The sequence below is a fragment of the Actimicrobium sp. GrIS 1.19 genome (assembly GCF_035984655.1).
GTDB lineage: Bacteria > Pseudomonadota > Gammaproteobacteria > Burkholderiales > Burkholderiaceae_D > Actimicrobium.
The window spans coordinates 1-113,171 of the sequence record NZ_JAXCHT010000008.1 but is presented as its reverse complement, the minus strand read 5'-3'; the positions used below and the strand labels follow the sequence as shown (position 1 = coordinate 113,171).

Genomic DNA, 113,171 nt, shown 5'->3' with positions numbered 1-113,171 from the left:
ATTTCTTGCCGGTCACGCCGGCCGGACGCTACGTCCAGCAGACCCTGCTGGTGCGCCTCAAGCGCACGCTCGGCATCGACACGCTGGCGCCAATGCATCGCATCGATCGCGAGACCGCCGGACTGGTGCTGTTCTCGATTCAACCGCACACGCGCGCGGCCTACCAGGGCTTGTTTCGCGAACGCGCCGTGACCAAGCACTACGAAGCCATCGCCGCCTGGCGGCCGGAACTGGCGCTGCCGCTGCTTGTGCGCAACCGGCTGGAGGAAGCCGACTCGTTCATGAAGATGCGCGTCGTTACAGGTGAGCCGAATGCCGAGACGCTGATTACGCTGCTGCAGGTGCAGGGCGAGCTGGCGCGCTACGGCCTGCAACCGGCCACCGGACAGCGGCACCAGTTGCGGGTGCAGATGGAAGCGCTTGGCATGCCGATTCTCAACGACCAGATTTATCCACAGCATGCGCCGGAGCCTGCGCCAGGGGTCGCGCCGGATTACAGCAAGCCGCTGCAATTGCTGGCCCGATCCCTGGCATTCATTGATCCGGTGACGGGGCAGGCGCGGCAGTTCGAGAGCCAATACCAGCTGCAGTTTTGACCGTGGTCAGCAATTCCGCGATCGCGCCGCGCCGCCGCACCAGCGGCTGCGCTATGTTGTCGAGACACTGACGAATCAGGAGAATGGCATGCAGGCACCGACGACCGATCAAGCCTTCGCCGGCTCGATTCCGCAGGTGTATGACGCCTGTATGGTGCCGCTGTTGTTCGCGCCGTACGCCGACGATCTGGCGCAGCGGGTGGCGCAGCGGGTGGCGCAGCGGCAACCGTCACGCCTTCTGGAAATTGCCGCCGGCACCGGCGCCGTGACACGCCGGCTGGCCAGCACGCTGCTGCCATCGGTGCAGATTGTCGCGACCGACCTGAGCCAGCCGATGCTCGATCAGGCCGCGGCAATCGGCACCGCTCGCCCGGTCGAATGGCAGCAGGCCGATGCAATGCAGCTGCCGTTCCCGGATGGTGCGTTCGACATGGTGGTGTGCCAGTTCGGGGTGATGTTCTTGCCCGACAAGGCCGCCGCATTCGCTGAAGTCCGGCGCGTGCTGGGTCCCGGCGGCGTGTTTCTGTTCAATGTGTGGGATCGCATCGAGCACAACGAATTCGCCGCCACCGTGAGCGACGCGCTGGCCGCGCTGTATCCGGGCGATCCGCCGCAATTCATGCAACAGGTGCCGCACGGTTATTTCGACACGGAGGCAATCCGGCAGGACCTGCACCGCGGCGGCTTCGACCGCGCCCCCGAGATCGTCACCGTGGATGCATGCAGCCATGCCGACTCGCCCGCGCTTGCCGCGCTGGCGTTCTGCCAGGGCACGCCAATGCGCATGCAGATTGAAGCGCGCGACGCCGCCGGACTGACCGGCGCCACCAACGTTGCGGCACGGGCGCTGGCCAGCCGGTTTGGCGCGGATGCGATTGACGGGAAAATGCGGGCGTATGTGGTTGCGGTGGAGCGCTAGCGGTTACATGGATGCCCGGTTCAAACGCTAGCGTCCGGCGTGACGTGTGATCTTGCAGGTTAGGCGGCCGCCACATCCCGGAATGCAGCCAGCGCTGCTTCAAGATGTTCGATGATCTCCTGTTGCCATAATCCGGCGGCGGCAGGTCATCAAGATTTTCCAGGCTGTCGTCCTTCAGCCAGAAAATATCCAGACTGGCCTTGTCGCGCGCCATCAGCTCATCGACCGTAAAGTAGTTGAAGCGCTCGCTGGCGGTGCGCTGGTGGCGGTTATCGGCGTTGTAGCAAGTAATGCAATCCTGCAGGTCGTCCAGCTTCAGGGTGCGTGTCTTGCGTGTGAAATGCTTGTTGGTGCGCAGGTCATGGAACCACACGCCCTTGGTGTGGCGCTGACCATCCTTGGGTTCGGCGTCAAAGAACACCATGTTGGCCTTCACGCCCTGCGCATAAAAATGCCAGTGGGCAGGCGCAGCACGGTGTGGAGATGGCGCCGCTGATGCGCGCTGGATGCGGCCTCGGTGACTTCTGGTCGTAGCGCGCAGGTGACCAACGACGATCTGCGATTGCGCTTAAGATGCAGGCACACCCGCTGGCAGCATCTTGCCGCCAGCGCCGCCCGGCCTAGCTCCGCTTCGCCTCCCAAAGGATCAAATCATGACCAACGCTGTCCCGTCCAACGCCGCGCTCGCGCGCAATGCATCGAGTGACCTGTTCAAGCCATTCCAGCTCGGTGCGCTGCAGCTGTCCAATCGCATCGTCATGGCGCCGCTCACGCGCAGCCGGGCCAAGGAAGACGACCTGCCCGGCGACCTGGCGGCCGAATATTATGTGCAACGCGCCAGCGCCGGACTGATCATTTCGGAAGCGACCCAGATTTCCCAACAAGGCAAGGGCTATGTCTTCACGCCTGGCATTTACAGCCAGCCGCAAGTGCAGGCCTGGAAAAAGATTACCGACGCAGTCCATGCCGCGGGCGGCAAGATCTTCATGCAACTGTGGCACGTCGGCCGCATTTCGCATCCGTCGATCCAGGTCGACGGCGCCTTGCCTGTCGCGCCCTCGGCCATCAAGCCGGAAGGCCAGTCCTACACCAAAGACGGCTTCGTGCCGATGGTCACGCCGCGTGCACTCGACATGAGCGAAATGCCCGGCATCGTCGAGCAATATCGCACTGCCGCCCAGAATGCCAAGGCGGCTGGCTTCGATGGTGTCGAGATCCATGCCGCCAACGGCTATCTGCTGGACCAGTTCCTGCGCGACAAGACCAACCAGCGCACCGATGCCTACGGCGGCTCGATCGAGAATCGCGCGCGGCTGCTGCTGGAAGTGACTGCCGCCGTGGTGCAGGTGTGGGGTGGCGATCGGGTCGGCATCCGCATTTCGCCGCTGAGTGGCTTCGGCGACATCGCCGACAGCAACCCGCAGGCGTTGTTCACGTATGTGGTCGAACAACTCAACCACTTTCATCTGGTGTACCTGCATGCGATCGAAGGCGACACGGGCGGTACGCGCACGGTGCCGGGCGGCTTCGACCTGCAGATTCTGCGTCGACTGTTCAACGGCAGCTACATGGCCAATAACGGCTACGACCTCGAGCTGGCGCTGGCCGCCCGCGATGCCGATACAGCCGATCTGATTTCATTTGGCCGGCCGTTCATTGCCAACCCGGATCTGGTCGAGCGGCTGCGCGTCATCGCGCCCTTGAATACGCCTGATCCGGCCACCATGTATGGCGGTGGTGCTGGCGGATACGTCGATTACCCGACATTCAAGGCGTCCTGAATCTGTTTTTCTTCCCTGAAATACACCTCTCCTGCATCCACCAGTGCGATTTTCAGTAGTCGCCTGACCCTTCATTGCATTCCAGCGCGGGCGACCCGACGGTCGCCCGATACCTTGCGAAATACCAAAGGAGAGATACGTGACAACCGAGCCAACCTGTCCCTTCGTCGGGGCTGCGCGCCAGCCCACCGCAACCGGCGCCAGCAAAGAGCCCAACTGGTGGCCAAATCAGCTCAAGCTGAGTCTGCTGCACCAGCACTCGCCACTGTCGAATCCAATGGAGCCGGGGTTCGACTACGCCGCCGAGTTCAAGAGCCTTGATCTGGCGGCTGTGGTCGCGGATCTGCATGCCTTAATGACCGACTCGCAGGACTGGTGGCCGGCCGATTACGGCCACTACGGGCCATTCTTCATCCGCATGGCCTGGCATGGCGCCGGCACCTACCGTATCGCCGACGGCCGCGGCGGTTCCGGCTCCGGCGCACAGCGCTTTGCACCGCTCAACAGCTGGCCGGACAACGTCAGCCTCGACAAGGCGCGCCGCTTGCTGTGGCCGATCAAGCAGAAATATGGCCGGAAAATATCCTGGGCCGATCTGCTGATTCTGACCGGCACGGTGGCGATGGATTCGATGGGATTGAAGACCTTCGGTTTCGCTGGTGGGCGCGTCGATACGTGGGAGCCCGATGACATCTACTGGGGCCCTGAGTCGAAATGGCTGGGCGACCAGCGCTATACCGGCGACCGTGTGCTGGAGAATCCGCTGGCGGCGGTCCAGATGGGCCTGATCTACGTCAATCCGGAAGGGCCGAATGGCAACCCGGACCCGCTCGCGTCGGCGCGCGACATCCGCGAAACCTTTGCCCGCATGGCGATGAACGACGAAGAAACCGTAGCGCTGTGCGCCGGTGGACATACCTTTGGCAAGACCCACGGCGCGGCCGATCCGGGCAAGTATGTCGGTCCCGCGCCCGAAGCCGCCGACATCACCGAGCAAGGGCTGGGCTGGAAGAACAGTTTTGGCAGCGGCAAGGGCGTCGATACCATCAGCAGCGGGCTGGAAGGCGCCTGGACCACCAATCCGGTGCAGTGGGATAACGACTACTTCAAGCTCCTGTTCGGCTATGAGTGGGAACTGACCAGGAGCCCGGCAGGTGCGCATCAGTGGACCCCGACCGATCCGGCTGCCGCCAACACCGTGCCTGATGCGCATGATCCATCGAAGCGGCACGCGCCCATGATGGCTACCTCCGATATCGCCCTCAAGGTCGATCCGGCCTACGCCAGGATAGCGCGCCACTATTTCGAGAATCCACAGGAATTCGCCGACCAGTTCGCGCGCGCCTGGTACAAGCTGACCCATCGCGACATGGGTCCGCGCGCGCGCTATCTCGGCCCGCTGGTGCCAGCCGAGACGCTGCTGTGGCAAGACCCGATTCCCGCTGTCGATCATGTCTTGATCGGCGCGTCGGAGATCGCGGCACTCAAGCGCAGCATCCTCGCCTGTGGCCTGTCGATCGCTCAGTTGGTCGCCACTGCCTGGTCATCGGCGGCAACCTTCCGCGGCGGCGACAAGCGCGGCGGCGACAAGCGCGGCGGCGCCAACGGCGCGCGCCTGCGTCTGGCGCCGCAAAAAGACTGGGAAGTCAATCAACCGGCCCAACTGGCGCAGGTGTTGCAAAAGCTGGAGACGGTGCGTAGTGCGTTCAACGGCGCGCAGGCGGGCGGCATGCAGGTCTCGCTGGCTGACCTGATCGTGCTGGGTGGCTGCGCGGCGGTCGAGCAGGCAGCGCACAAGGCCGGTCATGACATCACGGTGCCATTCGCGCCGGGTCGGATGGACACCTCGCAGGAGCTCACCGATGTGGCCGCGTTCGCGGTACTGGAGCCGACCGCGGACGGCTTCCGTAACTACCAGCGCAAGGACGACACCCGATCGGCGACCGAACTGTTGGTCGAGCGGGCCAACCTGCTGACGCTGACTGCGCCCGATATGACGGTGCTCATCGGTGGCCTGCGCGCCTTGAATGCCAACTTCGAACAGTCCGAACTTGGTGTCCTAACTGATCGGCCAGAAACCTTGAGCAACGATTTCTTCGTCAATCTGCTCGACATGAACACCACCTGGCAGAAGTCGGCCAGCTCCGCCCAGGTGTTCGAGGGCAGTGACCGGGCCACGGGCCAGCGCAAATACACAGCCAGCGCAGTCGATCTGGTGTTCGGATCGAATTCGCAGCTGCGTGCGCTGGCCGAGGCGTATGCCTGCAGCGACTCGCAAGCGCCGTTCGTGCGCGATTTCGTGGCGGCCTGGAACAAGGTAATGAACCTCGATCGCTACGACCTCAAGTAATTGTATTGTCAGGCGCCGCAGTGCCATAGCGCATCTGCTGGCGCCAATCATTTCAGCGCCGTGCCCCGCTTGGGCGGCGCGAGGACGGATGTCGTCCCCGTCATCGGGCTTGTGTCATGCAAGCCGAATGACTGGGGCATGTTTGATCCATATAAAAATAAAACAGGGCGGCTGACTTCGGTCGGCTGGAAAGATCCAGTGAATCGCGAATCCTCTCGCGCAGACATTGGCAATATTCGATCAACCCTGAAAGGCAACAATGGCATACCAAACGACCAACCCCTACACCGAACAAGCCGGTGCCCCCTTTGCCGAATGCACGGCGGAGCAACTCGAAACCAGGCTGGCCACAGCGGCGGCATGTTACGGCACCTGGCGCAGCACCACGTTTGCGCAACGCAAGGCCGTGCTCCTGCGCGCCGCCGCCCTCATGCGCGAGCGCAGCGAACATCTGGCCGGTTTGATCACCGAGGAAATGGGCAAGCGAATCGCCGAGAGCCGCGGCGAAGTAGCGCTCAGCGCGGCGATCATTGCGTATTACGCCGAGCATGCCGAGCAGTTCCTGGCGACCGAGGAAATTGCCGTCAAGGGCGGCGAGGCGATTGTCGAGAGCAGCCCGATCGGCGTGTTGTTTGGCGTCGAGCCGTGGAATTTTCCGTACTACCAGATCGTCCGCTTTGCCGCGCCCAATCTGATGGCCGGCAATGTCGTGATGGTCAAGCATGCCTCCAACGTGCCGCAGTGCGCACTGGCCTACGAACAGCTGATGCACGATGCGGGCGCGCCGGCCGGCGCCTATACCAACCTGTTCATTTCGAAGGATCAGGTGGCGCAGGTCATCGATGACCTGCGCATTCGTGGCGTCGCGCTGACCGGCAGCGAAGCGGCTGGCGCGGTGGTTGCCGCCCGCGCTGCGCACAACCTGAAAAAGACCACCATGGAGCTGGGTGGCAGCGATGCCTTCATCGTGCTGGAGGATGCCGATCTGGATCTGGCGATCAAGCACGCGACTAGCGGGCGCATGGACAATACCGGACAGGCATGCACCGCATCGAAGCGCTTCATCGTGGTCGAGTCGATGGCAGATCAGTTTCTGCTGCGCTTCCGGGCTGCGCTGGAACAATTCAAACCGGGCGACCCGATGGACGAAGCCACCACGATGGGGCCATTGTCGTCCGAGTCGGCACTGCACACGCTGCTCGATCAGGTCGAACGGGCCCGTGCCAACGGTGCGACAGTGCTGCTGGGCGGCGCACGACTGGCGCGGTCCGGCTACTTCATGCAACCCACCATTCTGAGCGACGTCGCGCGCAGCAATCCGGCCTACAAGGAAGAGTTCTTCGGACCGGTGGCACTGTTCTTTCGGGTCAAGGACGAAGACGCGGCGGTGCAACTGGCCAATGATTCGCCGTTCGGGCTCGGTGGCTCCGTCTTCACCAACGACATCGAACGCGGCAAGCGGGTCGCTGGCCGCATCGAGACCGGCATGGTGTTCATCAATGCTGCCTTGACCTCGTCGCCGGAATTACCTTTTGGCGGCATCAAGAATTCCGGCTACGGTCGCGAACTGTCGGCTGCCGGCATCCAGGAATTCGTCAACAAGAAGCTTATCCGGGTCGCCTGATCTGCGGCCCGTCCCCGTCGCCGGGGACGGGCGCGCAACCGGCCGCAAGCCGATCCGTCCGGCGCGCACCTGTGCCCGGTTGCCTTCTTTTACAAATCACAGTTCTTGCGATGCGCCGCGCCGCAGAAATCGGGGTGGCGCGTTGATCAGGCGGTACGCTCAAGGCGTCGCGCCAGCCGCTGCATCAAGGGCCGCACCCGCAGAAAGCCGCGGTACACGACCTCAAGCAACGGCGTGACACCTGGCAGCGCGCCAAAGCGGCCGAGCCAGCGCCAGCCCGGCAGCGTCAGCCACAGCGCCACGAAAGCGGCGGCGCCGCCCAGCAACCTGCCGTCGGCAGTACGCACATGAAAGCGGGCCATGAACACGGCGCGCTCGGCACCGGACGGCAACAGGTTGTTCGGGTCGCTGACGTCGACCCACTGAATCGGTGCCGATGGTGTCAGGTCGCGATAGACGCCGACCTCGCGCCGGCATAGCGGGCAGGAGCCGTCAAACATGACTTGCAGGGCCGCCGGGGCGGGTGTGCGGTCGGTCGACGACGTGGTGTCCTGGGTGTTTTTTTCAGTTGTCATGCTGGGTCGGGGCAATGTCGGGATAAAGGATTGGAGGGGCAATGTGCTGCGTCCGGAGTGCCCGGGCGCGTGCAGTGCAGCCACCATACCAAGTATTTGCTTTTCGCGACGGCCGACGATGCGTTGCTTCGCCGGTCCCGAATGGCGGCGCGACCCGGCTCCAACCGATAGGGAAGGCCATGCCGGCCCGTTGTTCCGGCGCGCCGCCCTGCCTGCAGCGCCGTCAACATGCCACGCCAACAAGGCCTGTTTGCCCTTGCAAAAAGCGGCGTCAGCACCACCTTTGCATATATCGTAGAATCCCGATTCATAATTCGAATCAATCCGATACAAGATTCGTCCAAACCCGAAATACATCGCACCGCCATGCCCAGAAAACCCGCCCTGCCCGAACTCGATATCGATGCCATTCACAAGGCGCTGGCCAATCCTGTCCGGCGCGACATCCTGCAATGGCTCAAGCAGCCCGACGAACATTTTGCGATGCAGGAGCATCCGCTCGACATCGGTGTGTGCGCCGGGCTGATCGACCAGCGCACCGGGCTGTCGCAATCGACTGTCTCGGCGCATCTGGCGTCGTTGCAGAAAGCCGGACTGGTCACGTCGCGCAAGGTCGGGCAGTGGATTTTTTACCGGCGCGACGAAGCGCTGATCGCGGCATTTCTCAACCAGATGCGCGATGGGCTGTGATCCGGCCATGCGCATCGGCCAACCACTTTGTTTTCCTCAACCGGGCGCAACTTGCGCCTGCTTCTCCCGCGCTGGCCTGACACGGCTGGCATCTGCTCACGAAAGATAACCATGACAACTTTATTCGATCCCCTTCAGGTCGGCGACCTGACCCTGCCGAACCGCATCATCATGGCGCCCCTGACGCGCGCCCGTGCCGGCAGCGAACGCATTCCGAACGCCTTGATGGCGGCGTATTACGTGCAGCGCGCGTCGGCCGGGCTGATCATCAGCGAGGCCACCGTGGTCACGCCGCAGGGCATCGGCTATGCCGAGACACCGGGCATCTGGTCGGACGCGCAAGTCGCCGGCTGGCGCCTGACCACCGACGCCGTGCATGCCGCCGGCGGCCGGATTTTCCTGCAACTGTGGCATGTCGGCCGCATCTCCGATCCGGAATTGCTGGATGGCGCCCTGCCGGTCGCCCCGAGTGCGATTGCCGCCGCCGGCCATGTCAGCCTGCTGCGCCCGCTGCGTGATTATCCAACTCCGCGCGCGCTGGCCACCGAAGAAATCCCGGGCATCGTCGCCGCCTTCCGCAAGGGCGCGGAGAATGCCAAGCTGGCCGGCTTCGATGGCGTGGAAATCCATGGCGCGAACGGTTACCTGCTCGACCAGTTCCTGCAGGACGGCAGCAACCAGCGCACCGACAACTACGGCGGATCGATCGAAAATCGGGCCCGCTTGATGCTGGAAATTACCGACGCCTGCATCGAGGTCTGGGGCGCCGGCCGGGTCGGCATGCATCTGGCACCACGTGCCGATGCGCATGGCATGGGCGATTCGAACCGGGCCGCGACCTTCGGTTATGTCGCCACCGAACTCGGCAAGCGCGGCATCGCCTTCATCTGCGCACGCGAATCCGTGGGCGAGGACAGCCTCGGACCGCAACTCAAGAAGGCCTTCGGCGGCGTCTACATCGCCAATGAAAAGCTCGACGGCGCATCGGCGCAGCAGTTGCTTGATGCCGGCACCGCCGACGCGGTCGCCTTCGGCAAACTGTACATTGCCAATCCGGATCTGCCAGAACGCCTGAAAGCAGCGGCGCCGTTGAATGTGCCGGTGCCGGAGACTTTCTACGCGGTCGGACCGGTCGGCTACACCGACTATCCGGCGCTGGCAGCCTGAGTCAGCTCGCGCGGAAATTCTCGCGGCTGTCGTCCTTGAGGGCCGGATACAGGGCCTAAAACCGGCGAAAGCGCGGCGCGGCAACCGCGGCCTGGACCGGGTCCGGATGAAACCGCGTGGTTGCGCCGGCCGGTCGGCATAGCGTCGCCGGATCGCCGCCATCGGCGATCCACGCCAGCCGTGCCGCACCCAGCGCGGCGGCCGACTGCGACTGCGCATCACGGCGCAGCGTGGTGCCCAGCACCGAAGCAATCAGTTGCACCCACCCGTCATTGCGGGCGCCGTCGCCGACAATCGTCATTTCGTCGGCGGCGGCATGCTTGCCCGCCATCGCTTCAAGTCCGTCGCGCAATCCGAACGCCACCCCTTCCATTACCGCAAACGCCAGCGCCGCCGCTTCGTGCTCGTGACGCATTCCTACAAAGGCGGCTGTCGCAAGCGGGTCGTTGTGCGGCGTGCGTTCGCCCGCCAGGTAAGGCAGGAACAACGGCGCCCGCTCACGCTGGGCCGGCGTCAGGTCGTCCTCGACTTCAGCCGCCAGCGTGGCTTCGTCGCCGCGCCCGGTCAGACGGGTGACCCAGCCAAACGCGCTGGCGGCACTGAGCATGACCGACATCTGGTGCCAGCGTTGCGGCAGCGCGTGGGCGAACGCATGGACCCCCTGCGCCGGATTGGGTTGAAACCGGTCGGTGACCCGGAACACCACGCCGGAGGTGCCCAGCGAGACGAAGCCCTGGCCGGCGTCGATGGCGCCGACGCCAATCGCGCTGGCGGCATTGTCACCGGCGCCGCCGGCCACCGGAATGCCGGTTTGCAGTCCCCAGTCACGCGCCAGCGCCGGCAGCAGCGTGCCACCGATGGCCGAGCCTTCCACCAGGCGCGGCATCTGCGCGATGCCCAGGCCGCAGGCCTGCAGCATCGGCAGGCTCCAGTTGCGCTCGGCCACATTCAGCCACAGCGTGCCGGACGCATCCGACATCTCGCTGACCAGTTCACCGGTGAGCTGCAAGCGCAACCAGTCCTTGGGCAGCAACACGCAGGCGATGCGGGCGAACAGCTTCGGCTGGTGCTTGCGCAGCCAGAGCAGTTTGGGGGCAGTAAAACCGGGCATGATCTGGTTGCCGGTCAGCTGCTGCGCGTCGGGCATGCTGCGCTCCAGTTCGGCGCATTCGGCGAAGGCACGGCCGTCGTTCCACAGGATGGCCGGTCGCAGCACCTTGCGCTCGGCGTCCAGCACCACCGCGCCATGCATCTGCCCGCACAGGCCGATCGCCTTGACCTGGGCAAATGCCTGCGGCGCGTCGGCGCGCAAGCAGGCGATGGCCTGTTCCAGCGCCTGCCACCACTGCGCCGGGTTCTGCTCGCTCCACAACGGTCGCGGTTGCTGCACGCTCAATGCGCTGTCAGCGATCGCAACGATGCGACCGGTTGGCGCCAGCAGCAGTACTTTGACACCCGAGGTGCCCAGATCAATGCCGAGATACATGAAATTCCCGTGTCAGAAAACAGCGGTGTCAGGGACCGAACCGGCCCTGCGCCTGCTGGCGAAACGCCTTCGGTGTCATGCCCTTGATTTCGAGAAAACGCCGGTTGAAGTTGGCAACGTTGTTGAAGCCAACGTCATAGCAGACGTTCGAAATGTAGTGGTCGGTTTCCATCAGCAGTTTGCAGGCCTTGTTGATGCGCAACCGGCTGACGAATTCGGAAAAACAGTTGCCGGTCGCGGCGCGGAAAAAGCGCGAACATTTGGTCTCGGACATGCCAAGGAAATGCGCCAGCTCGGTGATCGACAGGTGGCGGCTGTAATGTTCAAGGATGTAGTTGACGGCGTTGCTGATGGTGGCGAGCGCCTCGCTGTCGCCGACCGATTTGAGCTGTACCGATGACAGCAGCCGGTAGTCGCCGCAATGCGCCAGTTCGCGCAACAGCTCGAAAAAATGAATCAGGCGCGACAGCCCGGTGCTGTCGCGCACCTGATCCATGTGGCGCGCCACGCGCTTTTCCAGACCAAAGAATTCAACGCCGAACTGGGAGCGATCGAGCATCGGGAAAATCCCCTCGATCTCGGGAATGGATGTGCGCATCGCCGCCAGCGGCGCACTGCCGAACTGGATCACGCGGTCGCGCAATGGCGTATTGCTGGCCTGCTCGTCATTGGTGACCGAGTTGTGCGGGATGCGCGGTCCGGTCAGGATCAGGTTGCCTGGTGCGAATTCGCCGATGTAGTCGCCGACGAAGACCTTGCCGCTGGAGGCGACGATCAGGTGGATTTCATATTCATCGTGACAATGCCAGCGGATCAGCGCGCTCGGGCTGCCATGCTCGAGATAGCGCACGAAGCCGAACAGGTCTTCGGGCAGCACCGCAGGATTGTCGTCATGCAGTCGCTTGTGCTCGAGTTCGGGTGTCGTCAGATGCAGTGTGCCCACAATCTCTCCTCCTCGCGATGCACCGGCCGGCGCTTGGCTACGGTGTCGATGCTGCCGCCATCCGCACCAGTGTGTGCTCGACGCCGTCGCGATACAGGCTGCCGAGTTGTGCTTGTAATAATGCAAAGAATGCCTGATTCTGGCCCAGATCGCCAAACAGGTCATGTTGCGCCAACAGATCCTGTGGATTTGCACCAACACGCAGGACCAGCGCCTGCAAGCGTGCCGCATGCGGATCATTGATCGGCATCGGACGGCCGGCCTCGTCGATGCCGGTCAGATAGCGTAACCAGCACGCCACCGTCAAGCTCAGCAGCGTGATCGGGCGGCCCGCCTGCAATGCTTCCACAATCGACGGCAGCACGAACTTGGGAATGCGCGCCGAGCCTTCGGTGCCGATGCGCGCCAGCTGATCGTTCAGGGCCGGATTGGAAAACCGTTCGATGACAGTGTCACAGTATTGTTGCAGGTTGATGCCGGCCGGCGTTGCCAGCAGCGGGATCACTTCGGTCTGCATCATGGCACGCACCAGGGTGCGGATGCGGTCGTCGGCCATGGCTTCGTGTGCATACCGGTAGCCCAGCAGCATGCCCAGGTAGCACAACGCCTGATGGCTGGCGTTGAGCAGGCGCAGTTTCATTTTTTCGTAGGGACGCACATCGTCGGTCATCTGCGCACCGACCCGTTCCCAGTCCGGGCGGCCATGCGCAAACTGGTCTTCGATCACCCATTGCCGGAACGGCTCGGCCACTACCGGCCAGGCGTCGTCGATGCCGAACTGCGCCGCCACCAAGGCGCGGTGCACGTCGGTGGTGGCCGGGGTAATCCGGTCGACCATGCTGTTCGGGAAATGGCATTCGCGTTCCAGCCAGGCATGCAGCGCCGGGTCGCGCAGCTGCGCGAAACCGAGCAGCGCCATGCGCGTGACGTCGCCGTTATTCTCTAGGTTATCGCACGACATCACGACGAACGGCACCAGGCCGCGCTGGCGGCGTCGTTCCAGCGCTTCGGCCAGATAGCCGAAGGCGAAGTGCGGCGCCTGCGGATGGGCCAGGTCGTGCACGATGTCGGCATGGCCGGGATCGAACTTGCCGGTGCCGTGGTTGATGTAATAGCCGCCTTCCGTGATCGTCAGGGAGACAATCCGCGTGTCGGGATGCGCCAGTTTTTCCAGCACCGCCTGCGGATCGTCGGGCGCGAACAGGAATTCCGACATGGCGCCGATCACCCGCGCGACATCGCCGGCGGCGCTGTGCTCGACCACCGTGTACAGGCAATCCTGCGCCTGCATGGCATCGCGCATGGCGCTGTCCTGCGGCAGCAGGCCGACGCCGCAGTAGTGCCAGGCCGGTTGCGTCGCCAGTTGCAGCAGATCGTCCAGATACACCGCCTGATGGGCGCGGAAGAATCCGCCGACGCCGATGTGCACGATGGTGGCGCCAGCGGTGCTGCGCGCATAGCCAGGCGTGACGATGCCGGCGGCGATGTTGCCGAGATTGCCGGCGTTGAGCTTCATGCCGTCACCCCTTCCTCGTCGAATCGATGCAGGTCGATCGCGTCGAAAGTGAGCGTGGTGTTGTCGCCCGGCTTCAGATGGACCCGCTCGGTGCAGCGCACCACCAGCGGCGTGTCGTTGGCCAGCCGGCAGTAGACCAGGGTTTCCGCGCCGAGCGACTCGACCATGTCGACGGTGGCGGCATGGCCGTTGGGCGCGCCGCTATCGAGGCGGACCTTTTCCGGCCGGATGCCGATGAAGCCGACGCCGGCCAGTGCGCTGCCCAGGCTGGCGCCGGGCACCACGTTCATTTTTGGCGTGCCAATGAACTGCGCCACGAAGCGGTTGGCCGGGTGGTCATACAGTTCCAGCGGCGAGCCGACCTGTTCGATGCGGCCGTCGTGCAGCACCACCACGCGGTCGGCCAGCGTCATCGCTTCGACCTGGTCATGCGTGACATAAATCGTGGTGGCGCCGAGTTCGCGCTGCAGCCGCGCAAGCTCGAGCCGGGTCTGCACGCGCAGCGCCGCATCGAGATTCGACAGCGGCTCGTCGAACAGGAACACCTTGGGCGCGCGCACGATGGCGCGGCCGATGGCGACGCGCTGGCGCTGGCCGCCGGAGAGTGCCTTGGGCGTGCGATCGAGATATGGACCGAGGTCGAGAATGGCGGCGGCTTTTTCCACCTTGGTGCGGATGATGGCCGGATCGACGCCCGCCAGCTTCAGCGCGAACGACATGTTCTCGAACACCGTCATGTGCGGATACAGGGCATACGACTGGAACACCATCGCCAGGTCGCGCCTGGACGAGGGCAGGGCGGTGATGTCGCGGCCATCGAGTTCGATGCTGCCGCCGTCGACCGGCTCCAGCCCGGCGATCAGGCGCAGCAAGGTCGATTTGCCGCAACCGCTGGGGCCGACGAAGACGATGAATTCGCCCTGTTCGATTTCCAGGTCGATGCCCTTGATGGCATGGTGGTCGCCAAAATATTGTTCGATGTTGCGCAGTGTCAGAAAGGCCATGATGTGAATTCCCCGTAATGCGTTAATTGCCAGCGGCGTTACTTGACAGCGCCGAACGTCAGGCCCTGCGCCAACTGTCGTTGACAGAACCAGCCGAACACCACGATGGGCGCGATCGCCATCAACGAGGCGGCCGACAGCTTGGCCCAGAACAATCCTTCCGGGCTCGAATACGAGGCAATCAGCGATGCCAGCGTGCCGGCATGGGCGGCGCCGAGATTGAGCGACCAGAACGATTCGTTCCACGACAGCACCAGGCACAGCAGCGCGGTCGAGGCAATCCCGCCCAGTCCCAGCGGCATCACCACGTGGCGGAATTCATGCAGCAGGCCGGCGCCGTCCATGCGTGCGGCTTCGAGGATTTCACGCGGGATTTCCTTGAACGCGGCGTACAGCATCCAGACCATGATCGGCAGGTTCGACAGCGTAAATATCAGGGTCAGTCCGAGCCGGGTGTCGAGCAGGCCGAATTGCTGATACAGGACATAGATCGGCACCAGCACGCCGACCGACGGCAGCATCTTGGTCGACAGCATCCACATCAACAGGTCCTTGGTGCGGGCGGTTTGCGAGAATGCCATCGAGAATGCCGCCGGGATCGCGATCAGCAAGCCGATGAGGGTCGAGCCGGCGCTGGTAATGAGCGAGTTCATCGCATAGCCGAGGTAGTTGCTGCGGCGCTGGACTTCGATGAAACTGTCCAGCGTCGGCGTAAAGAACAGCGAGGACGGCAGTGCGATGGCTTCGGCTTCGGTCTTGAAAGCGGTCAGTCCAAGCCAGAAGATCGGAAAGAAGATCAGCAACGCGCACAGCCATGCAGCCAGGGTGCGCACGCTGCCGGAAAACGTGATGTGGTTCATGGCCGCCTTCATTTGTCGAGGTTCTTGCCGATCAGGCGGATGAAAAAGATCGCCGCCACATTCGCCAGCAGCACCGCGAACAAGCCGCCCGCCGAGGCCACGCCGACGTCGAAGCCGAGCAGCGCCTGCGAATAAATCATGAAGGCGACATTGGTGGTCTCGAAGCCGGGACCGCCGCCCGTGGTGGTGAAGATTTCAGCAAACACCGACAGCAGGAAGATCATCTCGATCATCATCACCACCGCCACCGGACGGCCCAGATGCGGCAGATACAGATAGCGCAGCTGCTGCCAGTAATTGGCGCCATCCATGCGCGCGGCTTCGAGTTGTTCGCGATCCATCGACTGCAGCGCGGTCATGAAAATCAGGCAGGCGAACGGCAGCCATTGCCAGGTGATCATGGCGATGATCGAGGCCAGCGGATATTCCGCCAGCCAGTCGATCGGGGTGCCGCCAAAAAACAGCGTGACCTGGGCGACCAGGCCGTAGATCGGATTCATCATCATGTGTTTCCACATCAGCGCGTTCACCGCCGGCATCACGAAGAATGGCGAGATCAGCAACACCCGCACCGCCGAGCGGCCGACGAAGGGCTCGTTGATCAGCAGCGCCAGCGCGATGCCCAGCACGATGGTCAGGGCCATGACCGTGCCGAGCAGCGTGAGGGTGTTGCGCACCGCCGGGCCAAAGGCCGCATCGGTGAAGAAATAGTTGAAATTGTCCAGCCCGGCAAATTCAAGCGGGCCGGCCTGCATCAGGTTGTAGCGGGCAAAGGAAAAGTAAATCGTCATCAGCAACGGCACGATCATCCAGATCAGTAGCGTTGCCACGGCAGGGCTCAACAGCAGCCGGGGCATCAGTCGGTTCATGGGACCTCGCAAGCAGGAGGCGCTGCCGACGAAGCCGGCAGCGCAGGGAAAAAAAGTCCGCGCGACTTAATTTTTGATGTAATTCCCTTTGCGCATTTCCCGCTCGGCGACCTGTTGCGATGTTGCCAGCGCCTTGGCGACGGTCTGCTTGCCGGTCAGCGCCGAATTCAGCTGCTGCCCAACCGCCACGCCGATTGCCTGGAACTCCGGAATCGAGGCAAATTGCACGCCGACATACGGTGACTTCGGCAAGGTGCTATTGGCTGGGTCGGTCGAGTTCAGTGCCTTGGCTTCGGCATCGGCAAAGCGTGCCGCCTTCTTGAACTCGGGATTGGCATAGGTCGACTTGCGCGTGCCGGTCGGGATATTGGCCCAGCCGTTTTCTTTCGCTACCAGCGCGATGTACTCTTTCGAGGTGGCCCAGTTGATGAATTTCTGCGCGGCGTCGACCTTGGTGGTGCTCTTCGGAATGGCCAGCGCCCACGACCACAGCCAGTTCGCGCCACGGTCGGTGACAGCCACCGGCGACTGCGCAAACGCGACCTGGTCGGCGACCTTGCTTTGCTTCGGATCGGTAATGAACGAGGCAGCGATGGTGGCGTCGATCCAGATGCCGCACTTGCCCTGGTTGAACAGCGCCAGGATTTCGTTGAAGCTGTTCGACGATGAGCCCGGCGGACCGTACCTGGTCAACAGATCGACGTACATCGTCACCGCATCCTGCCACGGCCTGGAGGTCAGTTGCGGCTTCCAGCCCATGTCGAACCATTGGCCGCCATACGAATTGGCCATGGTCGTGATCAGCGCCATGTTGTCGCCCCAGCCCGGTTTGCCGCGCAGGCAGATCCCGTACACGCCGTGCGCCGGATCATGGATCTTGGCAGCGACGTCGCGCAGGTGCTCCCAGGTCGGACGGTCTTCGATCGTCATGCCGGCTTTTTTCACCAGGTCGGCGCGGTACATGATCATCGAGCTTTCGCCATAAAATGGCGCGGCGACCAGCTTGCCGTCGACCGACAAGCCGCTGCGGATGCTCGGCAGCAGATCGTCGACGTCATAGCTGGCATCCGGCTTGATCGGCACCAGCCAGTCGCGCTTGCCCCAGATCGGCGCCTCGTACAGGCCGATGGTCATCACGTCGAACTGGCCGCTCTTGGTGGCGATGTCGGTGGTCAGGCGTTGCCGCAGCACGCCTTCTTCGAGGGTGACCCATTTCAGGGTGATATCGGGATTGGCTTGCTCGATATTTTTTCCCAGTTTCTGCATTTCGATCATGTGGCCGTTATTGACCGTGGCGATGACCAGGTCGGTGGCCTGAGCGCTGCCGGCGATGCAGAGGCCGGCGCAAACGAGTGCGGCGTAGTGGTTTTTCATGAGGTCTCCGTTTTTATCGTGCCAGGTGGTGTGGCATCGTGTTGTCGAATTTATCACTCAGTGCGGCATCGGCCTGATACTAAAAAACGCACAGTTGATACTTTATTGCGTTGAACCGGCTAAACCTCGCACGCAACGGACGCACGATTGGCGCTACCATTTCATGGCGCCGTCACCCGGCGCAGGTACCATGTGGACCGCCCCTCAACCTGAACCCCCGCGCAACCATGCCTATCGACCCAGGTCATCTGTTCCACGCCTTGCTGCACATCGACCAGACCATCGCGATGGCCGGCGCGAGCCACGGCGCCGGCGTGTATCTGATTCTGTTCGGCATCATTTTTTGTGAGCTGGCATTCTTGCCGCTGTTCTTCTTGCCCGGTGACCCGCTGCTGTTTGTCTGCGGCGCCTTTTGCGCCGCCGGGATCATGCAGATCTGGATCCTGATTCCGGTCTTGCTGGTGGCGACCGTGGCTGGCAGTGTCGTCAATTATCTGATCGGGCGGGCGCTCGGAAAGCGGTTGTACGCGGGCGGCGTCGGCTGGATCAACCGGAAAGCGCTGGATCGCACCCACGCCTTTTATGCCACGCGCGGGCGGCAGACGTTCTTGCTGTCGCCGTTCATTGCAGTGGTGCGCACCTTTGCACCCTTCGTGGCCGGCATCTCGGGCATGGCGTTGCGGCCGTTCGCGCTGGCGGTGTGCGGTGGCGCGCTGTTGTGGATCGTCGGGCTGCTGGGCGCCGGCTATTTTTTCGGCAATGTGCCGCTGGTGCGCGAGCATGTCGGCGCGATCACGCTGCTGGGACTGGGCGTGGCGATCCTCGTCATGGCCGCAGCGCAATTGCGCAAACTGTTTCGCGCACCGTCCTGATCGCTTCTGCTACTGTCTGGGTTCCTGTCCCGAGGCGCCATGCGAATCCTTTCCCGTGTTTTTTCATCGTTGCGCCAACCGCTTGCGGTGCTGGCGCTGTGCGTGCTGGCGGGATGCGCCGGCCTGCCGGTGATTGACCGCGACGATGCTTTCAACGGTGAAGCCATCCCCCTGAGCAGCGGCACCACGCTGGGCCGGATTGCCGCCACGTCGCTGCCGTCGCCCGAGCTGTCCGGTTTTCGGCTGATGCCGCTGGGGACGTTCTCCTTCGATGCACGCCTGCAGCTGGCGCGCCGCGCCGAAGTCTCGCTGGATGTGCAGTACTACCACTTCGCCAACGACAACAGCGGCCGCCTGCTGATGCGTGCGCTGCGCGACGCCGCCAATCGGGGCGTGCGCGTGCGCCTGTTTCTGGACGATCTGTATAACGGCGGGCAGGATGACTTCCTGCTCGGTTTTGCTGCCCATCCGAACGTCGAAGTGCGGCTGTTCAATCCCTTCTGTTGCGCCCGCGCCCACGGCTTGCCGGCGCGTTTTGCCACCTCGTTCCCGGACTGGGGCCGGGTCAATCACCGCATGCACAACAAGCTGTTTGTTGCCGATGGCGCGATGGCGATCATTGGCGGGCGCAACGTCGCCGATGAATATTACCTGCGCAGCATGAATGAGAACTTCATCGACGTCGACGCCTTCACCGTCGGCTTCATCGTCGCGCCATTGCAGGCACTGTTTGACCGCTACTGGAACAGTGCCGCCGCTTATCCGCTGACGGCGGTGGCGCACTCGGCGTTGTCGCGCACCGAATTGATGGCGCAGTTCGACGAACTCACCGGGCCGGCGCACACACCGGCGCCGGACAAGCTGGCCAGCAACGACATCCTCGGCTACGGACCGATCGCCGACGATCTGGATGGCGGCCGGCTTGGCCTGATCTGGGGCGCGGCGTATGTGTTTGCCGATCACCCCGACAAGCCGTTCGACGATCCCCACGGTGAATTGGCGGAAACCAGCGTGACCTACAACGTCTACGAAGCGATCCGCATGGCGCGCACCGAGGTGGTGGCGTCCTCGCCGTATTTTGTTCCTGGAAAAAATGGCATGGCGTTGCTGCGCAGCCTGCGTGCGCGCGGCGTGAAAGTGACCTTGCTGACCAACTCGCTGGCGGCGACCGATGAATTCATCGTGCATGTCGGGTACAGCCGTTATCGCGAAGAACTGCTGCGCATCGGTGTCGACCTGTATGAGTTGAGTGGCCGGCGCGTGAAGCAAAACATGCACCCCTTCCTGTTTGGCGCCTCGCTCGGACGACTGCATGCCAAGCTGGTCGTGATCGACCGCAAGACGTCGTTCATCGGCTCGATGAATCTCGACCCGCGCTCCGCTTCTGTCAATACCGAGCTCGGCGCCGTCGTCGACAGTCCCGAACTGGCGCGCGAACTGATTCACATCATCGACATCGACCGCCTGCAAAGCGCTTACCGCGTGCGCCTGTCGCCATTGACCGGGCAACTCGAATGGCTGAGCATGGATGACGAGAAGGAGATGGTGCTGCACAGCGAGCCGGATTCAACGCGCTTTCTGCGCTTCAAATCCTGGCTGCTGTCGCCGTTGATTCCGGATGAGTTGTTGTGATGAAGAACTGCGAACGAGGAGGCAACATGAAGCTGCAACATCTGCTCGCCGCGCTGGGCCTGGCATTGCTATGCGGTCAAAGCCTGGCCGCGCTCGACATCGGCGAAGTCGCACCGGATTTCACCACCAGGGCGACAGTCAATGGCGAGGTGTTCGACTATTCCCTGCGCAACGAATTACAAAAGGGACCGGTGGTGCTGTATTTTTTTCCGGAGGCTTTCTCGAATGGCTGCAGCATCGAGGCGCATCGCTTCGCCGAAGCGATTCCGGAATTCAGGGAACTGGGCGCGACGGTGGTCGGGGTGTCACGCGACGATATCGACGTGCAAAAGAAGTTTTCGGTGGCGGCCTGTCGCGGCCAGTTTCCGGTTGCCAGCGATCCGCAGCTGACCATCGTCAAGTCCTACGATGCGTTGATGACCAACCGGCCCGATTATGCCAACCGGATCTCGTTCGTCATTGCCCCGAACGGCAAGATCATTTATCGCTACAGCAGCCTCAACCCTGATCGGCACGTCGACAATACGATGACGGCCTTGCGTGAGTGGGTGCGGCAAGGCAAATCCCAATAGGGCGCTAAGTGTGCGCGGTCACACAGACCGGCGCGGCAGCGGCGCGCACACTGGGCAATCCTTCACCAACACACAGGAAGCCATCATGATCAAGAACGCATCAGCCGTCTGGAAGGGCGGCATCAAGGACGGCGGCGGCACCATCTCCAGCGAAAGTGGCGTGCTGCGTGACGCACCCTACGGATTCAATTCGCGCTTCGAAGGTGGCAAGGGCACCAATCCGGAAGAACTGATTGGCGCCGCGCATGCCGGTTGTTTTTCGATGGCGCTGTCGATGATGTTGGGACAGGCCGGATTGACGCCCGAACGGATTGAGACCAAGGCTGCGGTCACGCTGGAGAAAATCGGCGACGGCTACGAAATCACTGCCAGTCACCTGACCGTGACGGCAACCATCCCCGGCGCCGACCAGGCCAAATTTGCCGAAATCGCGAACATGGCCAAGGTCGGTTGTCCGGTCTCCAAGTTGCTCAAGGCGACCGTGACGATGGATGCGACGCTGAACACCTGATTGCGCGCAACATCGTGATCGCGCCCGGCTCGTCCGGGCTTTTTTCATGGCGACGGGCCGGTCGCCAGCATGCCGACATACCCATCCGGCAAGGCCAGCGCCTGCAGCGGCATCCTGGACAGTTGCGCCTGTAACTGCGGCGTCGATTCCATCAGCGCCAGTCCGCTGCATTTCAGGCGCGCTTCGTGGCCGGTCCATTCCTGCGCAAAGCAGCGCGCGCGATTCGTCGCAACCGCGATTCCGGCCAACGCCTGCGGCCCCAGATAATCGTGGGCCAGGCGCTCCTGGTCCGGCAGAACCTGCACCTGCATCAGGTCCACGCCCACCGGCCCATGCAGATGGATTGCGGCAATCGATAATCCCGTCTCATGCGACACCGACAGGCCAATGTCGCTCCCTGCCAGCCGCATGGGTTGTCCCGGCGCCGAGACCAGTTCAATGGCATCGGCTGCCATCCCCAGGAGACTGCCAAGCGCGTCGCGCAGGGCTTGCCGGATTTGCCGGCGTGCCGTGGCGCGATCGCCGGCGGTCGTCACGCTGAGTACCAGCGTGCCATCCACAGCACGCGCTGCAGCCGGCCACGGCAGCACCGGCAGCGTCATCTCAGAACACCGCAGGCGCCGCCGGACAGCCGCGCCAGCTCGATCCCGGCGGAATGAATTCACCTTTCATCACCAGCGTTAGCGCACCCAGCTTGGCGTCGTCGCCGACCACCGCGCTGTAGAGCACCGAACTGCGCGGGCCCATGTAGACGCGCTTGCCGATGATGACGTGGTCGATCTTCATCACGCGGTCTTCGAACAGATGGGTTTGCGGACAAGCCAGCGCGTTGATTTCGCTGTGGTCGCCGATGGTGGCGCAATCGAATTCGGTGATGTCGGTGGTATCCAGATAGACGCCCTTGCCGATCTTGCAGCCGAGCAGATTAAACGCCACCGGCAACATCGGCGTGCCGCGCAGATAAGCCATGAAGTTCATGATTGCGACCCCTTCGTACAGGCTCGAGACGCCTTCCGAGAACCACACGAACGGGGTCCACATCGGTTCGCTGCGCTTGGTGTAGCGGCCGAGCAGCGTCCACTTCAGCAGCGCGATGAAGAGGAAACTGCCGATGCCGTACGCCAGCCCGGTCGCGGCCAGGCTGGTGATGACCGGCCACCACACGCCGTTTGCGGCCAGCGGAATCAGGTTCAGCACCACCGTGTAGCCGACCGCAGTGACGATCGCGTGCGGCGCAATGATGCGAAACCCTTCGATCGCGCCACGCAGCAGGCGGCGTTGCGGCGATGGATGGAAGGTCAGGTGTTCCGGAAAACCGGTCACGGTCTCACGTGCCGGCAGATTGATTGGCGGCGAGCCCAGCCAGGTATCGCCATCGCGCATCAGATGATTTTCCGGGGCGCGCGAATACACGCCGATCAGGACATTCTCCGGCAACACGGTGCCGTCGGCGATGTAGGCGCAGTTGCCGACAAAACTGCGGCGCGAAATCACGGTCGGCTGCATCGTCATCCAGCCGCCGTCGATCTGTTCGTCGCCCAGCAGCACGGCGTCGGCGATGAAGGTTTCATCGCCCAGCGTCAGCATGTCCGGCACCACGCCGAGCGCGGTGGAGATCTCGGCGTCGCGCCCGACCTTGGCGCCCAGCAGCCGGTACCAGAAGGGCGCGAACACGGTCGCATACACGCCATGCAGCACGTGCAGGCTGGATTCCTGGATCTGGTTGACCAGCCATTTGCGGCAGTACACATTGCTGTGCACCGGCCAGGTGCCTGGCTTCAGTTTTGGCAGCAGGCCCCAGCGGATGCCGGCCGACAGCAGGGCGGTGCAGACGATCATCACCGCCGCGGCCGGAAACGCCATCATGAAATACTTGGCCAGTTGAAAGGCGACATTGCCGCTCTGCATCCAGGGGAATCGTTCGGTGTCATCCAGCCAGTCGATCAGCAGGAAGCTCGGAAACACCGGCATGAAGAACAGCGTCGTGATCAGCAGCGCACCGATGACGAAATACACGGCTTCGAGCGTCAGCCGCAACGACGTCACCGCAGGACGTGGCGGATTGGAGGCGCGATCGAAGGCGCCGGTGTCGCGCGCCGGCGAGCCGCTCCAGACCCGGTCGGGCGGAATTTCCATGCCGTCGCTGAGCGCCGATTGCGCATCCAGATGACCATAGTCGCCGATCCGCGTATTGCCCTCCAGGATCGAGTACGAGCCGACGCAGCAATTCTCGCCCAGCGTGATGGCGCCGATGATCAGCTCGCCGTGCTGAACGCGGGCGTTCTCGAAGTTGGTCGCATTGCCGATGCTGGTGCCCGAACCAATCGTCAGCAAATGGGCTGCGCGCAGGGTCATCGAGCCGATCAGCACATCGTCGCCGATGGTCGCGCCCAGCGCCCGCAGCCAGCCGTTGTACAGCGACGAGCCACTCAACAGATAGGTGGGCGCGGCTTCCAGCACGCGATCGGACAACCACCAGCGGAAGTAGGTCAGGCCCCATAACGGATAGCGACCGGCCTTGAGATTGCGCACCAGCAGCAGATGGGCCACGATCGCAAAGCCGAATTCGAGCAGGGTTGCCAGCATGAATACGCCGACCGAGATCACGATGGCCAGCGCAATCGAATCGCCCGGCTCGCCAGTGAAGTAATGGTACGTAAAGAACGGCGCCAGCCACTGCACCATGCGCGACGCCACCAGCGGCGGAATCGCAATCCCTTGCGCCAGTCCGCACAGCCAGCGTCGCCAGCTTGCCGGCGGCGTCCACGGCGCATCGGCGACGGTGGCGGCGGGCGGCTCGGCCAGCACGTTGGCGATGCTGCCGATCAAGCGGTTGCGGTAAATGTCGCTGACCGTGACATGGGCAAAATGCGGGTTGGCGCGCAGCGCCGATGCCAGCCGGGCGGCGAACAGCGAGTGCCCGCCGAGGTCGGTGAAGAAATCCATCGCGCGGCGAATCGGCTGGCCCGGAAACAATTTGGCGAGCGCGCCAAACAGCGCTTCCTCGGCGGCATTCTGCGGCGTGTCGGAGGCGGCGCCGTCATGCGCAACTACCTGCAACGGCCGCACCTTGAGCGCATTGCGGTCAATCTTGCCGGAGGTCAGGCGCGGCATTTCCGTCAGCATTTCGTAGTGTCCCGGCACCATGTAGGGCGGCAGGATGTGCGCCAGCGCCGCGCGCAGTATCGCGGGCTCGGGCGGTTGCGGGTTGTCCGGCACCAGAAACGCGATCAGCTGGTCCATGCCGTCCTGCTGGCGCAGGAGCACGGCAACGGTGCCAACGCCTGGTTGTTGCGCCAGCGCGGCTTCGATTTCGCCGAGTTCAACGCGAAAGCCGCGGATCTTGACCTGCGAATCGGTGCGGCCGAGGCACTCGACGCAGCCATCTGCGTCGATGCGGGCCAGGTCGCCGGTGCGATACAGGCGGCGGTCAAACTGGCTGACCGACCATGGATTGTCGAGGAATTTTTCCGCCGTCAGGTCGGGCCGGCCCAGATAGCCAACCGCCACGCCCGGCCCGGTGATGCACAGTTCGCCCAGCTCGCCGCGCGGCAGCAACGTCAGCGCCTTGGCCGGATCGGGATCGACCACCAGCAGGCCGTAATTCGGCAAGGGGCGCCCGATCGTGACCGGCTCACCGGCATGCAGCTCGGCCAGGCTGGCCGATACCGTGGCCTCGGTCGGGCCATACGTATTGAATACCTGCCGACCGGCTTTGGCCCAGCGTGCCACCAGCGCCGGCGGGCACATCTCGCCGCCCAGATTGATCAGCCGCAGCGTCGGCACCTCCTGGCTGAACAGCGCCAGCAGGGTTGGCACCGCATGCAGCACGGTGACATGGTTTTCGGCCAGCGCGCGCGGCAATGCTTCCGGATCGGCGGCCAGCTCGCGCGGCGCCAGCCAGAGTGTCGCCCCGACCAGGTAGCTGATCCAGATCTCTTCGAACGACATGTCGAAGGCGACGGAGAACCCCTGATAGACGCGGTCTTCGGCACGCACGCCCAGCACCGCATTTTCGCTGCGCAGGAAGTGGCAGATCGCGCCCTGGCTGATTTCGATGCCCTTCGGCTTGCCGGTGGAGCCCGAGGTGTAAATCACGTACGCCGGATCGGATGGCGCAGCCGCGGTCCGCAGCGCCACCGCCGTGGTGGTCAGCAACGCTTCGACGGTCCAGACGGTGTCGCGCTCGGCGTTCAGTTTCAGGGCGCTTTGGGTACAGCTGACGATGCCGGCGGCCTGCGCATCGGCCAGGCAGATTTCAATGCGCTCGACAGGGGTGTCGGCATCGAACGGCAGCCAGCCGGCGCCGGTCTTGGCGATGCCGAGCTGGGCGATCAGCAGATCGATGCCGCGCGGCAGCCACAAGCCCACCAGTTGACCGGCGCGCACGCCGGCGGCCAGCAACCCGGCGGCGACCCGATCGGCGCACTCGTTCAATTCACGGTAACTCATCTGGCGTTGTTCGAAGATCAACGCAATCTGGTCAGGCGCGCGTCGCGCCGTCGCTTCAAACAGGTCGGCGAGGATTTCGTGGCGGATCAGGTCGGGCTGGTGCGGGCCATGCAGGATGTCGGCGGGAGTGGCAAAGAGCGGTAGCGGATTCATGGGGACGGGAAATAAGTGAAGGTCGAGCGTAGCACGCCATCGAGGGCGTGAACCGGTGCCGCGCGGCAGATTTACGCATGGTCTCGCGCGATGGTCGTGTCAGTTTACGCGCCGCAGGCCGGCACCGGACTGTTGTATCGATAACGACGCTATGTGAGCAGGATCGCTTTGCAACCGGGGTTTCGAGGCTTTTATTTTCATGGAGCATTATTCTGCAAATGGGTTGAACGAAAGCAGTGGTGTAAAAAAGACAGTTACCCGTAAATGATGAAAACATTTCCAAAAAGAAACGAGTGCCGATACACTACGGCCCGATGCAACCCATCTGCTGTTTGCCTGACCGCCCGTCCCAACCGGACGTGGCGCCGATGGTGACCCGAATACCTCCTTCCAATTCATACCGAGTGTACACATGAAGATTTTGCCATTGATGGCCGCGCTAGTGGCGCTGCCGTTTTCTGTTTGCGCGGCCCATGCCGATGACGACGTTTCAGCCATTGCGGTCAGCGGTTTTGGTACCGCGGCTTTCACGCGCAGCGATACCAACGACGCCCGCTTCGCCCGTCCGGCGCAGCCAACCGGCGTCGGCACCGGCTGGAAGGCCGACGTCGATTCCAACCTCGGCCTGCAGGCGACCGCAAAATTCAACGCCATGTTCTCGGCCACCGGCCAGCTGCTGGCGCGCAAGAGTTCGCGTGATGACATTGGTCTTGAACTCAATCTTGGATTCCTCAAGGCCCGCCTGTCTGATTCCTTCAGTGTTCGGGTCGGCCGGTTGGGCTTGCCGGTGTACATGATTTCCGAGTATCGCAATGTCGGCTACGCCAACACCATGATCCGGCCGCCGTCCGATGTCTACTCGCAGGTAACGCTCGACGCGCTTGATGGCGTTGACGCGATTTACCAGCACAGTTTTGGCGAGACCACACTGACCGGTCAACTCGGCGTTGGTGTCTCGAAATCGACCATCGGAACCGGCCCGAACTCGGTCGTGACGGTCGATGCAAAGCGCCTGACGGCACTCAACCTCACTGCTGAAAACGGACCATTGACCCTGCGCTTCGGGCGCTCCGACACCCGTATCACGATCGACAACTCGGCGGGCTTGAACGGTCTGGTTGGCGGCCTGCGTGCGGCCGGCAACGGCTTCGTGATTCCCGGGATGGGCGATCTGGCAACCCGGCTTGAAGTCAAGGACAAGAAAGCCTCGTTCACCTCGGTCGGCCTGGCGCTGGACTGGCACAACATCGTGGTGCAGTCGGAATATGCGAAACGTCGCACCGACAGCTATATCAACAATACGTCGTCGGCATATCTGATGGCGGGTTACCGCGTGGGTAGCTGGTTGCCGTACGCCAGCCATTCGTTCCTCAAGCGCGACACGGTGGTCGCCAACTCGGTACCTGGCAGCTGCCCGGCCGGCCGGCCTGCTTCATGTGGTCCTACCCTGCGCGTATTGTCGGCTGGCGTGACCTCGCTGACCACCACCGGTACGCAAGGCGAGCAAAGCACCAACACTATCGGCGTGCGCTGGGACTTCAACAAGTCGGCGGCACTGAAGGTGCAGCTTGATCGCATCTCGCCAAAAAACGGCCAGGGCATGTTCCTGACGCCGACGCCGGGCTTTACCGGTCCTGTCACGGTGCTTGCCGCCGGTGTTGATTTCGTATTCTGAGGATGCTGACCATGAATTGCATGTTTTCGAAGGTCGTCACGGCGTTGTTGCTGACGGCAATGAGCGCCGCGGCCATGGCCGAGGTGGTAGTGATCGTCAACCCGAAGTTTGCTGCGGCAAGCATGACGGAAGACGAAGTTGCGCAAATCTTCCTGGGAAAGTCGACTGTGCTCACGCCAGTGGATCAGGCCGAAAGTGCGCCGATGCGCGCCGAGTTCTACAAGAAGGTGACCGACAAGGAACCGTCGCAGGTCAAGACGATCTGGTCCAAGCTGGTGTTCACCGGCAAGGGTACCCCGCCGAAGGATCTGGGCACGGCGGCCGATGTCAGGAAAGCGGTCGCGGCTGATCCGAAGATGATCGGCTACGTCGACAAGGCGTCGGTTGATGGTTCGGTCAAGGCAGTGTTGACCGTGAAGTAAAATACGATACGGGGCTTGGCCCCGTTTTTTAATTTGACATGGAGCGATTCCAATCATGAGTATCAAGCGCCGCATCTGGGCATTACCTTTTCTTGCGACGCTGATTTTTGGAGTCGGACTGGTCATCAGTATCTATTTCTCGACCACCGCGATGTCGTCGATCCAGAATACCGAAGAGATCGATTATCCGGTGGTCGATCAGGCCAAGCTGTTGCTCTCGGACGTGCAGGCGATCACCGACGGCTTCAAGGATGCGGTCGGCGAGGGCGACAAGAAGCGCCCCGATCTGATTGCCGAGCAAGCCAAAAAAGTCCGTGAGCGGATGAAGAAATTTGCCGCCATCAAGGGGCAGGAAGCGACCGGAACGCGGCTCGGTGCCGAATTCGATGCCTACTATGCGCCGGCGGCAAAGTCGGCCCGGCTGATGCTGGAAATGGAGCAGGGTGATGCGCAACCGGCGATCGCGGCGATGCAATCATCGCTCAAGGTGCTCGAAGCCGACCTCGCCAAAACCAACGAAGTCGCGCAGCTGCAGTTCAAGAACGGCATTGCCCATAGCGCTGCCAACGTGCGCAGCGTGCTGATCACCAGCGTGCTGGTGGCGCTGATTGTGACGCTGTCGCTGGTGGTGGTGTCGTACTTCGTGGTGCGCACGATCTGGCAGCAACTCGGCGGTGAACCGGAATACGCCCGCACCATTGCGCAAACCATTGCCGCCGGCGACCTGTCGATGGATATCACGGTCGACACGCACGACGGCAGCAGCTTGCTGGGCGCGCTGAAGGAAATGAAGTTGCGGCTGGAAGGCATGATCTCCGGCATCAAGGTGTCGTCCGAAACGATCCATGTGGCCAGCAGCGAGATCGCGTCGGGCAACGCCGATTTGTCATCGCGCACCGAATCGCAGGCCAGCAGCCTGCAGCAGACGGCAGCGCAAATGGCGGCCATGACCGACACCGTCAAGCAAAATGCCGACAATGCCCGGCAAGCCAATCAGTTGGTCGTCAGCGCCTCCGATGTCGCAGTGCGCGGCGGCCGCGTGGTCGGCGAGGTGGTCAGCACGATGGCCGACATCAATGGCTCGGCCCGCAAGATCGCCGACATCATCAGCGTCATCGACGGGATTGCGTTCCAGACCAACATCCTCGCGCTGAATGCTGCGGTGGAAGCGGCCCGCGCCGGTGAGCAGGGTCGCGGTTTTGCCGTGGTGGCCGCGGAAGTGCGCAATCTGGCCCAGCGCAGCGCCGCCGCCGCACGCGAGATCAAGATGCTGATCAATGACTCCGTGGCAAATGTCGAAAAAGGCTCGGCACTGGTGGATGAGGCCGGCAACACGATGGAAGAGATCGTTGCGTCGGTGAAGCGGGTTACCGACATCATGTCGGAGATTTCTGCGGCGAGCACCGAACAGAGCGCCGGCATCGAAGAAATTGGCCAGGCCGTCTCGGCCATGGATGAAATGACCCAGCAGAACTCTGCGCTGGTGGAACAGGCTGCCGCTGCCGCCGAATCGCTGCAGCAGCAGGCCGTCAGCCTGAATACCAGTCTGGCCGACTTCAAACTGTCGGCGCAACTCAGCGCCACGATCAGCACATTGCCGGTGCGTCAGCGCGCCGCCGTGCCAGCAATGCCGCGCACGGCCCCAGCGCGTTTGCCGAAGGCGTCCGCCTCGTCGGACTGGGAATCGTTCTAGACCACGGTGGTGGTCGCGGCAATCAGCTAGACTTGGCCGATTCGAACCCGCCAGGACCCTGCCCATGATTGCCACCTTCGCCACCCTGCTGGTGTTTCAATCGATCGGCGAGGGCCTCGCCCATGCGTTGTCGTTGCCAATTCCCGGCCCGGTCATCGGCATGCTGTTGTTGCTGGTGTACCTGATGCTCAAGCGCGACGCCGCGGCCAAACTGGCGCCAACCTCCATGGAACTGCTGCGCCATCTGTCGCTGCTGTTTGTTCCCGCCGGGGTCGGCATCATGGTCCACGCACAGCGGGTCTCGGCCGAATGGCTGCCGATCGCGGTGGCGCTGGCAAGCAGCACCGTGGTCTCGATTGCGGTCACGGCAGCCGTGGTGCGCAGGTTGCAGAAATGACGCCCCGGCTCAATGAAATCTGGGTTTATCTGGCGGGCTCGCCGTTGCTCGGACTAACGGCAACGCTGCTGGCATATCAACTGGCGTGGACCATCTACCAGCGCGCCAAATTCAACCCGCTGGCCAATCCGGTGGCGATTTCCGTGGCGCTGCTGGTGCTGGTCCTGACGCTGACCGGCACACCGTATCAAACCTATTTCGACGGCGCGCAGTTCGTCCATTTCCTGCTCGGGCCGGCCACCGTGGCGCTGGCCATTCCGCTGTATCAGCAATTGTCGAAACTGCGCCGCGACTGGTTTGCGTTGCTGGTCGGCGTGCTGGCCGGCAGCACGGCGGCGATCGCCACGGCGATGGGCACGGCCTGGCTGCTGGGCGCGTCGAAGGCAACCATCCTGTCGCTGGCGCCGAAATCGGTGACCACGCCGATTGCGATGGGTATCGCCGAGAAGATCGGTGGCCTGCCGTCGCTGACGGCGGTGCTGGTGATCGCTACCGGGATTCTCGGGGCGACCCTGGCGCGCAGCATCCTGCGGCTGATGAAAGTGACCGACCACAGCGTGATGGGCTTTGCGCTGGGCGTCTCGGCGCATGGCATCGGCACCGCGCGCGGCTTTCAGGTCAGTGAAGAGATGGGCGCCTTTGCCGGTCTGGCGATGGGCGTGTCCGGCGTGTTGACGGCGTTGCTGTTGCCGCTGGCGCTGCGGCTGCTCGGGGTGATCTGACTACGACGGGTCGGTCTGGCGCGCACGGCGCTCCCAGAACGCCAGGTCCGAGGCCGGATGGGCCACGCATGGCAGGATGTAGCCGGCCTTTTTTTCTTCCGCACTCAGGCCGGGCCAATCGATCCGGTACTGCACCGAACCCTCGCTCAAGCGGCACAGGCAGGTGCGGCAGCTGCCATTGCGGCAGGAGCTCGGCAGGGTAATGCCGGCCAGCCGCGCCGCCTCCATCAGCGGCATCGACGGGTCGGCCTCGAAGGTCCACTCCTGCGGTTCGATGGTGACGGAAAAGCGCTGCATGATTACGGCATGTTGCCCATCGCATCGCCGAGCCGGACCGGCACGCCGGCCACCCAGTCGGGATTGAGCACGATGCGTCCGGCCGGGAACAGCATCACCACGGTCGAACCCAGCAGAAATTGGCCCATTTCCTCGCCCTTGCCGAGCACGATCTGCTGGTCGCTGTAATCCCATTCGCGGATGGCGCGGGTGCGCGGCGGATTGACCACGCCATGCCACACGGTTTTCATGCTGCCGACGATAGTCGCACCGACCAGCGTCAGCACGAACGGCCCGTCGGCGTTCTCGAACACACACACCACGCGCTCGTTGCGGGCGAACAGGCCCGGTACGCCGCGCGCCGTCACCGGGTTCACCGAGAACAGGTCGCCGGGGACGTAAATCATGCGCAACAGGCGACCCGCGCAGGGCATGTGAATCCGGTGGTAATCCTTCGGACTCAGATAGATGGTGGCGAAGCTGCCATTGAGGAACTGGTTGGCCAGCTGGTGATCGCCACCGACCAGCGCAGTAGTCGAGTAGTGATGGCCCTTGGCCTGAAAAATCTGGTCGCGTTCGATCGCACCCAGTTGGCTGATCGCGCCATCGACCGGACAAATGAAATCGGTCTCGGCCAGGGTACGGGCGCCGGGCCGCAGCGCGCGGGTAAAAAACGCATTGAAACTCGGATAGCTGCTGATGTCCGGATTGGCGGCTTCATCCATGTTGACCTGATAACGGGCAACGAAGCTGCGGATTATGCCGGTGGTGATGGCGCCGGCCTGGCCATTGGCGACGATCCCGGAAAACCAGTTGATGGCTTTCTTCGGCAGCAGGTATTGCAAGACAACAAAGGGATCGGGCACGGTGACTTTCAACGGAAACGGATGCCGGAATTGTACCGGCATCGCGCTCAGCGTTCGCGCAAAGCTTCCTGCTTGGCCTTGATGACGGGTTTCAACAGATAGTTGAGCACGGTTTTCTTGCCGGTGCGGATATGGATGGTGGCCATCATGCCGGGGATGATCGGCAGGTTCTTGTCGCCTGCGCCGAGGTTGTTGCGCAGGGTTCGCACCCGCACCAGATAGAAGCTCTCGCCCTTGTCGTTGGTGATCGAATCGGCGGTGATGTTGTCGACCTTGGCATCCAGTCCGCCATAAATCGAAAAATCGTAGGCGCTCAACTTGACCGTCGCCGGCTGCCCCGGATGGATGAAGGCGACATCGGCCGGACGCACCCGTGCTTCGATCAGCAGATTGTTTTCGATCGGGACGATTTCCATCACATCCATGCCAGGCTGGATCACGCCACCGACGGTGGCGATCTTCATTTGCTTGACGATGCCGGCCACCGGCGAACGCACAGCGGTGCGTGCCAGCCGATCCGCCATCGCCACGCCGGAGGCACGCGATTGTTCGAATTCGGAACGCGCCAGATTGAGTTCGGTGGCGGCGTCGGAGCGAAACTTGGCAAGCTGGCCATCGACCTTGGCACGCGCCTCGGACAGACTCTGGTCGATGCGCGGAATGGCCAGACGGGTGGCTTCGGTTTCGCCACGCAGATCGCTGACCTGCCGTTCCAGTCGCAGCACTTCGACTTCCGACAGCACTCCCTGCGCGACCAGCGGTTTGCTGATGGTTAGCTCCTTGGTCACCAGGCGCTGGCTCTCCTCGAGCTGGGTCAGGCGGGCGCGCTTTTCGCGCAACTCCTGGCCGCGCTGATTGGCTTGCTCGCGCAGCACTGTCAGCGCCGCATCGAGTTCACGCTGGCGGTTCAGGTGCAACTGCTTTTCTTCTTCGACCACGTTTGGATTGGCCTTGACCAGTTCGGCCGGCGCGGCAAACGGGCGGCCATCGGTTTCAACGGTCAGGCGCGCGATCCTGGCCTGCAGCGCCTGGTACTTGGCGGTGACTTCGTCGACCGACGACGAAAAGCGGGTCTTGTCCAGATACAGGACGATCTGATCCTTCTGCACCAGATCGCCGACCTGCACCGGAATCTGCGCGACGATGCCGCCTTCCAGATTCTGGATCACCTGCACTTGCCCGGACGGGATCACCTTGCCCTCGCCGATCGTGATTTCATCAATGGGAGCAAAGGTTGCCCACACGATGGCCAGCACGATGAACAGCACCAGGCCGCGGATGATCAGCGAGCCGAAGCGCGGCGTGCCGGCGACCAGCGCGGCACTGCTGTCGGACATGAATTCGAGATCGGCGCGCCGTTCGGCATCGTCGGTAGCGGCCGGCAGCAGCAGTTTCTGCAGACGCGCACCGAGGCGGACCAGCATGGCCTTAAACTTTTGCAGCATGCAGCTTTCCTCCGGACAGGGCTTCGAGTACTTGTTCCTTCGGGCCGTCGGCGATGATGCGGCCGCCTTCGACCACCAGCAGGCGATTGACCAGCGTCAGCATCGAGGCGCGATGGGTAATCAGGATCAGCGTCTTGTTGGCCAGTTGCGGCAGCAGCCGTGTCTTGAAATTGTCTTCCGAGCGGTTGTCGAGCGAGTTGGTGGGCTCGTCCAGTACCAGCACGTTCGGGTCCAGCAAAAGCGCGCGCGCAATTGCGACCGATTGTCGTTGGCCGCCGGACAGGCCATCGCCGCGTTCACCCACGGCACGATCGAATCCCTGCGGGTGGCGGTTGACGAAATCGGTGACGCCGGCAATGTCGGCGGCGCGCAGCATGGCCGCGTCGTCCACATAGGGCGCGCCCATCACGATGTTGTCCTTGACGCTGCCAAAGAACAGCACCGGGTCCTGCGGCACATAGGCGATATTGCGGCGCAGGTCGACCGGGTCGAGTTGCTGCTGGTCGATGCCGTCGATCCAGATCGACCCTTCACCGGGTTGGTACAGGCCGAGGATCAGCTTTTCAATGGTCGATTTGCCGGAGCCGATGCGCCCGATGATGCCAACCCGTTCGCCCGGCGCGATCTTGAAGGAGGCTTTGCTGAGCGCCTCGACGGGCGATTCGGGGTACGCAAAACTGACGTTCTGGAATTCCACGCCACCCTGAAAGTCGGGTCGGTGCACAAAGCTCTTTCCGGGCGGGTGTTCGACCGGCAGGTTCATGATGCGGTCGAGTCCCATCAGGGCCGAGCGCGCGTGGTGGAAGCGCGTCGCCAGCGCCGCCACCTGCGACAGCGGCGCCAGCGTGCGACCGGCCAGCATGGTGCAGGCGATCAGCGCACCCATCGACAGCGCCTTGTCGGCGATCAGGTAGACGCCGACGATGATCAGCGCCACATTGGCCAGTTGCTGCACCAGCACGCCGGCATTGATGCTGGCCGCCGAGAGCAGGCGCGCGCGCAGGCTGAGCTTGCCGATCTGCCCGATCAGTTGCTCCCAGCGGCGCTGCGCCGGACCTTCGGCCGAGATCGCCTTGATCGTGTCGAGTCCGGACAGGGTTTCGATCAGCGTGGCCTGGCGTTGCGCGCCAACCCGGAAGGTCTGGTTGATCACGCGCGCCAGCGGCCCCTGCAGCAGAATGCTGGGAATCAGGATCAGCGGAATCGCCACCAGCGGCACCAGCACCAGCCAGCCACCGACCCACCAGATGATCAGCAAGTACAGCACGGTAAACGGCATGTCGATGACGGTGGTGATGGTGGCCGAGGTCAGGAATTCACGGAACGATTCGAACTCGGTCAGGGTGTTGGCAAAGCCGCCGACCGATTTGGGCCGCGACGCCAGCCGGATCGCCAGGATTTTTTCGTAGATCGCCGCGGACAGGGTCAGGTCGATCTTCTTGCCGGCGACGTCGAGAAAGTAGCCGCGCAGGCTGCGCATGGCGAAGTCGAAGATGAACACCACCGCCACCCCCAGCGACAGCACCCACAGCGTCTCGAAGGTCTGGTTCGGCACCACCCGGTCGTACACGTTCATCGTGAACAGCGGCATCACCAGTGCAAACACATTGATCAAAAAAGAGGCAATCAGGACTTCGGCATAGATCGGCCAGCTTTGCCGCAGGGTGCTCCAGAACCAGTGGCCGCTGACGCGACTCTCGATGCTGTCGGCGCGGCCGTCAAAGCGGAACACCGGACGCACGAACAACGCGTAGCCGCTGTAGCACTCCTGCAGCGCAGCGAGCGTCATGTCGAGTTCGCCGTCGCCCGATTCCGGCTGGATGATGCGCAGCGTACCGTCGCTGTTGCGGTGCGTCAGGATGCAGGCCTGGGCGTCCTGCAGCAGCAGCACGGCCGGCAGCGTCAATTGGCTGATGCGCGCCAGCGGCCGCTTGACGATGCGCGCCGACAGGTTGGCGCGCGCGGCGGCGCGAATGAACAGTTCCGGCGTCAGGCGGCCGTCTTCGAGGGGCAGCCCGGCCGTCAGGGCCTGCAACGAATGCGGCTCATTGCGCAGGCGTGTCAGGGTGATCAGGCATTGGGCCAGCGGATCGTCCGCATGCATCGCATCGCGCGGCAGCGTCCACGCGTCGGGAGAGTCAACAGGACGTTCGGAGGCGGGCATTGCGGGTCTTTCTGATCGACATGGTTGGGCGCGAGTGTAAACCTAAAACCGGCCGCGGGGCGCCTTTGATCGGCATTCCGCGCGCAGCATTTGACGGTAACGGCAGCGTTCGGGATAGCATGAGGGCCTTGTTTGCAATCACGGGATGGCCGTTTGAACTATCTGGTTTTTTTTCTTCTGGAAGTATTGGTGAGCGCGCTGCTGCTGACGGGGAGCGCTGCGGCAGCCGGTGCAGAGCCGGTGCTCGAGGTGGTGTCCTTCGGCGTGACCGTGGGCGATGCGCGTGGGGAGGCGGCAACTATTGCGCCACAGGATTTTCGCTTCGAAACGCCGTCGCCGAAAGCAGCGCCGCCGCGCGAACGCAGCGGACCGCTGACGGTCGGGCAGAACGATAGCTGGCAAACGGTGCTGGCGCGACTGCATGTGCCCGACGATGCGTGGACCGAAATCCTGGCGCACACCGAGGCGCACGATTGGCCGTTGCGGCCGGTGCGTGGCAGCAAGGTCTGGGTTGAATGGAGTAATTCGCGCACGCCCTATGCCGTGTTCTATTCGCTGTCGGCACGCCAGATGCTCATGGCGCGCTATGTCGAGGGCGAGCTGCGCATTCGCGAAGCCACCCGCGATGGCGAACAGCAGCCGGCCGCCATGGCCAGCGGCGGCGAGTTCTATCTGGCCGCCGATTCGATGGGCTTGCCGGAGGCGATCGTCGATCAAATGGTCGAGATTTTTTCCGGCGAGCTGGATTTCCATCGCGATCTGACGCAGGGTTACAAGGGCACGGTGCTGTTCGAAATGACGATGAATGACGGGCAGATCGGCCGCCCCGGACGGATTCTCGCCGCGCGGCTGGTGACCCCGGGGCATACGCGCACGGCGTATCTGTTCGACGATGCCAGCGGCGGACCCTCGCATTACTTCGCCGCCGACGGCCGCGCGGTGAATCGCACCTTCCTGCAATCGCCCATCCTGTTTTCCCGCACCACCTCGGCGTTCTCGGTGGCGCGCTTTCATCCGATCCTGCATTTGTGGCGGGCCCATACCGGTATCGACTATGGTGCGCCAGCCGGCACGCCGGTGCGCATTACGGCCGACGGCGTGGTCGAGTTCGCCGGTGTGCGCGGCGGCTACGGCAATCTGGTGCTGGTGCGGCATGGCGATGGCATGTCGACGTACTACGGGCATTTGCAATCGTTCAGCAAAGGATTGAAGGCGGGCATGGCGGTGCGCCAGGGTGACATTCTCGGCGCTGTCGGGATGACCGGTCTGGCGACCGGACCGCACCTGCATTACGAGCTGCGCAAGCTGGGCCAGCCGTTCGATCCGGCGCGCCTCAAGGGTACTGCGGTGGCGATGCCAGCCAGTCAGACCGAGCGTTTCGACCATCTGGTGCAGTGGTACGAAAAACAGTTGTCTGCGTCGTTCCGGTCACACTTTGTGGTGCGATGATTCGGCTTCGTCGTCGGGCTCGTACAGGCGGTATTGATTCTTGCCCTCCGATTTGGCGCGGTACATGGCCGTGTCGGCATTCCTGAGCAACGCCTCCTGTTCACGGCCGTCGCGCGGGTACATGCCGATGCCGACCGAGGCGCCGACTGACTTGACGCCCTGTGACAATTCGAACGGTGTACTGAACGCCTCGACAATGCGCACCGCCACGCGGGTTGCATCGGCTTCGACCATGATCGGCTCCAGGATCACGGTGAATTCATCGCCGCCCAGTCGCACCACGTTGTCGGTCGGGCGCAGCACCGATTTCAGTCGCATCGCAGCCTGCTTTAACAGCTCGTCGCCGGCGGCATGACCAAGCGTATCGTTGACGCCCTTGAAGCCGTCCAGATCAACAAACAGCAACGCCAGCATGGTGCCGGCGTTTGCCGCGCGCACCAGCGCCTCGGGCAGAAAGGTGGTCAGCCAGTGCCGGCTTGGCAGTGACGTGAGGGCGTCCTCGTTGGCCACGCGGGCCAGTTCGTTGTGATGCTTCTTGGCGGCCGTGATGTCGCGCAGCGTCATGGCCAGGCCGGTGCCGGAGCGCACCAGGCGGCGATACAGCCAGTTGCCGTGCAACGGACTGTCATCGGTGACCTTGAATTCATCTTCGAAGAAACCGGCATGCATGGCATTGCGAAAGGTATTGAGCACGACCTCTTTCTGGATGCCGCTGTAGTGATCGCTGAAGCGCGTGCCGAGCAGCGCGTCGCGGCGCGCGCCGATCAGCAGCGCGCCACGCTCGTTGCAGTCCTCGATCAGGAAATCGGTGATGTGCTGCTCGCTGTCGAACAATGCGCGCACCATGTAGAAGCCCTCGTTGCCGCCTTCGGTAGCGATGCGGTAGGTGCGCTTGACCTGCTCGGCCTGATGCTTGCGCCACGCCAGCCGGATCGACAGGCTGGCACCGACCACCGACAGCAGCAACAGGAACACGCTGGCGCCGATGGCGCCGCGCCGGTAGGTGTTCCAGATATCGACATACGGCGCCAGCAGTTGCTGTTCGGACAGGCCCACCAGCGTCACGAACGGATACGCGCCCAGGGCTTGCCAGGCCAGGTAGCGCGGTTCGCCATCGGCAAAGGTATCGGGGTCGGCGATGCGGGTCACGCCGCGCTGCGGCGGATTCATCGACGGCACCTTGCGCAGCGCCGGACTGGTGGTCGGATACGCCGTGTTGCCGATGCGCGAACCCTGCACCGTGCCGTCCTTGCCGAGCACTGCCAGCAGGTCGGCCTGACCCAGGCTGGAGCGGTCGAAAAACGCACTGAAATAGCCTGGCTCGACCGACACCACCACGGCGCCGTCGAAGTTGCCGTCGCGGTCCTGCAAACGTCGCGACAGTGCGATGGATGGCCGGTCGATCAAGCCGCCCGCAACCGGTTTGCCGATGAACAGCCGGTCGGCCACGCTATCGCGTTGGGCCTGAAAATACGCCGCATCGGCCACGTTAGCGGGGTGATCCAGCGGCAGGGTGCTGGTCACCGGCGTGCCGTTGCGGTCGATGACGCTGACCTGCAGCAGCCCAGTGTCCGGGAACAGGCCGTTGCGGCGCAGTACATCGAGGCGCAAGCCGGTATTGAGCTGCTCCCGGTCAAAGCGCACATGCAGCGCAATCTGGTCGGCCTGATCGATCAGGCGGGTCAGATGTTGTGCATAGCCGGTCGCAATATAGGAGGCGTTCTTGCGCGCGTTGGCATCGAGGAAGGCGCGGTCGGCGCGAACGATTGACAGCGTCAGCGCCCAGACCAGCGCCGCCAGCAACAGGCACAGCGCAGGCCAGGCAAGAATTGGGGTGAGGCTGCCCTGCAGAAAAGCCAGCCGCGAGGGCAGTTCGATCGGTGCAGAAGTGGGAGTGGGATTGACCATCACCTGGACGCCTTCACGAAATCATGACTGCAACCGTGCTCCCGGGTGCCAGTCGACTGCGAAAAAATAATAGCATCAGGCGTCGGATCGACTGCCGATCATTGGTATTTTTAGGGATTGTCTGTCGCTATTGCGGTTCAGCCCGTGGTCCGTTTTACGAAAAACAACGCCGTGCCCACCGCCATCAGCACGCCGCCAAAAAACCGGTTTTGCCTGCGCATGGCGCGGGCGTCATGAAAGTAGCGCTGCATGGACGACGCAGCCAGGGCGTAGCTGTGCATCACCACGAGATCGATGATACACATCGTCGCCGCCAAAATCAGCAACTGCGGCAGCAGCGCCGCATCGCGCGAGATGAATTGCGGCAGCACCGCGACCATGAAGATGATCCCTTTCGGATTGGTGGCGTTGGTCAGGAACCCGGTCAGCATGCGGCGGCGCCAGTGTGGAGCGGCCGAACGGGTCACGGTCTGGGTGTCTGTCACGATCACTTTGGCGCGCCATTGGCTCACGCCGAGCCAGATCAGATACATCGCGCCGATGACCTTGACGACATTGAATGCGACTTCGGATGCCAGCAGCAGTGAACCGACCCCGGCGCCGGCGATTGCCAGCACCAGAAGCAGGCCGATCTGCAGGCCGGCGATGGTCGCGCTGGTTTTTCTGACACCCCACGCCAGGCCATGCGACATCGAGAGCACTGCGCCCGAGCCGGGGGAAATGGCGATGATGCAGGCCGCGACGACGAAGGTAATCCAGGTGGTGAGAGTCATGATCGTGATGCGCCGGGATTATTTTGCCCAGCTGTCCTTGAGCGTGGTGATGCGGTTGAAGACCAGACGGGTGGCGCTGGCGTCGACCCGGTCAGCGACGAAATAGCCGTGCCGCTCGAACTGGAACTTGTCGTCCGGGCGGGCCGTGGCCAGACCGGGTTCGACAAACGCGGTAACCACTTCCTTGGCGTTCGGATTCAAGGCCAGCTTGAAATCCTTGCCGCCGGCATCCGGCTGCGGATCGGTGAACAGGCGGTCATACAGCCGCACTTCGGCTTCCAGCGCATGGGCCACGCTGAGCCAGTGAATATTGCCCTTGACCTTGTAATTGGCGGAGCCTTCGGTGCCGGATTTGCTGTCGGCGAAATAGTTGCAATGCACCGCAATGACATTGCCGTCGGCGTCCTTGTCGCAGCCGGTGCATTCGATCACGAAACCATAGCGCAGGCGCACCTTGTTGCCCGGGAACAGACGGAAATAGCCCTTGCTCGGCACTTCCATGAAGTCGTCCTGTTCGATCCACAGCGTGGCGGAAATTGGCACCGTGCGATTGCCGCGCTCGGGGAATTGCGGATGCACCGGTGCATGGCAGTCGATCACTTCGTCCGCCGGGAAGTTGTCGATCACCAGTTTTAACGGACGCAGCACGGCCGTCGCGCGCGGCGCCTTGGGGTCGAGGTCTTCGCGCAGGCAGCCATCGAGCGTGGCGATGTCGATCCAGCTGTCGGATTTGGTGACGCCGGTACGCTCGCAGAACAGCTGGATCGCCTCCGGCGTGAACCCGCGCCGGCGCATGCCGACCAGGGTGGGCATGCGCGGATCATCCCAACCATCGACGATGTGCTCTTCAACCAGTTCGCGCAGCTTGCGCTTGCTGGTGACCACGTACGTCATGTTGAGACGGGCAAATTCATATTGGTGCGGCAATGGTTTGGCAAAGAAGCCGCCTTCGGCCATGCGCTCCAGAATCCAGTCATAGAACGGACGGTGATCCTGGAATTCAAGCGTGCAGATCGAGTGCGTGATGTTTTCGAGCGCATCCGAAATCGGGTGGGTGTAGTCGTACATCGGATAGATGCACCAGGCGTCGCCGGTACGGTGATGATGGGCGTGCCGAATCCGGTAGATGGCCGGATCGCGCAGATTCATGTTGGGCGAGGCCATGTCGATCCGGGCCCGCAGGATGTGCGCGCCGTCGGCAAATTCGCCCGCCTTCATGCGCCGAAACATCGCCAGCGATTCGGCCGCCGGACGATTGCGAAACGGCGAATCCTTGCCGGGCTGGTTGAAGTTGCCGCGATTGGCCGCCATGTCGTCGGCCGATTGACTGTCGACGTACGCATGCCCGGCGGTAATCAGGTATTCGGCCATCGCATACAGGCGCTCGAAATAATCGCTGGCGTAATGCAAATGGGCCACCCCATCCTGCGTCCAGCTAAATCCCAGCCACTGCACCGAATCAAGGATGGTGTCGACATATTCCTGCTCTTCCTTGGCTGGATTGGTGTCGTCAAAGCGCAGATGGGTGCGGCCCTGGTAATCGCGCGCCAGCCCGAAATTGAGGCAGATCGATTTGGCATGTCCAATGTGCAAGTATCCATTCGGCTCCGGAGGGAAGCGGGTGATCACCTGGGGTAATGCCTGGCCTGCTGTGTCGGTGCGGTTGGCGTACTTCTGACTGGCAATGTCGGCGTCAATAATGCTGCGCAAAAAATTCGATGCTGGTGCGGGTTCGACCGGGGCGCTGGCGGTGTGGGGCTTGCTCATGGATAGGCGGACGTTGTTCGTTGGCGGAAGCGCACCATTTTACCGTAGCAGGCGCTGCTGGCCCGAGGCAGATGCGACGTTGACGGAAATGGCAATCCGAAAAAGCGGCCATTCCCGGATATTTGGAATTTTTCCCACTCGATGATCAATTGATTTGGATAAATTATTCAACCGAACGCATTTTCGACCGAGAAAGCCCGCCAGAACGTTGCTTATCTGAGACAGTTTTAGGCCCGGCGCTAACTTTTTTTCATCGCGAATTCGAAGTTTTTTTTGCGCGCGCCGTCGACACGGCAAACGGCAGAAAATTTGGCGTTTCGGCGCCGCATGGCGGCCTGCTCGCAGTGCCATTGAATTGCGTCCTCCGCCTATGAAAAGCGTCATTTTTGATGCGATCTTCCCGGCCGCGCTGCCGCGCTGCCGGAGCCCGTCGAGTGGCGCGTGGTGCGGCATGGAGGGCCAATGCCGATGGCGTATTGGCCGAATCTTCTTTTCAGAATTGACGATCCTGCCTTGTTTTATTCCGTCCGGATTGCCCTGCGTCGCCCGCTTGCCATTCTGAAAACGGCGTAATTTTTCCATTAAATATGTAGAATCTACGCATGCACTTTCGGCAATACGTTTCAGACAGTTCTGTTTGTTTTGTGATGATGGTGCGATGTATCAGCGGTAAAGCTTTTAAAAACGGGGTCGTCGGTGATGCCACAAAATGGTATCGAGCCGGAGCGCCACGAGATGTCAATTTCTTTTAATAACCCTTAGGAACCCTTCATGAAAAAATCGCTTTTGGCCTTGGCCGTATTTGGCGCCTTCGCTGGCGTCGCGTCAGCACAAACTTCGGTTACCGCATACGGTATCGTCGATATCGGTCTGGTGCGTGAGTCGGGCAATCTGGGCGCCAGCGTCACGAAACTGGACAGCGGTATCGAGTCGGGTTCGCGTTTGGGCTTCAAGGGTACGGAAGACCTGGGCGGCGGTTTGAAAGCGCAGTTCCAACTCGAAACAGGTATTGCAGCTGACACCGGCGGTTTCAACCAGGGCAATCTGGCTTTCGGTCGTCAATCATGGGTTGGTCTGGCCGGTGGTTTCGGTTCGTTGTCGCTGGGTCGTCAATACCAGGCACAATTTATCGCCCTGGACGAAGTTGATCCATTTGGCACAGGCCTGGCCGGTTCGTCGACCAACCTGTTCACATACCCGGTCGGTTCGCGTAACAACAACATGGTTAACTACACGACGCCAAGCTTTACCGGCATGTCGGGTACGTTGCAGTACGGTTTCGGCGAAGTTGCCGGCAACACCTCCGCAAAGCGCACCATCGGCGCTGGCCTGGGTTACGCAGCAGGTCCGATCGTGGCCCGCCTGTCGTATGAAAAAGACCAGAACGCACTGGGAACACTGGCAACCAAGTACACCCAGTTGACCGGTTCGTATGATTTCGCTGTTGTCAAACTGTCGCTGGCTTATCGTAAAGACAAAGACGACGCAACGCTCGACACCAGCAACGTGCTGGTCGGCGCAACTGTCCCGTTTGGCCAAAACACCTTCCTGGTGTCGTACATCCGTCGTGATGACAAGTCGTCGCTGAACCAGGACGCCAACCAGGTCGCCGTTGGTTACACCTACGCGCTGTCGAAGCGTACCGACTTCTATACGGCTTATGCACGTATCAGCAATGACAACGGCGCCAAGTACACGGTTGGTAACGCCATCAGCGGCGGTTCGAACGATAAAGCCTTCAACCTGGGCATTCGTCACAAGTTCTGATCGGGCGCAGGCTTCGGCCTGCAGTCGACTGTCAGTTTCAAAAACCCCTCTGCATCTTGCAGCGGGGTTTTTTTTCGTCCGGATCGCGGCCATCGCCAGAACGGCCGGTTGTATTTCGAGCGGTAACTCAAGTAACCGGCGCGGCGACCGTTATCAGAGAACGATTCCTTTCCATGTTCAGGTGATTCATGCGCGTTGCAATGTTTGTCCTGATCTGTGTGCTCTGCATTCCGGCCCTGGCCGAAGACCATGCGGAGGGCGCTGCCAAGCCAATTACGTCCGAGGTGGCGCCGAAGGCCGGCACGGTCGCGGCCGCTGTCAAGCAGGCGTCGTCGCCGCCACCCGCTGCCGTGCTGCCGTCCGTGCTGAAAGATCCCGCCAGGGCCGCCGCCGACGCGGCGCGTGCCGAGGAGGCGGCGCAGCGCGAGGAAGAACTTGGCATGCGGCTCAAGGCCAGCCTGGCCAGGCTGGAACAGGCCAATGCTGCGACCCGGCGCGCGCGCGCACACAAGCCAGTGATGGCAAAGAGCCAGCCAGCCGCAGCGCCGGAACACGCATCGATGGAGGGGCAGCTGCACGCCGCGCATTGGGATTACGAGGGCGAGGGCGGTCCGTTGCGCTGGGGCCGCCTGAATCCTGCCTGGGCCAAATGCGAAACCGGCACGCGCCAGTCGCCGATCGATATTCGTGATGGCATCAAGGTCGAACTCGATCCAGTCGGTTTTGATTACAAGCCGGCGCGCTTCAGCGTGCTCGATAACGGTCACACGATTCAGGTCAACGTCGGGGCGGGCAATACCATCACCGTGATGGGGCGGATGTATGAGCTGGCACAGTTCCACTTTCATCGGCCGTCGGAAGAGCGCATCAACGGCCGCAATTTCGCGATGGTGGCGCATCTGGTGCACAAGGATGTCGACGGACGACTGGCTGTGGTGGCAGCGATGATCACCGAAGGCGCCGCCCACAACCTGGTGCAAACCGTATGGAACAACCTGCCGCTGGAAAAAAACGAAGCCACATCGCCGACTGCCTTGATCGACATGAACCAGATGCTGCCGATCCATCGTGAGTACTACACCTACATGGGATCGCTGACCACGCCACCGTGCAGCGAGGGCGTGCTGTGGCTGGTCATGAAGGAGCCGATCCAGCTGTCGACGCAGCAACTGGCGATCTTTGCGCGCCTGTATCCGATGAATGCGCGCCCGATCCAGCTTGGCAGCGGACGACTGATCAAGGAATCGAATTGATCGGCGTGACACCGCAGCTGTAAGTTTTCAACGCCTGGCATGACCAACCAGGAGCGCCAACCCGGCGTATCCATGGAGCTGTCATGAATTCACGCATTCCTCAAACACTGGCCCTGTGCCTTGCCCTGTGCGGCACCTTGTCGCCGGCCATTGCACAAGTGTGCAGCAAGCATAGTCCCGCCCACACGGTGGCACTGCTGGAGTTGTACACCTCGGAGGGGTGCAGCAGCTGCCCACCCGCAGACCATCATGTGAGCGATCTGCGTACTGGCGCCGCCGGCCCGGCGCTCGGTCTCGATCAGGTGGTGCCGCTGGCGCTGCATGTGGATTATTGGGATTACATCGGCTGGAAAGATATCTATTCCAGCACGACCTACACCGAGCGCCAGAATTGGCTGGCGGCACAAGTCGCTTCGCGCACGATCTACACACCCGAGATTTTTGTCGCCGGTCGCGAATTGCGCAACTGGAAAGGCGCCACCGCGGCTACCGTTCAGCGCATCAATGCGCAACCGGCACGGGCCGAGATCGGGATTTCCATCGGCCGGATTGCGAACAATGCCCTGCCAGTCGACGTCAGTGCGAAATCGGCGCAGGGAGGGAAGTTGTTTGTCGCGCTTTATGAAAACGCCATCACGAGCGACGTCAAGGCCGGTGAAAACCGCGGCGTCAAACTGCATCACGACTACGTGGTGCGTGAGTGGCTGGGACCAATCGACCTCAAGGGCGGCAGCGCCGGGTTGATGCGTACGCTAAACCTGCCGACATCCAGCCAGGCAAAAAATCTCGGCGTCGCGGCCTTTGTCCAATCCGACAGTGGCGAAGTGTTGCAGGCGCTGGCGTTGCCAACCTGCTCCGGATGATCAGCCGTTAAAGCGCGCCCGAATTGCTTCGAGCCGTTTGCGATTGACCTGAAAATCCTTGCGGCCAAGACGGGAGGCCGAGCGCATTTGAATCACGCCGGCAGGTTCATCGAGCACGAACTCGACATCGTCGATGAACTTCAGCATCTTGGTCTGGAACTCGGCGTAGAGATAGGCCGGTTCCGATGTGATGACGCTGGCGCCGTCCATCCCGCTGACCTGCGCGACCAGTTTCTGGAAAGCCGCCTTGCCGTCGCCGCTGTACTTGATCGGTTCGATCACATGATAGTCAGTGTGCGGCTGCAGTTTGGCGTAGCTGGAGACAGCATTCCACGATTCTTTGGCCGGCGCCTTCAGCATCCCGTTGTGCAGACCCAGATCGGCTGGGCGTTTGCCATTGAGCAAACCGAGCTGTCCCGCGATGAGCAGCGCAACCGGCAGTACAAGGAACAGGATCACTGCAATTACGCCAAGAATTTTTGTCATGTCGGGAACTCGTTGTGGTTTTTACGAAGCCCGACATTACCATAGCCAATCGCGCTACATCTGACGAAAAAGGTGCGCGAACAGGCGGCTCACGCGCAGCAGTTCGGGACGTCCCCGCAAGCGCACACTGAGTTTGCCGGCGTCATCGCGCTGCGCCAGTTCGATGCAGGCCGCGTTGACCAGGGTGCGGCGATGGATTTGCCAGAACTGATCGGGGTCGAGTTGCGGCATCAATTCTTTCAGGCTCAGGCGAATCAGCGATTCGCCGTTGGCGCACACCACGCGCAGATACTTGTCGGTGGCTTCGAAATACACCACCTCTGCCACCGGAATCATGCGCACCTGATTGCCGACGGCGGCCCGCAGCATCGTCAAGCGCGCTGCCGCTGGCGCGATCGCGGGGACCAGCGCACGCAGTTGCTGAACGATGTCGTCGAGTTGGCGGGTCGGTTGTCGTGCCCGGACCCGCAGGCGCTCGATGGTTTTTGCCAGCCGTACGTCATTGATCGGTTTGCACAGATAGTCGACAGCGGCGTGCTCGAACGCCTGCACGGCAAATTCTTCATACGCGGTGACGAACACGAGCATCGGAAAGGCGACCCCGTCGGGCCACTCGTCGGCCAGCTCGCGCGCCACCTCGAGGCCGGATTGGCCCGGCATCTTGATATCGAGGAACAGGATCTCGGGTTGCAGTGTCAGCGCCTGCTGCGCTGCTGCGACGCCGTTATCGACGACTGCCACGATCTGCAATTCCGGCCACAGGCGTTGCAGCGCGTGCACCAGCATTTGCGCCAGGATCGGTTCGTCTTCGGCAATCAATGCAGTCATGGTGGTCACGATTTCATCGGAATGGTGAGTTGGGCCAGTGCGCCCGCCGGCTGATTCTGGCTGAGCGAAAACGTCGCGCTGGCGCCATACAACAAGCGCAAGCGCTCGCGCACATTGGCGGTTCCAATGCCGTCGCCGGCGACGCCCGGTTGATCGAGCCCGAGCCCGTTGTTGCGCACCGACAGGGTCAGCACGTTCTGCTGCAGCGTGGCCGAGACAGTGACGTTGCCGCCGCTGATATTCGGTTCGAGGCCATGCCGGATGGCGTTTTCCACCAGCGGTTGCAGCAGCATCGGCGGCACCTTCAGTCCAGTCAGTTCGGCCGGCAATTCCAGCGTATAGCTCAGACGCTTCCCCATCCGCATCGACATCAATTCGAGATAGGCGCCGGTCAATGCGAACTCTTGCTCCAGCGTGTTGAGTGCCGAGCGGGATGAGGACAATGTCGCGCGAAGGTAGTGAATCAATTGATCCAGCAAATGCTGTGCGCGTTGCGGATCAAGCGTGATCAGCCCCTGCAGATTGGCCAGCGTATTGAACAGCATGTGCGGTTCGATCTGCGCCTGCAACAGCTGCATGCGGGCTTCCAGGGCCCGTTGCTCGGTCAGCGCGGTGTCGGCCTTCATCCGCTCAAGCCGGCCCTGGGTCCAAAAATACCAGGTCGCCAGCAGACTCACCAGCACGCTCATGACCAGCACTGCCGTATTGGCATGCAGGTGGTTCAGGCCAAAGTTCGTGAACGGTAAACCAAGCATGGCCGATGCCAATGCGCCGCCCAGCACGAAGCCGGCCGGTGCAGCTACCGTCACCAGCGCCCCCAGCCCCCATGTTGCCGGGCGTCCGTCGCCCCACAGCAGCGCATAGCCACCGCGGATCAAGGTCATCGTGGTCATGCCAATGCAGACCGAGAACACCAGGTTCGGCCAGAAGGCGAAGTGCATGCCGATCACCCAGGTCAGCATGACGGCGCACAGTGCGCAGATCACCAGTACCGGGACAATCGAGCGCCGCCAGCCGCACAGGAAATCATTGAGTCGCGAGAGATTCACAGTGCTCCAATCGATTGCAACAACAGTTGGCCCATTCTACGGTGTGGCATCAGCGAAAACATGCCGGCGCCGAGCAACCCGACATAGCTGCCACGCATCCAGCGCAAGTGTCGGATGACATTGCGTTGGTGAATCCGCAGCAATCCCATGCCGAGCGAAAAAATGATCCAGAGCGCCAGTCCGTGAATCCAGGACAGGTTGCCATTGGTGCGAATGCCGAACGACGACAGTGCCGTGATCAGCATCAACGCGACCCAGGCGCGCCCCAGTTGACGATGGCGTGTCGTGCCTTTTGCGCGCGCCAGCACGAACGCGCCCGTCATCAACGCCGCGCTGGCGGCGGCGACATGCAGAAGAATGATCGGTGGAAATGACATGACGTGGCTCCTGAAATGAACTTGATGACAGGAGTGTCGATGCCATGGGGTGGCCAAGCGAGTCGATTGCGACGAAGTGCTGCTTCGGATCGGCGAAAGGGCGTTCCGGCGGCGCCAGATGCACGCCGCTAAACCACGCCGCTGGCGCGCAATGCCGCGATCTGCTGTGCCGAATGCCCCAGCAGGTCCTGCAGGATTTCGTCGGTGTGCTGACCGAGCAAGGGCGGCGCACCCGGATACACGGGCGGTGTGGCCGACATGCGCATCGGGCTGCCGACCAGTTTGGCGGCGGCGCCGCACGGATGCGGCAGGTCGACGCGCAGGCCGCGTGCGATCACCTGCGGATTGTCGAAGACTTCCTCCAGATTGTTGATCGGGCCGCATGGCACGCCGACGCTTTCCAGTAGCGCAATCCATTCCTGTTTCGATTTTTGCGCGATCATTTCCGCCAGCATGCCAACCAGCACTTCACGGTGCGCGACCCGCTGTGGATTGGTCGCAAAGCGCGCATCGTCGGCCAGCGCAGCACAGCCACCGGCCGTGACCAATTTGCGAAACTGGGCGTCGTTGCCGACCGCGATAATCAGATGCCCGTCCGCGCAGGCGAAGGTTTGGTACGGCACGATATTCGGGTGCGCATTGCCCCACCGTTTTGGCGGCATGCCGCTGGCCAGATAGTTGGTGCCCATGTTGGCCATCATCGCCACCTGTACATCGAGCAGCGCAAGGTCGATATATTGGCCCTCGCCGGTACGGTCGCGATGCGACAGCGCGGCCAGCACGGCAACTGTGGCGTACATCCCGGTCATCAAGTCGGAAATTGCCACCCCGGCCTTTTGCGGACCGCCGCCGGGCAGCTCGTCGCGCTCACCGGTGACGGACATGAAGCCCCCCATACCCTGCACGATGAAATCGTAACCGGCGCGCTGCGCGTAGGGGCCGTCCTGACCAAACCCGGTAATCGAGCAGAACACCAGATCCGGCTTCAACAGCTGCAGCGAGGCGAAATCGAGGCCATATTTTTTCAGCTGGCCGACCTTGTAGTTTTCCAGCACCACATCCGATTGCATGACCAGCGCGCGGATGATTTGCTGGCCCTCGGCACTGGCGATGTCCACGGTCAGCGAACGCTTGCCGCGATTCGCCGCGAGGTAATAGGCCGCTTCGGTGGTCTCGTTGCCAGCGGCGTCCCGCAGATACGGCGGTCCCCAGGCGCGCGTGTCGTCGCCGCTGCCGGGGCGTTCAATCTTGATCACATCGGCGCCGAGGTCGGCGAAGTTCTGCGCGCACCATGGGCCGGCCAGCACCCGTGTCAGGTCGAGAATGCGCAAGTGGCCGAGCGCGGAAGGAGGGGTACCTGTTGACATCGTGCGCAGACCTTTCAAAAAATCCTGTGGAAGCCGGATGGCCGCTTTACACTCACTGCTCACCGAGGAGAACCGATGAAGGAACACCGATGAAGGCACTCCGATGACGGCGCGCTGGCCATTCCCCCGCATCGTCGCGCACCGTGGCGGCGGCAGCCTCGCCCCGGAAAACACGATCGCGGCATTGCGGTGTGGATTGGCGCACGGTTTTCATGCCGTCGAGTTCGACGTGATGTTATCGCAAGATGGCGTGCCCATCCTGATGCACGACGCGCAGTTCGGCCGCACCGTGCGCGCAGGCGGCAGCGTGTCGACTGCGACGGCGGCCGAACTGGCAGCGATGGATGCGGGCAGCTGGTTCAGCGATGCGTTCGTCGGCGAGCCGGTGCCGACCTATCGGCAAGCCTTTTCTTTCTGCGCCGAGCACGGTATCTGGATGAACGTCGAAATCAAGCCAGCCGCCGGTTTCGAGCAAATCACGGGCGCGACGGTCGCCGCCTTGACGCAAGAGTGGGTCGCCGCAGAACAGGCGGTGCCACTGCTGTCGTCCTTTTCGTATGCGGCCATGCTGGCGGCGAAACAGGCAGCGCCGGGGATTCCGCGCGGCTGGCTGGTCGACCGGATTCCTGACGACTGGCTGGCGCGCCTGCGCCAGCTCGGGGCAGTGGCGTTGCATGCCAACCAGGCCAATCTCACTGCGGCACAGGCCGCGGCGGTGTCGGCGGCCGGGTTCGGCCTGTTTTGCTACACCGTCAATACGCCCGAGCGCGCCCGCACGTTGCTGGAATGGGGTGTCAATGGCTTCTGCACCGACCGGATTGATCTGATCGACGCCCGGTTTTCGTGATGCTTACTTCTCGTAACGCGCGTTACAGCAAACCGCAACCGCCGACAGGGAGAAGCCGGTTTAATGCAGTGCGGGCAAACACTTGCGCCCAATAACCAAAAAGGACCGATCATGAAAAACCTGAAACTGATTCCTGCTCTGCTGGTAGCCCTGTTGTCGGCATCTGCCTTCGCCCAAACCGCTGCAACCGAAGTCCAGCGCGATATCAATCAACAAACGCGTATCGAAAACGGACTGAAATCGGGCCAGTTGAATACCCGCGAAGCCGCCAGACTGCAAGGCGAAGAAGCCCGCGTCGAGCGTACCGAAGCCAATGCGATGAAGGACGGCAAGCTGAGCGCCGCCGAAAAAGCCCGCATTCAAGGAATGCAGAACAAAGTCAGCGGCGACATCCGCGCCCAGAAAACCGATGCCCAGACCGGCAATCCGAATTCAGCCTCCAGCCAGCGCATGCAAGCCGACACCCAGCGCAACATCAATCAGCAGCAACGGATTGAGAACGGTGTCAAGGACGGCTCGTTGACCAAGCGCGAAGCCGCCAAACTTGAGCGTGGTCAGGCGAAGGACAGCCGCATCGAGGCGCGCGCCGGGGTCGATGGCCACGTCGGTGCAAACGAGCAAGCCCGCATCCAGCACAATGAAAATCGCCAGTCCAAACGCATCGCCCGCCAGCGCCATGACGCGCAAGTAAAAGGCTGATCAATCCGACCAGGCGCTTTTGCAAACAGGCCCGCCCGCTTCCGGCGGGCTTTTTTCATGGACAGATCACGTATAATCGGGCGCTCGCCGCATCGATCTCACCCTACTTCCGACACCATGAAATCCACAGAAATTCGCGCCAAATTCCTGAAGTTCTTCGAATCCAAAGGGCACGCCATCGTGCGCTCAAGTCCACTGGTGCCGGGCAACGATCCGACCATGCTGCTGACCAACAGCGGGATGGTGCAGTTCAAGGATGTCTTCCTTGGAACCGATACCCGCGCCTACAGCCGCGCGACCTCGGTGCAACGGTGCGTACGTGCCGGCGGCAAGCACAATGACCTCGAGAACGTCGGCTATACGGCGCGGCACCACACTTTTTTCGAGATGCTGGGCAATTTCAGTTTTGGCGATTACTTCAAGCGCGAAGCGATCCAGTATGCGTGGGAGTTGCTGACCACCGTGTACCAATTGCCGAAAGAGAAGCTGTGGGTCACGGTCTATCAGGACGACGATGAAGCCTATGACATCTGGGCCAACGAAATCGGCGTGCCGGTTGAACGCATCGTGCGCATTGGCGACAACAAGGGGGCGCCGTACGCCTCCGACAATTTCTGGCAAATGGCCGACACCGGTCCCTGCGGCCCTTGCAGCGAAATCTTTTACGACCACGGTCCTGAAATCTGGGGTGGGCCGCCGGGCAGCGCCGATCAGGACGGCGACCGCTACATCGAAATCTGGAACCTGGTGTTCATGCAGTTCAACCGCGACGAGCATGGCAACATGCCGCGCCTGCCAAAGCCCTGCGTCGATACCGGCATGGGGATGGAGCGGCTGGCGGCAGTGCTGCAGCATGTGCACAGCAACTACGACATTGACCTGTTCCAGCAATTGATCAAGGCTGCCGCGCGCGAAACCGGAACCACCGACCTGACCGACAATTCGCTGAAAGTGATCGCTGACCACATTCGCGCTTGTGCGTTTCTGATCGTCGACGGCATCATCCCCGGCGCCGAAGGGCATGGCTATGTGCTGCGCCGGATCATTCGGCGCGCGCTGCGCCATGGTCACAAGCTGGGTCAGACCCGGCCGTTCTTCTTCAAGCTGGTGCAGGACCTGGTGCTGGAAATGGGAGCGGCCTATCCTGAATTGACCGAGGCGGCAACGCGCGTCGAGCAGGTGCTCAAGCAGGAAGAAGAACGCTTTGGCGAGACGCTCGAACATGGCATGAAAATTCTCGAAGCCGCGTTGGTCGCAAGCCCGACCCGACTCGATGGACAAACCGCGTTCACGTTGTACGACACCTTTGGTTTCCCGCTTGACCTGACTGCCGACATCTGTCGCGAACGCAAGGTCGAGCTGGATGAGGCGGGCTTTCAGGTGGCAATGGAGCAGCAGCGTGTGACGGCGCGCGCCGCCGGTAAATTCAAGATGGCTGCAGCGGTCGAGTACAGCGGCGAGAAGACGCGCTTTGTCGGCTACGACGCGCTGGAGCAGGATGCCAGCGTGATTGCGTTGTATGTCAATGGCGCTTCAGTGGAACGCGTGCAGGCCGGACAGGACGCCATCGTCGTACTCGATGTCACGCCGTTCTATGCCGAGTCCGGCGGGCAGGTTGGCGATACCGGCACACTGGTTGGCGCCGGGGCCGAATTCAGGGTTGCCGATACGCTCAAGATCCAGACCGACGTGTTCGGCCATCACGGTACGCTCGCCACTGGCACGCTCGCCATCGGTGACAAGCTCAGCGCGCGCGTCGACATCGCCACCCGCGGCCGCACCATTCGCAATCACTCGGCCACGCATTTGATGCACAAGGCGCTGCGTGAAGTGCTCGGTGCGCATGTCGCGCAAAAGGGCTCGCTGGTCGATCCGGACAAGACCCGCTTCGACTTCAGTCATAACGGCCCGTTGAGCGCCGATGAAATTCGTCAGGTCGAGCAGATCGTCAATCGCGAGATTCTCGCCAACGTCGCCACCGAGGCGCAACTGATGTCGTACGACGACGCGGTCAAATACGGCGCCATGGCGTTGTTCGGCGAAAAATACGGCGACGAAGTGCGGGTGCTCGGGATCGGCTCGTCGAAGGAATTGTGCGGCGGCGTGCATGTCAGTCGAACCGGCGACATTGGTCTGTTCAAGATCACTGCCGAAAGCGGCGTCGCTGCCGGAATCCGGCGCGTCGAAGCAGTCACCGGAGAGGGCGCATTGGCGCTGGTGCAGGCGTTGAGCCAGCGCGTCAACGAGGCGGCCAGCGCGCTGAAAGTGCCGGCCGAGGAACTGACCGGACGCATCGGACAGGTGCAGGATCATGTCAGGGCGCTGGAAAAGGAACTGGTCAGCCTGAAGTCGAAACTGGCCGCGAACCAGGGCGATGAGCTGGTCACGCAGGCGGTCGACATCAAGGGCATCAAGGTGCTGGCGGCGACGCTGGCCGGTGCCGACGTCACCGCGCTGCGCGAAACAATGGACAAGCTCAAGGACAAACTGAAGACCGCCGCGATCGTGCTGGCTGCAGTCAACGACGGCAAGGTCAGCCTGATTGCCGGCGTCACTGCCGACGCGACCGCGCGCATCAAGGCCGGCGACCTGGTCAATTTCGTGGCGCAGCAGGTGGGCGGCAAAGGCGGCGGACGGCCCGACATGGCGCAAGCTGGCGGCACCGATCCTGCCGGACTGGCAGCGGCCCTGCTCGCCGTGCCGGGCTGGATTGACGGCAAGCTGTGAGGTCATGAGCGACCTGCGTTTTTGCCCTGTGTGTGCGGTGCCGCTGACGATGCGGCCCGACACCGACACTGGCAAGCAGCGCGTGAGCTGCCCGACCGGGCACTGGACGCATTGGGACAATCCCTTGCCGGTGTTGGCTGCGCTGGTTGAAGTCGAGGGCCGCATTCTGTTGGCGCGCAATGCGGCCTGGCCGGAAAAACGCTTCGCCCTGATTACCGGCTTCATGGAGCGCGGCGAAACACCGGAGCAGGGCATCGCCCGTGAACTGAAAGAAGAGACCAATCTGGATGCCGGCGCGATCGTCTTGATTGGCGTCTATGAATTCATCCGCAAGAACGAATTGATCATCGCCTACCATGTCAAAGCGACGGGCGAAATTCAGTTGTCGGAAGAGTTGCTGGAGTTCCGGTTGGTGGCGCCAGAGCGGCTGCGGCCATGGCGCGCAGGCACCGGCCACGCGGTGGCGGACTGGATGGCGGCGCGCGGCATGCCGTTCGAGTATGTCGATTTACCTGAACTTGGGCCATGATGGTGCTGCGGCGCGTCAATGGAATGCGTTTTTCCGGTAGAATTTGCCTACACCAAACTATCTGATTCGAGATCACCGTCATGGATTTTCATAAAGAGCTCGATGCACGCGGGTTGAACTGTCCGCTGCCGATTCTGAAAACAAAGAAAGCGCTTGCAGACATGACCAGCGGGCAAGTGTTGCGCGTGACGGCAACAGACCCCGGATCGGTGCGCGACTTTCAGGCATTCGCCAAGCAAACCGGCAATGAATTGCTGGCATTGACTGATGAGAACAAGGAATTCGTGTTCTTCATGAAGCGCAAGTAATCCGCATTGTCACCACGACGCGCCCGGAGTTTGCGGGCATAGTCGTCAAGGTGGCGCAGTCGTATCAATTCCCTGCATATGGCAACGTGCGAGACTCGGTTAGAGGCTTTACTCCAGCATCTAATAGTACGATCGTGCTAAATTTCGTGACCGGGATGATTTCTCTCTTATAATCTCGGCTAGTTTACGTTTACGTCAATTCGATTTTCTTTAAAGGCAGACCCATGAAAATCCTGGTTCCAGTCAAGCGTGTGGTGGATTACAACGTCAAGGTCCGCGTCAAATCCGACGGTTCGGGTGTTGATATCGCCAACGTCAAAATGTCGATGAATCCATTCGATGAAATCGCCGTCGAAGAAGCCATGCGACTCAAGGAAGCCGGCAAGGCAACCGAAGTGATCGTGGTGTCCTGCGGTGTCACGCAATGCCAGGAAACCCTGCGCACGGCAATGGCCATTGGCGCCGACCGTGCAGTGCTGGTCGAAACCGATGTCGAACTGCAACCATTGGCCGTGGCCAAGTTGCTCAAGGCATTGGCCGACAAGGAACAGCCGCAATTGATCATTCTCGGCAAGCAGGCGATTGACGACGATTGCAACCAGACCGGCCAGATGCTGGCCGCATTGCTCGGATGGCCGCAGGCGACGTTTGCTTCCAAAGTCGTGATCGACGGCGACAAGGTTGCGGTCACGCGCGAAGTCGATGGCGGTCTGGAAACGCTGTCACTGACGCTGCCTGCCATTGTCACGACCGATTTGCGCCTCAATGAACCGCGCTACGTGACACTGCCGAACATCATGAAGGCCAAGAAGAAAGCGCTGGAAGTGGTCAAGCCTGCGGATCTGGGTGTCGACGTCACGCCACGTTTGAAGACGCTGAAGGTCAGCGAGCCGCCAAAGCGCTCGGCCGGGATCCTCGTGCCGGACGTCGCAACACTTGTCGCCAAGCTCAAGAACGAAGCCAAAGTCATTCAATAAGCTTTCATCAATTCAACGCCGCGCAGCGCACCGCGCCGCGGCACCAATCGGGAATCCATCATGGCCGCACTCGTCATTGCTGAACACGACAATGTTTCGTTAAAAGGTAGCACCCTCAACACCATTACTGCCGCGATCGCCTGCGGCGGCGATGTCCACGTGCTGATCGCCGGGCACAACTGCAATGCGGCGGCGGCAGCGGCAGCGCAAATCGCCGGTGTTGCCAAAGTGCTGATGGCCGATGCCGCCGCGTTTGCCGACGGGCTTGCCGAGAACGTCGCCGAGCAGGCGCTGGCGCTGGCTCCGGCCTATTCGCACATCCTCGCCCCGGCCACGGCCTACGGCAAGAATATCGCACCGCGCGTGGCGGCGCGACTCGATGTCGGCCAGATTTCCGAGATCACCAAAGTGGATGCCGCCGACACATTCGAGCGTCCGATTTATGCCGGTAATGCGATCGCCATCGTGCAATCGCTCGATGCCATCAAGGTAATCACCGTGCGCACCACCGGCTTCGATGCGGCCGCAACGGGCGGTTCGGCGCCGATCGAAAATGTCGCTGCGGTGGCTGATTCGGGCAAGTCGGCGTTTGTCTCGCGCGAACTGGCCAAGTCGGACCGGCCGGAGCTGACGGCTGCCAAGGTGATCGTCTCGGGCGGCCGCGGCATGGGTTCGGGCGACAACTTCAAGATCCTTGAGCCGCTGGCCGATCGCCTCGGTGCTGCCATGGGCGCCTCGCGCGCGGCGGTCGACGCCGGCTATGTGCCGAACGACTGGCAAGTCGGACAGACCGGAAAAATCGTTGCGCCGCAGTTGTACATTGCGGTCGGCATTTCAGGTGCGATTCAGCATCTGGCCGGCATGAAGGATTCGAAGACCATCGTTGCCATCAACAAGGATTCCGAAGCGCCGATTTTTTCGGTGGCTGACTACGGCATCGTGGGCGACCTGTTCGATATCGTTCCGCAGCTGGTTACCGAACTGGGTTAATTCCCGCAGTCGAAACGGGCAGGAGCGCGGCAGAAGATGCGCCGCCTTCCTGCCCGAAATTTTTTCCGTCTCACTTTTTTCTGGAGTAACAAATGAGCTACGTCGCCCCGCTGAAGGACATGATGTTCGTGTTGAACGAGCTGGCTGGTCTGGCTGCCGTGAATGCCTTGCCTGGTTGTGAAGATGCGACTCCGGAAACCGTTGAGGCGGTGCTGGAAGAGAATGCCAAATTCTGCAGCGAAATGATCGCCCCGTTGAACTGGCCCGGCGATCAGGCGCCAAGCAGTTGGCGTGACGGCGTTGTCACCACCACCAAGGGCTTCAAGGAAGCCTTCAAGGCATTTGGTGACGCTGGCTGGCAAGGTGTGCAGCATCCGGTCGACTTCGGTGGCCAGGGTCTGCCGAAGCTGGTTGCGACACCGTGCATCGAGATGCTCAATTCCGCTAATCTGTCGTTTGCACTGTGTCCGTTGCTCACTGATGGCGCCATCGAGGCGCTGATGACCGCCGGCACCGATGCGCAGAAGAAAACCTATCTCGAGAATTTGATTTCCGGCAAATGGACCGGCACCATGAATCTGACCGAGCCGCAGGCCGGCTCGGATCTGGCGATGGTGCGTTCGCGCGCCGTGCCCCAGGGCGATGGCACCTTCAAGGTGTTCGGCACCAAGATCTACATCACCTACGGCGAGCATGACATGGCCGAGAACATCATCCATCTGGTGCTGGCGCGTACGCCGGATGCGCCGGAAGGCATCAAGGGGATCTCGCTGTTTCTGGTACCGAAGTTCATGCCGAATGCCGACGGTTCGGTTGGCGCGCGCAACGACGTGCATTGTGTCTCGATCGAGCACAAGCTCGGCATCAAGGCCAGCCCGACGGCAGTGCTGCAATTCGGCGACCACGGTGGCGCGATCGGCACGCTGGTCGGGGAAGAGAATCGCGGCCTTGAATACATGTTCATCATGATGAATGCGGCGCGTTTTGCCGTCGGCATGCAGGGTATCGGCGTGGCCGAGCGCGCCTACCAGAAGGCAGTCGGCTACGCCAAGGATCGGGTGCAATCGCGTGATCTGACCGGTTCGGCCGGGCCGGTGACGATCATTCATCAACCCGATGTGCGACGCATGTTGATGACGATGCGCGCTCAAACCGAGGCCGCGCGCGCACTGTCGTACGTCACGGCAGCAGCGCACGATGCTGCGCATCACGACGCTGATGCGGCGACGCGCAAGGCGAATCAGGCGTTCTATGAATTCATGGTGCCGATCGTCAAGGGGTGGTCGACCGAAATGTCCATCGAAGTGGCGTCGACGGGTGTGCAAATTCATGGCGGAATGGGTTTCATTGAAGAGACCGGCGCTGCGCAGTATTACCGTGACGCGCGGATTCTGACCATTTATGAAGGCACCACGGCGATTCAGGCCAACGATCTGATTGGTCGCAAGACCGTGCGTGATGGCGGCGCGAATGCCAAGGCGATTCTTGCGCAGGCGCGCCAGACAGTGGCCGATCTGGAAGGCAGTGATTCAGCGGATCTGAAAGCTATCCGTGGCCGGCTGGCCGATGGCGTACAAGCGCTGGAGGATGTGATTGATTTCGTCGTCGGCAATGCCAGGTCCGATATCAAGGGCGTGTTTGCCGGTAGCGTGCTGTATCTGAAAATGGCTGGCATCGTGCTGGGCGGCTGGCAGATGGCGCGTGCAGCGCTCATCGCAGAGCAGAAGCTGACTGCAAAAAGCGGTGACGCCAGCTTCTATCGCGCCAAGATCGGTACCGCGCGCTTCTTCGCCGACCACTTCCTGGCGCAGGCTTCGGGTTATCGCGCCGCCATTGTCGAAGGCAGCGCCGGTGTGATGGCGCTCACCGAAGACCAGTTCTGAGCACAGCCGGTGGCGCCTTCAGCCGAATGCGCCACCGGTAATGAGCAGATCGAAGCTGCGCGCGATGGCGGCAATCAGCAGGGTGACGCCGATGCCTAGCGTCAGCACCAGGACCAGCGCCAGGGGCCAGCGCGAATCCGACGTCCGGCCGGAATCGGTATTGAATTGCTGGTCCCACTTGTCGTCAGGCGTCAAGCCCAGCACCAGTGCCTCGAGAAACCCGGCGAGCACTGACAGCACCAGGGCGCCGGCCTGAAACAAGCCATGTTCGCCGATGTTCAGCGCGACAACCAGCAATGTCAGCGGCACCGTCGCCAGATGCAGCCATCCCCATTTGTCAGACGCGCCGCGCAGGTAGAAGCGATGCAGGCCGATGCCTCCGGTGGTGGCAGCGAGCAGGGTGGCGAAGGTTTTGTTGCGATGTCTGGATGGCATGTATTGAATACGCAGTCGAAAACAGGATGAAAATACGGGCGAGTCGCAGTGTGCACCAGCGTCCCCATCCTTGCAATGCAACGCAGTAACTGGCATTCGCTGCCAATTGGCCGAAAGCCTTGCGGCGACCGGCTGAACCAAGCTATAATTTGCGGCTTTTTCCGCGTTTGATACACTTATTGGAAATATTATGGTCGTTATTCGTTTAGCTCGTGGAGGCGCCAAGAAGCGCCCGTTCTTTAATATCGTTGTTACGGATTCGCGCAATCGCCGCGATGGCCGTTTCATCGAGCGTATTGGTTTTTACAATCCGGTCGCATCCGGCGGCGAAGAGTCCGTCCGTATCGGTCAGGATCGCCTGACGTACTGGGAAGGCGTTGGCGCGCAATTGTCGCCGACCGTCGCTCGCCTGGTCGCTCAAGCTGCCCAAAAAGCTGTTTAAGCAGAACCGGCGTTGTCAGACAATTTGCCACGCAAAAGCGCATCGGGAATGATTGTTCCCGATGATCTGGTGCAGGTGGGTTACGTGTCTGGCGCGTATGGTTTGAATGGCTGGGTGCGGATCAAACCGTTTTCGGTCAGTGGTGATGCGCTGTTGAGCGCGCGGGTCTGGTGGCTGGACAAGCCGGAACTGCGCGATGTCGACATGTTGCAGGCCAAGATGCATAGCGGGGATGTAGTCGCGCAGTTGATGGGTGTGTCGGGGCGGGATGCGGCTGAGGCGCTGAAAGGCACTTCGGTACAAATTCCGCGCAGTCATTTCCCGGCACTGCCTGACGGTGAATTTTACTGGGTCGATCTGATCGGCCTGGAAGTCGAGAATTTGCAAGGCCAGTGCATCGGAACGGTCCATGACATGATGGACAACGGTGCGCATCCGATCCTGCGCGTGCAACCGGCCGGCGCAGTCGAGCTGGAGCCGCAGCAGGAAATATTGATCCCGTTCGTTGACCAGTTCGTCAAGACGGTCGATCAGAAGGTCAAGAAGATTACCGTCGACTGGGGTCTGGATTATTAGAACGTCTGACATGACGCGACTGGTGGCATCGCCGGTACGTGTCGTCGGACTGTTTCGTCTCCCGGTAGCCGAGGTCATCAATGCAGTTTGATGTTGTCACGCTTTTTCCCGAAATGTTCAGCGCCCTGACGCAGTCAGGAATCACGCGACGGGCTTTCGATCAGAAAAAATGGGATTTGCACCTGTGGAATCCACGTGATTTCACCACCGACAATCATCGAACCGTGGATGATCGCCCGTATGGCGGTGGTCCTGGGATGGTGATGATGGCCAAGCCGCTGGAGGCCGCCATCACTGCGTCGCGACAGCGCCAGATGGAGTTGGGGCTGGTGCCGCCAAGGGTGATTTATCTTTCGCCGCAGGGGCAGCCGTTGACGCATCAGCGCGTGATGCAATTGGCCGACGAGCCGGGTCTGGTGCTGCTGTGCGGGCGGTATGAAGCAGTTGATCAGCGCCTGATCGATCGCTGTGTGGACGAAGAAATCAGCCTTGGTGATTTTGTCCTGTCCGGCGGTGAGTTGCCGGCGATGGCGCTGATGGACGCAGTGATTCGACAATTGCCCGGAGCGTTGCATGACGACGCTTCTGCAGTGGAAGACAGCTTTGTGAATGGCTTGCTGGATAATCCGCATTACACGCGGCCGGAAGTGTTCGAGGGAGTGACGGTTCCGCCAGTCTTGCTGGGCGGTCATCACGCCGAGATTGGGGTGTGGCGCAGGCAGCAGGCGTTGGCAGCAACGTTGCGCAAACGTCCCGACCTGATCCAGAAGGCACGTGCGGCAGGTTTGCTGAGCCGGCGCGACGAAGATTTTTTAAGTAGTTTGTAGTTGATCGACCCCGAGGACAGTGCCTGGCATTGTCCGCATGTTTAACCCCATCCTCTACCGGGCAACACGGTGTGCAAACATCCGGCGCTGGCAAGATGGCATCAGGAGTAAAAAATGGATCTGATCCAGCAACTTGAGCAAGAAGAAATTGCGCGTTTGGGTAAAACCATTCCCGATTTCGCACCGGGCGACACCGTCATCGTCAGCGTCAACGTCGTCGAGGGTACCCGCAAGCGTGCCCAGGCATACGAAGGCGTCGTGATTTCACGTCGCAACCGTGGTCTGAATTCCAACTTCATCGTCCGCAAGATTTCATCCGGTGAAGGCGTCGAGCGTACATTCCAGTTGTACTCGCCGTTGATCGCTTCGATCGAAGTCAAGCGTCGCGGTGATGTCCGTCGCGCCAAGCTGTACTACTTGCGCGAGCGTTCCGGTAAATCGGCGCGTATCAAGGAAAAATTGCCAAACCGTCGCGTTGCTGCGAAAAAAGCAGCTGCTTAATCGCGCTGTCGCAACAAGGCACGTCAAAGGGGCACCGCAGGGTGCCCTTTTTTATTTTCGTCGTTGTGCACGGTGCGGTTGTGGCTGTCGGGAAAACAGTCGATACTTTTGTAGTTAGATGCTTTCGGAATACGCTTTTGTCCAAATTGCTTTTTGATCCAGAACTGATTCCCGTTGACTCGGTCGCCGGCGAGCGCTCGTTGCATGACGAGCGACTCACTGCGGCCTGGTTGCGACAGCGTTTTGCCGAACCTGGCGCATGGGAGCATGAGCAAACCGACGAGCATCTGATGCGCATGGCCGGGGTCAGTCTGATCGCAGCGTCGGTGCTGTTGCCGATTATCGAACGGGTTGACGGATTGACCATGTTGTTGACGCAACGTACCGCCCATCTGACCAATCATGGCGGTCAAATCAGTTTTCCAGGCGGGCGTGCAGACCCGCAAGACGGTTCGGCAATCGATACTGCGTTGCGCGAAACCGAGGAGGAAATCGGCCTGACGCGCAAACACATCGATGTCATCGGTACCTTGCCGGACTATGTGACCGCAACCGGCTATCGCGTTACGCCGGTAGTGGCGCTGATCCAGCCGCCGTTCGAACTGCGCGCCGAACCCTTTGAAGTCGCCGAAATTTTCGAGGTGCCACTCGCTTTTCTGATGAATGGCATGCATCATCAGCGGCGCGTGGTCGAGTTGCCCGATGGCGCCGGACGCCGGACGTTTTACGCGATGCCCTACGAGCGGTTTTTTATCTGGGGGGCGACGGCCGGCATGCTGCGCAACCTGTTTCATTTCATGCGCGCTTGATGGGGTATCCGGCGTGCCTCGGGTACAGCACAACATCTGTATGGGTTTATTTTTGCACGTTGCCGGGCTTTGTAACGGCGACGCGATTTTAAAGGCGGTTCGATGACATTTCTTTCCATCCTGTGTGCGCTGTTAATCGAGCAGTTGAAACCGCTGCGCGCCGACAACCCGATCTATGGGGCCATCAAGCTGCTGGCGGCGCGCATGGAGTCCTGGTTTAACGCCGGGCACGCGCACCATGGCAAGCTGGGCTGGTTCGTCGTGATGCTGTCGCTGATGATTCCCACCGGCCTGATCTACTGGCTGGCCCTGCGCATCAGCCCGTTTACGGCGCTTGCCTGGAATATCCTGATCGTGTATCTGACGCTGGGATTTCGTCATTACAGTCATTACTACTCGTCGATTCAGCTGGCATTGACCAATGGCGACGACGTGACCGCCCGCAGCCTGCTTGCCGATTGGACCCGGCAGGATACCAGCGGCATGGAAGCCAGTGAAATTGCCCGGGTCGCGGTCGAGAAGGCGCTGGTGACGACCCACCGCAATGTATTTGGCGTGTTCTTCTGGTTCCTGATGCCGGTCGGGCCGGCCTGTGCGGTGATGTATCGCGTCGCCGAATATCTGGCGCGCGCCTGGAATGAGCCGGACCACATGAAGAACGAAGTGTTCGGTGTGTTCGCAGCACGCGCTTTCTACTGGATCGACTGGATACCGGCGCGCCTGACCGCGGTGGCGTTTGCCATCGTTGGCAATTTTGAAGATGCCATTTATGCGTGGCGCAATTTCGCCAGTCGCTGGCAGGATGAGGCGGTTGGCATCATTCTCGCAGCCGGCGGCGGCGCATTGGGAATTCGGCTCGGTACGCCATTGCAGAGCGCGGCCATTGTGATGCCGGAGGACCTGTCCAATCCGGATCCGGAACTGATCGAAGGGGAGGTTCCGCCCGGCGAGGAGCCCAACGCGCGCGCCCTGCAAAGCACCGTGGGTTTGGTCTGGCGGGCATTGCTGTTATGGATGTTGATGTTGCTGCTGCTATCGATGGCCGTCTGGCTCGGCTGAACATTACGGCCTTGGGCCGACTGCTGGCTGGCGCACATCTGTGGCCGTAGTCTTCTATAAGATATAATTCTGCCGAACGTAATGGATCAATGTGATCCCGGGCCTTTTGCCCTGTTCACTCTGGAACCCGGCACGACCTATGGCTGACCCTGACGACAAACCTGTATCGATCGAGCGTGAATTTTTCATCCTGGGACTGACCAGCGACGGAAAGCAGTTTCGTCCCAGCGACTGGACCGAGCGCTTGTGCGGTGCGATGTCCTGTTTCCAGCCGGCGGGATCGGGCGGCCGCAACGCCCATCTGAAATTCTCGCCGTATGTCCGACCAACCGTCCTGAACGGCGTAAAGTCGGTCGTTGTCAGCGAGGCGTTGCGTCAGATCGAACCGCTGGCGTATCACTTCGTGATCGACTTTGCGCGCGACAATGATCTGCAAGTGATCCCGGCCAAGGCCGACTGAGGCGGTTCGCCTGACCGCAGCAGCGGCGACAATCGCTACCGACCTGTCCCCGAATTACCATATCAACTCCAGGAGTCTGCCAGTGAGCCCATCCGAGCACGCGCCGCATCAGCCGCAGGACGCGCACGACCATCACCATCACCATGGTGGCGGGCATCATCATGCGTTGCCCACAAATCACAATAGTGCGTTTGCGCTGGCCATCGCCCTGAATGTGGTGTTCGTCGCAGTCGAATTCGGTTATGGCTTCGTGGCGCAGTCAACCGCCCTGCTGGCCGACGCCGGTCACAACCTGTCCGATGTGCTGGGCCTGGTTCTGGCATGGGGCGCAGCCGTGCTGGCGCGCCGGCAGCCGCAGGGCCGCTACACCTACGGGCTGCGCAGCAGTTCCATTCTTGCCGCGCTGGCCAACGCCATGCTGCTGGTGGTGGCGTGCGGCGCGATTGCGTGGGAAGCGGTGCACCGGTTTTCGGCCCCGGCGCCGGTGGCCAGCATGACGGTGATTACGGTCGCGGCAGTCGGTATCCTGATCAATGGCTTGTCGGCATGGTTGTTCGTCCGTGGCAGCAAGGATGATCTGAACATTCGCGGCGCCTTCCTGCACATGGCAGCCGATGCCGCAGTGTCGCTGGCTGTTGTGATCGGCGGTGTGGTGATGCTGTTGACCGGCTGGTACTGGATCGACGCCTTGCTCAGTCTGGTGATTGTCGCGGTAGTGATGATCGGGACCTGGAGCCTGCTGCGCGAGGCAATACGGCTGGCGCTCAGTGCCGTGCCGGCCAACATCAATCTGGACGAAGTGCATCACTTCCTTAATGAGTTGCCCGGGGTCGCCTCCGTCCAGGATTTGCACATCTGGGGCATGAGCACCACCGAAGCGGCGCTGACAGCCCATCTGGTGATGGCCGACGGTCACCCCGGCGATGTCTTCATGGAGCAGATCTCGCAACAACTCACCGACCGCTATGCGATCGCGCACACCACGATCCAGATTCGCCAACAGGATGCCGGTCAAGGCTGCGCCCTGCACGCAGCGGTCCCGGCCGACGTTACTGCTCCCGCAGCTGGAACTCCACATCCCTGAATGAACCTACCGCGCGCCCCCGCCACATGGCCGGGGTGAAGCCGGTATCGCGCAGCATCTGCGCGATACCGTCGAACGCCTGTGCATCATCCGGGTGCACCGACAAGGCCTCCACGGCAACCACCGCGCCGCCCGCATCAATGAAGATCCTGAGCCGAAGCGGCAATCCGGAAGCGCGCAGGTGCGCGAGCATGCCGGCATCAGGTTCACTGATCGGCAGCGCGATCTTGTCGACCATCGCCGGTGCAAAAAATAGCGGCGATTGCGGTGCGGCGCTGGCCGCCTGCAGCGATGACCCGGCCGTAACAGCGGCGTTGCCGTTGACGCCCGGACGGGTGGCGCGCGGCGGGGCGCTGGACGGCGCGGCTGCGATCAATCGCACGCGGATTGGCGCCGCACCGGTTGCTGCCGAATCCGCAGGGCGGTCCTGGCCGACGCCGAGCAGCATCGCATGCGTGCTGAGCGAGACGATTGCCCAACCTGCGCGCCAGGCACTCGCGGCACACGGCATCGCCTCAGTCGGTGCTGGGAATGTCACGCCAGTTCAAGCGCCGGAAGCTGTTGACGCCGCTCAGCATGGAGGCGCCGCCGGCGATGCTCTTGTCGTCGTTGCCTTCGTACAGGCGCAGCGTGCCATTGACATTGACCAGACTCAGATCCGTATTCAGGCCATTGCCGCTGAGGTAGGTCGTCACGCTGCCTGTTGTCGTGACCAGCGCGGTTTTTCCCGTCGTGATCGAGACCGCAAAGGTGCGGTGCGAGCCGGACGGCGAGCACGGATCGACGAATAATGGCAGGTTCGCGGAAAATGCCACGACGCCACTGGCGGCGGTCGGCTGGCTGGTGATCCGCTCGGCGATATTGCTGGCGCCGGACGCCAGGTCGAAGTACCAGCCCATCGGTTTGGACGGATTGGCGCCGATGCCATTGGCGAGATCGCTGTTGTTGACCAGGTTGGCACGAGTGATCGGCCACGCCGGGATGGCCAGTGTCGCGGCCGTATCGAAGGCGCTGCGGGTGCCGTCGACGATGGCATAGAAGGTTTGCGTCTGCGCACTCTTGATGTCGGAATCGGCCAGCAGGCGGCCGGTGCCGATGAGCACATAGCGCTTTTGCGAGCCACTGTCGATTTCAATCAGCGGCTTGGTGGTGACCGGTTGCGCCACCCCGGAGGCGTCGCTCAGGGTGGCGATGCGGGTGACGCTGTAGTTGCCGCTGGTGGCAGTCAGATCCAGCCGCCAGACGTTGCCCAGCAAATCCCCGGCGTAGACCGCATCGGCGGTGTAGTCGGTGTAATCTAGGATGTAGGCGCTGGCGTGGGCCAGTCCGCTGGGCGCGCTGCTGCTGCCGGTGTTGGTTGAAATCGGCGCTTCCAGCAGCGTGCCGGTGGCCGGGTCAACAATGAAGAAATAGCCCTTGCCATCGGCGTTCCCGTAGCCGGACGTCAGCACCACGACCCAGCCATATTTTTTGGTCTTGACGACATGCGCGGCACCGTAGCTGTAGCCCATCCGGCTATCGGTAAATTCCCACAGCACGCGCGCGGCGATGTCGCTGTCGCTGGCCACCGCGCCGGGATTGCTGACATCCAGCGCGTAATAACCCTTGCCGCCTTTTCCGAGTCCGCCCACCAGCAACGATTTCCAGTTCACGCTGCAGGTGCTGCCCCTGGTCTTGCCAAAATCGACATCGACCACCACCGGCGAGGCATCGACCATGAAGTGATGCGAGAACTTGTCGGCGGTCACCGCCAGCGACGCCAGACCGTTGATCGCCGGTGTGCCGGTCGGGCCTTCGAACAGGAATGACGGCACGTAGCCGAACAACTCCTTGCCCGCATTGCTGCCGGTCAGTGCGCCATTGAACGCGTGCAGCATGCCGTCATTGGCGCCGACATACATGGCCGTGGCGCGCCCCTGCCAGGTGGTCTTGAAGCTGGCGTAGCCGGGATTGTAATCGTCGACATAGGTGGCCGCCGGCTTGCCGACAGCCACCGGCTTGGCGTTGACGATGTCGCCCAGCACGGAAGCGCGGGACCGGAATTCGCGCGTGCCGGCGTTACCTTCGTTGCTCTGATCGCCGCGCAGGAAGTTGATCACGTTGGCGTATTTGGCGGCGCCGTTCAGGGCCGTGATGTACGCCGGATTGGTCACGCCAGACGCAGAGAAGGGCACCCCCTGGCCGGTGCCAAGGCTGTTGCTGGTCGCGATGAAGCGCTGCGTGCTCCAGCCGTTGCCGCTGGCCTGGGCTGTCAGCAGCGACTTCTCTTCCCATTTGGTGGTCTGCGAAACGCTGCCGTCGGCCGCGAAGGTGAGCTGGCTGGCGGTGACATTGCCGGTCCATGTCGAGCTGTCGTATTCGGCCGAATAGTTGGCATTGGCGGTACTGGTGTCGGCCGCCAGCGTCACCAGCGACAGCGCCGAGGACGCCGCCGTCTTCGAGGCAATGCTGCTGAACGCACTGGTCAGCGCGGCCACCATCTTGTCGGGCTGACCGCCGTCGTAATAATTGTCCGGCTTCAGGTCGCCGCCGGGGTCCTTGTCGCCATTCTTGTTCCACAACACGGTCGGCAGCGGCGTGGTGTTACTGCCGGAGTAGTTGGCAGGCACATCGAAGCCGCCGTATTTGGCGGTCAGCCAGAACTGGTTTTTTTTCTGGAATGCGTTGTACTCCATCACATCGACCCAGTACGTGGCGACCGTGCTGATGTATTTCTTCTTGCCGCTGCTGTCGAGATTGTTGGCCTTGAAGTCGTTCGGCCGCATGTCCTTGATATGCGAATCGTAGGCCAGGCCGGCCATCAAATAGGTATTGTTATTGCAGCACCACGGCGTGTAAATTTCGCCGAGACTGCCGCCCATTGATTCCAGCACGCCGAGCGCATTGGTCAAGACGCGCGTGTCGACGCTGGTGTCGGCACTGACCTCGGGTGGCATGGGTGGTTCATTGCCGCTGGCGATGGTGCTGCCGGGGACATTGGCATCGGCGTGCGTGTTGACGTCGCCAATCCCAACGATGAAGTTCTTCTGGCAGGCATATTGAAGCGGATCATCGGCGCTGGTAATGACCGGAAAACCATCCTTGAGCGTACTCGACACCGAGGCATCACCATACGACGCAACAAAGCCGAGGTTTTTCAGGTAACGGATCGCCGCGTAATACATCTCGCCGACCGGATCGTAGCCCTTGTAGCTGTGGGCCGCCTGGCCGAACTGATTCAGGTAGCTGATGACGCCGCTTTTGCTCACACCGCTGGCGCTGGCGTCGCCGCTGTCGGGATTCTGATTGAAGACGCCGGTGTTGACGTCCCATTCCGTCTGCGTGTTGACGATGCTGGTCGAGCCAGGTATCGGCACCATGGGCCCAACCGATTTCATCCGGGCCCGCAACACGCCGCCGTCGCGTTTGATGTCGCCATCGTTGAGATAGCCGAAGGCACCGTAGCGCAGTTTCTCGGCATTCGCCTGGATCAGTCCGGTTGGCTTGTAGGTGACCGGCGCAGTGCCGTATGCGGTGCAATTCGATTCAAGGCCAACCGACCTATTGCAGACGCGCACCCGCACATCCAGGTCGTACAGCGTATCGCTGTCGAGATTGGCCTGCGCGCCATCGCTGCCAGCGGCATTCGAGGTCACATCGGCATTGGCAGAAAAGCGCATCGACACACCGCGGCCATACACCTGCACGCTGATCCTGCTCCATGTGGTCGGCGTCGCGGCCCGGACCAGCGCCGCGTCGGTGATGCTCTGGACCGGGAAATTGCTGGTGCTGCCCTGTTGTGACGCCCAGGCCTTTTCCAGCACGGTCAGGGAATTGTCGCCACCGGCATTGGTATTGGCCACATCGATGCTGCGGTAGCCGCCGGTGAGTGCCCAGCGGAACGGATCGATGGTGGGCATGGTGGCCCAGTTGAGGAAGTTGCCGCTCCATGCCCCATTGCAGCCGTAGCTGCTGTCCGTTGAGCCGGTCGGCTCGAAATAGTTGTTGGCGCTGACGTTTGCATCGCGATGGTAGTTGTAGCACTTCTTCGAATCAAAGTAGCCAATGAACGCCGTCGTGGTGCTGTAGGCCGCGGTATGGGCGCGGCTGATGGCGGTCGGGAATTCGACCGACAGCGCCAGCAAGACATTGCCAGGTATCGCGATCGTCGAGAACAGTGGCGTGTCATTGAGGTCGGTCTGGGCCTGCGCCGCCGGCGGCGCGCAGGTGAACCACGCCGCTGCGAGTGTCCAGGCCAGTGTCCTGATCGGATGGGTGCACCGACGGCGCGTGCTATCAACGGGTGTCATGGGCGTGATTCCTTCAAGAGCGTGGCGACGGGCAACGTCAGGGTTTCGTGGGTGCGTAACTCAGCGTGGATTGAACGAACGACTGGACATTGCGCGGCCCGGTGACGCGCGTCGTGATCCGGTAGACCGGCGGCGTGGTCGATGGCGGTTTGCTGATGTCGCTGCCGCCGACATCTTTCGACGCGCCGCTGATGGCGCAGTTGTTGGCCGAAAACGCGCCGGCCGAACGGCACATGCGGTCGATCACGTAACGCAGGGTGACGTTGGCGCTGCTGTCGGTGATGTCATTGGCGGGACCATACCGGGCCGTGAACGCGGCATCGTCGAGCAGGATGCCGGGAATGCCATGCTTGTCGCTGGGCAGGGCGATGGCCGAATAATTTTCCGCCGGTTGGTCGTTTTGCAGCGCCGCCACCGAATTCAAGCCGCCGCTTTCGAAGCGCGCCCGCGCCGCAGCCACGGCCCGTTCGCTCTGGTTGGTCATGTCACGCTTGAGGCCCAGGTTGCCGGCGGTGATCAGGCTGGTCTCGCTCGAGTAGATCAGTGCGACCGCCGCCAGTGACAGGATCACCAGACCAATCAGGGCGAGGATCAGCACCGTGCCGCTGCTATGCCCGGGCAATCGGCTGGACGGTGGTGGGGGCAGGGTGGTTGTCATTGCAGCAGCAACTGGTTGCGCAGCGGGATGGTCGATTCCAGCACGCGATAGCGGTAATTACGCTCGCTGGCAGTCAATGTCTTGGTGTAGGTGAAGCCGGCGCCCAGATCGGAGAACAGCGTCAGGGTTGCGGGCGATACCGGCGCGTTGGTGATCGCATCGGGTTTTTCCTGCAATGGCGCACGCACGATCAAGCCGACCCGAATGGCACGGATCGATTTCAGGCGCGCCGCCGCGCCACTACTGCCATCGAGCAGCCCGGTAGTGCTCGCGGCAAAGCTCGCGCTGGCGCCGGGATCAATCCAGGTCAGCGTGCCGGTGGGGGTGGCGCTGGTGCCGTACAGCGCATGGAGCTCGACCACGTTGTCGGCGATCGGTGTTGGCGCCGTGCCGCCGACATGGAGCAGGTCATGGTCGTACAGAATATTGTTGTCGCCCACGCCGATGGCCTGGAACGACGGCGTCTGGCCCAGATTGAGCACTTGCGCGCTGGCCGAGTAATCGGTCAGCGCTCGATTGGCGCCGGTCGCGCTGTAATAATCGCCGCTGAGCTTGACCACGCTGAACGATTTGCTGTTGTCGAAATCCTTGTCGATCTGCTCGATCAGGCAAGGCGTTTGCGTGGCGCCGCCGGCGCGTTCGGTCACCAGCAGCATGTCGAGTGCGCGCATCGAAATCGTGTTGACCAGGCCCAGACTGCTGGCGCTCGGGGGGCTGGCCGACTCGGTCATGATTTCGCCGAAGCCGGACGAACCGGCCATGATCAGCAAGACATCGGATTTCGCGCCGCCCGGATTCTCGGCCGAGATATTGGTCGAGCCATCGTGGGCAATGATCACCGGCGCCAGCGCGACTTTCCCCAGGTCGGCCAGCAGGGTCTGGAATGGCGCAGGCAGCGCGCCGGTGGGCGGCAGCACCTGCGCGCCTTTGTTGCTGGCATTGATCTGGCACCCGAAGGCGATCTCGTTGCTTTGCGCGAAGCCGGTACCCGCGCTGCGGATCGCCTTGTCGAGCTGGAACAGCGTGAACGCGCCAACCTGATTGACATCGTTGGTGGCGGTGGTGGTGCGCTTGCGGCCTTCGCTGGTTGCCATCACGCCGAAAATCGCCAGCGACAGGATCAGTCCGATGGCCAGCGCCACCATCAACTCGATGAGGGTCATGCCATGGCGCCGGGCTGCACTGGGCGCCATCATGGCAGCACCACCTGGGTGACGTATCGGTTGGCGTACTCGCTGGTTTTTTTGCTCGGTGCTTTCCATGTGATGGTGATGGTGGCCATGTTGCTGGCGTCGACGCTCACATCGCCGCTGGCACTCAAGCGCGCGCTCGATGGCGATGCCCCTGCCACGCGTGCTTTCCAGCTGTCGATGTCGGCGGCCAGCAGGCTGGTGGTGCCGCGCGTCCACATCGACGACACCAGTTCATTGGCCAGCAGCGCGGCCTGGGTGCGGTCTTCCGCATTGATGGACGTGGCGATCATGGTCGCCTGCAAGCCCACCACACCCAGTATGCCGAGCGAAAAAATCAGGATCGCGATCAGCACTTCGAGCATCAGCATGCCGCGTTGACGGGATGGCATCGATGGCATCATGTCGGTCAGCAGCCGGTGGCCGATGTGGCAAGCGTTTGCGCCGGGTCGCACATGCGAATTTGGCCGCTCAGGTTGACGGTGACGCGCAGCGGACGGTCGCCGGCGTTATTGGTGATCTCATACGTATTGGCGCTGACCGGACCGGTCAGCCGACCGAGGCTGTTGAAGATAACCACCGCATTGGCCGCTGTCACCACGACATTGGCGCTGGCGTTGCCGAGCGCGGCACCCTGAATGAACTCGCCAGCTTCGGCACCCAGCAGCGGGACGGTTTGCATCGACCAGCTCTTGCCGGTCACCGATGGCACGGCATTGAGCTGTGGTGCGTCGGTCAGCGTGAACATCACCTGACGACTGCGTCTGGCCGACTCCGCTTGGGCCATGCGCAGGCCGTTTTGCAGCACCTCCGCCACGCTGCGGGTACGGCTGTTTTGCGCCCAGCGGCCAAAGGACGGCACCGCCAGCAGCATCAGGATGGTCGCGATGGTCACCACGACCATCAATTCGACCAGGCTCATGCCCGGCGCTGCGGCGCTCGGGCGGGTCAGCACGTTTGTCCCTTTTTGACCAGCCAGCAGGCGGCGGGATAGCTGCCCCAGCCGCTCATCAAGCCGTCGGTGGATTGCGTGCCTTGCTGGTTGATGCTGTACCTGAAATCGACCAGCTGTCCTGACCCCAGCGCCCGGATGGTGTAAGTTGTTGCAGTGAGGTCGCCGCCACCGCTGCAGGACACGCTAAATGCGCCGCTGGTGGACGCCGTCAGGCAAGGCGGTGTGAAGGCGCCATTGGCGAGATAGGTACGGTTATCCTGGAAGTACTGTTCCATTTGCAGGCGCGCGGCCGACAGGCCATTGGTGGCATCGACCAGTTTTCCGCGAATGACATAATCGCTGTAGGCCGGATAGGCCACCGCCGCGAGAATGCCGATGATGGCAACCACGATCATCAATTCGATCAGGGTAAAAGCGTGCTGGAACCTGCGCATGGAACGTCTCCGGGTGCGGTTGCGGGCGCAATGCCCGCATCGACTTCAGGTAATGATTAAAAGTGACTTACGGTATTTATTATAGTCAGTTGTTTTCTATTGGAAACAAAAAATGGTGCCACTCATCTGACCGCCCATGCCTTTTGTCGGGCATGAGCGGTCACCGAACTGAATTGAATGGAATGGAGGGTCTTCGATGCCGCACTCCCGTACAGAAACCGACAGTTTTGGCCCGATCGAGGTGCCGTCCGATTGCCTGTGGGGCGCCCAGACCCAGCGCTCGCTGAAGTTCTTTGCGATTTCGACCGAGCGCATGCCGCCGGCGCTGGTGGCGGCGCTGGCCCGGGTCAAACGGGCCAGCGCGAAAGTCAACGGCGACCTCGGCAAGCTGTCGCCTGACAAGGTCAAGGCCATCATGCAGGCCGCCGATGAAGTCATCGGCGGCGCTCACGCCGAGGCATTTCCGCTGGCGATCTGGCAAACCGGCTCGGGCACCCAGACCAACATGAACATGAATGAAGTGCTGGCCAATCGCGCCTCCGAGATGCTGGGCGGAGCGCGCGGCGCGACGCGCCTGTTGCACCCGAACGATGAGATCAACCTTGGGCAGTCGTCCAACGATGTCTTTCCAACCGCGATGCACGTCGCTGCCAGCATTGCAATCACGCAGTCGTTGCTGCCCGCGTTGCGCGCATTGCGGCAAACGCTGCAGCGGAAATCGGCCGACTTCGCCAGCATCGTCAAAATCGGCCGCACCCATTTGCAGGACGCCACGCCACTGACGCTGGGCCAGGAATTGTCGGGCTACGTGGCGCAGCTGGACATCGCCGAGGCGGCGATCATGCATGCGTTGCCGGATTTGCAGGCATTGGCCATTGGCGGCACCGCGGTGGGCACCGGATTGAACACCCACCCCGAGTTCGGTGCACGGGTTGCGGCCGAACTGGCACTCACGTCCGGCTTGCCGTTCACCAGCGCCGTCAATAAATTTGCCGCGCTGGCCGGGCACGAGCCGATGGTCGCCGCGCACGGCGCACTCAAGACCCTGGCCACGGCGTTGATGAAGATCGCCAACGATGTGCGCTGGCTGGCGTCCGGCCCGCGCTCCGGACTGGGTGAAATCTCGCTGCCGGAAAATGAACCGGGCAGCTCGATCATGCCCGGCAAGGTCAATCCGACCCAATGCGAGGCGCTCACCATGCTGTGCGCGCAGGTGTTCGGCAACGATGTCGCCATCACCGTGGGCGGCGCGTCGGGTAACTTCGAACTGAATGTGTTCAAGCCCATGATCGTGCATAACTTCTTGCAGAGCGTGCGTTTGCTGGCCGACGGCATGGCCAGTTTCGACACCCATTGTGTGCAGGGAATGCAGCCCAACCAGGTCCGTATTGATGCCTTATTGGCAAGTTCTTTAATGCTGGTAACGGCACTGACGCCGCATATCGGCTATGATCGCGCCGCGCAGATCGCGAAACGGGCACACCATGACGGCACCACGCTGAAGCAGGCGGCGCTGGCACTGGGGCACGTCAGTGATGCCGATTTCGACCGTTGGGTGCAGCCGCTGCAGATGATCGCGCCCGGGTAACACAACACATACAGGATCATGGGACAAATTTATCTGATACGGCATGGCCAGGCCTCCTTTGGCAGTGCAGACTACGACCGACTCTCCGAATTGGGCGTGCAGCAGGCCAGAGTGCTGGGCGAGTGGTGCGCCGAACGCCGCCAGGGATTTACCCGTGTGATCACCGGCGGCATGAATCGCCACCGCCAGACCGCCGTGGCTTGCCTGGGCGAGTTGCCGCGCCACCTGCGCAAGGAAGGCGACTGGGAAACCGATGCCGGCTTCGCCGAATACGACCATGAAGAAATCCTGATCCGGGCCCGCCCGGAGTTTGCCGATGCCGAGGTGCTGAACCGCTTTCTGACCGACAGCGGTCAGCCGCGCCAGACCTTCCAGTTGCTGTTCGAAGCCGCCATGGCGCGCTGGAGCAGTGGCGAACACGACGCCGATTACAGCGAGAGCTGGAATACCTTCCGGCAACGCTGCGTTGCGGCCTTGCAGCGTGTTCTGATGACGCCAGGCGAATCGCAGACGGTGGTCATTTTTACCTCAGGCGGCACGATTTCGGCACTCTGCCAGCATGTCATGGGGCTGCCCGACGCGAAGGTGTTTGAAATCAACTGGTCACTGGTGAACTCCGGCGTGACCCGTCTGCTGTTCAATGCCGACCGGCTTTCGATGAGTTATCTGAACAATTTCTCCCACCTCGAATGGCGCGCACAACCTGGCTCCATTACCTACCGTTGATGGTTCCATTTTCGGCAATGTGGCAAATTCGACACTGAAAGCCGATCAAAGGTCGGTTCTGCCCGTCTGGCGGGCAGATTCCGAATAGATTCCGCGAAGAAACTAATCTACACTTGAGTCCATTACTCAGGAGTAGCCATGTCGAATTCTTCAATCTCACGCCATTTCCGCCGCCATGCCGGTTTTACCCTGATCGAGGTGATGATTACCGTCGCCATCATTGGTATTCTGGCGGCGATCGCGTTGCCGAGTTATTCCGACTATGTGTTGCGCGGCAAGCTGGTGGCGCCGACCAACGCGTTGCTGGCGATGCGCGTGTCGATGGAGCAGTACTACCAGGATAACCGGACCTATCAGGATGTCTCGGCGGCGATCGTGTCGCCCTGCAGCGGCACGCTGGCCGATGTCGACAAGTTCACCATGACCTGTCCGACCTTGACCGCCACCACCTACCGGGCGCTCGCTACCGGCCAGGCCGGCTCGACCACTGCCGGCATTACCTTCGACATCACCAACGCCGACGTGCGCACTTCAGCGATCCCGCAATGGGCCGCCACCGGTGCGACATGCTGGCTCATGAAGCGGGGCGCAACGTGCTAATGCCGCGCCTGCGCCGGGGTTTTACCCTGGTGGAAGTGTTGATCGCGCTGGCGGTGCTGGGCGTGTTGTCGGTGATCGGCTTGCCGGCACTGATGGGTTCGCTCAACAACAGCAGGGTGCGGTCGGTGGCCGAAACACTGCAGAATGGATTGCGCCGGGCCCAAAGCGAAGCGATCCTGCGCAGCCGCCAGACTGCCTTCGTGCTGACCGATGCCGCGCCGGGATTGTCGGCGGTGCCGGCGGCGAATGGCAAGAACTGGTACGCACAAACCTTGCCGCTGGTCGCCAGCGAGGCGATTGATTCCACCTTCTTCGTCCAGGGTGGCTCATTTGGCAGCGACACGACCGGTGTCACGATCACCGGTCCGACGGTGATCTGTTTTAATTCGATCGGCCGCCTCGTCGCCAATCCGAGTACCGGCCTTGGCGTCGCATGCACGGTCCCGGCAGGTGTGCCGGCCAGATACTTGTACGACGTCACCCGCAGCGGCGCCAATCGTACGCTCGAACTGCAAGTGAGCCAAAGCGGACAAATCCGGATGTGCGACAAGTCGCGCGGCGGGGTGTCGGCAACCAAACCGGACGGATGCTAGCCATGCGACAACTTCCCCACTCACCGCGCCGCCAGAGCGGCATGACCCTGATCGAGGTGCTGGTCTCGCTGCTGATCTTTTCATTCGGGTTTCTCGGCCTGATCGGCATGCAGGCGCGCGCCATTCAGGTGTCGTCGGATTCCGAGGATCGCAGCCGTGCGGCGTTGATGGCCAATGAGATTGTCGGCACGATGTGGGCGCAAAACACCCTGACCCCGGCCGCCAGCGAGATCACTGCCTGGAAGGCGCGACTGGCTGATCGCACCGCGTCGACCTATTTGCCCAATGCCACCGGCACCGTGAGTGCGCCGGTGAGTGGCGTCGTTACCGTGACAGTGACCTGGCGTGCCCCGTCGCGCAAGACGACGGACCAGACCAGCCAGTACACCACCCAAGTGTTGATGCCAAAATGATGAATCCGCTCACAGCACCCGTTCTCGCCGGGTCGCGCCGCTCGCAGCGCGACAAGGGCTTTTCGCTGGTTGAATTGATGGTCGCCGTGACCATTGCGCTGGTCATGTCGCTGGCGATCTTTTCGACGCTGGCCACCAGTGAAGGCAAGAAGCGCACGATCACCGCGACCAATGATGTCGAACAGGTTGGCACGTTCGCGTCCTACCAGCTGGACAAAACCTTGCGCAGCGCCGGCTCAGGATTTTCTCAGGCATGGGCGTTCACCTATGGCTGCTTGCTGAAAGCGACGCAGACCGGTCCTGGATTGATCCTGCCGTTTCAGGGCGGCATGAAGGCCCCCTTTACGGCGCTGAATACCACCCTCGGCGGGCAATACCGCCTGGCGCCGCTGATCATCGTCAAGGATGCAACTTCGCCAAACATTACCGGCGCAGGGCACAAATCCGACGCACTGATCGTGATGTCCGGCTCGGCTGGATATGGGGAAGTGCCGACCCTGTTCACGGTGCCGCCGGTGGGCTTGCAGTTGACCCTCAAGAACACGGTCGCATTCCAGGCCAATGACCTGGTGCTGATTTCCGATGTGGCTGGTGCAAGCGGTCCGAGCGATTGCATGATCGAGCAAGTGAAATCCACTTTCGTCGGCGGCGGCGCCCCGGCGGCCTTGCCGCTCGATACCAGCAGATACTCCGGCAATCCGATTTCCGGATCGAATCTGACCGGATATTCATCGACTTCGCTGGCCAGCAATCTTGGCTCCGGCACGCTGGCCAATGCGCCAACCTTCGCGATTCTTGGCGTTGGCGACAACAACACGCTGTTGTCGTACGACCTGCTGCAGATGACTGCCTACGACACGCCGGTGGCAGTAGCCGATGGCATCTTCGAGATGCACGCGCTGTATGGCATCGATACCAACAATGATGGCGCGGTCGACAGCTGGGTCGACCCCGGCGTCGCTCCCTACAATGCAGCCAACCTGGAAAGCGGCACCAGCGCCTCGCAAGGACTGCTGCGCAATATCAAGGCCGTGCGGGTTGGCTTGATTTTGCGCACCTCGCTGCCCGAGCGCACACCGACTGGCTCGGCTGCGCCGGCCAGTACCGGACCGCTGCTGCTGTTTAATGATTTGCCGGCGAGCTTGCGTTACTCGCGTGCACTGACAGGAGCCGAGAAAAATTTTCGGTACCGGACGGTCGAAATGACCATCCCGTTGCGTAATGCTTTGTTGAATTGAGCCGCGATCATGTCTGAATCCTACAAAAACTCCGTCAAGCGCGCCCGTCCCAAGGCGCTGCCAGCCCGGCAGGAGGGCATCATCGTGGTCTTCACGTTGCTGGCAGTCGTGCTGCTGTTATTGGCCAGCATCGCCTTGGTGCGGTCCTTCGATACCTCGCTGCTGTTGTCCGGCAACATGGCCTTCAAGCGCGATCTGGCAAATCAATCCGAGCGCGGTAATGCATCGGCCATTGTCGCGATGTCGGCTGGCGGCGCCCTGGTTGACCCGGCAACGCGCGAGGCCGATTCCAAGCCCAACAATTATTCGGCAACGACCTTGCCCTCCGACGCCCACGGGATACCAACGATTCTGGTCGACGACGTGGCCTGGGCAGCCAGTGGCATGGCGCTGGCAGACCTGACGGATGCCGCATCAGGCACCACGGTGCGCTACGTGATCGATCGCCTCTGCACCTCGGCGGGCTCGTCGATCGTACCGACCAATTATTGCGCCATCTCGTCGTTGGGCGGCGCCAAATCAGGGGAAGTCGAGGACAAAATGCCACCTCCGCCCGCCAGCCTGCCGGTGTATCGCGTCAGCATCCGGGTCACTGGCCCACGCAATACCCAGACTTTTGTGCAATCCGTTCTTTCGCTCTAACTGTTGTTTCTTTCGGCCTTGCCGAATTATCGGAGTTCATCATGACAGCTCGCCCTCGATCGCCCGCTACCGTCCGGCACACCTTTCAGTGCGTGTGCCTTGCCGTGGCCGGCGTGTTTCTCGGTTCCAGCAATGCCTACGCGGTCGTCAATCTGGCCGACCAGCCCTTGTCGACCACGGCGTCGGTGCCGGGCAATTTGTTGTTGGCCCTGTCGGTTGAGTTTCCGACCGCAATCAGCTCCTCGTATAAATTTTCCAATACGCCTTACAGCGATACCAGCGCCTATCTGGGTTACTTCGATCCGAACAAGTGCTATCAGTACCGCTACAACACCACCACGCCGGGCGACAGCTATTTCGAACCTGATTCGCTGACCACCACGCACACCTGCACCAGCACCGCGTCGAAACCGCTGTGGAGTGGCAACTGGCTGAACTGGACGTCGATGCAAACCATCGATACCTTCCGCTACGCGCTGACCGGTGGCTATCGGGTGGTGGACACTGCCAACATAACGATCCTCGAAAAGGCCTGGGGTTCGAACCAGGGCTCCGAAGGCGGCAATGCACCCAACAAGCGGTTGCCGACCAACGGTAGCGCGGCAGCAGCAGTGGCCGGGGCAACGCCGTTCACCTACGACTCGGTCAACAGCAGGATTTTCTCGCTTGGCAACAAGATGTATGTCTCGAACGGCGGCGTCAATGGCGGCGGTTCGGTCGATTACACGGCACAAAATTCGTATGTCGCGGCAGGGCTCCCGATGGAGGCCAAGCCCAGCGACGTGTATGCCCTGATCATGCGTGTCCAGGTTTGCAAGGCCAATCCCGGTGTCGAGAGCAACTGCACTCAGTACGGCGCCAACTTCAAACCGGAAGGGTTGCTGCAGCAATACGCAACGAAGATTCGCTATGGTGCCGTTGGTTACCTGAACGACGACAGCATTAATCGCGATGGCGGGGTACTGCGTGCCGCAATGAAATTCGTCGGCCCGCTCAAGCCCACTCCGGGCCAGCCGAATATTGCCAATACCGCCACCGAGTGGTCGTCGGTCGATGGCACCTTCCTGGTCAATCCGGACACCGCAGATGCCGCCGCCAGCAACGTGGCCAACAGCGGTGTACTGAACTACCTGAACAAGTTCGGCCAGGCCTCGCATGTCTACAAAACCTACGATCCGATCGGGGAGATGTACTACGCCGGGATTCGCTATTTCAAGGGGCAGGCCAATGTGCCGGAGTATTCCAACCTGAGCGCCGATGTCAACATCAGCAATACATGGAAGGATGGTTTTCCGGTGGTGACCAATTGGGTCGATCCGATCCTGTATTCGTGCCAGAAGAATTTCATCCTGGGTATTGGCGACACCAACACCCATCGCGACGCGAATTTGCCGGGCAGCACCATCAACGGCAGCGAACCAACCATGCCGGGCCTGGTGTCTGCCGATACGACGGTCAACGTCAGGACTGCGACGGACATGGTCGGTACGCTGGAAGGCATTGCGAATCTCGGCACCACCCATCCGGCCTGGTGCTGTAACCAAAACAGTTTTTTCGTGGCCGGACTGGCGTACGACTCGCACACGCATGACATGCGGCCGAATGATTTCAAGAACAATGATGGCGCCAAGACCAATATCCAAACCGTCTCGACGTTCTGGCTGGATGTGCAGGAGAGCGGCTACCAGAACAATAACCAGTTCTACCTTGCAACCAAGTACGGTGGTTTCAAGGTGCCCTCAGGTTTTCAATATGATGCGACCACCAATGCCAAAAATGTGTTGACAGTCGCCGCCGGCACCACCCCGCTGACAACGGCGATGTGGCATAACAATGCCGACGTCTATGGTGCGAACAAACGGCCTGACAACTATTACGATGCCAGCGTCGCTGATAAGATGATCCTCGGCCTGAAAGGCGCCTTCGCCGACATCGCCAGTCAACTGACTGAAACGACCACGGCATTTGCGACTGTTTCAGCCGTTGTGAACGCGGTCGGCAGCGCCAGTTACCAGACCAACTATGACGCCGCCAACTGGTCCGGCGACGTGCTCGGCCTGACCTCGGTGTTTGACGTCTCCGGCAATCCGACCTACACGCAGGTCTGGAGCGCACGCAATCTGCTGGAGGTACAACCGACCCGCAAGATCATCACATGCTGCACGGTCTCCGGCGGCGGCCTGCCGTTCGAGGTCACGAACCTGTCGGGCGGCGGCTTGAATGCACGCACCAATTACGGCACCTTCGCCAATGTCAGCGGTGTTCCCGCCGGTTCGCAGTCGGCCTCGGATTACCTGGCGTATTTGCGCGGCGATCGCAGCAAGGAGCTCAATCAGCCGGGCGGCGTCTACCGCACCCGCACCTATTTGCTGGGTGACATCGTTGACTCCAAAGCCAAGGCGGTCGGACCTCCGGAAGCCCGTTTCAACGAAAGCACCAACCCGGGTTTCAATGCCTATCGGGTCGCCTACGCAAGCCGCAAGCCGGTGGTCTATGTCGGCGCCAACGATGGCATGTTGCATGCGTTCGATGGTTCGGTTCCGCCGGCCAGCGGGGGCGGCGCCGAGTTGTTTGCCTATGTGCCGAGTTTTGTCTACGGTTCGTCCGCTTCTGGCCCGGTTTCCGGTTTGGCTTCGCTGGGCACGCCAAGCTTCATTCATCACAATCTGGTCGATCAGACTCCGGTTGTCTACGATATTGATCTGGCCAGGACCAATGGCGTCACCGGGACGCCCAACTGGCGCTCGATCCTGATCAGCGGGCTCGGTAAGGGCGGCAATGGCTATTTCGCCATTGACGTGACCGATCCTTCCCAATGGACGTCGGAGAGCGCCATGGCGGCCAACGTGAAGTGGGAATTTACCGATCCGGATATGGGCAGTTCGTTCGGGGCGCCGAATGTCTTCAAGACGAAAAAATATGGCTGGGTGGTGATCTTTACTTCGGGCTATAACAATCCCGATGGCGTGGGCTACATCTTCATCGTCAACCCGGATAACGGTGCACTGCTGGAAAAAATCTCGACCGGATTCGGCACCCCTGCCACCCAGTCGGGCCTGACCCAGGCGGCGGGTTATGCCCAGGATTTGTCGGATGGAACCGTCGATGCGCTGTATGCCGGCGATTTGTATGGCAACGTCTGGCGCTTTGATCTCAGCGGAACCACCAGCTACCCGGCGCCGGAACGTATTGCCGAACTGCGCAGCCCCTCTGGCGTGCCGCAGCCGGTGACGACGCGACCCCTGGTGCAGATTCAACCCACAACGCAAAAACGCTATGTGCTGATCGGCACTGGCCGGCTGCTTGATCCGAGCGACGTCGTCAACAATCAGGTGCAGACGTTTTATGCGATTGGCGACGGCAATGTCGACAAGTTCTATACGGCCAGCACGCTGCCGGCAGGCGTGACGTTCCCGATTCATCGCAGCGACCTCAATGCCAACACGAATCTGTTGCTCGGCATTGGCGCGGCGCCGTCCAATCCGCTCGGCTGGTATTTCGATCTGTCCCTGACCTCCAACGGCGCCTCGGAACGGATCAATGTCAATCCAATCGCGAATTACGGCTTCCTCGTGTTTGCCGCCAACCTGCCGAATGGCGATGCGTGCAATCCGTCCGGAACCAACCGTGTATTTGGCTTGAACATCGGCACCGGTCAAAGCCTGCTGCGGGTCGGCGGGGTTGGTACGGCCAAGATTGCCTACTCGACGAAATTCGATGGCCTGGTGACCGACATCGGACTGCTCAGCACCAACGGCGGCACCGGGCAGGACACCACGGCACTGATCGGGACCAACAAGGGCAAGACCGGACAACTTGATCATGAAGCCAACGGCGGTGCGGGAATCCTGAAGCTGAACTGGCGCGAATTGCCGACCGCGGATTGACCCATCGTGAAATGATGCGCAAGCTGCTTCAAAAAATGGCCCTGGTGACAGGGTCATTTGCCATGCATGTCATCGTATTGGCGTGTCTGTTGCCGGATGCCTCCAGCCATCAGGAAAAGAAGCCGCCGCCGACGGCCATCCAGGCCGTGACGCTGGTGCTGGCGAGTGCCGCTGAACAGGGCAGTATCGGACCGACACCATCGACGCGCGCGCCGGCAATCCGGTCGCGCGTTGGATCGCGTAGCGCCGCGTTACCGACGCCTCCCAAGCCCGTGCCAGAAGCATTGCCTGAACCGGAAACCGGAGAGGTGTTCTTTTCGGCCAGCTCAATGGAACGCGGGCCGTCGCCGGTCTCGGAGCCCGATCAGAGCCTGATGACGGAGCGTTCCGTCACTGGCCTGCCAGTGCGTTTGCGTCTGTACATCGACCGCTTCGGTGTGGTGGTCGATGTCACAGCAATTCAGACCAGCGAACAGGATCAGGCCTTCGTCGACAACCTGATCGGGATGTTCAAGGCGACCGCTTTTCTGCCAGGGCGGCGGGACGGGATGGACATGCCGTCCTACCTTGACCTTGAGCTGCTCGGACGGCAAGGCAATAACTGACGGGTGCTCGCCGCCGTCGTTATCGCGGCGTCCCCCGTCGCAGCAGGTTCACGATCGCCAGCAACACCAGCGCGCCGACAAACGACACCACCAGCGCGGCAATACTGAAATCACCCTGGTTGATGGTGCCGGTGCCGACCATGGGCGCCAGCAGCCAGCCTCCTACCAGGGCGCCTACCACGCCGACGACCACATTGAGAATCATGCCTTGCTGCGCGTCGGTCTTCATGACGATACTGGCCAGCCATCCCAGGACGCCGCCGATCACGATCCAGATGATGAAGTTCATTGCATTCTCCTCACGACAAGTCAGATGGAAACCGGGCTGCCTGAAGTGGCGTCCGGCCCGTCATACCGCGGCCAGCATATGCGGCAATACTTTCTCATCATCGGTCAGAAAGTGCGTTTGGTCTTTGCTTAAGCTCAACGCATGACCACGGTCGCCAGCGCCGGGCAGGTGACCGGAAGCAGCCGGTCGTATTCGCCCTTGACGCCGGCATAGCATTCACAGGCACGCGCTTCCAGGCCGGCGCGATCCAATACCGAAATGTGGCCACGGCTGTAATGAATCAAGCCCTCATCCTGCAGCTTGCCGGCGGCATCGGCGACGCTCTCGCGGCGCACGCCGAGCAGGTTGCCGATCAATTCCTGGGTCATGCTCATTTCGTTCGTTGGCAGGCGATCAAGGCTGAGCAGCAGCCAGCGGCATAACTGCTGCACCACGCTGTGATGGCGATTGCATACGGCCGTCTGCGATACCTGCGCCAGCAGGGCATGGGTGTAGCGCAGCAACAGCAGTTGCATCGCGCCGCAGCGATTGAATTCGTCGTTGAGGATCTTCGCCGGCATGCGAAAGCCATAGCCGGCACTCTTGACCAGTGCGCAGTTGAGCGACCTGCCGTCGCCCATGACCGTGGTCACGCCGACCACGCCTTCGTGGCCGATCACCGCGGTTTCGGTGGCGCTGCCGTCGCGCGCTTCATACAGTTGTGAAACGATGCTGCTGGTCAGAAAATACACGTGTTCCAGTTCCATTCCGGCCTCGGAAACCAGCATTCCCAGCGGCATTGGGACCAGTTCCAGAACGCCCGTAATGCGCTCGTAATCTTCAGTGGGCAGCGCCGCGAGCAGGCGATTCTGTTTCGGATTGTGGCCGTACAGACCGGCAATCCGGCCGACACTCGCGACACGCGCCAGTGGCTTGCGCGGATTGCCGCCAGCGCCTTTTGCATTCTCGATGGCGCGCGCCACGCGACGCAGGGTGGGCGCGCCATTGTCGCAAACCTTCATTTCTTGTGCCATGCACGTCTCCAGTGAGTGATGGGCATGTCAGTCCAGAGTCGTTGCCCGGCCAAGCGACAGGTCGCTTCAGCGTGGTGCGTTCTTCGACCGGGAACTTCCATGAACGCCGCGCTGCAATTCACACGGGATAGCGATGACACAGTGATGCGGGAGTTGGATTTAACTGTCAATGGCAGAGCGCGTGGAACCACCTCGGCGCGACCGGCCGGCGTCAACATTCCTGCGCATTTGGCGCGCCGCGACGGCGCCAGGCCGGCGCGGCCCGCGCTGACCTTACTGGCTGTCCAATGGCAAGGTTCGGGTTGCCGTTTTTTCCATATCAATGTCTTGCTGCATCAGCGCCTTCTGTTCTGTCGTGAGTCGCTTTGCCGTAATGACGACCGGCGGCAGAACAATCGGTTTGGCAGCATCCGGCGCGGCGTTGTCGTTGCATCCCGGGAGGATGGCGGCAAGCGCCACAGGTAGCAGTGCGCGAGGAAGGTTCATGATTTTTCCAGCGGGGTTGGCGCGGACGGGTCGTGGTCCGACGGTGTCCGATGCGTCGCGCCACAATGGCGCGCATGCACAGCGAGGTTGGGTAACGGTACGCAACAGGATGGCGCGGGTGTTGACCACCCCGGCAGCTTGACGCTCCTGTGTTGGACCCACCACCGCCGGGTGGGTTGCGGGTTTTTCTGTGTTGCGTTGAGGTAGCCGGCATGCGCCGCACGCTACAATGCGCGGGTCGAATACTTGAGGACTTCGCCGTGACGTTCATTGAAAAATTATCTGCCGCCTGGCGCAGCAACGATTCGCTGTTGTGTGTTGGCCTTGATCCGGACCCGGCCAGATTCCCGCCGCACCTGCGCGATCAGCCTGATGCGATTGCCCGGTTCTGCATCAGCATCATCGACGCCACCGCCGCGACGGCCTGTGCATTCAAGCCGCAAATCGCCTACTTCGCGGCCGAGCGTGCCGAGGATCAACTCGAAGCGGTCTGCGCTTACTTGCGCCAACACTATCCGCACCTGCCGATCGTGCTCGACGCCAAGCGCGGCGACATCGGCGCCACCGCCGGGCAATATGCGCGCGAAGCCTTCGAGCGCTACGGCGCCGATGCGGTGACCGTCAATCCGTACATGGGCTACGACTCGATTGCCCCCTATCTCGAATGGACCGATCGCGGCGCCATCGTGTTGTGCCGCACCTCCAATCCGGGGGGCTCGGACCTGCAATTCCTGCAGGTCGATGGCGTACCGCTGTACCAGCATGTGGCACGGCTGGTCAGCGAGAAGTGGAACACCAATGGGCAATGCGCGCTGGTCGTGGGCGCCACCTTTCCGCACGAGCTGGCGCAGGTCAGGGCGATTGTCGGCGACATGCCGCTGCTGGTGCCGGGCATTGGTGCGCAGGGCGGGGATGTGCAAGCCACCGTCGGCGCCGGAAAAACCGCCGACAGCTTCGGCATGATGATCAACTCATCGCGCGCGATCCTGTATGCCACGCCGGACCTGTCGCTCGGTGAAGACTTTGCGCAGGCGGCGGCACGCGTGGCCGAAGCCACCCGCAGCGAAATCAATCGATATCGCGGCTGAAGAACGCCAGCATCTCGGCCAGCAGCAAGTCCGGCTGCTGTTCCGGGATGAAATGTCCGGCTGCAATGGCGCGGCCGGTCAAGGGGCCGGCACATTTTTCCTGCCAGTTGGCCATCGGTGCAAACAGTCGGCCGACCACGCCGTGCTCACCCCAGATCAGATGCAGCGGGCAGGCAATCTTGCGTTGCGCGTCGGCGCGGTCATGCACCAGATCGATGCCGGCCGAGGCACGGTAATCTTCGCAGGCGGCATGAATCGCCTCCGGCGTACAAAAGCAGCGCCGGTATTCGGCCATTGCCAGCGGATCGATGAAGGCGCCGCTGGAGCCCCAGCCGCCGAGCGCACCTTCCAGAAAAAATTGCGCGTTGTTGCCCAGCAGGGTCTCCGGCAGCGGCGCAGGTTGAATCAGCATGAACCAGTGGTAGTACAGCGTGGCGAAGGCCTGGTTGGTCCCCTCGTACATGGTGAGCGTCGGCGCGATGTCGAGCAGCATCAACTTGCGCACCGCATCCGGATGGTCCAGCGCCAGCCGATGCGCGACGCGCCCGCCGCGATCATGGCCGCACACCTGAAACCGCGCATGTCCCAGTTGCGCCATCACGGCCAGCATGTCGGCCGCCATCGTGCGTTTGGAATAGTTCGCATGATCGGCGTCGCCGGGGGGCTTGGATGAGTCGCCATAGCCGCGCAGATCCGGCATCACCAGGGTGAAATGCTCGGCCAGCCGATCCGCCAGCTGATGCCAGATCACGTGGGTTTGCGGAAAGCCGTGCAGCAGCAGCAGCGGCGGACCCTTGCCGCCATGTTGCAGATGGATCGTCGCCCCGTCGACTGCGCACGTGGCGGTGGCAAACTGCGCCAGCATCAGGCGCGCTTCAAAAAGCGCAGCAACCCCTGCAACGCGTGCCGGACGGTCTGTTCGCGCACATTCTGACGGTCGCCGGTAAACACCAGCCGCTCGGTCTGGGTCTGGTCGCCCATGGTCCATGCAAAGCACACGGTGCCCACCGGTTTGCCCGGCACCGCGCCGCCCGGTCCGGCAATGCCAGTGGTCGATACCGCGATGTGGGCATTGCTGTTGGCCAGCGCTCCTTCGGCCATCGCTGCGGCGATCTCCTCGCTGACGGTGCCGTGCTGCGCAATCAGGGCGGCGGGCACGTCGAGCATTTCGGTCTTGGACGCATTCGAATACGCGATGAAGCCGCAGTCGAACCATTCCGACGATCCGGCGATGTCGGTGACGGCGGCGCCGACGCCGCCGCCGGTGCACGACTCGGCGGTGGTCAGCAACAGCCCGCGTTGTTTCAGGACCAGACCGGTATGCGCTGCGAGTTCATATATGTTGTCCATGGGAGGCACTCCTTGATAAGCCGGTTCGGGATGTGGCCAGACGTGTGTGACGTTTGACGGGTCGGCTTACTCTACCATCACGCAGCATCTTGCGGCAGCGGCGCGCTGCGGTGTCAGGAGGCGGGCGCGTTGTCGTTGCAGTGACTGGCGAGTGCGCTCCTGAGCGTCGCCACGGCGAGGTCAAACTCGACCCGCCATTCGCCGCTGCCGGCGATCAGCTGCGCCGTGCCCGGCGTCAGGGCCGGGTTCGCCTTGAGCGGCCACGGCGCTTCCGGCACGTGCGCCAGATCGGATGGATGCAGGTGCAACAGCGGCTCGCTCAGTTTGGCAGGGACTTCCTGCAGCAGTCGCTGCACCATGGCCACGATCCGATCACGTTCGTCCATGGACAGCACCAGCCGGTCAAACAGACTCAGCGCCAGCGCGATCACCAACGGCTCGGCCCGTACGGCGAAGGCGGCATACTGCGTCTCGAAGGCGGCCAGGTAATCCTGCAGGCGTGCGACGGTGTCCTGTTCGGCCTGGGCGACAATCTGGCCGGCCTGTTCATGAGCCTGCTGCACGATGGCGGCGGCGTGCTGCTCGGCCTGCGCCAGCATGGTGTCGCGCAAGGCGTGCGCATTCGTGGTGATGGCCAGCGCTGCATCGCGCAGCAGGCCATGATCGGCGCGCAGGTGCGGGTCGGGTTCAAGTTTGTCGACGCAGAATGTCATGCGCTCTCCTCGCTTCGCTGCCGGCACAGTCGCCAGCAGCGTTGGGATCGGCGTGCGGCGCGGCCGACGTGGTCGGCGTCGGGCCAGCGGTTGTCTGCCCGCAAGCCAACGGCGGTGCGCAGTTCGCCCGGCAGGGTCAGCCGCAGGCGCGGCCACAGGCCCGGAAAGCCTTGTTCCAGCCGGATCGCCAGTTCGGCCAGGCCGCAACCGGCAAGGGTGTCATCGCTGTCCGGGTGCGCCACCGCAAACGCCTGCAGCGGCTGCGTGGCGGCGATCGACAGGCACCAGCGGCGGTCGGCCAGCGACAGTGACGACAGCGCAGCCTGATCGGCGCTGCGTGCGGCGATCAGGCCCATGAATAACGCCGCCGTATGTTGCAACTCAGCGCCATCGGTGCTGACTGCGCAGTGCCAGCCTGGATCGAATTGCAGCGGAAATTCGCCCGGCACCTCCATGCTGGCGCACCAGTCGCGGTACGCATCGCGGCGACCGACCAGGTCGGCGTCGGCGCTCGCGTGCGTCGCGGCGCTGGCATAGGACCAGGGCGCAAACCACCAGTCGACGAAGCCGTCCGGCATCATGTTGCGGGCGCCTTCACGCGCCGTCGGAAATGAATCCGGCTGAATAGTTCGGCGCCACGGCGCGTCCGCGCCAGCAGCAGGAACAACACCGCCAGCAGGCTGATTGCGCACAGCGTGGCCAGGCCGATCAACGACCACAACAAGGCGCGGGCCGAATCGCTCAACACCTTGAAGGGCCCAATGTGCTCCCATTCGATGACCTTGGCGGCCACGCTGGCCGGCGCCAGCACCACCGAGACCTTGGAGCGGCCTTCCTCACCGGACAAGCCCGGAATACTGGACGACACCAGATGCGTAATGCGCGGAATGTTGGCATCTTCATCGAACGGCTCGTTGTACTTGACGAATACGGCAGCCGAGGACGGCTGGATCGGCTCGCCCGGCGCCACGCGTTCCGGCAGCACCACATGGACCCGCGCACTGACCATGTTATCGAATTGCTGCAGGGTGAATTCGAGTTCCTCCGACAGCGCGTGGATGTAGCGCACCCGCTCTTCCAGCGGGGTCGAGATCATGCCTTCTTTCTTGAACACCGTGCCCAGCGTGGCCAGCGAGCGCTTCGGCAACCCGGCCGCGCGCATCAGCTCGGTGGCGCGCGGCACGTCGGTTTCGCGCAGCGTCAGCGTGATGCCTTCCTTGGTGGCCAGCTTCCTGGCTTCGATGCCATTGCGCATGAGCAGGGCGACGATTTCGTTGGCATCCGGCTCGCGCAATCCGGTCTGCAGATTGACCACCTGCGAGCAGGCGCACAACACGATCAGCGTCAGGCCCGACACCAGCCTGCGCAGCAGACCACGCGCGGCGGCCATGGCTTATTGCATCCGCGTCAGTTGGTCGACCGAGGTCGAGGCCTTGGAGATGGTCTTGGAGACGAACTGCACCCGCGTCTGGTAATCGTTCATCGCCATCATCGCCTTCATCATCAACATCTGGTCGCCAGTCTGGGTGGCTTGCTCCAGCATGCGCGAGACATACTGCTGATCCTTCTGCACTTCGCCAGCCAGGTCGTTGGCGCGGTTGACGATGCGCGATGACAGCGAGACCTTGTCCGATCCCGCATCGGCCGGCGTCAGGCCGGGAGCGGCAGTGTGCAGGTGGCGCTGCAGCGCCTGCTCGAAGGCGCGCATGTCGCCGTGGGTCGGCGAGGTCAGCTCGAAACGCAGGTTGCTGGCGCTCGTGGCTGACGTGCGGTTGAGTGCGACTGGGGTGACTGGATCCATGGTCGAACCTTCCTGGTTAGGGTTGGGGGTTGGTGCAGGGCATGGTGAAGGTGTGTGGGGGGAATAAAAGTTATCGTCTAGTGATGCTGCGAGCTGCCACATCGAACTGGGGTTACTGTCACAATCTGTTCGCTTCTTTTGCCAATTCGCTAGCGCGTCTAATAGCCGCCATTCCCTGCTCTTGCACCGATTGGGCAATTGCCGCATCGAGACCAATCTGAGTGACCATATTCTGCTCGGCTGTTTTCGCGAGGGTCATGGCGTTGTTAGACTGCTGCATGGCCGCTTGTGCCGACATATTGGAGATATTCGCTATTCCATTTCCGATACCAATGGCCGCAGAGGTCGCCTCCATGCCCGCTGCCGCGACACCAGCCCCAGCTGCTACACCTCCAGTTGCACCCGCACCGGTTGCAGTTCGGGCGAGCGTTGCTTCCTCGGCCGATTTCACCGCTTGCGCCTGCGTTTCGGCCGAGTGTCTTGCGGCAAATTTTTGGGCGTCGGCTGACTGCTGACGCTTCAGCTTTGCATCAAGTGCGGCGCGACCTGACTTTGCTTCCTGTACGTTTTTTCTCGATAGTTCCGTGTCTTGACGATTCTGTGTCTCTTGCTTTTCAGCGCCATCGGATTCGGTCAACTTTGTTTGCTGGGGGGCGTCTTGACGCGTTACCTGTTGATTAAGCCCAGGCCTTGGCGCACCAGCGGAGGTAAGCCGAGACGTTGACGCGACAGCGGAGGATTTGCTCGCAGTGGCACCGAGATTAGGCAAAGAGAACGAACGACTACCAATACTACGCATTTTGAAATCCCCACCCAAAGAACTGTCATTGCTGCCAGACCAGTCCGGCATGCACGCAAAAATTGCGGTCATAACTTGGTGGCATACCTAACCCGAGTGGTTCCTTTTCCCGCGCTTTACCGCTTCAGCCCCGACTGCGCCGCCCAATCAGCACATGCGCAACCAGCAACGGCGTCAGCACGCCGCCAACCACCCAATGGATCAATGACCAGAGTGGTCGCGAAGTTTCCCCCGCCACGTAATACAACCCATAGCCGCTGACGACAAGCACGCCCAGCAAGCCAATCATCGACCAGCCCGAGACGCGGTTGCGGCCGGTGCGGATGGCGCGGCGGATATGCACCTGCAGGATGCTGCCGACGAAAAACAGCAGCAGCATCGCCGCGCCACCGTGCAGTTTCATCGACCACGGTTCCAGCGGGCTGACCACGGTCTCGCCAAACGCGCCGACCGGCCGCAGGAAATAGTGGGCGCCTACCCACGCCAGACCGCTGACGGTCAGCAGCAACACGCTCAGATACACGGCGCGCCGCAGCCAGCGCTCGATGCGCAAGCCGGGCAGCGCGCGCACGCGGGAAGGGTGGTGCAGGGTGGGTTTGGGATTAAGCATCGCTCAGAGGATGAAAGCCCGAGCGCCAAAGCGCTCCAGCAGTGGGTGGGCGGCGTCGCCGGTGGCCATCACGATCTTGGTCAGCGCGTCGGCCAGCATGCAGGTCGGGGCCGAGACCGTAACGCTGAGGCTGTTGTCGATGGCGGCGCCGCTGCGGCCGTCGACCAGCGCACTGATGCTGTCGGCGCCGATGCGGCGACGCGAAAAATAACAGGCCGAGGTCGCCAGCGCAGCATTGGCAACCTCGACGCTGGCGCGCGCCGTGGTGATCGCGCCCGGATCGCGTACCGCAATCGCAAACGGCGTGTCGCCAAGCACACGCAGGTCACCGCCGGCATTGACGCAGGCTGATGCGATGCCGGCCCGCTGCAGCGCCTCGATGGCCTGGTCGACGGCGTAGCCTTTGGCGATGCCACCGAGATCAATGACGATCGGCCGGGTTTTGGTGACGCTGCCATCCGGCGCGAGCTGCAAGCCGCAATCGCCGGCCAGATAGGGCGGCATCGGGAGAGTCGTCGGCAGCAGTTCCCACGCCACCAATTGCGTTGCGCAGCCAATGTTGAAGATCGATGCGCTGGCCTGCGTCAGCATGGCCGCAGTGGCCAGCACGTCGCGCGTATCTGCGGCCACTTGCACGGCTTCGCCGACTGCTGCGCGATTGATGCGCGAGACATCGCTGTCCGGGTCATGGAACCCCATCCGGTGATGGATTGCGGCGATCCGTTCGAATGCTGCTGCGAAGGCTGCGGCGCTGTGGGTGTCATCAATCGCATCGGCAATGCCGATGTCGACCAGCGTGCCCAGCCACGGCTGTGCGCGCCGTTTCATTTTTTCAGCGCGACCTGCGCCACGGCGGCGATGCGGCGCACGCCGTCGGTGACATGGGTGGCCGACAGCGTGGCGCCGCTGATGTTGGCAATGCCTTCACCCAGCGCCAGCCCGGCCGCCGCTGATTTGCCGACGAACTGTTTGCGCCAGGCGGCGTTGCGGATTTCAAAACCGTGGCTTTCGCGATAGGCCAGGATTTCAATCTGCTTGACGCTGGCGTCCGGGTTGAGCGCCACCGCGTACGAAATCAGTTCGTACTTGCCGACCACGTCGTCCTGCACCACATAACCCAGCAGCGTGTCTTCATGCCAAGCCGCAACCACGCGCCACTGCACCGAACGGGCCGCAATGCCGGCCAGTTTTTCCACCTGCTGCATTTGCGTCGTCGTCAGCGACAACGGCACCGGCTTGAAGGCGCTGGCGTCCGGATACATTGCCTTCTGCGCTTCTTCGGCGGACAGGTATTGCGTGGCGAAGGCGCTGCTGCTGACGGCACAGGCAGCCAGCAGCGTGAACTTCAGATGGCCGTTCAAAATGAATAGCCGACGCCGAGATTGAGCCGGTCGCTCGCGGTGTCCTCGGTGAACTTCTGATAATCGGCCTTCAACACCACGCCCTCGCCGACGCGCAGATTGGCGCCGACGGTCGTCACTTTTTCGGTCGGCCCGGCCGCCACGTTCAAGCCATCCGGCTGCGCTGCATAGCTGCGCGCGGTGTTGAACTGCTCGTAACGGATGAACGGCGTGAGCACGTAATCCTGGCTTTTCCAGGCTTGATACGCCGCCTGGGTGTACCAGCCGTCGAACGACGACGGCACCGGATTCGGGTTGCCGCTGAACGTCAGATTCAAGGTTTCCGTATTGCTGATGGTGCCGCGCGCGTACAGTGCCGACAGATCCCATTTGCCGGGCGTGTAGCGCGCATGCACGTCCCACAACGTGACGCGCGCGCTCGGCGCGGCAAAGTCGGTGGTGGCATGGCTGGCCTTGCCAGTGAAAATCGAGCCGCCCACCAGCAGGCCCGGTACGCCGCGCCAGTTCAACGCCGCATGGCCCGCCAGATCGCGCGATTTGGCCAGCTGGCCTTCCTAATGGATGCTGCCCAGTGGCGATTCGCGCGCATCGCTGGAGGCGGCGTCCCATTTGGTCAGGTCGAAGCCGGTGGTGAGGCCCAGATCCCACGTCAAGCCGTTTTGCGTCGTGCCCGAGAGGCCGAGGCCGGCTTCGCGCCAGGTCGACGGGATGATCGCGGTTTCGACGAAGTTGCGTTCGACACCGTAAAAAGCGGTCGGCTCGTGATTGGTGTTGATCAGTCCGGCCGGGATCAGGAACAGGCCCGCCTTGGCGCGCAGTCCATTGTCGAATTCGCGCTCGACGTACAACTGCTCGACCTCGCTCTCGCCCTTGTCGTCGGCCGAGGTGACGGCGTGTTCCCATTCGAACTCGGTGACCAGTTTGGTCTTCGCATCGAAGCGATGGGTGATGCCGATCACGGCGCGGCGTACGTCGGTTTGCGCCTGGCTGGCATCTTTGCTGGGGCGGTTGTAATTGACTTCGCCATATCCCGACAGCACCGTCTGCGGACCACTCAGCCCATTGCTGGCGGCGGGCGCTTCTGCAGCAGGCGCTGCGACTGGCTCGGTGCGCTGCGTCTTGCTGGCGGCCAGCTCGGCCTTGACCTGTTCCAGTTCGGCGGCCAGCTTGTCGAGGCGTTGCATCAGCTCGGCTTCGGTGGCGTGTGCCAGTAACGGTGCGGCGCATAACGCGAGCGCGATGGCGCGGGCGATCAGGGTGTGGTTCATGGTGGAGAGCCTTTCAGAAGCGGATCAGGGATGCGGGTAGTGGTCGGTGAGGGTGCCGAGGAAGGCGATCAGGTCGGTGATTTCGTCGTCCGACAACGCCGGTGCCATGCCGGGCACGCGGTTGTACGGAACCTCGGTCGTATTGACATTCTTTTTGTAGGCGGCGGGCAGGTCATCGAACTTGTTGACACTGCCGTCGGCCGCCAGCGGATACCACTCGGCCGGATTGGTATCGCGCCGGACATAGAAGCCAATGGCATCGCGCAGGTTGTTGAAGCGGCCGTTATGGAAAAACACCTTGCGGGTGGCGACGTTGCGCAGGCTCGGCACCTTGAACGCACCGCACAGCTCGGCGCGCGCGGCCAGGTCGGTGCGATCGGGGCCGCACAGGCCAAGATCAAAGTAAGCCGGATCGGCATTGGCGGCGATGGCCGGATTGCGCGGCACGCCGAGATTGTCATAACTGAAGTCAGTGAACAGTGGCGGGCTGCCGTCGGCACCCCGGGCGCTGGTGTGGCACGCCGCGCAATTGCCCTTGGCCGGGTTGTTGAACAGCGCCAGCCCGCGCAGCTCGGCGGCTCCCAGCGCTACCTTGCCGGCCAGGAATTGATCGTATTTGGCATCGAACGGGAAGAAGTCGGGGTCTTCCTTCTGATACTGCTGCAACGCAAAGGTAATGCGCTCGAAGGCCAGTTCGGGGTTGTCGAGGATGGCCGCGCCGAAAGTGCTGCGAAATGTCTCGGCATACGCCGTGCGCGACAAGCGCAGGATCAGGTCGGCCTTGCTGGCGTTGGCCATTTCGTGCGCGGCCAGGAATGGGCGCTGGGCTTGTTCCGCCAGCGTGGCGGCGCGACCGTCGCGGTTAAAGCCGGCGGTGGGCGTGCCATCTTTTGCGAAAAAGAACGCCGGTGTCAGGTTCAGGTAGCGCAACGAGGGCGCCGCGCGCGTACCGGCGATCTTGTCGTCAGGGCCCCCAAGTTGGGTCGGCAGATCATTGCTTTGCGCATGGCTGTTGGCAGGATTGTGGCAGGACGCGCACGCCACATGGCCTGAGGCCGACAGAGAGGTATCGCGGAAAATCTTTTCGCCCAATTGGGCGCTGGCACTGAGCCGGGTATCGACCGCGACGGGCGCTGGCGTGGTGCTGGCCGATGTGTCGCCACCGCCACCGCATCCGGCCAGCAATGCCAGGATGCCGGCCAACAGAACAAGGCCGGCGCGCCATGCGGGTGAGGATCGGGAGTCGGGTATGTCGCAGGGCGCCATGACGGACGCGGCAGGGAAAGAGTAGGTCATTTGCTGGTTTTTGTGCGTCTTAATGAGAATGATTGTAATTTGGATTCGCAAGGCGATCAAGACATCGATTGCGCCGACGGAATTTTCCGACAGCATTTTTAATGCCTTGCATTTTGCCGCGGGGGTGGCATAATAAAAATCATTCTCATTCAAATAGTCGAAAGACATTCAATGCGTCCCAGCTTTTCCCTAACCACATTGCGCGTCGGCGAGTTTGCAACCATTGCTGGTTTGAATGCGCAAAATGAGTTGTACCTGCGTCTGACGGCGATGGGTTTTCGCATCGGAAAGCAGGTGCAGTTGCTCCGCTCGGCGGCTTTTTCCGGGCCCCTGCATGTGCGCATCGGTACCACGGACATCATGCTCAGACGAAGCGAAGGCAAGCTGGTGGAGGTCGTGCCAGTGGGGACTGCCGCGCAAAAATGAAACGTGTAGCATTGCTGGGCATGCCCAATGCGGGCAAATCAACCTTTTTCAATCGCTTGACAGGGGCTTCGGCACGGGTAGGTAACTGGCCGGGCGTCACCGTCGATTTGCTCGGCGCCAAAGTCCTCATCGGCGCCAACATGGCCGAAGTGGTTGACCTGCCGGGCATCTATGATCTGCAGGGCTTTTCGGAAGACGAGCAGGTCGTGCGGCGCTTCCTTTCCGCCAATCCGGTTGATCTGGCGCTGGTCATCGTCAATACCGCCCAGATCGAACGACAACTCAGCCTGATCCTTCAGCTCAAGCACCTTGGCGTTCCGATGCTGGTGCTGCTGAACATGTCTGACGAATCCAAAAAACTTGGCATCACGGTCGACACCGCGCAGCTGGCCACGCTGCTTGACTGCCCGGTCGCCATGCTGTCAGCCAAATACGGCAACGGCTACCAGAGCGCGTACCTGGCGATTCAGAAAAAACTCAATACCGCAGCGCCCGCCATGACGGCCGACCTCAGTATCGCGCCGTTGCCCGAGCCCGCGCTCGAAGCCGCGATGGAGCTCATCCTGGGCGCGGCAGTCCAGATTCCGGCGCATGCCTCCGACGTGCTGACGCAGCGCATGGACCGCGTCCTGCTGCACCCCATTGCCGGTCTGCCGATTTTTTTCCTGATCATGTTTCTGCTGTTCCAGGGCATTTTCATCCTCGGAAAGCCGATTCAGGATGGCGTCGCCTGGCTGCTCGAGCTGCTGCGCACCGCCGCGCTGGAGCCATTGCTGTCGGGCCTGCCTGCGCCAATCACCGGACTGCTCCTCAATGGCATCTACAACGGCGTTGGCACGGTCGCCAGCTTTGTGCCGCTGATCGTGCTGTTTTTCCTGTTCATGGCATTGGTCGAAGACAGTGGTTATCTGTCGCGCGCGGCGTTTCTGATGGACGCATCGATGGCCAAACTGGGGCTCGACGGCCGCAGTTTCGTGATGGTGCTGATGGGGTTCGGCTGCAATGTGCCCGCCCTGATGGGGACGCGCGTGATGCGGTCCCGCTCGCTGCGCCTGCTGACGATGCTGGTGATTCCATTTTCGCTGTGCTCGGCGCGCTTGCAGGTGTTCGTGTTCTTCATCGCCGCGTTGTTCACGCCGCGCCAGGCGCCCATCGTGCTGTTCAGCCTGTACATGGTCAGTTTTGCGACGGTGCTGTTTACTGCCCTGCTGTTCAAGTCAAAGTTCGTCAACAGCGAGCCGTTCATCCTCGAAATGCCGCCGTACCGTTTCCCGACCTGGCGCCAACTTGTCTTGCGCGGCTGGCAGGAGGTGCATCACTTCCTGCATCGCGCGACCAAGTTCATCATCATTGGCGTCGTGCTGGTCTATGTGCTCACCAACTTTCCGAGCGGCGTTCCGGCCGCCAGCAGCGGCACCATCGCCGGCTGGCTGGGTGCGAGCCTGGCGCCGATCCTGGACCCGATCGGCATCAACCAGCAACTGGCGATCGCCTTGATATTCGGCTTTGTCGCGAAAGAAATCGTGATTGGCTCGCTGGCCGTGATCTATGGCCAGGATGGCGGCGCACTGATGGGCACCATCGCACATCAGGTCGACTGGGTGCAGGCTTTCAGCTTCATGCTTTTTACGCTGATTTACACGCCATGCCTGTCGACCATCGCCACCATCCGCACCGAGTCACGCAGCCGTGCGTTCACGGTGTTTGCGCTGGTCTGGCCGATGGTGCTGGCGTGGGCCATCAGTTTCGCGTTCTATCGCACTGCACGGGCATTCGGATATTGACGGGCGGGTGCCCGTCACACTCTGTGCAATAAGTTCTACAGCGAGGTGGCCGAGCGCGCCGCCTGCTCATACAATCCCGACATGATGCGCAAAAACCGCGCCAGTTCACTCAGCTCAAAACTCTCGGTGCCATCGCCGGTCAGTCCCGATACCAGCACCTGCTCGCGAATTTCAAAGTAGCGCTTGCACACCGCCTGGCCCTCTTCGTTGGTGGAATACAGCACTTCCTTGCCGCGCTTTTCCGTTTTCACGAGACCCAGGGCCTGTAACTTCTTCAGCGAATAATTGACGATGTGGGTGTCTTCGATGTTGAGGATGAAGGCAATGTCGGCCAGTTTCTTTTCGCGCGCCCGGTGATTGATGTGATGCAGCACCAGAACATCGGTGATCGTCATGTCCTTGACGCCCACTGCAGAAATACAGCGCACCGCCCACCGGTTGAAGGCATTGGACGCGATGATCATGCCAAATTCGAATTCGCTCAGTTCAGCACTGCGCCCGGACGCCAGGTGCGCGGACGAGACGATCGGCTGCTTTGCCTGATGGGTCGGGCGTGCTGCGGCGGCTGGTTTCTTTGGATTTTCTTCTTTGGTCATGGTGTTTGTCATCACAAGGTTTGGGGGAAGACGGGAAGGGCGCCACGGTTCCCATTTTACGTGCAAATTGTCAATAAAATGTGGCCGCATCCAGCAATGGATGCCCCATTTTTTCATGAAAACAGGCAGGCCGAAGCACAATTTTTGGCGTCGGAAGATCCCTCCATGTTTGTGATTTCTCAAGAGCGTGCCGTGAAGTTCACCTTAGCATCGTCGTCACGGATTGCGATATGCCCTGTAAATCCATCCGGAAGTCATGGCGTTCGACCGCAACGTCATCCCGTTACGCGATCTGACCGCAATGCCTCCGGCCTGTCACCCATCGCCGGCGTCCGGTCACCATTAACCCCAGAGGAAAACTCCATGAAATCTCTCGTTAAGAATCTTGTGTTTGGTTGTTTTGCGTTGCTGCTTGCCGGTGCGGTATCTGCGGCCGAAAAGGGCAGCAAGGATGAGGCTGTCGCGCTGGTGAAAAAAGCGGCAGCCTACCTGAAGGAAAACGGCAAGGAAAAAGCCTTCGCCGAATTCAACAAGCCCAATGGACCCTTCGTTGATCGTGACCTGTACATTTTTGTCTACAGCGCCAACGGTGACGGCACCAATCTGGCCCACGGCGCCAACCCCAGCCTGGTCGGCAAGAATCTGATCGATCTGCGCGACGCCGACGGCAAGGCGATTGTGAAAAATTTCATTGAAGTTGGCAACAGCAGTGCCGGCAGTGGCTGGGTCGACTACAAATGGGCCAATCCGGTCACCAAGGCGATCGAATCGAAATCGACCTACATCGAGAAAGTCGGCGATGTGCTCATTGGCAGCGGCGTCTACAAATAGTCAAAGCGCGCGCCACAAGGCAAACACCAGCAGCGCAAAAAATGCGGCGACGATATCGTCCCACATGACACCGAAGCCACCTTTGAAATGGCGGTCAAAATAGCCGATCGGGGGTGGTTTCACCATATCGAAGAACCGGAACCACGCAAACGCCCAGCACTGCGTCGTGAAGTCGGCCGGTGCCAGCAACAGCAGCACCAGCCAGATTGCAACGATTTCGTCGATCACCATGCTGCCATGGTCGGCAACGCCGAGATCGCGTCCCGTCTTCGCGCAAGCCCAGATGCCGATCAAGAAACCCAGCACGATGATGACTGCCCAATGCGTGACCGTGAAAAAATCCGGCCAGCGCGATGTCAGCAGCGAAAATGACAGCCAGCCAAGCAGGGTGCCACTGCTTCCCGGCATGACGGGTGACAACCCGCTGCCCAGGCCCTGTGCAATCAGATGCGCGGGATGCGCCAGCATGAAACGACCGGAGGGCTTGGTGATGCCGGCGCGCCGGGCCGGTTCGAGAGTGGTCATGGAGTCGTGAAGTGATCAAATGAAGCAAAGGATAAGCCGGTCAGCGCGCCTGTCGCATCGCGCAATCGCAGGCCCGGGAGCTGATCGATGACGCCGACCCGCGTGACATCGGTGTGGCTGCGCCGTGCGGCGTCGAGGACTTCGCTGCGGCACGTGGGCGATGCAGTGAAACATAATTCGTAGTCATCGCCACCGGCGACGCAGAACTGTCGGCGCAGCGTCGTTGTCTGCGTGCGCAATGCGATGCCTGCCGGGAGCGCGTCGATATCCAGTGTTGCGCCAACCTGCGAGCGTGCCAGGATGTGGCCGAGGTCGCCCGACAAGCCGTCGGAGATATCAATCGCCGCGTGCGCAACGCCGATCAGTGCCATGCCAAGTTCCACGCGCGGTGTCGGGCGATCCATGCGCACAATCGCCGTCGCCAGCGTGTCGGCGTCGAGATGCAGTTCACCGGTGCGGTGGGCCAGCGCCAGACGTGCATCGCCCAACGTTCCCGAAATCCAGATATCGTCGCCGACTTGCGCTGCATCGCGGCGCAGCGCAGTGCTGGATTCAAGCTCGCCAAAAATCGTGATGCAGATCACGCGCGGCCCCTTGGTGGTGTCACCGCCGATCAAGGCGCAGCGGTGCAGATCGGCCAGCTTGAACAGTCCCTCGGAAAATCCCGCCAGCCAGGCTTCGTCAATTGCCGGCAGTGACAAGGCCAGCGTGAAGCCGACCGGTTTCGCCCCCATCGCCGCAAGGTCGGACAGGTTCACGGCCAGGCACTTATGGCCCAGTGCGCGCGGATCGACATCCGGCAGAAAGTGCCGACCCTCGACCAGCATGTCCGACGAAATCGCCTGTACGCCAACAGCCGGGGCGAGCAATGCGCAGTCGTCGCCAACACCAAGTAGCACCGATGGATCGCTGTGATCAGGTCGGGTGAAATAGCGGGCAATCAAATCGAATTCGGACATGCCGAGCATTGTACCGAAGCTGCGTCGCAGTTCTTTTATTTGCACCGCTTGGGCCGCCCGTTTGCAAATCACAACGCGCAAAGGATGGCGCTGGTTCGGCCGTTGATGGACATCAAGCGACAGTATTTCTGCCTGTCCGGGACCGAATTTCTGACTACCATCTGAGCCTTTCCACTCACCGTAAATGAAACATGCCACGTCATTGTCGCGCAGGATTTTCGCTGCTTGAAGTGCTCATTGCCCTGTCGGTGCTGGCCGCCGGCGTGCTGGGCGCGCTCGTCTTCCTGCTGATGACCCTGCGCACGGCACAGAACACCGAGCGCCAGTCGCAGGCGCTGCATCTGGCCAGCGATATTGCGGAGCGCCTGCGCGGTAGCGCTACGCATCCGGAGATTGTCGAGCTGCTCGCTGGTCTCGATTACGATGCCGGCGCCTCGGCCGCGCCGGTCCGGCCCGCGGTTTCCTGTCACGACCGCTGGTGCAGTGCAAAGCAGTTGGTCGAGGTCGAGCTGTACGAATGGAAAATGCGCATCCGGGCCGAGCTTTCGGGCGGGCGAATGCGGATTTGTCACGACGAGATGCCATGGCAGGAATCCACCGGTGCATGGCGCTGGGATTGCGGTTCAGCGGGTGCGGCCAGTGCGCCGTTGTGGGTCAAGGTCGGCTGGCGCGACCGCGTCGCAGGTGCGACCCCGGATGCGCCTGGCATCGTTTTGCCGGTGCTGCCCTGATGCGCTTGTCGTTACGTTGCGACCACGCGCAGTCCGGCGTCGGACTGGTCGAGCTGATGATTGCGCTGGGGCTGGGATTGCTGCTGGCGGCTGCGGCAGGCCACATTTTCCTGGCCAATCTGGCCGCCTACCAACTGCACGACGACAGCGTTCGCCTGACCGAGAGCGGGCGCTACGCCATCGACAGCATCGCCCGTGCCGTGCGTCAGGCCGGCTTCACCGACCTGGCAGAATCCGATGCCAGTAGCGACCGCGGCCCCGACATCGTTGGATGGGACGCACGTTACCTCAAGAGCACCACGCCGGGCGTTGATCAACCGTTGACTCCTGCAATCAATGGCAGCGACATTCTCGCGTTACGCTTTCGCGGCGCAGGCAAGGATGGTCGCGCCGATGGCACGATGCTTGATTGCGCCGGCCTTGCGATTGCCGCGCCACAGGAAAGTCCGGCGCGCGACGACGAGGCTGGATGGAGCATTTTCTACGTCGCGCGCGACCAGTCTGGCGAGCCGGAATTGATTTGCAAATACCGCGGCAGGAATGCCTGGTCAACGGCCGCAATCGTTCGTGGGGTCGAGTCATTTCAGGTGCGCTACGCGGTGCCGCAGGGTGACGGTGCGTTCCCTGCACGGCTTCTGACGGCAACCCAAATTGATGCGCTTGACGAGCAACTGGTCGCGCAGGGCGCGAACCCGCAACAGCGTGCGCAGGACAGGGTGCGCCAAAGTCACTGGAACAGAATCACTGCTGTCCATGTCGCGATCCTGCTGCGTGGCACGCAGCCGGTACGACGCGATGGTCTGGACCTGACCCACGACCTGTTCGGGGCGGCATATGGCGATCAATATGCAGCCAGCGATCCCGGTACCCGCATCGCAGAGAGCGCCTTGCCGCCGGCGACGCGCAATCGGCTGCGCAGAGTTTTTTCCGCCTCGGTGCAGGTGCGCAATGCGCGGATCGATCTGTCATGATGCACCTCGGGCAGTCAGGCCGTGTCCAGTCCGGCGTCGCGCTGGCGATCGTGCTGGTTTTCCTGATGCTGGCATCGTTGCTGGCGGCAGCGGCCGCGCAGACCGGAATACAGGAGCAGAAAGCCGCGCGCAACCTGCGTGATCGGGATCTCGCCTTTGCGGCCGCCGAAGCCGCGCTGCAGGATGCCGAAACCGACATTCAGCAAGCGCCGGATCGCCCCCGTTCCCGCAGCGCCTTGTTCGCGCGTGACCGCACGATCGGCTTTCCTTCCAGTGACGCGTCGCTGTGCCAGCGCGGCGACGGCAACCCATGGCAAGGCTTGTGCCGTGCGCCATCGTTGGCGGAAGCGCCGGCCTGGCTCGGCACCGATCTGGCCGATGACGCGCAGGACGTGACGGTGCGTTTCGGCCGCTTTACCGGGCGCACCATGCCTACGGGAGCGGGCGCTTTGCCGGCCAGGCCGCCGCGCTACCTGATCGAAGTGCTGCGCGATCGTCAGCCCGGCACGAAGCCGCAATCGCCTCAGTATTTCTACCGTGTTACCGCAATCGGTTTCGGTGTCGATGCGCGAAATCAAGTCGTGTTGCAATCGTTCTATCGCAAGGCTGACAGCAACTCGGGCACACCCGCGGCAAGCAATTCCGGTGGTCACGCCGCGAGCACAACGACCGTGACCACCACCTTGCGGCTCGGGCGTCTTGGCTGGCGCGAGCTCGGTAACTGGCGGGAATTGCGCAACGGCCTGCGTTCGGAGGCGGAGTAACGCAATGCGCCAGGCCCGTCAACGCACCGGCTATACGCTGATCGAGCTTCTCATCGTGATCGTGGTGCTGGCGATTCTCGCGACGCTTGCCAATGCGTCCTACCGGCATGCGGTGCTCAAGAGCAAACGTGTTGAAGGACGCACGGCGCTGCTGACACTGATGCAGCAGCAGGAGCAGGTCTTCGCCCAGCGGATGACGTATCTGGCTTTCTCGGCCGGCACCGCGACGCCTCCGGCACAGCAATTCAAATGGTATTCCGGCGCCACCCCGGCCACCAGCGCGTACGAGATCGAGGCAACGCCATGCACCGGCAAGCAACTTGCCGAATGCGTGCTGCTTACGGCGCATCCCGGCACGGGCCGGGTCGACAGCGGCTTTGTCGACCTGGCCTGTGGCAGGCTCAGGCTCGACAGCATTGGCAGAAAATGGGCCGATGGCAATGACTGCTGGTAGTGCGCGTTCGGCTTGCCGCCGGCCAGTGCCCTTTGCACCGTGCGGATTTACGCTGCTCGAACTGGTCGCTGCGCTGGCGATTGTCGCAATCCTGGCACTGATCGCCGTCCCGACCTTTTTGACGCTGATCCAGAAACAACGTGTCGTGATTGCCGCAAACGACCTGTTCAGCGCAATCACCCTGACACGCTCGGAAGCAATCCGGCGCGGCGAACGGGTCGATCTGGTCCCTCTCGATGGCGCCAGCTGGGCCAGTGGCTGGATCGTCTTCGTGGATGCCAATCACAATCATCGGCGCGATCAGGGCGAGACCATTATTCGCCAGCATGCGGCAGTGGCCGGCGGCATGGCGATTGAATCGGCCATGACCGATTCATCGATGCCTTACATTGCGTTCACCGAAACCGGCAGGACCCGCACCAACACCAGTAGCCGGACCCCGCAAGCCGGACATATCGCGTTGGCACTGGGTGCGCAGCAGCGCCGCATCGTGCTGAATTTTCTCCGGCGACCGCGGCTTTGCAATCCGGTCGCCGACAAGGCGTGCGGCTAGCGCAGCTCGCCGCTTCGGCTCAGGTGGCCGCTTGCCAGCGCCGCCGCTGCCGCGCGGGTTTCCACGCCAAGTTTTTCGAAGACATGTTCCAGATGCTTGTTGACTGTGCGATGACTCATGCCGAGGATGTCGCCGATATCGCGATTGGTCTTGCCCTTGGCCAGCCACGACAGCACTTCGGTTTCGCGCGGCGTCAACGCGGCTTCGGCAAGCCTTGATGGCGTGTCGCTGCGCGCCTGCAGCTGTTCCAGCAGCAGCATGGTTTCGCCGATGCCGACACTGCCCATGTTGCGCACCGACAGCTGCGCGCCAGAGAGCATCGATGTCACGTGCACCGACGCGCCGCTCAGCGCTGCTGCCACCGAGCCGGGCAGGCCGCCATCGACGCTGGCGTCGCCCACCGCGGCCAGCCACAGTGCGGCCTGCGGCGAACGCCACGCCACGCGGCCGTGGGCATCGACCAGCACCACGCCAAATCCCGCCACATCGACCGCATCCCGCGCCAGTCGCGAAATACGGGCGTTGCGGGTGTGCGTGTGCAGGCGCGCCACGACTTCAGGGGTGCGCAGCGGCTTGACGACGTAATCGACGCCGCCGCTGGCAAATCCTTCCAGCACGTGCTGGGTCTCCGACAGCCCGGTCATGAAAATGACCGGGACATGGGCCAGGCCCACATCGGCCTTGATGCGCCGGCAAGTGTCGAAGCCGGACAGTCCCGGCATCACGGCATCGAGCAAAATCGCATCCGGCACCACCAGCGCAAGGCGCTGCAAGGCCGACTCGCCATCGCGCGCGATCAGCACCGTATAGCCTTCGGCTTCGAGGCAGTCGCACAGCATGCCGAGGCTGCTGGGGGCGTCGTCGACCACCAGCACGACCGGGCGTGGCGCCTCAGAATTCGTTGACATCGGCATCTTCCGTCAGCAGGTCCAGCAGTGTTTCCAGTTCGCAGCGGCTGACCAGCGTGCGCAGGCGGGCGCACGCCGCAGCCAGCGCAGGCTCGTCGTGCTCGTAGCGGTCGAGCAGGCGCTGCAGGCCGTGCACATGGCCGAGGCGGGTCAGGCGGATCAACTCGGCGCGGGCATGCGCTGGCATGGCACAGTCCGCCACCGTGGCAGCGACAGGTTGCGGCAGCACGTCGGCAGTCGCCCACTCCAGCCCGAGGTGGCGCTGCAGCGCCGCCATCAATTCGGATTCCAAGACCGGCTTGGCGACAAAGGCCTGGCAGCCAGCGGCTTTCAGGCGGGCCGCCTGATTCTCGAACACATTGGCCGAGACCATGATGATCGGCACGCTGTCATAACCCTTGTCGCGAATCGCGGTCGCGGTCTGCCAGCCGTCCATGCCATCCATGCTGATGTCGAGCAGGATGGCATGCGGCAGCGCGTCGGCCAGGCTGTCGATGCATTCCATGCCGCTGGCCGCTTCGCGCACCGCGAAGCTGAGCGGCGTGAGCATGCCGGCCAGCATCTGGCGCTGCACCGGCTGGTCGTCGACCACCAGCAGGGTTCTGCGTTCGCCAAAAAATCCGATGACCTGACGCGGCGGATTGGTCATCGGACCGGGATCGTCGATCTCGCGCAGGTAGACCCGCACACTAAACGTGCTGCCGCTGCCGGGCGCGTTCTTGAGCGACAGGTCGCCGCCCATCAGCGAGGTCAGCAGTGCCGTGATGGTCAGGCCCAGGCCGGTACCCGGTTCACCACGGCGGCGACCGGCAGCGCCGCGCTCGAACGGCATGAAGATGCGTTGCTGGTCCTGGATGTCGATCCCGAGTCCGGTGTCGACGATGTCGAAGCGGATCACATCGCTACGGCAGTCCACATGCAAGGTGACCACGCCGGCATCGGTGAAGTGGATGGCATTGCTGAGCAGGTTGATGATGATTTGCGAGAGCCGCTTGGCGTCGGCCTGGACCCAGGCCGGCATGCGGCCGCTGTGGGTGTAGCGGAAGTCGAGCTGCTTGGCTTGCGCCTGCGGGCGCATCATGTTGACGACGCCGTCGAGGAAATCCGGCAGCGGCAAGGGGGTCGGTTCCAGCTGCAGGCGACCGGCTTCGATGCGCGCCAGATCCAGCAGGCCATTGACCAGCGATAGCATGTGCGCGCCGCTGCGCTGGATGGTTTCGATTGCATCGCGCGACGGGCTTGCGGTGGCCGGGTGCTTGAGCAAAATCTGCGCGTAGCCAAGAATGCTGTTGAGCGGCGTGCGCAACTCATGCGTGATCCCGGCGACATAGCGGGTCTTGGCCTGATTGGCAGATTCGGCCACTTCCTTGGCGGTTTGCAGCGCCTTGTCGGTGCGCTCATGGGCCAGGATTTCCATCGATAGCAGCTGGTTCTGGCGGTTCGAATCGTCCTGCGCAATGCGCCGGCTCTCGCTGCCCAGCACGACCCACCAGCTGCACACGGCAATGATCAGCACCAGCATCGCGAATACCTTGATAAAGGCGCCCTCCAGCAGCTGCGCCGTCGCGGGAGATGCAACCAGTGTGGCCTCATGGCTGTAGACGATCGCCATGACGGTCGCCAGCAGCGCGCACAGCGACAGCATCACGACCAGATAATGGCCGACACGGAAGTTGACCCGATCGGGCCAGCTGCCCGGCAGCACTTTGCCCAGCACCTGCTGGACCTGTTCGCCGGCACGCGAATTGGTCTTGCAGCGGTCGTAACAGCGCGACTCCAGCGTGCAGCACAGCGAACAGATCGGCGCGGCGTACACCGGGCAGCTGGCCATGTCTTCGATCTCGAACTGGTTTTCGCAAACGCGGCAGGTGCCGATCTGCCCCGGCGCGCCGAGCACGTCCGGCTGGCGTGCGATGTAGTAACGACCCTTGGTCAGCCAGGCCAGCAAGGGGGTCAGCACCAGCGCCAGCCCGAGCGCGATGAACGGCGAGAACGCTTCTGCCTGCGGTCCCATGGCGCCGGTATGCGCGGTCACGGCGACGATCGCCGCCAGCAGCATCCAACCGAGGCCGACCGGATTGATGTCGTACAGGTGCGCACGCTTGAATTCGATGCCGGCCGGACTGAGGCCAAGCGGCTTGTTGATCACCAGGTCGGCCACCAGCGTGCCGACCCAGGCGATGGCGACATTGCCGTACAGGCCGAGCACCTTTTCCAGTGCCGAGAAGACGCCCAGTTCCATCAGCAACAGGGCAATCGCGACATTGAACACCAGCCACACCGCCCGCCCCGGATGACTGTGGGTCAGGCGGGCAAAGAAGTTCGACCAGGCCAGCGAGCCGGCGTAGGCATTGGTCAGGTTGATCTTCAGTTGCGACACCACGACGAACAGCACGGTGGCCGCCACCGCCCAGGCCGGATTGGAAAAGACATACGAAAAACCGGCAAGATACATCTGCGTCGGTTCGATCGCCTTGGCGGCGGGCAGCTCGTGCTGCAAGGCGAGGAAGGCCAGGAATGCGCCACCCAGCATCTTGCACATCCCCAACAGAATCCAGCCGGGTCCGGCGATCAGCACCGCGCTCCACCAGCGGCGCCGATTGGCGGGCGTCTTCTCGGGCAGGAAGCGCAGGAAGTCGACTTGCTCGCCGACCTGCACCACAAGGGAGAACGCCACCGTGGCAGCCGCACCAAACATGAGCGGATCAAAAGCGCTGCTGCCCGAGGTCCGCCCTGCCAGCCCGGTGAAATCGACAAACGCCTGCGGGTCCTTCCACAACACCGCCAGATAGGGCAGGAACAGCAGCAGCCCCCAGACCGGCTGGGTCCAGATCTGCAGCCGCGAGATCAGCGTAATGCCGCGCACCGCCAGCGGCACGATCACCAGCGCGCTGATGCCGTAGCACCACGCAATCGGAATCTGCAGATAGATCTGCAACGCCAGCGCCATGATGGCGGCCTCCAGCGCGAAGAAGATGAAGGTGAAGCTGGCGTAGATGAGTGAGGTGATGGTCGAGCCGAGGTAACCGAAGCCGGCGCCGCGCGCCAGCAGATCCATGTCCACCCCGTAGCGGGCCGCGTAATAACTGATCGGCAGGCCGGTCAGGAAGGTGATCAGGCCGACCACGAGGATGGCCCAGAGCGCATTGGTGAAGCCATAGTTCAGCGCGATCGCGCCGCCGATTGCCTCCAGCGCGAGGAACGAGACGGCGCCGAACGCGGTGTTGGCGACGCGCCATTCGGACCACTTGCGAAAACCGCGCGGCGTGTAACGCAGGGCGTAATCCTCGATCGACTCATCGGCTACCCAGGCGTTGTACTCCCGGCGGATACGAAATATTTTTTGTGTCGCAATGGCCAATGACTGCTCCCTTTTTGGCTTTTCCGGCGCAAGAAACGTGCCCGTAGTTGGGCGCGGGAGGAGTGCGTACGTCAATTGACGTATTGGGTCGCAGGCCGATTGTCCCGATCATCAAGTCCAGCAAACGGACCGACGCAAGCGCCTCGGTTTGGTGACCCGGGTAGCCCGGGCAACCACCGTTTTCATGTTTCATGCGCACCGCAGTATCCAGCGGCTTCTTTGATCCGTTTCATTCACCACCGGAGTTCACCATGTCAGTTGACGATCGCCAAGGACCACCCTCCCAATCCCGCCGCCGCCTGATCCAGGGGCTGGCTGCCTTGCCATTGGCGTCGCTGCCGATGTGGGGACGCGCCCAGGCGGCGCAGTTCCCGACTGCCAAGGTCAACACCACCAAGCTGGCCGTGACCGATACCGAAGTCACGGTCGGCCAGTTGCATTCATCGACCGGCACCATGGCGATTTCGGAGACCGGTTCGATCCAGGCTGAACAACTCGCGATTGACCAGATCAACGCGATGGGTGGCGTACTCGGCCGCAAGATCAAGGTGATCAAGGAAGACGGCGCCTCGGACTGGCCGACTTTCGCCGAAAAGAGCAAGAAGCTGCTGGTCAACGACCGCGTCGCAGCGGTGTTCGGCTGCTGGACCTCGGCCTCGCGCAAGGCCGTGCTGCCGATCTTCGAAAAGGAAAACGGCATGCTGTACTACCCGACCTTCTACGAAGGCCTGGAGCAAAGCAAGAACGTGATCTACACCGGACAGGAAGCAACGCAACAGATCCTGTACGGCCTCGACTGGGCTGCCAGCGAGAAGAAGGCCAAGACATTCTTCCTGGTCGGCTCGGACTACATCTGGCCGCGCACCTCGATGAAGATCGGCCGCAAGCACATTGAAGGACATCTGCCAGCCGGCAGCAAGGTCGTCGGCGAAGAGTATTACCCGCTCGGCAGCACCAACTTCAATTCGCTGATCAACAAGATCAAGCTGGCCAAGCCGGACTGCATTTTTGCAGCCGTCGTGGGTGGCTCCAACGTGGCGTTCTACAAGCAGCTGAAGGCTGCCGGTGTCTCGTCGTCGAAGCAATTCCTGTTGACCATTTCGGTAACCGAGGATGAAGTGCTCGGTATCGGCGGCGACAACATGGCGGGTTTCTACTCGTCGATGAAGTATTTCCAGTCGCTCGATAATCCCAACAACATTGCCTTCGTCAAGGCGTTCAAGGCCAAGTACGGCAAGGATGCGGTCATCGGCGACGTCACCCAGGCAGCGTATCTCGGACCGTGGCTGTGGAAGGCGACGGTCGAGAAAGCCGGCAGCTTCGACGTCGACAAGATCGCGGCAGCATCGGGCGGCATCGACTTCAAGGCGGCGCCGGAGGGTGAGGTCAAGCTGCATCCGAATCATCACCTGTGGAGCACTGCGCTGATCGGTCAGTCGATGGCGGACGGCCAGTTCAAGGTGGTGTCGCATTCGCCGCAGCAAATCGAGCCGAATCCGTTTCCAAAGGGTTATCAGTAACCGGCATGACATCGCCGGACCATGGCTGCGCGGTTGCAGTCATGGTCCGGCCCAATTTCGACCCACCATCCTTCACCGGCACCGGAGCCACCATGTCGTTATCTGAACTGCTCAATATCGGACTGATGCAAGGCTTTGCCGGCTTGAGCCTGTTTGCAGTGCTGCTGTTGATGGGACTGGGACTGGCCATCATCTTCGGCCAGATGGGTGTCATCAACATGGCGCATGGCGAATTCATGACCATCGGCGCCTACACGATCTACTTTTTTTCACGCATGACCGAACAGTACGCGCCGCAGCTGGCGCCAATCTATTTTCCGTTCGCGATCCTCGCCGGTTTCCTGATCGCCTTCGCCGTCGGCTGGCTGGTCGAATGGGCCGTGATCCGACATCTGTACAAACGGCCGCTGGATACCTTGCTGGCGACCTGGGGTCTGTCGCTCGGGATGCAGCAGATCTTCCGCACCGCATTCGGCCCCAAGGAAGTCAGCCCGACCTTGCCGGACTGGCTGCTCGGCTCCTGGGCCCCGGCGCCGGGACTGGATATTCCGATCAACGGCCTGTTCGTGATGGCGCTGACGCTGCTGGTGACCTGCGCCGTACTGCCCGCGCTGTACCGCTCGCGCTGGGGATTGCGGGTGCGCGCCACGGTGGCCAATCGGGTCATGGCCAACGCGACCGGCATCAACACCAAACGCACTGACCGGCTCACCTTCGCCATCGGCTGCGGCATTGCCGGCGTGGCGGGTGCGGCCTTCACCACGATCGGCACCACCGGTCCGACCTCGGGCTCGCTGTACATCGTCGATGCCTTCCTGGTGGTGACCTTCGGCGGCGCGGCCAGCCTGCTCGGCACCGTGGTGTCCGCGTTCGGCATTGCCCAGACCCAGTCGATCGCCGAGTTTTTCACCAGCGGCTCGATGGCCAAGGTGCTCACGCTCACGGTGGTGGTGGTCATCCTGATGCTGCGGCCGCAGGGACTGTTCGCCGCCAAGGTACGACGCTAGCAGATGGCGCTGCCTGCGCACACAGATACTGTTTTTAACCGGAGCAATCAATGAACAAGATCATCCACTGGGCAGGGCGCAACAGTCTGGGTGGCCTGCTGCTGTTGGCGGTCGTGCTGATCGTCGTGTTACCGATGTCGCTGGAGCTGTTTCGCCTGAATTTGGTTGGCAAGTATCTCTGCTATGCGTTCGTTGCGCTGGGGCTGGTGATGCTGTGGGGTTATGGCGGCGTGCTGAGCCTGGGGCAGGGCGTGTTCTTTGGCCTGGGTGGCTATGGCATGGCGATGTTCCTGAAGCTCGAAGCCAGCGACCCGATCACAACGCGCATCCAGACCACGCCCGGCATCCCGGATTTCATGGACTGGAACCAGATCACGGCGCTGCCGTTGTGGTGGAAGCCGTTCCAGTCGTTTCCGCTGACGCTGGCGCTGATCCTGACGGTGCCGACACTGCTGGCGTTCATCATCGGTTTCGCCATGTTCAAGCGGCGCGTCAGTGGCGTGTATTTCGCCATCATCACGCAGGCGGTATCGCTGATCCTGACCGTGCTGATCGTCGGCCAGCAGGGCTTTACCGGCGGCGTCAATGGCATGACGGACCTGAAAACCCTGCTCGGCTGGGATACCCGCACCGACAGCGCCAAGCTGATTCTGTATTTCGTCACCGTTGGCCTGTTGCTGGCGTCGATCGTGCTGTGCACCTGGATTCAGAAGAGCAAGCTCGGCACCCTGTTGCTGGCGATGCGCGACAAGGAAGACCGGGTCCGCTTTTCCGGTTACGACGTGGCGATGTTCCGGGTGTTTGCGTTTTGCCTGGCGGCCTTTCTGGCGGCGGTCGGCGGAGCGCTGTTCACGCTGCAGGTCGGCTTCATGTCGCCCTCGCTGGTCGGCATCGTGCCCTCGATCGAGATGGTGATTTTCGCGGCAGTCGGCGGCCGCATGTCGCTGGTCGGCGCGGTCTACGGCACGCTGCTGGTCAATTATGGCAAGTCGGTTTTTTCCGAGAGCTTTCCCGATCTGTGGCTGTTCATGATGGCGGCAATGTTCCTCGGCGTGGTGCTGGCATTTCCGGACGGCCTGGCCGGTCTGTACACGAGCCGGGTGCAGCCGCTGCTGGTCAGGCTTGTGCACCGTGTACGCCAGAGCAGGGCCGCACCGGCAGCGCCGCCGTCGCCGCCACCTGTCGTTGCAAGCAGCACACCCAGCCTTCTCGATACCTGAAACCACCGTCGCACCGGAGCCCAGCCATGTCCAAGAAAGAATTTGCATTGACGGTCGAGGACCTGAGCGTCTCGTTCGACGGCTTCAAGGCGGTCGACAGCCTGAACCTGTATGTCGACCAGAATGAGCTGCGCGTGATCATCGGGCCGAATGGCGCCGGCAAGACCACGCTGCTCGATCTGATCTGCGGCAAGACCCGCGCCAGCGCCGGACGTATCACCTTCAAGGGTGCGGAAATGACGACGCTGCCGGAATTCCAGATCGTCCGCTCCGGCATCGGCCGCAAGTTACAGACGCCGTCGATTTATGAAAACCTGAGCGTGTTCCAGAACCTGGAAGTGTCGTTCCCTCGCGGCCGTGGCGTGTTCGGTGCGCTGTTCTTCAAGACCAACGACGAGGTCATGGCGCGGGTCGATGCGGTGGCGGCCGAGATCGGCATGGCCGACCAGCTGGCTGTCGAGGCCGGCCTGCTGTCGCACGGCCAGAAGCAGTGGCTGGAGATCGGCATGCTGCTGATGCAGGACCCGGAGCTGTTGATGCTGGACGAGCCGATCGCCGGCATGAGCGTGCGCGAACGCGAGCTGACCGCTGAACTGCTCAAGCGCATCTGCAAGGGGCGCGCCATGATCGTCATCGAACACGACATGGAATTCGTCAAGCGCATCGCCGACAAGGTCACCGTCATGCATCAGGGGAAGATCCTGGCCGAGGGATCGATGGACAAGGTGCAGGCCGATCCACGCGTCATCGATGTCTATCTTGGCCACTGAACCCATCACCGCACCTCAACCGGAGAACCCGATGCTCAACGTCAGCAACCTGCATGTCAGTTACGGCCAAAGCGAGGCGCTGCACGGTGTCAGCTTCACGGCCGCCAAAAATGAAACGGTGGCCATCATGGGCCGCAATGGCATGGGCAAGACCACGCTGTTCAAGTCGCTGATCGGCATCCTGCCGCTCAAGTCCGGGGCGATCACGGTCGACGGCCAGGACATCTCGGCCGACGAGAGTTATCTGCGGGTCGCCAAGGGCGTCGCCTATGTGCCGCAGGGACGGATGATCTTCCCGACCCTGACGGTGGAAGAAAACATCCAGACCGGCCTTGAGAATGCGAAGCACAAGCGCATCCCGGAAGAAATCTATGCCCTGTTCCCGGTGCTGTTCGAGATGCGCAATCGCAAGGGCGGCAACCTGTCCGGCGGGCAGCAACAGCAGCTGGCGATTGCCCGGGCGCTGGTGACCAATCCGAAGGTCCTGCTGCTGGACGAGCCGACCGAAGGCATCCAGCCGTCGATCATCAAGGACATCGCCAGGGCACTCAATGAGATCCGCAAGATGCGCGAGATCACGATCATCGTGTCCGAGCAGGTGCTGAGTTTCGCGATGGACGTGGCCGACCGCCTGTTCGTCATCGAAGGCGGCCTGCTGGTGCATGAAACCACCCGGGCCGGCACCGACACGGCCCATATCAAGCAATACCTTTCGGTTTGATTTTCATCCACAGCAACCGCGCTCATCCCACTGGAGAATTCCCATGACAGACACCCTGATCAAGGTCGACCTGACCAAGCCCGCGACCGAGAACGAACATATTCACAACCGCTGGCATCCGGATATCCCGATGGCCTGCTGGGTCAAGCCGGGCGACGATTTCATCCTGGAGACATTCGACTGGACCGGTGGCTTCATCAAGAACAACGACAGCGCCGACGATGTGCGCGATATCGACCTCAGCACCGTGCATTACCTGTCCGGACCGGTCGGCGTGCACGGCGCCGAACCGGGCGACCTGCTGGTGGTCGACCTGCTCGATATCGGCGCCAAGCTTGACAGCCTGTGGGGTTTCAACGGCTTCTTCAGCAAGAAGAACGGCGGCGGTTTTCTGACCGATCATTTTCCGGAAGCGCAGAAGTCGATCTGGGATTTCAAGGGAAACGCGGATTTATTCGTCAATACCGGCCAACTTATTTCGAAGCATAACCGTTATAGCAAGATAGCCATCAACACTTCCCCCAAGATGAAG

The 113,171-nt window shown here is 61.9% G+C and carries 112 protein-coding genes and 1 pseudogene (1 of these 113 running past the window's edge); 61 read left to right on the top strand and 52 right to left on the bottom strand.

Features of this window, described 5'->3' with window-relative positions; genetic code table 11:
* Positions 1–596 carry the 3' portion of a pseudouridine synthase gene (locus RCH09_RS08300; protein ID WP_326940598.1) on the top strand. The gene continues 337 nt to the left of window position 1, outside the view, so only the last 596 of its 933 coding nucleotides appear in the window; its start codon lies off the left edge, out of view; its stop codon occupies positions 594–596.
* An 88-nt stretch (positions 597–684) separates the two neighbouring features.
* Complete coding sequence (locus tag RCH09_RS08295) at positions 685–1,515, top strand: class I SAM-dependent methyltransferase (protein ID WP_326940597.1); 831 nt, start codon at positions 685–687, stop codon at positions 1,513–1,515.
* Between the two features lie 319 nt (positions 1,516–1,834).
* On the opposite strand, the pseudogene RCH09_RS19710 reads toward RCH09_RS08295, so the two are convergent.
* Positions 1,835–1,939 (bottom strand): annotated as a pseudogene (locus RCH09_RS19710) (hypothetical protein); the annotation flags it as partial.
* Positions 1,940–2,168: 229 nt separating this feature from the next.
* Between RCH09_RS19710 and RCH09_RS08290 the strand changes: the two are divergent.
* The 3 genes from RCH09_RS08290 (at position 2,169) to RCH09_RS08280 (ending at position 7,270) form a co-directional block, all read left to right on the top strand.
* Positions 2,169–3,296, top strand: a complete 1,128-nt coding sequence (locus RCH09_RS08290; RefSeq protein WP_326940596.1) for an alkene reductase — start codon at positions 2,169–2,171, stop codon at positions 3,294–3,296.
* 139 nt (positions 3,297–3,435) lie between these two features.
* Complete coding sequence (katG, locus tag RCH09_RS08285) at positions 3,436–5,646, top strand: catalase/peroxidase HPI (protein WP_326940595.1); 2,211 nt, start codon at positions 3,436–3,438, stop codon at positions 5,644–5,646.
* Positions 5,647–5,905: 259 nt separating this feature from the next.
* The gene (locus tag RCH09_RS08280; RefSeq protein WP_326940594.1) at positions 5,906–7,270 is read left to right on the top strand and encodes an NAD-dependent succinate-semialdehyde dehydrogenase; all 1,365 of its coding nucleotides are present in this window, start codon (positions 5,906–5,908) and stop codon (positions 7,268–7,270) included.
* 146 nt (positions 7,271–7,416) lie between these two features.
* Here the strand turns inward: RCH09_RS08280 and RCH09_RS08275 are convergent, their stop codons facing one another.
* Positions 7,417–7,845, bottom strand: a complete 429-nt coding sequence (locus RCH09_RS08275) for a thiol-disulfide oxidoreductase DCC family protein (protein WP_326940593.1) — start codon at positions 7,843–7,845, stop codon at positions 7,417–7,419.
* A 366-nt stretch (positions 7,846–8,211) separates the two neighbouring features.
* Here RCH09_RS08275 and RCH09_RS08270 point away from each other — a divergent pair, with 366 nt between their 5' ends.
* Both RCH09_RS08270 and RCH09_RS08265 read left to right on the top strand, forming a co-directional pair.
* On the top strand, positions 8,212–8,535 hold the full coding sequence (locus tag RCH09_RS08270; protein ID WP_326940592.1) for an ArsR/SmtB family transcription factor: 324 nt from the start codon (positions 8,212–8,214) through the stop codon (positions 8,533–8,535).
* Positions 8,536–8,646: 111 nt separating this feature from the next.
* Positions 8,647–9,702: an alkene reductase gene (locus tag RCH09_RS08265; RefSeq protein WP_326940591.1), complete on the top strand. Its 1,056-nt coding sequence runs from the start codon at positions 8,647–8,649 to the stop codon at positions 9,700–9,702.
* A gap of 55 nt (positions 9,703–9,757) precedes the next feature.
* On the opposite strand, the gene xylB is transcribed toward RCH09_RS08265, so the two are convergent.
* The 7 genes from xylB to RCH09_RS08230 all read right to left on the bottom strand — a co-directional run bounded on the left by xylB (position 9,758) and on the right by RCH09_RS08230 (position 17,754).
* Positions 9,758–11,188, bottom strand: coding sequence for a xylulokinase (gene xylB, locus RCH09_RS08260; protein WP_326940590.1), 1,431 nt, complete (start codon positions 11,186–11,188; stop codon positions 9,758–9,760).
* A gap of 28 nt (positions 11,189–11,216) precedes the next feature.
* Complete coding sequence (locus tag RCH09_RS08255; RefSeq protein ID WP_326940589.1) at positions 11,217–12,131, bottom strand: AraC family transcriptional regulator; 915 nt, start codon at positions 12,129–12,131, stop codon at positions 11,217–11,219.
* A gap of 37 nt (positions 12,132–12,168) precedes the next feature.
* Entirely contained in the window at positions 12,169–13,647 is a 1,479-nt protein-coding gene (locus tag RCH09_RS08250) for a mannitol dehydrogenase family protein (protein ID WP_326940588.1), read from the bottom strand.
* Entirely contained in the window at positions 13,644–14,651 is a 1,008-nt protein-coding gene (locus RCH09_RS08245; RefSeq protein ID WP_326940587.1) for an ABC transporter ATP-binding protein, read from the bottom strand. The genes RCH09_RS08250 and RCH09_RS08245 overlap by 4 nt, the downstream gene beginning before the upstream one ends.
* Positions 14,652–14,689: 38 nt before the next feature.
* Positions 14,690–15,511: a carbohydrate ABC transporter permease gene (locus RCH09_RS08240; protein ID WP_326940586.1), complete on the bottom strand. Its 822-nt coding sequence runs from the start codon at positions 15,509–15,511 to the stop codon at positions 14,690–14,692.
* A gap of 8 nt (positions 15,512–15,519) precedes the next feature.
* Positions 15,520–16,380, bottom strand: a complete 861-nt coding sequence (locus tag RCH09_RS08235) for a carbohydrate ABC transporter permease (RefSeq protein ID WP_326940585.1) — start codon at positions 16,378–16,380, stop codon at positions 15,520–15,522.
* A gap of 66 nt (positions 16,381–16,446) precedes the next feature.
* The gene (locus RCH09_RS08230) at positions 16,447–17,754 is read right to left on the bottom strand and encodes an ABC transporter substrate-binding protein (protein WP_326940584.1); all 1,308 of its coding nucleotides are present in this window, start codon (positions 17,752–17,754) and stop codon (positions 16,447–16,449) included.
* A 227-nt stretch (positions 17,755–17,981) separates the two neighbouring features.
* Between RCH09_RS08230 and RCH09_RS08225 the strand changes: the two genes are divergently transcribed.
* The 4 genes from RCH09_RS08225 (at position 17,982) to RCH09_RS08210 (ending at position 21,341) form a co-directional block, all read left to right on the top strand.
* Entirely contained in the window at positions 17,982–18,626 is a 645-nt protein-coding gene (locus RCH09_RS08225; protein ID WP_326940583.1) for a VTT domain-containing protein, read from the top strand.
* Between the two features lie 39 nt (positions 18,627–18,665).
* Positions 18,666–20,258 carry a phospholipase D family protein gene (locus tag RCH09_RS08220; protein WP_326940582.1) on the top strand — a complete coding sequence of 531 codons (1,593 nt, stop codon included), beginning with the start codon at positions 18,666–18,668 and terminating at the stop codon, positions 20,256–20,258.
* Between the two features lie 26 nt (positions 20,259–20,284).
* Positions 20,285–20,830, top strand: coding sequence for a peroxiredoxin (locus RCH09_RS08215; protein WP_326940581.1), 546 nt, complete (start codon positions 20,285–20,287; stop codon positions 20,828–20,830).
* Between the two features lie 85 nt (positions 20,831–20,915).
* Positions 20,916–21,341, top strand: coding sequence for an OsmC family protein (locus tag RCH09_RS08210; protein ID WP_326940580.1), 426 nt, complete (start codon positions 20,916–20,918; stop codon positions 21,339–21,341).
* Between the two features lie 44 nt (positions 21,342–21,385).
* Here RCH09_RS08210 and RCH09_RS08205 read toward each other — a convergent pair whose 3' ends face one another.
* Entirely contained in the window at positions 21,386–21,943 is a 558-nt protein-coding gene (locus tag RCH09_RS08205) for a 4'-phosphopantetheinyl transferase family protein (protein ID WP_326940579.1), read from the bottom strand.
* A 1-nt stretch (position 21,944) separates the two neighbouring features.
* Positions 21,945–25,946, bottom strand: coding sequence for a Pls/PosA family non-ribosomal peptide synthetase (locus RCH09_RS08200; RefSeq protein ID WP_326940578.1), 4,002 nt, complete (start codon positions 25,944–25,946; stop codon positions 21,945–21,947).
* Positions 25,947–26,358: 412 nt separating this feature from the next.
* Between RCH09_RS08200 and RCH09_RS08195 the strand changes: the two genes are divergently transcribed.
* From RCH09_RS08195 to RCH09_RS08175, 5 genes are all read left to right on the top strand, one after another.
* Complete coding sequence (locus RCH09_RS08195) at positions 26,359–27,621, top strand: hypothetical protein (RefSeq protein ID WP_326940577.1); 1,263 nt, start codon at positions 26,359–26,361, stop codon at positions 27,619–27,621.
* Positions 27,622–27,632: 11 nt separating this feature from the next.
* The gene (locus RCH09_RS08190) at positions 27,633–28,043 is read left to right on the top strand and encodes a hypothetical protein (protein WP_326940576.1); all 411 of its coding nucleotides are present in this window, start codon (positions 27,633–27,635) and stop codon (positions 28,041–28,043) included.
* A gap of 55 nt (positions 28,044–28,098) precedes the next feature.
* Positions 28,099–29,736, top strand: coding sequence for a methyl-accepting chemotaxis protein (locus tag RCH09_RS08185; protein WP_326940575.1), 1,638 nt, complete (start codon positions 28,099–28,101; stop codon positions 29,734–29,736).
* 64 nt (positions 29,737–29,800) lie between these two features.
* Entirely contained in the window at positions 29,801–30,133 is a 333-nt protein-coding gene (locus RCH09_RS08180; RefSeq protein ID WP_326940574.1) for a CidA/LrgA family protein, read from the top strand.
* Positions 30,130–30,855: an LrgB family protein gene (locus RCH09_RS08175; RefSeq protein WP_326940573.1), complete on the top strand. Its 726-nt coding sequence runs from the start codon at positions 30,130–30,132 to the stop codon at positions 30,853–30,855. Before RCH09_RS08180 ends, RCH09_RS08175 begins: the two co-directional genes overlap by 4 nt.
* Here the strand turns inward: RCH09_RS08175 and RCH09_RS08170 are convergent, their stop codons facing one another.
* From RCH09_RS08170 to RCH09_RS08155, 4 genes are read right to left on the bottom strand one after another with little or no spacing between them, the layout of a single operon-like run.
* Positions 30,856–31,152 carry a 2Fe-2S iron-sulfur cluster-binding protein gene (locus RCH09_RS08170; RefSeq protein WP_326940572.1) on the bottom strand — a complete coding sequence of 99 codons (297 nt, stop codon included), beginning with the start codon at positions 31,150–31,152 and terminating at the stop codon, positions 30,856–30,858.
* 2 nt (positions 31,153–31,154) lie between these two features.
* Positions 31,155–31,997 (bottom strand): archaetidylserine decarboxylase, encoded by an 843-nt coding sequence (gene asd, locus RCH09_RS08165; protein WP_442785017.1) that lies wholly within the window; start codon positions 31,995–31,997, stop codon positions 31,155–31,157.
* Positions 31,998–32,044: 47 nt separating this feature from the next.
* A complete protein-coding gene (locus RCH09_RS08160) occupies positions 32,045–33,442 on the bottom strand; it encodes an HlyD family type I secretion periplasmic adaptor subunit (RefSeq protein WP_326940570.1) in 1,398 nt (465 codons plus the stop codon).
* Entirely contained in the window at positions 33,426–35,606 is a 2,181-nt protein-coding gene (locus RCH09_RS08155; protein ID WP_326940569.1) for a type I secretion system permease/ATPase, read from the bottom strand. Before RCH09_RS08155 ends, RCH09_RS08160 begins: the two co-directional genes overlap by 17 nt.
* Positions 35,607–35,795: 189 nt before the next feature.
* Here RCH09_RS08155 and RCH09_RS08150 point away from each other — a divergent pair, with 189 nt between their 5' ends.
* Entirely contained in the window at positions 35,796–37,055 is a 1,260-nt protein-coding gene (locus tag RCH09_RS08150) for a M23 family metallopeptidase (protein ID WP_326940568.1), read from the top strand.
* Here the strand turns inward: RCH09_RS08150 and RCH09_RS08145 are convergent.
* The 4 genes from RCH09_RS08145 to RCH09_RS08130 form a co-directional block, all read right to left on the bottom strand.
* Entirely contained in the window at positions 37,035–38,963 is a 1,929-nt protein-coding gene (locus RCH09_RS08145) for a bifunctional diguanylate cyclase/phosphodiesterase (protein WP_326940567.1), read from the bottom strand. The two genes, RCH09_RS08150 and RCH09_RS08145, sit on opposite strands and share 21 nt — an antisense overlap.
* A gap of 137 nt (positions 38,964–39,100) precedes the next feature.
* A complete protein-coding gene (locus tag RCH09_RS08140; protein ID WP_326940566.1) occupies positions 39,101–39,736 on the bottom strand; it encodes a LysE family transporter in 636 nt (211 codons plus the stop codon).
* 18 nt (positions 39,737–39,754) lie between these two features.
* The gene (locus RCH09_RS08135) at positions 39,755–41,503 is read right to left on the bottom strand and encodes a glutamine--tRNA ligase/YqeY domain fusion protein (protein WP_326940565.1); all 1,749 of its coding nucleotides are present in this window, start codon (positions 41,501–41,503) and stop codon (positions 39,755–39,757) included.
* A gap of 39 nt (positions 41,504–41,542) precedes the next feature.
* The gene (locus RCH09_RS08130; protein ID WP_326940564.1) at positions 41,543–42,085 is read right to left on the bottom strand and encodes a hypothetical protein; all 543 of its coding nucleotides are present in this window, start codon (positions 42,083–42,085) and stop codon (positions 41,543–41,545) included.
* Between the two features lie 189 nt (positions 42,086–42,274).
* Here RCH09_RS08130 and RCH09_RS08125 point away from each other — a divergent pair, with 189 nt between their 5' ends.
* The 3 genes from RCH09_RS08125 (at position 42,275) to RCH09_RS08115 (ending at position 45,386) form a co-directional block, all read left to right on the top strand.
* Complete coding sequence (locus tag RCH09_RS08125) at positions 42,275–43,270, top strand: porin (RefSeq protein ID WP_326940563.1); 996 nt, start codon at positions 42,275–42,277, stop codon at positions 43,268–43,270.
* A gap of 188 nt (positions 43,271–43,458) precedes the next feature.
* Complete coding sequence (locus RCH09_RS08120) at positions 43,459–44,523, top strand: carbonic anhydrase (protein WP_326940562.1); 1,065 nt, start codon at positions 43,459–43,461, stop codon at positions 44,521–44,523.
* 83 nt (positions 44,524–44,606) lie between these two features.
* Positions 44,607–45,386: a DUF1223 domain-containing protein gene (locus RCH09_RS08115; RefSeq protein WP_326940561.1), complete on the top strand. Its 780-nt coding sequence runs from the start codon at positions 44,607–44,609 to the stop codon at positions 45,384–45,386.
* Here the strand turns inward: RCH09_RS08115 and RCH09_RS08110 are convergent, their stop codons facing one another.
* From RCH09_RS08110 to RCH09_RS08090, 5 genes are all read right to left on the bottom strand, one after another.
* Positions 45,387–45,872 carry a DUF1499 domain-containing protein gene (locus RCH09_RS08110; protein WP_326940560.1) on the bottom strand — a complete coding sequence of 162 codons (486 nt, stop codon included), beginning with the start codon at positions 45,870–45,872 and terminating at the stop codon, positions 45,387–45,389. It abuts the gene before it with no gap.
* Positions 45,873–45,926: 54 nt separating this feature from the next.
* Positions 45,927–46,700: a LytR/AlgR family response regulator transcription factor gene (locus tag RCH09_RS08105; protein WP_326940559.1), complete on the bottom strand. Its 774-nt coding sequence runs from the start codon at positions 46,698–46,700 to the stop codon at positions 45,927–45,929.
* 5 nt (positions 46,701–46,705) lie between these two features.
* Positions 46,706–47,749: a sensor histidine kinase gene (locus tag RCH09_RS08100; protein ID WP_326940558.1), complete on the bottom strand. Its 1,044-nt coding sequence runs from the start codon at positions 47,747–47,749 to the stop codon at positions 46,706–46,708.
* Positions 47,746–48,126, bottom strand: a complete 381-nt coding sequence (locus RCH09_RS08095) for a DUF2306 domain-containing protein (protein WP_326940557.1) — start codon at positions 48,124–48,126, stop codon at positions 47,746–47,748. The genes RCH09_RS08100 and RCH09_RS08095 overlap by 4 nt, the downstream gene beginning before the upstream one ends.
* Before the next feature lie 128 nt (positions 48,127–48,254).
* Positions 48,255–49,493 (bottom strand): CaiB/BaiF CoA transferase family protein, encoded by a 1,239-nt coding sequence (locus RCH09_RS08090; RefSeq protein WP_326940556.1) that lies wholly within the window; start codon positions 49,491–49,493, stop codon positions 48,255–48,257.
* 103 nt (positions 49,494–49,596) lie between these two features.
* Here RCH09_RS08090 and ugpQ point away from each other — a divergent pair, with 103 nt between their 5' ends.
* The 8 genes from ugpQ (at position 49,597) to RCH09_RS08050 (ending at position 58,453) form a co-directional block, all read left to right on the top strand.
* Positions 49,597–50,340 (top strand): glycerophosphodiester phosphodiesterase, encoded by a 744-nt coding sequence (ugpQ, locus tag RCH09_RS08085; RefSeq protein WP_326940555.1) that lies wholly within the window; start codon positions 49,597–49,599, stop codon positions 50,338–50,340.
* Between the two features lie 111 nt (positions 50,341–50,451).
* A complete protein-coding gene (locus RCH09_RS08080) occupies positions 50,452–51,039 on the top strand; it encodes a hypothetical protein (protein ID WP_326940554.1) in 588 nt (195 codons plus the stop codon).
* 117 nt (positions 51,040–51,156) lie between these two features.
* Positions 51,157–53,766, top strand: coding sequence for an alanine--tRNA ligase (alaS, locus tag RCH09_RS08075; RefSeq protein ID WP_326940553.1), 2,610 nt, complete (start codon positions 51,157–51,159; stop codon positions 53,764–53,766).
* A gap of 4 nt (positions 53,767–53,770) precedes the next feature.
* Complete coding sequence (locus RCH09_RS08070) at positions 53,771–54,295, top strand: NUDIX domain-containing protein (protein ID WP_326940552.1); 525 nt, start codon at positions 53,771–53,773, stop codon at positions 54,293–54,295.
* A gap of 80 nt (positions 54,296–54,375) precedes the next feature.
* Positions 54,376–54,603: a sulfurtransferase TusA family protein gene (locus RCH09_RS08065; protein ID WP_326940551.1), complete on the top strand. Its 228-nt coding sequence runs from the start codon at positions 54,376–54,378 to the stop codon at positions 54,601–54,603.
* A 224-nt stretch (positions 54,604–54,827) separates the two neighbouring features.
* On the top strand, positions 54,828–55,580 hold the full coding sequence (locus RCH09_RS08060) for an electron transfer flavoprotein subunit beta/FixA family protein (protein WP_326940550.1): 753 nt from the start codon (positions 54,828–54,830) through the stop codon (positions 55,578–55,580).
* Between the two features lie 60 nt (positions 55,581–55,640).
* On the top strand, positions 55,641–56,570 hold the full coding sequence (locus RCH09_RS08055) for an electron transfer flavoprotein subunit alpha/FixB family protein (RefSeq protein ID WP_326940549.1): 930 nt from the start codon (positions 55,641–55,643) through the stop codon (positions 56,568–56,570).
* A 92-nt stretch (positions 56,571–56,662) separates the two neighbouring features.
* Positions 56,663–58,453 carry an acyl-CoA dehydrogenase gene (locus RCH09_RS08050; protein ID WP_326940548.1) on the top strand — a complete coding sequence of 597 codons (1,791 nt, stop codon included), beginning with the start codon at positions 56,663–56,665 and terminating at the stop codon, positions 58,451–58,453.
* Positions 58,454–58,471: 18 nt separating this feature from the next.
* On the opposite strand, the gene RCH09_RS08045 is transcribed toward RCH09_RS08050, so the two are convergent.
* Complete coding sequence (locus RCH09_RS08045; protein ID WP_326940547.1) at positions 58,472–58,888, bottom strand: NINE protein; 417 nt, start codon at positions 58,886–58,888, stop codon at positions 58,472–58,474.
* Positions 58,889–59,078: 190 nt separating this feature from the next.
* Between RCH09_RS08045 and rpsP the strand changes: the two genes are divergently transcribed.
* From rpsP to RCH09_RS08005, 8 genes are all read left to right on the top strand, one after another.
* A complete protein-coding gene (gene rpsP / locus RCH09_RS08040; protein ID WP_326940546.1) occupies positions 59,079–59,330 on the top strand; it encodes a 30S ribosomal protein S16 in 252 nt (83 codons plus the stop codon).
* A gap of 48 nt (positions 59,331–59,378) precedes the next feature.
* Positions 59,379–59,906: a ribosome maturation factor RimM gene (gene rimM, locus RCH09_RS08035; RefSeq protein WP_326940545.1), complete on the top strand. Its 528-nt coding sequence runs from the start codon at positions 59,379–59,381 to the stop codon at positions 59,904–59,906.
* An 80-nt stretch (positions 59,907–59,986) separates the two neighbouring features.
* The gene (gene trmD, locus RCH09_RS08030; protein ID WP_326940544.1) at positions 59,987–60,733 is read left to right on the top strand and encodes a tRNA (guanosine(37)-N1)-methyltransferase TrmD; all 747 of its coding nucleotides are present in this window, start codon (positions 59,987–59,989) and stop codon (positions 60,731–60,733) included.
* 114 nt (positions 60,734–60,847) lie between these two features.
* Positions 60,848–61,234: a 50S ribosomal protein L19 gene (gene rplS, locus RCH09_RS08025; protein WP_326940543.1), complete on the top strand. Its 387-nt coding sequence runs from the start codon at positions 60,848–60,850 to the stop codon at positions 61,232–61,234.
* A gap of 137 nt (positions 61,235–61,371) precedes the next feature.
* The gene (locus RCH09_RS08020) at positions 61,372–62,043 is read left to right on the top strand and encodes a CoA pyrophosphatase (protein WP_326940542.1); all 672 of its coding nucleotides are present in this window, start codon (positions 61,372–61,374) and stop codon (positions 62,041–62,043) included.
* A gap of 102 nt (positions 62,044–62,145) precedes the next feature.
* Positions 62,146–63,102, top strand: coding sequence for a CobD/CbiB family protein (locus tag RCH09_RS08015; protein ID WP_326940541.1), 957 nt, complete (start codon positions 62,146–62,148; stop codon positions 63,100–63,102).
* A gap of 139 nt (positions 63,103–63,241) precedes the next feature.
* Positions 63,242–63,562, top strand: coding sequence for a DUF3579 domain-containing protein (locus tag RCH09_RS08010; protein WP_326940540.1), 321 nt, complete (start codon positions 63,242–63,244; stop codon positions 63,560–63,562).
* A gap of 82 nt (positions 63,563–63,644) precedes the next feature.
* Positions 63,645–64,646: a cation diffusion facilitator family transporter gene (locus tag RCH09_RS08005; protein WP_326940539.1), complete on the top strand. Its 1,002-nt coding sequence runs from the start codon at positions 63,645–63,647 to the stop codon at positions 64,644–64,646.
* Here the strand turns inward: RCH09_RS08005 and RCH09_RS08000 are convergent.
* The 7 genes from RCH09_RS08000 to RCH09_RS07970 all read right to left on the bottom strand — a co-directional run bounded on the left by RCH09_RS08000 (position 64,612) and on the right by RCH09_RS07970 (position 72,172).
* Positions 64,612–65,094, bottom strand: a complete 483-nt coding sequence (locus RCH09_RS08000) for a hypothetical protein (RefSeq protein ID WP_326940538.1) — start codon at positions 65,092–65,094, stop codon at positions 64,612–64,614. The two genes, RCH09_RS08005 and RCH09_RS08000, sit on opposite strands and share 35 nt — an antisense overlap.
* A 67-nt stretch (positions 65,095–65,161) precedes the next feature.
* Positions 65,162–68,935 carry a pilus assembly protein gene (locus RCH09_RS07995; protein WP_326940537.1) on the bottom strand — a complete coding sequence of 1,258 codons (3,774 nt, stop codon included), beginning with the start codon at positions 68,933–68,935 and terminating at the stop codon, positions 65,162–65,164.
* Between the two features lie 37 nt (positions 68,936–68,972).
* Positions 68,973–69,593 (bottom strand): pilus assembly PilX family protein, encoded by a 621-nt coding sequence (locus RCH09_RS07990; RefSeq protein WP_326940536.1) that lies wholly within the window; start codon positions 69,591–69,593, stop codon positions 68,973–68,975.
* Complete coding sequence (locus RCH09_RS07985; RefSeq protein ID WP_326940535.1) at positions 69,590–70,789, bottom strand: PilW family protein; 1,200 nt, start codon at positions 70,787–70,789, stop codon at positions 69,590–69,592. The genes RCH09_RS07990 and RCH09_RS07985 overlap by 4 nt, the downstream gene beginning before the upstream one ends.
* Positions 70,786–71,175 carry a type IV pilus modification PilV family protein gene (locus RCH09_RS07980; protein WP_326940534.1) on the bottom strand — a complete coding sequence of 130 codons (390 nt, stop codon included), beginning with the start codon at positions 71,173–71,175 and terminating at the stop codon, positions 70,786–70,788. Before RCH09_RS07980 ends, RCH09_RS07985 begins: the two co-directional genes overlap by 4 nt.
* Positions 71,176–71,192: 17 nt before the next feature.
* Positions 71,193–71,738, bottom strand: a complete 546-nt coding sequence (locus RCH09_RS07975; protein ID WP_326940533.1) for a GspH/FimT family pseudopilin — start codon at positions 71,736–71,738, stop codon at positions 71,193–71,195.
* Positions 71,732–72,172: a type IV pilin protein gene (locus RCH09_RS07970; RefSeq protein ID WP_326940532.1), complete on the bottom strand. Its 441-nt coding sequence runs from the start codon at positions 72,170–72,172 to the stop codon at positions 71,732–71,734. Before RCH09_RS07970 ends, RCH09_RS07975 begins: the two co-directional genes overlap by 7 nt.
* A gap of 196 nt (positions 72,173–72,368) precedes the next feature.
* On the opposite strand from RCH09_RS07970, the gene fumC reads away from it, so the two are divergent.
* The 9 genes from fumC to RCH09_RS07925 all read left to right on the top strand — a co-directional run bounded on the left by fumC (position 72,369) and on the right by RCH09_RS07925 (position 82,464).
* Positions 72,369–73,760 carry a class II fumarate hydratase gene (gene fumC, locus RCH09_RS07965; RefSeq protein ID WP_326940531.1) on the top strand — a complete coding sequence of 464 codons (1,392 nt, stop codon included), beginning with the start codon at positions 72,369–72,371 and terminating at the stop codon, positions 73,758–73,760.
* Positions 73,761–73,778: 18 nt separating this feature from the next.
* Complete coding sequence (locus tag RCH09_RS07960) at positions 73,779–74,486, top strand: histidine phosphatase family protein (protein ID WP_326940530.1); 708 nt, start codon at positions 73,779–73,781, stop codon at positions 74,484–74,486.
* 138 nt (positions 74,487–74,624) lie between these two features.
* Positions 74,625–75,086 (top strand): type IV pilin protein, encoded by a 462-nt coding sequence (locus RCH09_RS07955; RefSeq protein WP_326940529.1) that lies wholly within the window; start codon positions 74,625–74,627, stop codon positions 75,084–75,086.
* Positions 75,053–75,679 (top strand): GspH/FimT family pseudopilin, encoded by a 627-nt coding sequence (locus tag RCH09_RS07950; RefSeq protein WP_326940528.1) that lies wholly within the window; start codon positions 75,053–75,055, stop codon positions 75,677–75,679. Before RCH09_RS07955 ends, RCH09_RS07950 begins: the two co-directional genes overlap by 34 nt.
* A 2-nt stretch (positions 75,680–75,681) precedes the next feature.
* Positions 75,682–76,092, top strand: coding sequence for a type IV pilus modification protein PilV (pilV, locus tag RCH09_RS07945; RefSeq protein ID WP_326940527.1), 411 nt, complete (start codon positions 75,682–75,684; stop codon positions 76,090–76,092).
* A complete protein-coding gene (locus RCH09_RS07940; RefSeq protein ID WP_326940526.1) occupies positions 76,089–77,330 on the top strand; it encodes a PilW family protein in 1,242 nt (413 codons plus the stop codon). Before pilV (RCH09_RS07945) ends, RCH09_RS07940 begins: the two co-directional genes overlap by 4 nt.
* A 9-nt stretch (positions 77,331–77,339) precedes the next feature.
* The gene (locus RCH09_RS07935) at positions 77,340–77,972 is read left to right on the top strand and encodes a hypothetical protein (protein ID WP_326940525.1); all 633 of its coding nucleotides are present in this window, start codon (positions 77,340–77,342) and stop codon (positions 77,970–77,972) included.
* Between the two features lie 41 nt (positions 77,973–78,013).
* Positions 78,014–81,859, top strand: coding sequence for a pilus assembly protein (locus RCH09_RS07930; protein ID WP_326940524.1), 3,846 nt, complete (start codon positions 78,014–78,016; stop codon positions 81,857–81,859).
* A gap of 14 nt (positions 81,860–81,873) precedes the next feature.
* Complete coding sequence (locus RCH09_RS07925) at positions 81,874–82,464, top strand: hypothetical protein (protein ID WP_326940523.1); 591 nt, start codon at positions 81,874–81,876, stop codon at positions 82,462–82,464.
* Between the two features lie 19 nt (positions 82,465–82,483).
* Here RCH09_RS07925 and RCH09_RS07920 read toward each other — a convergent pair whose 3' ends face one another.
* Together RCH09_RS07920 and RCH09_RS07915 are read right to left on the bottom strand one after the other, a co-directional pair.
* A complete protein-coding gene (locus RCH09_RS07920; protein ID WP_326940522.1) occupies positions 82,484–82,753 on the bottom strand; it encodes a GlsB/YeaQ/YmgE family stress response membrane protein in 270 nt (89 codons plus the stop codon).
* Positions 82,754–82,887: 134 nt separating this feature from the next.
* Positions 82,888–83,766, bottom strand: a complete 879-nt coding sequence (locus tag RCH09_RS07915; RefSeq protein ID WP_326940521.1) for a Crp/Fnr family transcriptional regulator — start codon at positions 83,764–83,766, stop codon at positions 82,888–82,890.
* A gap of 99 nt (positions 83,767–83,865) precedes the next feature.
* On the opposite strand from RCH09_RS07915, the gene RCH09_RS07910 reads away from it, so the two are divergent.
* Together RCH09_RS07910 and pyrF are read left to right on the top strand one after the other, a co-directional pair.
* Positions 83,866–84,231, top strand: a complete 366-nt coding sequence (locus RCH09_RS07910) for a hypothetical protein (RefSeq protein ID WP_326940520.1) — start codon at positions 83,866–83,868, stop codon at positions 84,229–84,231.
* Between the two features lie 281 nt (positions 84,232–84,512).
* The gene (pyrF, locus tag RCH09_RS07905) at positions 84,513–85,340 is read left to right on the top strand and encodes an orotidine-5'-phosphate decarboxylase (RefSeq protein ID WP_326940519.1); all 828 of its coding nucleotides are present in this window, start codon (positions 84,513–84,515) and stop codon (positions 85,338–85,340) included.
* Here pyrF and RCH09_RS07900 read toward each other — a convergent pair.
* The 13 genes from RCH09_RS07900 to RCH09_RS07840 all read right to left on the bottom strand — a co-directional run bounded on the left by RCH09_RS07900 (position 85,321) and on the right by RCH09_RS07840 (position 94,538).
* Positions 85,321–86,205: an alpha/beta fold hydrolase gene (locus tag RCH09_RS07900; RefSeq protein ID WP_326940518.1), complete on the bottom strand. Its 885-nt coding sequence runs from the start codon at positions 86,203–86,205 to the stop codon at positions 85,321–85,323. The genes pyrF and RCH09_RS07900 overlap by 20 nt on opposite strands.
* Complete coding sequence (locus tag RCH09_RS07895) at positions 86,205–86,690, bottom strand: CinA family protein (protein WP_326940517.1); 486 nt, start codon at positions 86,688–86,690, stop codon at positions 86,205–86,207. Before RCH09_RS07895 ends, RCH09_RS07900 begins: the two co-directional genes overlap by 1 nt.
* A 113-nt stretch (positions 86,691–86,803) precedes the next feature.
* Complete coding sequence (locus RCH09_RS07890) at positions 86,804–87,403, bottom strand: FliH/SctL family protein (protein WP_326940516.1); 600 nt, start codon at positions 87,401–87,403, stop codon at positions 86,804–86,806.
* Positions 87,400–87,981, bottom strand: coding sequence for a hypothetical protein (locus tag RCH09_RS07885; RefSeq protein WP_326940515.1), 582 nt, complete (start codon positions 87,979–87,981; stop codon positions 87,400–87,402). Before RCH09_RS07885 ends, RCH09_RS07890 begins: the two co-directional genes overlap by 4 nt.
* Positions 87,981–88,793: a type III secretion system inner membrane ring lipoprotein SctJ gene (sctJ, locus tag RCH09_RS07880; RefSeq protein WP_326940514.1), complete on the bottom strand. Its 813-nt coding sequence runs from the start codon at positions 88,791–88,793 to the stop codon at positions 87,981–87,983. The genes RCH09_RS07885 and sctJ overlap by 1 nt, the downstream gene beginning before the upstream one ends.
* 3 nt (positions 88,794–88,796) lie before the next feature.
* Positions 88,797–89,204, bottom strand: coding sequence for an EscI/YscI/HrpB family type III secretion system inner rod protein (locus RCH09_RS07875; RefSeq protein WP_326940513.1), 408 nt, complete (start codon positions 89,202–89,204; stop codon positions 88,797–88,799).
* Between the two features lie 118 nt (positions 89,205–89,322).
* Positions 89,323–89,841: a hypothetical protein gene (locus RCH09_RS07870; RefSeq protein ID WP_326940512.1), complete on the bottom strand. Its 519-nt coding sequence runs from the start codon at positions 89,839–89,841 to the stop codon at positions 89,323–89,325.
* Positions 89,842–90,127: 286 nt separating this feature from the next.
* Positions 90,128–90,613, bottom strand: a complete 486-nt coding sequence (locus RCH09_RS07865; protein WP_326940511.1) for a DUF4405 domain-containing protein — start codon at positions 90,611–90,613, stop codon at positions 90,128–90,130.
* A gap of 3 nt (positions 90,614–90,616) precedes the next feature.
* Positions 90,617–91,441 (bottom strand): FAD:protein FMN transferase, encoded by an 825-nt coding sequence (locus RCH09_RS07860; RefSeq protein ID WP_326940510.1) that lies wholly within the window; start codon positions 91,439–91,441, stop codon positions 90,617–90,619.
* Complete coding sequence (locus RCH09_RS07855; RefSeq protein WP_326940509.1) at positions 91,438–91,974, bottom strand: FMN-binding protein; 537 nt, start codon at positions 91,972–91,974, stop codon at positions 91,438–91,440. The genes RCH09_RS07860 and RCH09_RS07855 overlap by 4 nt, the downstream gene beginning before the upstream one ends.
* Complete coding sequence (locus tag RCH09_RS07850; protein WP_326940508.1) at positions 91,971–92,483, bottom strand: hypothetical protein; 513 nt, start codon at positions 92,481–92,483, stop codon at positions 91,971–91,973. The genes RCH09_RS07855 and RCH09_RS07850 overlap by 4 nt, the downstream gene beginning before the upstream one ends.
* A gap of 45 nt (positions 92,484–92,528) precedes the next feature.
* Positions 92,529–93,242 carry a hypothetical protein gene (locus tag RCH09_RS07845; RefSeq protein WP_326940507.1) on the bottom strand — a complete coding sequence of 238 codons (714 nt, stop codon included), beginning with the start codon at positions 93,240–93,242 and terminating at the stop codon, positions 92,529–92,531.
* Positions 93,243–93,266: 24 nt separating this feature from the next.
* On the bottom strand, positions 93,267–94,538 hold the full coding sequence (locus tag RCH09_RS07840; protein WP_326940506.1) for a cytochrome-c peroxidase: 1,272 nt from the start codon (positions 94,536–94,538) through the stop codon (positions 93,267–93,269).
* Positions 94,539–94,709: 171 nt separating this feature from the next.
* Between RCH09_RS07840 and RCH09_RS07835 the strand changes: the two genes are divergently transcribed.
* A complete protein-coding gene (locus RCH09_RS07835; RefSeq protein WP_326940505.1) occupies positions 94,710–94,964 on the top strand; it encodes a FeoA family protein in 255 nt (84 codons plus the stop codon).
* Positions 94,961–96,748, top strand: coding sequence for a ferrous iron transport protein B (feoB, locus tag RCH09_RS07830; RefSeq protein WP_326940504.1), 1,788 nt, complete (start codon positions 94,961–94,963; stop codon positions 96,746–96,748). The genes RCH09_RS07835 and feoB overlap by 4 nt, the downstream gene beginning before the upstream one ends.
* Before the next feature lie 35 nt (positions 96,749–96,783).
* Here the strand turns inward: feoB and RCH09_RS07825 are convergent, their stop codons facing one another.
* Positions 96,784–97,344: a winged helix DNA-binding protein gene (locus RCH09_RS07825; protein ID WP_326940503.1), complete on the bottom strand. Its 561-nt coding sequence runs from the start codon at positions 97,342–97,344 to the stop codon at positions 96,784–96,786.
* A gap of 363 nt (positions 97,345–97,707) precedes the next feature.
* On the opposite strand from RCH09_RS07825, the gene RCH09_RS07820 reads away from it, so the two are divergent.
* Positions 97,708–98,175, top strand: a complete 468-nt coding sequence (locus RCH09_RS07820; RefSeq protein WP_326940502.1) for a cache domain-containing protein — start codon at positions 97,708–97,710, stop codon at positions 98,173–98,175.
* Here the strand turns inward: RCH09_RS07820 and RCH09_RS07815 are convergent, their stop codons facing one another.
* Positions 98,176–98,700, bottom strand: coding sequence for a phosphatidylglycerophosphatase A family protein (locus RCH09_RS07815; protein ID WP_326940501.1), 525 nt, complete (start codon positions 98,698–98,700; stop codon positions 98,176–98,178).
* On the bottom strand, positions 98,697–99,659 hold the full coding sequence (gene thiL / locus RCH09_RS07810; protein WP_326940500.1) for a thiamine-phosphate kinase: 963 nt from the start codon (positions 99,657–99,659) through the stop codon (positions 98,697–98,699). The genes RCH09_RS07815 and thiL overlap by 4 nt, the downstream gene beginning before the upstream one ends.
* A gap of 191 nt (positions 99,660–99,850) precedes the next feature.
* Here thiL and pilV (RCH09_RS07805) point away from each other — a divergent pair, with 191 nt between their 5' ends.
* Genes pilV (RCH09_RS07805) through RCH09_RS07785 form a run of 5 tightly spaced genes read left to right on the top strand, consistent with a single transcriptional unit; the run spans position 99,851 to position 103,132 of the window.
* Positions 99,851–100,390 carry a type IV pilus modification protein PilV gene (gene pilV / locus RCH09_RS07805; protein WP_326940499.1) on the top strand — a complete coding sequence of 180 codons (540 nt, stop codon included), beginning with the start codon at positions 99,851–99,853 and terminating at the stop codon, positions 100,388–100,390.
* A complete protein-coding gene (locus tag RCH09_RS07800; protein WP_326940498.1) occupies positions 100,390–101,361 on the top strand; it encodes a PilW family protein in 972 nt (323 codons plus the stop codon). The genes pilV (RCH09_RS07805) and RCH09_RS07800 overlap by 1 nt, the downstream gene beginning before the upstream one ends.
* Positions 101,358–102,125 (top strand): pilus assembly PilX family protein, encoded by a 768-nt coding sequence (locus RCH09_RS07795; RefSeq protein ID WP_326940497.1) that lies wholly within the window; start codon positions 101,358–101,360, stop codon positions 102,123–102,125. The genes RCH09_RS07800 and RCH09_RS07795 overlap by 4 nt, the downstream gene beginning before the upstream one ends.
* Positions 102,126–102,129: 4 nt before the next feature.
* Positions 102,130–102,579: a type IV pilin protein gene (locus RCH09_RS07790; protein WP_326940496.1), complete on the top strand. Its 450-nt coding sequence runs from the start codon at positions 102,130–102,132 to the stop codon at positions 102,577–102,579.
* Positions 102,560–103,132 carry a GspH/FimT family pseudopilin gene (locus RCH09_RS07785; protein WP_326940495.1) on the top strand — a complete coding sequence of 191 codons (573 nt, stop codon included), beginning with the start codon at positions 102,560–102,562 and terminating at the stop codon, positions 103,130–103,132. The genes RCH09_RS07790 and RCH09_RS07785 overlap by 20 nt, the downstream gene beginning before the upstream one ends.
* Here RCH09_RS07785 and RCH09_RS07780 read toward each other — a convergent pair.
* Both RCH09_RS07780 and RCH09_RS07775 read right to left on the bottom strand, forming a co-directional pair.
* Positions 103,129–104,040 carry a response regulator transcription factor gene (locus RCH09_RS07780; protein WP_326940494.1) on the bottom strand — a complete coding sequence of 304 codons (912 nt, stop codon included), beginning with the start codon at positions 104,038–104,040 and terminating at the stop codon, positions 103,129–103,131. The two genes, RCH09_RS07785 and RCH09_RS07780, sit on opposite strands and share 4 nt — an antisense overlap.
* Positions 104,024–107,401, bottom strand: a complete 3,378-nt coding sequence (locus tag RCH09_RS07775) for a hybrid sensor histidine kinase/response regulator (RefSeq protein ID WP_326940493.1) — start codon at positions 107,399–107,401, stop codon at positions 104,024–104,026. The genes RCH09_RS07780 and RCH09_RS07775 overlap by 17 nt, the downstream gene beginning before the upstream one ends.
* Positions 107,402–107,652: 251 nt before the next feature.
* Here RCH09_RS07775 and urtA point away from each other — a divergent pair, with 251 nt between their 5' ends.
* The 6 genes from urtA to RCH09_RS07745 form a co-directional block, all read left to right on the top strand.
* On the top strand, positions 107,653–108,921 hold the full coding sequence (gene urtA, locus RCH09_RS07770; RefSeq protein WP_326940492.1) for an urea ABC transporter substrate-binding protein: 1,269 nt from the start codon (positions 107,653–107,655) through the stop codon (positions 108,919–108,921).
* Between the two features lie 92 nt (positions 108,922–109,013).
* Positions 109,014–109,928, top strand: a complete 915-nt coding sequence (gene urtB, locus RCH09_RS07765) for an urea ABC transporter permease subunit UrtB (protein WP_326940491.1) — start codon at positions 109,014–109,016, stop codon at positions 109,926–109,928.
* Positions 109,929–109,978: 50 nt separating this feature from the next.
* Positions 109,979–111,148, top strand: a complete 1,170-nt coding sequence (gene urtC, locus RCH09_RS07760; RefSeq protein WP_326940490.1) for an urea ABC transporter permease subunit UrtC — start codon at positions 109,979–109,981, stop codon at positions 111,146–111,148.
* A gap of 26 nt (positions 111,149–111,174) precedes the next feature.
* On the top strand, positions 111,175–111,918 hold the full coding sequence (gene urtD, locus RCH09_RS07755) for an urea ABC transporter ATP-binding protein UrtD (protein WP_326940489.1): 744 nt from the start codon (positions 111,175–111,177) through the stop codon (positions 111,916–111,918).
* Between the two features lie 31 nt (positions 111,919–111,949).
* Positions 111,950–112,639 (top strand): urea ABC transporter ATP-binding subunit UrtE, encoded by a 690-nt coding sequence (urtE, locus tag RCH09_RS07750; protein WP_326940488.1) that lies wholly within the window; start codon positions 111,950–111,952, stop codon positions 112,637–112,639.
* A gap of 43 nt (positions 112,640–112,682) precedes the next feature.
* Positions 112,683–113,171 (top strand): acetamidase/formamidase family protein (locus tag RCH09_RS07745; RefSeq protein ID WP_326940487.1); only part of this gene is annotated, 489 nt, incomplete at its 3' end.

Excerpts from the sequence above, each read along its gene's own strand:
- RCH09_RS08295 (WP_326940597.1), top strand. The coding sequence starts at position 685 with ATGCAGGCACCGACGACCGATCAAGCCTTCGCCGGCTCGATTCCGCAG.
- RCH09_RS08290 (WP_326940596.1), top strand. The coding sequence starts at position 2,169 with ATGACCAACGCTGTCCCGTCCAACGCCGCGCTCGCGCGCAATGCATCG.
- RCH09_RS08280 (WP_326940594.1), top strand. The coding sequence starts at position 5,906 with ATGGCATACCAAACGACCAACCCCTACACCGAACAAGCCGGTGCCCCC.
- RCH09_RS08275 (WP_326940593.1), bottom strand. The coding sequence starts at position 7,845 with ATGACAACTGAAAAAAACACCCAGGACACCACGTCGTCGACCGACCGC.
- RCH09_RS08270 (WP_326940592.1), top strand. The coding sequence starts at position 8,212 with ATGCCCAGAAAACCCGCCCTGCCCGAACTCGATATCGATGCCATTCAC.
- RCH09_RS08265 (WP_326940591.1), top strand. The coding sequence starts at position 8,647 with ATGACAACTTTATTCGATCCCCTTCAGGTCGGCGACCTGACCCTGCCG.
- xylB (WP_326940590.1), bottom strand. The coding sequence starts at position 11,188 with ATGTATCTCGGCATTGATCTGGGCACCTCGGGTGTCAAAGTACTGCTG.
- RCH09_RS08250 (WP_326940588.1), bottom strand. The coding sequence starts at position 13,647 with ATGAAGCTCAACGCCGGCAATCTCGGCAACATCGCCGCCGGCATCGTC.
- RCH09_RS08245 (WP_326940587.1), bottom strand. The coding sequence starts at position 14,651 with ATGGCCTTTCTGACACTGCGCAACATCGAACAATATTTTGGCGACCAC.
- RCH09_RS08240 (WP_326940586.1), bottom strand. The coding sequence starts at position 15,511 with ATGAACCACATCACGTTTTCCGGCAGCGTGCGCACCCTGGCTGCATGG.
- RCH09_RS08235 (WP_326940585.1), bottom strand. The coding sequence starts at position 16,380 with ATGAACCGACTGATGCCCCGGCTGCTGTTGAGCCCTGCCGTGGCAACG.
- RCH09_RS08230 (WP_326940584.1), bottom strand. The coding sequence starts at position 17,754 with ATGAAAAACCACTACGCCGCACTCGTTTGCGCCGGCCTCTGCATCGCC.
- RCH09_RS08225 (WP_326940583.1), top strand. The coding sequence starts at position 17,982 with ATGCCTATCGACCCAGGTCATCTGTTCCACGCCTTGCTGCACATCGAC.
- RCH09_RS08220 (WP_326940582.1), top strand. The coding sequence starts at position 18,666 with ATGCGAATCCTTTCCCGTGTTTTTTCATCGTTGCGCCAACCGCTTGCG.
- RCH09_RS08215 (WP_326940581.1), top strand. The coding sequence starts at position 20,285 with ATGAAGCTGCAACATCTGCTCGCCGCGCTGGGCCTGGCATTGCTATGC.
- RCH09_RS08210 (WP_326940580.1), top strand. The coding sequence starts at position 20,916 with ATGATCAAGAACGCATCAGCCGTCTGGAAGGGCGGCATCAAGGACGGC.
- RCH09_RS08205 (WP_326940579.1), bottom strand. The coding sequence starts at position 21,943 with ATGACGCTGCCGGTGCTGCCGTGGCCGGCTGCAGCGCGTGCTGTGGAT.
- RCH09_RS08200 (WP_326940578.1), bottom strand. The coding sequence starts at position 25,946 with ATGAATCCGCTACCGCTCTTTGCCACTCCCGCCGACATCCTGCATGGC.
- RCH09_RS08195 (WP_326940577.1), top strand. The coding sequence starts at position 26,359 with ATGAAGATTTTGCCATTGATGGCCGCGCTAGTGGCGCTGCCGTTTTCT.
- RCH09_RS08190 (WP_326940576.1), top strand. The coding sequence starts at position 27,633 with ATGAATTGCATGTTTTCGAAGGTCGTCACGGCGTTGTTGCTGACGGCA.
- RCH09_RS08185 (WP_326940575.1), top strand. The coding sequence starts at position 28,099 with ATGAGTATCAAGCGCCGCATCTGGGCATTACCTTTTCTTGCGACGCTG.
- RCH09_RS08180 (WP_326940574.1), top strand. The coding sequence starts at position 29,801 with ATGATTGCCACCTTCGCCACCCTGCTGGTGTTTCAATCGATCGGCGAG.
- RCH09_RS08175 (WP_326940573.1), top strand. The coding sequence starts at position 30,130 with ATGACGCCCCGGCTCAATGAAATCTGGGTTTATCTGGCGGGCTCGCCG.
- RCH09_RS08170 (WP_326940572.1), bottom strand. The coding sequence starts at position 31,152 with ATGCAGCGCTTTTCCGTCACCATCGAACCGCAGGAGTGGACCTTCGAG.
- RCH09_RS08160 (WP_326940570.1), bottom strand. The coding sequence starts at position 33,442 with ATGCTGCAAAAGTTTAAGGCCATGCTGGTCCGCCTCGGTGCGCGTCTG.
- RCH09_RS08155 (WP_326940569.1), bottom strand. The coding sequence starts at position 35,606 with ATGCCCGCCTCCGAACGTCCTGTTGACTCTCCCGACGCGTGGACGCTG.
- RCH09_RS08145 (WP_326940567.1), bottom strand. The coding sequence starts at position 38,963 with ATGGTCAATCCCACTCCCACTTCTGCACCGATCGAACTGCCCTCGCGG.
- RCH09_RS08140 (WP_326940566.1), bottom strand. The coding sequence starts at position 39,736 with ATGACTCTCACCACCTGGATTACCTTCGTCGTCGCGGCCTGCATCATC.
- RCH09_RS08135 (WP_326940565.1), bottom strand. The coding sequence starts at position 41,503 with ATGAGCAAGCCCCACACCGCCAGCGCCCCGGTCGAACCCGCACCAGCA.
- RCH09_RS08130 (WP_326940564.1), bottom strand. The coding sequence starts at position 42,085 with ATGGAAAAATTACGCCGTTTTCAGAATGGCAAGCGGGCGACGCAGGGC.
- RCH09_RS08125 (WP_326940563.1), top strand. The coding sequence starts at position 42,275 with ATGAAAAAATCGCTTTTGGCCTTGGCCGTATTTGGCGCCTTCGCTGGC.
- RCH09_RS08120 (WP_326940562.1), top strand. The coding sequence starts at position 43,459 with ATGCGCGTTGCAATGTTTGTCCTGATCTGTGTGCTCTGCATTCCGGCC.
- RCH09_RS08115 (WP_326940561.1), top strand. The coding sequence starts at position 44,607 with ATGAATTCACGCATTCCTCAAACACTGGCCCTGTGCCTTGCCCTGTGC.
- RCH09_RS08110 (WP_326940560.1), bottom strand. The coding sequence starts at position 45,872 with ATGACAAAAATTCTTGGCGTAATTGCAGTGATCCTGTTCCTTGTACTG.
- RCH09_RS08105 (WP_326940559.1), bottom strand. The coding sequence starts at position 46,700 with ATGACTGCATTGATTGCCGAAGACGAACCGATCCTGGCGCAAATGCTG.
- RCH09_RS08095 (WP_326940557.1), bottom strand. The coding sequence starts at position 48,126 with ATGTCATTTCCACCGATCATTCTTCTGCATGTCGCCGCCGCCAGCGCG.
- RCH09_RS08090 (WP_326940556.1), bottom strand. The coding sequence starts at position 49,493 with ATGTCAACAGGTACCCCTCCTTCCGCGCTCGGCCACTTGCGCATTCTC.
- ugpQ (WP_326940555.1), top strand. The coding sequence starts at position 49,597 with ATGACGGCGCGCTGGCCATTCCCCCGCATCGTCGCGCACCGTGGCGGC.
- RCH09_RS08080 (WP_326940554.1), top strand. The coding sequence starts at position 50,452 with ATGAAAAACCTGAAACTGATTCCTGCTCTGCTGGTAGCCCTGTTGTCG.
- alaS (WP_326940553.1), top strand. The coding sequence starts at position 51,157 with ATGAAATCCACAGAAATTCGCGCCAAATTCCTGAAGTTCTTCGAATCC.
- RCH09_RS08070 (WP_326940552.1), top strand. The coding sequence starts at position 53,771 with ATGAGCGACCTGCGTTTTTGCCCTGTGTGTGCGGTGCCGCTGACGATG.
- RCH09_RS08065 (WP_326940551.1), top strand. The coding sequence starts at position 54,376 with ATGGATTTTCATAAAGAGCTCGATGCACGCGGGTTGAACTGTCCGCTG.
- RCH09_RS08060 (WP_326940550.1), top strand. The coding sequence starts at position 54,828 with ATGAAAATCCTGGTTCCAGTCAAGCGTGTGGTGGATTACAACGTCAAG.
- RCH09_RS08055 (WP_326940549.1), top strand. The coding sequence starts at position 55,641 with ATGGCCGCACTCGTCATTGCTGAACACGACAATGTTTCGTTAAAAGGT.
- RCH09_RS08050 (WP_326940548.1), top strand. The coding sequence starts at position 56,663 with ATGAGCTACGTCGCCCCGCTGAAGGACATGATGTTCGTGTTGAACGAG.
- RCH09_RS08045 (WP_326940547.1), bottom strand. The coding sequence starts at position 58,888 with ATGCCATCCAGACATCGCAACAAAACCTTCGCCACCCTGCTCGCTGCC.
- rpsP (WP_326940546.1), top strand. The coding sequence starts at position 59,079 with ATGGTCGTTATTCGTTTAGCTCGTGGAGGCGCCAAGAAGCGCCCGTTC.
- rimM (WP_326940545.1), top strand. The coding sequence starts at position 59,379 with ATGATTGTTCCCGATGATCTGGTGCAGGTGGGTTACGTGTCTGGCGCG.
- trmD (WP_326940544.1), top strand. The coding sequence starts at position 59,987 with ATGCAGTTTGATGTTGTCACGCTTTTTCCCGAAATGTTCAGCGCCCTG.
- rplS (WP_326940543.1), top strand. The coding sequence starts at position 60,848 with ATGGATCTGATCCAGCAACTTGAGCAAGAAGAAATTGCGCGTTTGGGT.
- RCH09_RS08015 (WP_326940541.1), top strand. The coding sequence starts at position 62,146 with ATGACATTTCTTTCCATCCTGTGTGCGCTGTTAATCGAGCAGTTGAAA.
- RCH09_RS08010 (WP_326940540.1), top strand. The coding sequence starts at position 63,242 with ATGGCTGACCCTGACGACAAACCTGTATCGATCGAGCGTGAATTTTTC.
- RCH09_RS08000 (WP_326940538.1), bottom strand. The coding sequence starts at position 65,094 with ATGCTGCTCGGCGTCGGCCAGGACCGCCCTGCGGATTCGGCAGCAACC.
- RCH09_RS07995 (WP_326940537.1), bottom strand. The coding sequence starts at position 68,935 with ATGACACCCGTTGATAGCACGCGCCGTCGGTGCACCCATCCGATCAGG.
- RCH09_RS07990 (WP_326940536.1), bottom strand. The coding sequence starts at position 69,593 with ATGACAACCACCCTGCCCCCACCACCGTCCAGCCGATTGCCCGGGCAT.
- RCH09_RS07985 (WP_326940535.1), bottom strand. The coding sequence starts at position 70,789 with ATGATGGCGCCCAGTGCAGCCCGGCGCCATGGCATGACCCTCATCGAG.
- RCH09_RS07980 (WP_326940534.1), bottom strand. The coding sequence starts at position 71,175 with ATGCCATCCCGTCAACGCGGCATGCTGATGCTCGAAGTGCTGATCGCG.
- RCH09_RS07970 (WP_326940532.1), bottom strand. The coding sequence starts at position 72,172 with ATGCGCAGGTTCCAGCACGCTTTTACCCTGATCGAATTGATGATCGTG.
- fumC (WP_326940531.1), top strand. The coding sequence starts at position 72,369 with ATGCCGCACTCCCGTACAGAAACCGACAGTTTTGGCCCGATCGAGGTG.
- RCH09_RS07960 (WP_326940530.1), top strand. The coding sequence starts at position 73,779 with ATGGGACAAATTTATCTGATACGGCATGGCCAGGCCTCCTTTGGCAGT.
- RCH09_RS07955 (WP_326940529.1), top strand. The coding sequence starts at position 74,625 with ATGTCGAATTCTTCAATCTCACGCCATTTCCGCCGCCATGCCGGTTTT.
- RCH09_RS07950 (WP_326940528.1), top strand. The coding sequence starts at position 75,053 with ATGCTGGCTCATGAAGCGGGGCGCAACGTGCTAATGCCGCGCCTGCGC.
- pilV (WP_326940527.1), top strand. The coding sequence starts at position 75,682 with ATGCGACAACTTCCCCACTCACCGCGCCGCCAGAGCGGCATGACCCTG.
- RCH09_RS07940 (WP_326940526.1), top strand. The coding sequence starts at position 76,089 with ATGATGAATCCGCTCACAGCACCCGTTCTCGCCGGGTCGCGCCGCTCG.
- RCH09_RS07935 (WP_326940525.1), top strand. The coding sequence starts at position 77,340 with ATGTCTGAATCCTACAAAAACTCCGTCAAGCGCGCCCGTCCCAAGGCG.
- RCH09_RS07930 (WP_326940524.1), top strand. The coding sequence starts at position 78,014 with ATGACAGCTCGCCCTCGATCGCCCGCTACCGTCCGGCACACCTTTCAG.
- RCH09_RS07925 (WP_326940523.1), top strand. The coding sequence starts at position 81,874 with ATGCGCAAGCTGCTTCAAAAAATGGCCCTGGTGACAGGGTCATTTGCC.
- RCH09_RS07920 (WP_326940522.1), bottom strand. The coding sequence starts at position 82,753 with ATGAACTTCATCATCTGGATCGTGATCGGCGGCGTCCTGGGATGGCTG.
- RCH09_RS07915 (WP_326940521.1), bottom strand. The coding sequence starts at position 83,766 with ATGGCACAAGAAATGAAGGTTTGCGACAATGGCGCGCCCACCCTGCGT.
- RCH09_RS07910 (WP_326940520.1), top strand. The coding sequence starts at position 83,866 with ATGAACGCCGCGCTGCAATTCACACGGGATAGCGATGACACAGTGATG.
- RCH09_RS07900 (WP_326940518.1), bottom strand. The coding sequence starts at position 86,205 with ATGCTGGCGCAGTTTGCCACCGCCACGTGCGCAGTCGACGGGGCGACG.
- RCH09_RS07895 (WP_326940517.1), bottom strand. The coding sequence starts at position 86,690 with ATGGACAACATATATGAACTCGCAGCGCATACCGGTCTGGTCCTGAAA.
- RCH09_RS07890 (WP_326940516.1), bottom strand. The coding sequence starts at position 87,403 with ATGACATTCTGCGTCGACAAACTTGAACCCGACCCGCACCTGCGCGCC.
- RCH09_RS07885 (WP_326940515.1), bottom strand. The coding sequence starts at position 87,981 with ATGCCGGACGGCTTCGTCGACTGGTGGTTTGCGCCCTGGTCCTATGCC.
- sctJ (WP_326940514.1), bottom strand. The coding sequence starts at position 88,793 with ATGGCCGCCGCGCGTGGTCTGCTGCGCAGGCTGGTGTCGGGCCTGACG.
- RCH09_RS07875 (WP_326940513.1), bottom strand. The coding sequence starts at position 89,204 with ATGGATCCAGTCACCCCAGTCGCACTCAACCGCACGTCAGCCACGAGC.
- RCH09_RS07865 (WP_326940511.1), bottom strand. The coding sequence starts at position 90,613 with ATGCTTAATCCCAAACCCACCCTGCACCACCCTTCCCGCGTGCGCGCG.
- RCH09_RS07860 (WP_326940510.1), bottom strand. The coding sequence starts at position 91,441 with ATGAAACGGCGCGCACAGCCGTGGCTGGGCACGCTGGTCGACATCGGC.
- RCH09_RS07845 (WP_326940507.1), bottom strand. The coding sequence starts at position 93,242 with ATGAACCACACCCTGATCGCCCGCGCCATCGCGCTCGCGTTATGCGCC.
- RCH09_RS07840 (WP_326940506.1), bottom strand. The coding sequence starts at position 94,538 with ATGACCTACTCTTTCCCTGCCGCGTCCGTCATGGCGCCCTGCGACATA.
- RCH09_RS07835 (WP_326940505.1), top strand. The coding sequence starts at position 94,710 with ATGCGTCCCAGCTTTTCCCTAACCACATTGCGCGTCGGCGAGTTTGCA.
- feoB (WP_326940504.1), top strand. The coding sequence starts at position 94,961 with ATGAAACGTGTAGCATTGCTGGGCATGCCCAATGCGGGCAAATCAACC.
- RCH09_RS07825 (WP_326940503.1), bottom strand. The coding sequence starts at position 97,344 with ATGACCAAAGAAGAAAATCCAAAGAAACCAGCCGCCGCAGCACGCCCG.
- RCH09_RS07820 (WP_326940502.1), top strand. The coding sequence starts at position 97,708 with ATGAAATCTCTCGTTAAGAATCTTGTGTTTGGTTGTTTTGCGTTGCTG.
- RCH09_RS07815 (WP_326940501.1), bottom strand. The coding sequence starts at position 98,700 with ATGACCACTCTCGAACCGGCCCGGCGCGCCGGCATCACCAAGCCCTCC.
- thiL (WP_326940500.1), bottom strand. The coding sequence starts at position 99,659 with ATGTCCGAATTCGATTTGATTGCCCGCTATTTCACCCGACCTGATCAC.
- pilV (WP_326940499.1), top strand. The coding sequence starts at position 99,851 with ATGCCACGTCATTGTCGCGCAGGATTTTCGCTGCTTGAAGTGCTCATT.
- RCH09_RS07800 (WP_326940498.1), top strand. The coding sequence starts at position 100,390 with ATGCGCTTGTCGTTACGTTGCGACCACGCGCAGTCCGGCGTCGGACTG.
- RCH09_RS07795 (WP_326940497.1), top strand. The coding sequence starts at position 101,358 with ATGATGCACCTCGGGCAGTCAGGCCGTGTCCAGTCCGGCGTCGCGCTG.
- RCH09_RS07790 (WP_326940496.1), top strand. The coding sequence starts at position 102,130 with ATGCGCCAGGCCCGTCAACGCACCGGCTATACGCTGATCGAGCTTCTC.
- RCH09_RS07785 (WP_326940495.1), top strand. The coding sequence starts at position 102,560 with ATGGCAATGACTGCTGGTAGTGCGCGTTCGGCTTGCCGCCGGCCAGTG.
- RCH09_RS07780 (WP_326940494.1), bottom strand. The coding sequence starts at position 104,040 with ATGTCAACGAATTCTGAGGCGCCACGCCCGGTCGTGCTGGTGGTCGAC.
- urtA (WP_326940492.1), top strand. The coding sequence starts at position 107,653 with ATGTCAGTTGACGATCGCCAAGGACCACCCTCCCAATCCCGCCGCCGC.
- urtB (WP_326940491.1), top strand. The coding sequence starts at position 109,014 with ATGTCGTTATCTGAACTGCTCAATATCGGACTGATGCAAGGCTTTGCC.
- urtC (WP_326940490.1), top strand. The coding sequence starts at position 109,979 with ATGAACAAGATCATCCACTGGGCAGGGCGCAACAGTCTGGGTGGCCTG.
- urtD (WP_326940489.1), top strand. The coding sequence starts at position 111,175 with ATGTCCAAGAAAGAATTTGCATTGACGGTCGAGGACCTGAGCGTCTCG.
- urtE (WP_326940488.1), top strand. The coding sequence starts at position 111,950 with ATGCTCAACGTCAGCAACCTGCATGTCAGTTACGGCCAAAGCGAGGCG.